Below are 115,343 nucleotides of genomic sequence, written 5' to 3'. Positions count from 1 at the left end.
TCGCCCTTGATCGCGATCATCGCGTCGCAGAACCGGTCGATCTCGTGCAGGTTCTCGCTCTCCGTCGGCTCGATCATCAACGTGCCGGGCACCGGGAACGACATGGTCGGCGCGTGGAACCCGTAGTCGATCAGCCGCTTGGCGACGTCGTCGACGCTGACCCCGGCGGTCTTGGTGATCCCCCGCACGTCGATGATGCACTCGTGCGCGACCAGGCCGTTGGGGCCGGTGTAGAGCACCGGGAAGTGCGGTGCGAGCCGCTTGGCGATGTAGTTGGCGCCCAGCACCGCGACCTGGGTGGCCTCCTTGAGCCCGTCCGGGCCCATCAGCCGCAGGTACGTCCACGGGATCGGCAGGATCGCCGCCGAGCCCCACGGAGCGGCCGAGATCGGCCCCACGCCGGTCTCCGGGCCCGCGGTGGCCTGGAGCGGGTGGTTGGGCAGGTACGGCGCCAGGTGCGCGCGCACCGCGACCGGGCCCACGCCCGGACCGCCGCCGCCGTGCGGGATGCAGAACGTCTTGTGCAGGTTCAGGTGCGATACGTCGGCGCCGATCGCGCCGCCCGGCTGGGCCAGCCCGACCAGCGCGTTCAGGTTCGCGCCGTCCACGTAGACCTGGCCGCCGGCCTCGTGGACGGCCGCGCACACCTGCTCGATGCCCTCCTCGAACACGCCGTGCGTGGACGGGTAGGTCACCATCAGCACCGCGAGCGTGTCCCGGTGCCGCTCGATCTTGTCGTGCAGGTCGGCCAGGTCCACGTCGCCGTTCTCGCCGGTCTTGACCACCACGACGCGCATGCCCGCCATTACCGCGCTGGCCGCGTTCGTGCCGTGCGCGGAGGAGGGGATCAGGCACACGTCGCGGGCGGTGTCGCCGTTGGCCCGGTGGTAGGCGCGCACCGCGAGCAGGCCCGCCAATTCGCCCTGCGAGCCGGCGTTGGGCTGGAGCGAGACCTTGGCGTAGCCGGTGATCCGGGCCAGCGAGTCGGCCAGGCCGTCGATCAGCTCCAGATATCCCGCGGCCTGCTCCACCGGCGCGAACGGGTGCAGGTTCGCGAACTCGGGCCAGGTGATCGGTTCCATCTCGACCGTGGCGTTGAGCTTCATCGTGCACGAGCCGAGCGGGATCATGCCCCGGTCGAGTGCGTAGTCCTTGTCCGCCAGCCGCTTGAGGTAGCGCAGCATGTCGGTCTCGGAGCGGTGCGTGTGGAAGACCGGGTGGGTCAGGAACTCGGTGTCGCGCAGCAGCGGCTGCGGCAGCGCGTCGGCGGTGTCCGCGTCCAGCGCGGCCACGTCGCCGGTGACCCCGAACGCTCCCCAGACCGCCTCGACGTGCGCCCGCAGGGTGGTCTCGTCGCAGGTGATCCCCACGTGGTCGGCGTCCACGGGACGCAGGTTGATCCCGGCCGCGCGGGCGGCGGCGAGCACCTGCTCGGCCCGACCCGGCACGCGCACGGTGATCGTGTCGAAGAAGTCGCCGTGCACGACCTCGACGCCGCCCGCCCGCAGCCCGGCCGCGAGCACGGCCGTGTAGCGGTGGGTGCGGCGGGCGATCGAGGTGAGCCCGTCCGGCCCGTGGTAGACCGCGTACATCCCGGCCATCACGGCCAGCAGGACCTGCGCGGTGCAGATGTTGCTGGTCGCCTTCTCCCGGCGGATGTGTTGTTCGCGGGTCTGCAGCGCGAGCCGGTAGGCGGGCGCGCCGTCGGCGTCCACGGACACCCCGACCAGCCGGCCCGGCATGCTGCGGGTGAGCTTCTCGCGGACCGCCATGTATCCGGCGTGCGGACCGCCGAAGGCCATCGGCACGCCGAACCGCTGGGTGGTGCCGACCGCGATGTCGGCGCCCATCGCGCCCGGCGCGCGCAGCACGGTCAGCGCGAGCAGGTCGGCCGCGACCGCCACCAGCGCGCCCTGTGCGTGCGCCGCCTCGATCACCGGGGTCAGGTCGCGGACCCGGCCGTCGGCGCCGGGGTATTGGAGCAGCACGCCGAAGCAGCCGCCCTCGGGCAACCCGTCGGTGGTGTCGGCGACCACGACCTCGATGCCCAGCGCCTGCGCCCGCGTGCGCACCACGGCGACGGTCTGCGGCAGGGTGGCCGCGTCCACGACGAACACGTCGCTCTTGGCCCGACCGGCCCGTCGGGCCAGGGTCATCGCCTCGGCGGCGGCGGTGGCCTCGTCGAGCAGCGAGGCGCCGGCCACGTCCAGGCCGGTCAGGTCGGTGACCACGGTCTGGAAGTTGAGCAGCGCCTCCAGCCGGCCCTGCGAGATCTCCGGCTGGTAGGGCGTGTAGGCCGTGTACCAGGCGGGGTTCTCCAGCACGTTCCGGGTGATCACCGGCGGGGTGAAGGTGCCGTGGTAGCCGAGCCCGATCATCGAGGTCAGCACGGTGTTGCGGGAGGCCAGCTCGCGCAGTTCGGCGAGCACCTCGGCCTCGGAGCGCGCGGCGGGCAGTTCGAAGCCCTCCAGCGCGCGGATCGCGGCGGGCACCGCCGCGTCGGTCAGCTCGTCCAGGGATCCGTAGCCGATCGCGGCGAGCATCTTCGCCTGCTCGTCGGCGTCCGGACCGATGTGCCGGCCGGTGAACGGCGACGCGGCCTCCAGGCCGGTCAACGAGCCGGGACCGGAGGGGAGTACGGCGTGAGCACGCGTCGGGGCAGGGGTGCGCGGGGTCATCGCGAAAGGCCTCCTGGATCGCTCCTGGACGGACACGCGGGTCGCGCGCCCACCGGCCTCCCCCTCTGTCATCTGTACCTGAGAGCTTCACCGCGCCCGGGGCACCGGTCGAACCGGTTCCCACGGGCGCGATTTGCACCGTCGGCGAGGATCCGACCCGACTCGGCGAGCCACGTGCGGATCCTGCTTTCCAGAGTGCCCACGACCACGCGGTACGGGTGCCTGAGAGATTCCGGGGAGGAGTTGCTCCTTCGGCGCCCCGTGTGCACGACACGAGGACTCTCCCGCGCGAACGTAATGGGCGACCTCAACGGTATCAGCGTGACCCTCGATAGGGCCTGCGCACTAGGCGTAGGTCACAGTGGTCGTGGTGTAACCCAGGGACCGCATCATCCCCTGGAGCATGTTGGTGGTGTTGCGCTCGGCGCGCTCCAGCAGTCCGGCGGTCTTCGCCGCGTCGTCGATCTTCTTGGTCGCCAGCACGTAGAGCTGCTGCTGGTCGGAGGGATTGCCGGAGAAGAAGTCGCCGAGGCGGTCGAACAGACCCCGGTCCTGGGCGATCACGTGGCTGTTCTTCTGGTCGAGGGCCGCGGGCGCGAGCCGCGCGTGCGGGAGTTTGATGGTCACGCTCTTGTTGTCCGGCGAGGTCTGGATCGCGTCCTGGCCGATCCCGCCGAACTCCACGAAGCCGCCGACCTGGCCGACCCCGATGAACAGCGTGCGCTGGCCGCGGACGGCGTCCGGAAGGAACTTGGCGTCCTTCTCCAGGTCCACGACGACCTGGAAGGTGCCGCTGACCGCCTCGTAGCGGCTGAGATCCTGCACGGCCTTGAGCATCACCGGTCCGCTGTGGTCCTTGGTGGTCTCGCCGAACGGGTTGAACTTGCCCGGCAACAGGTTGACCAACCCGACCAGCACCAGGGCCAGCACGATGAAGCCGACCAGGAGTGTGACCAGGAAGGCGGGCAGGCCGAGCCTGCGGCGAACCGATCGGAAGGCACCTTGCCCTCGCGCCGGCCGCTCTTTGACATCAGTCATGGTGGGGACACCCCCGAGGAGTCGTCTGACCCGCGCCTGCCCCGGATCCCGGCGGCTATCCCCGGTCGGCGGCGGGTAGCGGAATCGGTTCCCCCGGTCGCAGCGCCGGGTCGGTGATCACGAACGTGCGCACCCGGCCCGGCCGGCCGCCCGGCACCTCGAACCGCACGGTGACCCGACCGACGCCGCTGCCCTGCACCCAGCCGGGTCCGAACTCCTCGTGCACCACGTCCTGGCCCGGCGACCAGGAGACCCGCTCCGGGACGGCCTCGACGAGCGGCTCCGCGTCGCCCTCCGAGTCATCCTCGATCGGCTCGCCGGCCCCGGGCTCGGCCGCGCCGAACAGGTCCTGCTGGGCGAAGTCGGCCAGGCCGCTCACGCCCACCCCGAGCAGCCGCACGCCGCCCGTGACGTCCACCTGCGCGGCCAGTCGGCGGATCGTCTCGCGCACCACGCCCGGATCGTCGGTGGGCCCGCGCAGCGTCTCCGAGCGGGTCAGCGTGCTGAAGTCGTAGCGGCGCAGCTTGAGCACGATCGTGCGCCCGGAGCGCCCGGCGGCGCGCAGCCGCTCCACGCACCGGATCGAGAGCCGGTCCAGCTCCCGCGTGATGCGCTCGCGGTCCACCAGGTCGGTGGCGAAGGTGTCCTCCACCGACACCGACTTGGCGTCCCGGTCGGCGACCACCGGGCGGGCGTCCAGCCCGGCGGCCAGCACGTGCAGGCCGTGGCCGTGTGCCTGGCCCAGCAGTCGGACCAGTTCGCTCTCGTCGACGGCGGCCAGATCGGCCACGGTGTCCAGACCGGCCCGGCGCAGCACGTCGCCGGTGGCCGGGCCGACCCCGGGCAGTGCGCGCACCGGCAGCGGGTCCAGCATCGCCCGCTCGGCGCCGGGTGCCACCACGCACAGCCCGTCCGGCTTGTCCGCCTCGGACGCGATCTTGGCCAGCAGCTTTGAGGTGGCCGCGCCGACCGAGCAGGTCAGGCCGGTGGCCCCGTGGATGTCCGCGCGCAGGCGTACGGCGATCTCGGTGACCCGTTCGGTGTCCAGCGTGCCGCCGTGCGGGCCCGCCTCCAGGTCGACGAACGCCTCGTCCAGGCTGAGCGGCTCCACCAGCGGGGACAGCCGGTGCAGCAGTTCCATCACGGTGTCGCTGACCTGCCGGTACAGCGCGAAGCGCGGGCTGAGGAAGGCGGCGTTGGGGCAGCGTCGGCGGGCCTCGCCGATCGACATCGCCGAGCGCACGCCGAACACGCGGGCCTCGTACGAGGCGGTGGCCACCACGCCGCGCGCGCCGATGCCGCCGACGATCACCGCCTTGCCGGCCAGACTGGGCTTCGCCACCTGCTCGACCGACGCGTAGAACGCGTCCATGTCGAGGTGAAGGATGCCCGGGGCCTGTCTCACACCGCGCAATGATGACGCACCGGACCGACATCCGGGTGCGTTCGCGCGCTCAGTCGCCCAGGGCGCGGCGGATCTCGTCGTTCTTTCGGTCGCGGGCGCGTGGATCGGGTTTGAGCACGATCTGACCGGTCGCCTTGAACGCGGCGAGCACCTCGCGCCCGGTGCCGTACACGGTGGGCCCGATGTGGCCCCACGTGAAGGACTCGTCCGGGACGCCGTACGCGGATATCCCGGCGGCCCGGCACAGTCCGAGCGCACGCCGCAGATGGAAGCTCTGCGTGACCACGATGACCCGGTCGATCCCGTAGACACGCTTCGCCCGGATGCAGGATTCCCAGGTGGAGAATCCCGATTCGTCGGTCACGATCCGATGCCGCGGTATCCCCCGGTCCGCGAGATAGCGCCGCATCACCCCGGTCTCGTCGTAGCGGTTGCCGCCGCCGTCGCCGCTGACCAGGATCACCCGGGTCCGGCCGGCCCGATACAGGCCCAGGGCCACGTCCAGTCGGCGGGCCAGCAGATCGGACGGCCGGTCCCCGTGCACGCCCGCGCCGAGCACCATCGTGACGTCCTGATACGGCACGTCGGCGGGCGAGCGGACCCGGTTCCCGGCGTACAGGTGCAGCCCCGTGATCGGGGCCAGCCCGGCCACGGTGAGCAGGACGGCGGCCTGATAACCGCGTCGTTGGGCTCGCCGCGAGCGCGGCAGGGTCGGCCGGCGAATGATCACGTCCATGGGGACGTTCCTGCCCGTCGGCCCGGTTCCCATCCGCCGCGGGCGGCTCAGACCGCCTTGTCGCGCCGCCTGCGCGCCAACTCGTCACCCGGATGGACCTGCGTGATCGTCTCTCCGGTGCCGGTGTGCTCGCCCTGGAGTTGTGCGAGCGAGCCCTCGACCTCGCGCCAGACCGCCCCCACGGCGATCCCGAAGACCCCCTGGCCGCCCTGGACCAGGTCGATGACCTCGTCGTACGACGTGCACTCGTACACACTGGCGCCGTCGCTCATCAGCGTCATCCCGGCCAGGTCGCCGATCCCGCGACCGCGCAGGTGGGCCACCGCGATCCGGATGTTCTGCAGCGAGACTCCGGTGTCCAGGAGCCGCTTGACGATCTTGAGCACCAGGATGTCGCGGAAGCCGTACAGACGTTGGGTGCCCGAGCCGTGGGCCGGGCGGACCGTGGGCTCGACCAGGCCGGTGCGCGCCCAGTAGTCGAGTTGGCGGTAGGTGATGCCGGCCGCCGCGCATGCCGTCGGGCCGCGGTAGCCGACGTCCTCCGACGGCGTGCCGGCCGGCGAGACGTCCTGCCGCCGGGGGCCCGCACCGGGATCGGTCGCCGGCAGAGGACGTGCCGTGCGGGCGCGTTCCGCCGCCGTGATGTCGCCGGTGCTGCTCACGCCGACCTCCCTTTCGTCTCCCCGCGCCCGAGTACGGCGCGGCGAGTCTCTTCAGTCCCGGGCCGCAGGCGGCGAGGTGCAACGCGCAGGGGTCATCCCGGAACTGTCGTTTTCGACGGTAGGCAGTCACCAACAGCGCGTCAACGACCGGGCCGTTCGGCACGCCGAGTGACGCTCCTCGCACGAGTGGTTTGAACCCCTGCGCCAGGGGTAGGTCTGGCCGCTTTGCCACTGATCGAAACGGATCGAGCCGGACCGGCTTCGACCGCACGCGCGTCGGCGTCCGCATCGCGGCCGGCCGGCCCGGTGCGCGTCCGCGGCCGCCGCCCGGCCGACCGGTACCGAGACGCAAAAAACCGCCGACCGGTACCCCTCGCCGAGGACGGCGGGCAGGGACGGTCGGCGGCTTCGGACGCGCACCGGGCCGGGCGGGCCGGCTACTGGCTCGTGGTGCCGAAGTCCTCGGGCGAGATGTCGTTCAGGAACTCCCTGAACTTCTCGATCTCGTCCTCCTGCTCGTTGGGGATCACGATGCCCGCCTCGTCCAGGACCGCGTCGCTGCCGACGATCGACGTCCCGGTCCGCAGCGCGAGCGCGATCGCATCCGACGGGCGCGCGCTGACCTCCACGCCGCCGGAGAAGACCAGCTCGGCGTAGAAAACGCCCTCGCGCAGGTCGGTGATCCGGATCTGGGTCAATTCCTGTCCCAGCGCCTCCAGCACGTCCCGGAAGAGATCGTGCGTCAGAGGACGCGCGGGTACCACGCCCTGTTGGGCGAACGCGATGGCCGTCGCCTCTACCGGGCCGATCCAGATGGGGAGATAACGATCGCCCCCCGTCTCCCGTAGGAGCACGATCGGCTGGTTAGAGGGCATCTCCACCCGGACGCCCACAACCTCTAGCTCGTTCACATCGCCACACTAGCGCGCCGGGCTGTCGGTCACCGATCCCCGGGGGCCGAATAGGTCGGGGATTCGTCGTTTTTTCTTCGTGGGGCGGAATGTCGACCCCGACACACCACACCGGTCGACCCCGGCACGCCGCACCGTCGGGACCGGCGCCGGGCGGATGCCGGCCCGCTCAGCGGCCCAGCCGGGGCGCGAGCGCGGTGGTGACCAGGACGGTGTGCAGTCGCGAGGTGAGCGCGAGCAGGTCGCGCACGGTCTCCTCGGCGCCCGCCTTGGCCCGCGCGCCCCGGCGGTGCAGGAGCGGCGCGACGATCTGTTCGACCAGCGCGGCCTCGCGGTCCGCGGCGGCCTTGGTCTGCCGCAGGTGCCGCGGTTCGACGCCGTAGCGGCCCAGCGCGGCCACCAGGCGGGCCACCACGAGCGCGTCGCCGTCGTAGACCACCGCGTGCTCGGCCTCGGTGCCGCCGGGCCGCGGACGGTGCGGCTGGATCAGGCCGAACTCCTCCAGCCGCGCCAGGTCCACGTCCTGGATGCCGGCCGCGGCGATCAGGCCCGGCCGGTCGAGCAGCACCGTGGTGCCGTCCCGACCGGCCGACCCCGGATCGCCGTCGGCGTCCTCGGAGCGCTCGGATTCGGCCGGGGTCGGGCCGGCCGGTTCGAGTCCGCGATCCATCGCGTCCAGTTGATCCTTGATCACCCGGAGCGGCAGATAGCGGTCGCGCTGCACGCGCAGCACGTAGCGCAGACGTTCGATGTCGGCGGCGCCGAACTTGCGATAGCCCGACGGGCTCCGCTGCGGCTCGATGAGCCCCTCCGCCTCGAGGAACCGGATCTTGGAGATGCTGATGTCCGGAAACTCGGGACGCAGCAGGGTCAACACCCCGCCGATGCTCAAGGAGACCGATCCGGCCGCCGCCGGACTCACCCGATCTGCCCTTGCCGACTGGGGAAGAAGACCAGTCGGTACTTGCCGATCTGCACCTCGTCGCCCGGCGTCAGCGGGACCTCGTCGATCCGCTCGCGACCCACGTAGGTGCCGTTCAGGCTGCCCACGTCGGCGACCGCGAAGCCGCCGGCGGTGCGACGGAACTCGGCGTGCTTGCGCGAGACCGTCACGTCGTCGAGGAAGATGTCGCTCTGCGGATGCCGACCGGCCGTGGTGCGGTCCGAGTCGAGCAGGAAGCGGCTGCCCGAGTTGGGGCCCCGGCGCACCACGAGCAACGCGGTACCCGGCGGAAGCGCGTCCACCGCGGCCTGCGCCTCGGGGGTGAGGATCTCGCGGGGCGCGGGTTCCGCGTCCAGCGCCTCGATGCCGCTGATCGAGATGGTCGAGGTCTGCTCGGACGCACGCTCGGCACCCGCACCCAGGCGTGCGCCGCAGTTGGAGCAGAACCGGCCACCGGGCGGATTGTGATGCCCACACGTGCCGCAGACCACCACGTCGGCCTCCTGACCCGTTCCGGTCGAACCTCGACCTTCGGTCGAGAGTTGCCCGAAACTTATGCGCGCCGTGTGTTCGTGGTCAACAGCGACATGCCCGGCGGTCGCGTCGGACTCGCCCAGCGGCGGAGCGGGTGCGGGAGGTGAGCCGGCGGACGCCCCGTAGGGGGTGCCCGGCGGCATCGTCGGCGGGGCGGGCGGCGGGTTGCCGGCCCTCCCCGCATCGGCAGCCGGCGCGTCGCCGGAGCGACGGGAACGACCGAACAATTTCGCGAACAACTTCACGGGCGAACCTCCCCGAGAGAACCTGGCCCGCCCGTGGGGCAGGAGGAGTGGGTCGTGGTGATGGACTGCCTACCGCTTCGCCGGGCCGTCAGGAGCCAAGGCTGTTCTGATAGGCGGCCGCGTCCAAGAGCGCGGCCGGTGCGGCGGGATCGTCGAGGCGCACCTCGAACATCCAACCGTCGCCGTAGGGATCGGAGTTGACCAACTCCGGTGCGCCGTCGAGCACGTCGTTGACGGTGGTCACGACGCCGTCGAGCGGCGCGAAGAGGTCGCTGACACTCTTGGTCGATTCCAGTTCGCCGCAGGGCTGTCCGGCCACGACGCGAGTGCCGACCGGCGGCAGCGTGACGTAGACGATGTCACCGAGCGCGTCCTGCGCGAATTCGGTGATGCCGATCCGCACCGTCCCGGAGATCTCTTCCATGACGCGCACCCATTCGTGCTCCGTCGTGTACGCGAGATCTGCGGGGTACATGCGGACAGCCTGCCCTTCTTGCCTGATGAGTGATGCACCGACGGCGACCGGCGGACTGATTCTGTCAGGTGTGCTCACCCGTTACCGGCGCCCGGTGCCGAGCGAGCGTAACCAGGCTTGTTCGCAGGCCGCAAGGCGTCGATCAGCACCTCCTGCGAGGGGGTGACGATGGCCCCCGCCTGCTTCTTCTCCAGGGTCTTCACCACGCCCCCGGGGATGTTCAGCGCGGGCTGGAGATCCTGCGGATTTCCGATCACCTTGAACACGTACGGCGGGAGCACCTTGGTGCCGTCGATCACGATGTCGCCGGGCGGTGTGCCGTTGAACCAGGTGCCCGCCACCACGCGCACGTCGTTGATCTGGATCACCTCGGCACCGGCCGCGCGCAGCTCCTGGAGCGTGTCCAGCAGCACGTCGCCGCTGACCGTGCGCTGCGGGTCGGTGATGGTCAGCGTGATGCCGGGCCCGGTGGCCTTGACGGTACCCGCGAGCACGCCCAGGGCGTCCGCCTTGGCCTCGTTCTGCTCACGCGCCTCCTGGACCCGGTCGTTGCTGTTCTGCAGCTGGGTACGGCTGTTCTCCAGGCGGTGCTTCTCGTCCTCCAACCGCCGGGTGCGCTCGCCGAGTTCGTCCAGGACCCGGACCAGGTCCTCCTGCCGCGCGCCGCGCAGCGGGTCCGACTCGGTGTTCGAGCGCACCTGGATGGCCAGCCCCGCGCCGAGCGCGAACAGCAGCACGGCGCCCACGAGTTGAGCCCGGCTCACGCGCGGCGGCCAGAACGCGTCGAGCAGCCTGCGCCGGCCCGGCTGATCGTTCACCGGGTCGTGCGTGTGCGGCTCGGAAACCGCGTTCGAATCCGTTTCCGTCTCGGGCGTGTCGCGCGCCGCGTGCGCTCCCGCGCGCGGCGGCGCGAGCGGTGCACGCGGGTCTCCCGGGTCGCGTGCGACACGCGGTCCCGGCGCCTCACCCGGCCGGGACGCCCCGTGCGCGGGCGCGGCGGGCACCAGGGGCGGTATCGGCACGCGCGGCGCCCTGGGGTCCGGCTGCGGCCGGGACGCCGGCGGCGCCTCCCGGGTCTCATGCGCCGATTCGCGGACCGGCGCGGTGATCGGCGGGATCTCCGAGGTCACCTCGGCGGCCTGCTCGCGGATCCGCTCCCGGATGTGCCGACCCTCGTGGTAGAGGTCGACCGGGCGCCGGGTCTCGACCGTGGGCTTGCGCGTGGACGGCGTCTCGAGTTCCGGCTCGGGTTCGGGCCCGAGCACGGGTTCCGGCACGGGTCCGGGTGCGGGCATGGGTTCGGGCTCCTCGGCGGTGCGCGGGATGCCCAGCTCGCGCGGGTCCTCGTCGTGGCGGGCATGCCGCCCGCGCGTCTCGTCCGTTTCGTCGGCCATGTGTGACTCCCCGTCAGGCCCGGAAGACGTGTCGGCGGATGGCCGCCGCGTTGGAGAAGATCCGGATGCCGAGCACGACCACCACGCCGGTGGACAGCTGTGCGCCGACGCCCAGTTTGTCGCCGAGGAAGACGATCAGCGCGGCGACGACCACGTTCGACAGGAACGAGACCACGAAGACCTTGTCGTCGAAGATGCCGTCGAGCAGTGCGCGCAGTCCGCCGAAGACCGCGTCCAGCGCGGCCACCACCGCGATGGGCAGGTACGGCTCCAGCTCGTGCGGGATCACGGGTCGGGCGAGGTACCCGACCACGACCCCGAGGACCAGGCCGAGGACCGCGATCACTGTTTACCCTTTCGTTCGGTCTGCTTCTGCGACGCTGTCGGCGAGCCGGCCGGCGAGGCCGAACCGCTCGGCGGCGGCCCGCTGCGGCCCGTGGGCGTGGCGGGCGGTGTGCTCGGGGTCTGCTTCGCCGGTGCGCTCGGCGGCGGGCTCGCGGGCGCGCTGCCCGGGACGTCCGCGTAGCGCAGCGAGGTGCCCAGCGCGGCCGGCAGCTTGAGCTTCTTCTGGGCGCTCAGGTTGATCCGGATCCCGAAGTTCTCTTGCAGCTGGCGCAGATAGCGCCCGTCCGCACCGACCATGAACTCGACCTGCATCGGCTTCGCGTCACCGATCGCCAGGATCGTATACGGCGGAGCCAGCGGCCGGTTGTCGACCAGGATCGAGGCGCCCGCGGCGCGGATCGCGGACAGCGCGGTCAGCCGCTGGTTGTTGATCGAGATGGCCTCGGCGCCGGCCTTCCACAGGCCGTTCACCAGGCGCTGCAGGTCGCGGTCCAGGATCCGGCCGTTCGCCGCCGCCTCGGCCTGGCGCGGGTCGGTCGAGCCGTCCGAGTTGTCCGATCCCTTGGCGTCGTCCGCGATCACCTTCAGGCCCGGACCCTCGACCGGGTCGGATCCGGTGAGCAGCGCGAGCAGTTGCACCCGGTCCTTGGCCCCCTTGGGCAGCGAGACCTCCTGGATCGCGTCGACCTCGTCGCGCAACCGCTCGACGGTGGCCGTGAGCGCGTCCACCTCGGCCTCGTCGGTGTGGATCCGGTCCACCAGTTGGTGGCGCTCCCGCTCGGCCTGCGGAGCGGCGGCGTGCACCTTCATCGCGGCCACCATCAGGATCATCGCGATCAGCGCGACCCCGACCACGGCCAGCACGCGGGCCAGCGGGCCCTTGTTCATCCCGGTGTCCCCGCGCACCGCACGACGGGCGGTGGCCTCCGCGTAGCCCGCGTCCAGGCTGTTCGTCATCATGTCCACGAGCAGGGACATCGAGGCGTCCGGCCGCCTGTACCGGCTCGTGCCTGGTGTCTCCCGCGATGACATGCGCCCCATCGTTCCATGCCCGACGGAGTGCTCGATGCAGGGTCCGACACCGGTCCGGCCGCGGATCGCGGCAGGCGATCCACGGCCGGGGAAGACCCTACAAGACCGCTACCGGGCCCGCCGGCGTCGGCGGGCCCGGAGCATCCGGTCAGTCGCCCGCGTGCTCCACGACCCGGCTCCACTCGTCCAGGAGTTCGTCCGCGGCGTCGTCGTCCGGGCCCTCGGCCCACACGTGGGTGACCGCCTCGGCCGGGTCCGGCAGCACCAGGGCCCAGCGGCCGTCGGCCTCCACGACCCGGACGCCGTCGGTGGTGTCGATCTCGCGGTCGCCCGCCGCCTCCACGACCCGGCGCATGACCATGCCCTTGGCCGCCCACGGCGTCGGCACGTCCCGCCGGCACACGTGTGCACGCGGGATCCGCGCGTCGATCTGGCTCAGCGTCAGCTGGGTCCGGGCGACCAGCCCGATCAGCCGGACGAACGCGGCGGTGCCGTCGAAGACGGTGCTGAACTCGGGGATCACGAACCCGCCGCGGCCGTCGCCGCCGAAGATCGTGTCGTCGGACATGGCCACCCGCGCGAGATCGTCCGGCGACGTGGTGGTCCACTGCACCTGGACCCCGTGATAGGCGGCGACCTGCTCGGCGATCCGGGTCGTGGTCACCGGCAGCGCGATCTTCCCGCCGCCGCGCTCGGCCGCGACGCAGTCCAGCAGTACCAGCAGGGCACGGTGGTCGTCGATGATCCGGCCCCGCTCGTCCACCAGCGACATGCGCTCGCCGACCGGGTCGAACCGCACGCCGAACCCGGACTTGGACGAGGCCACGAGCTCGCCCAGCCGCAGCAACCCCTCGTGCCGCTCGTCCGCGGTCTCGGTGGGCCGGGCGTCGTCCAGGCCGGAGTTGACGGTGAGCGCGTCGATGCCCAGCCGGCCCAGGATGCTGGGCAGCAGCAGGGCGGCGTTGCCGTGCGCGGCGTCCACCACCACCTTGAGCCCGGACTCGGGCACGCCGGTGATGTCCAGGGCCTTCAGCAGCGAGCCCGAGTAGCTGTCGAACGGACGTGCGGGGAAGGTCAGTTCGCCGATCTCGCCGGGGAAGGCGCGGCGATACTCCTGGCGGGAGAAGACCCGGTCGAGCTTGCGCTGGGCGGCCTGGGACAGGTCCGCTCCGCGCTCGTCGAAGAACATGATGTCCACCGAGTCCGGTACCCCGGGCGTGGTGCGGATCATGATCCCGCCGGCCGAGCCGCGCGCGGTCTCCTGGCGGGCCACCGGCATCGGCACGTTCTCCAGGTCGCGCACGTTGATCGCGGAGGTCTGGAGCGCGGAGATGACCGCCCGCTTGAGCGCCCGGGCACCACGCGAGTGGTCGCGCGCGGTGGTGACGGTGGCGCCCTTCTTGAGCGTGGTGGCGTAGGCGCCGGCCAAGCGCACGACCAGTTCGGGGGTGATCTCGACGTTGAGGATTCCGGAGACCCCGCGCGGGCCGAACAGGTACTTCTGGCCGCGCGACTCCCAGATCACCGACGTGTTGACGACCGCGCCGGCCTCGATCGTCTTGAACGGGTAGATCCGCACGTCCCCGGAGACCAGGGACTCCTCCTCGATCAGGCACTCGTCGCCGATCACCGCGCCCTCTTCGATCCGGGCGGCGCGCATCACGTCGGTGTTCTTGCCGATCACGCAGCCGCGCAGGTTGGTCTGCGGGCCGATGTAGACGTTGTCGTGCACGACCGCCTTGTGCAGGAAGGCGCCGCGCTTGACCACGACGTTGGACCCGAGCACGGTGTGCTCGCGGATCTCCACGCCGCCCTCGACCTTGGCGTAGTCGCCGATGTACAGCGGGCCCTTGAGGATCGCGTCCCGGTCCACCTCGGCGCCCTCGGCGACCCATACGCCCGGGGAGAGTTCGAAGCCGTCGATGTCCACGTCGACCTTGCCGGTGAGCACGTCGGCCTGCGCCTTGAGGTAGCTCTCGTGCGTGCCCACGTCCTCCCAGTAGCCCTCGGCGACATAGCCGTAGATCGGCTTGCCCTCCTTGAGCAGCTTGGGGAACACGTCGCCCGACCAGTCCACGGACACGCCCGCGGCGACGTAGTCGAAGACCTCGGGCTCCATCACGTAGATGCCGGTGTTGACGGTGTCCGAGAAGACCTGACCCCAGGTCGGCTTCTCCAGGAACCGGTCCACCCGGCCCTCGTCGTCGATGATCGTGATGCCGAACTCGAGGGGGTCGGGCACCCGGGTCAGGCACACGGTGACCATCGCGCCCTTGGCGCGGTGGTACTCCACGAGCGCGGTCAGGTCGAAGTCGGTGAGCGCGTCGCCGGAGATGACCAGGAACGTGTCGTCCTTGAGCGCCTCCTCGGCGTTCTTGACGCTGCCCGCGGTGCCGAGCGGGGTCTCCTCGTTCGCGTATGTCAGGGTCATCCCGAGTTCTTCGCCGTCGCCGAAGTAGTTGCGAACCAACGACGCAAGGAACTGGACGGTGACCACGGTCTCGGAAAGCCCGTGCCGCTTCAGGAGCCGTAGCACGTGCTCCATGATCGGCCGGTTCACCACCGGCAGAAGCGGCTTGGGCATGCTGGAGGTCATCGGGCGCAGGCGGGTGCCCTCGCCTCCGGCCATGACGACGGCCTTCATCGGTCTCGTCCTCCTATCGCGTCACACCACCCGCACCCACGGCTGAACTGCCGGGGCCGGGTGGCGTGCCTTCAGTACGTGGATATCGCCTCGGTGTCCGGCGATCCCTGCGCTACCCGGCGGTCGCTGCGCGACTCGCCTTGTCCGCGGCCACGAGGTGTTTGGCCTGGGCTGCGTAGAGGACTCCTGCCCACCAGTACAGCGCAGTACCCCACCAGGCGAACGCCCATCCGAAGATCGCGGCGAGAGTTGCGACACGTCCGGTGCCGTCGCTGAGCAACAGCAGCGGGAAGGCGTACATCAGATTGAAGGTCGCGGCCTTGCCGACGAAGCTCACCGAGAGCGCGCCGTAGCGGTGCCGGCGCAGGATCAGCAGTACCACGCCCATGAACAGTTCGCGGCCCAGGATGATCGCGGTCAGCCAGATCGGCAGGATCTCGCGCCAGGTCAGACCGACCAGGGTGGCCAGCACGTAGAGCCGGTCCGCGGCCGGGTCCAGGATCGCGCCGACCTTGCTGACCTGGTTCCACCTGCGGGCCAGTTTGCCGTCGAGGTAGTCGCTGATCCCGCTGAGCATGAGCAGCGCCAGCGCCCACAGGTCGTGCTTGGGCCCGCCGAATTCGGGCGCCAGGATGAGCCACAGGAAGACCGGGACACCGAGCAGGCGGGCGAAGCTGAGCGCGTTGGGGATCGTCAGGACCCGGTCGCTGGGAGCGTCCACGCCGCCGTCCCGGGGGTGCGGCGGCGCCGCGTCCACGTGGGCCTCCACGGGGCCTCTGCTTTCTGCCGGTGGGCCGTCTCGTACTGGGTCCTGCTCGTTCGGTTCGCGGCATCCAGCCTAGTGACGCACGGATCCGCTGCTCACCGGGTCCGGGTCGGGCGTGCCGGTCTCGGCGAGCGGCTCGGTGAGCGTGGGCAGCGGGGTGCGGTCGCGCAGGATGCGCCAGACCAGGATCAGGGTCAGCGCGATCCCGGCGAACAGGTAGCCGTTGCCGAGCACGAACTCGATCGGCGTCCAGTGCCGTTCCCGGCTGCCGTCCCGGGGGGCGAGCCAGATCAGGCCCCAGGGCTGGAGGGTGCGCGAGCCGTCCCAGTCGCCGTACACGTTCAGCCGCATCGGCCACGCGGCGAAGAAGACGAAGAACGTGCCGGTCAGCCACCACCACAGCGGCCGGGCGAGGGTCAGGGCGGCGTGCGCGAGCAGGACGAACGCGGGCACCACCCAGACCCAGTGGTGCGACCACGAGATGGGCGACACGAACAGCGACAGGCCGCCGGTGATCACCACGCCGACCAGTTCGTGGCCGCGCAGCGACGCCCGGGCGGCGGCCACCAGGCCGAGCGTGCCGACCAGCAGGCACAGCAGCAGCCACAGCACCGAGGCTGCCCCGCCGTCGCCGAGCATTCGGGTGAACATGCCCTGCACGGACTGGTTGTTGAGCGTGCCCACGCTGAGCTTGTCGTTGACCTTGCCGCTGATCGACACGAGGTGGGACCAGTAGTAGACGGACGCGCTCGGCGCGGCGACCAGGCCCACCAGGATGGTCCCCAGGAACGCGCTGCCGGCCACTGCGGCGGCCCGGAACCTGCGGGTGATCAGCAGGTAGACGATGAAGATCGCGGGGGTGAGCTTGAGCCCGGCCGCGATGCCTACCCCGATGCCCTTGTATCGGCGGCTGTCCGGGAGCCCCAGGTCGAGCACGATCAGGGCCAGGAGCAGGAGGTTGATCTGCCCCCAGACGAGCGTCCACTCCACCGGCTCCAGCCACAGCACCACGGCGAAGGTGGTCGCGCTGATGCCGAACCGGCCCAGGCCGCGGCGATAGCCGAGCATGCCCCACGCGGACCAGACCACGGCGAACAGCGACAGCAGGTTGACGGCCGCCATGAACCACTTGAGGCCGGCGAAGCCCAGCGGGAGCAGGATGTAGAAGAGCAGCCCGGAGAACGGCGGGTAGATGAACGGCAGTTTGTCGGTCCACTTGCCGTAGTTGACGGTGTAGATCTGGTCGCCGTCGCGGAACGCGTGTGCGGCCTCGTGGTAGACGCTCAGGTCGAGCATGTGCCACATGTCGCGGCGGCCGAGGTGGGTCCACATCACCCACAGGCCGAGCGACAACACCAGCAGGAGGCCGCCGACGAGCGCGACGCGACCGGGCCGACGGGGTTCCCGGCTGCGCTCGTGCCCGAACGGGACGCGGGGCGCGAGCGTCAGGAGCTCGCGGCAGGAGGTCACGAGCACGTGGGGGAAGGACATGTCGGTCGGGGACTCCACAACTGCACGGTTCAATGGGCGCCTGGCCGGGTGGCGCCGGGTCAGGATATCCACACGGTCGGATCGGCCCCGCCCGGTGCCTGGTTGCCGGAAGCCGGCGAATGTCCCCGAATGCGACGTCGGGATCGTTCAAGCCCTGGCCGGAGCCGGAGTGGTGGTGCCCGGGGCCGTTCGGGCCGGCGGTTCCGGCGGGTCGAGCGTAACGGCTTCCGCGGTGCGACTCGCCCATTTTCGTCGGGTCGCCGGTACGCCCACCGCAATCGTGATCAGCGCGGCGAGCCCGGCGAGAGTGTACGCGTCGGCGAGCAGCAGATCCCACCCGGCGAGCCGGAGTTCGCGGCCGTCGCGGTAGGGCACCTGCCAGATCAGCCCGGTCGGTACCGGGACCGGGAGTTCCACTCGGCGCCCCGGGACCGCGGCGGTCAGCGCGACCAGGGCGAAGGCGGCCAGTGCGGCGGGGAGCCGGAGCGGGCCGAGTCGGCGGCGGGCGGTGTCGGCCAGGAGCACCGCGCCGGGCACGATCCACACCCAGTGGTGGGTCCAGGAGATCGGCGACACGAGCAGCCCCGTCAGCGCGGTCACGCACAGCCCGGCCAGGTCCCGGCGCGGATCACCCGGTCGGCCCCGTACCACCATCACGGCCGGCACGAGCCCGCCCACCCCCACCGCGATCGCGATGGCCGGCCACACCGGGTCGGGCGGGGGCATTTGATGGGTGAACCGGATCAGCAACCCGCGCAGCGACTGGTTGCCCGGCGCCTGGGCCGGGCCGACCCGGGTGTCGTCGAGGAACAGGCCGCCCCAGTAGCACAGCGACTCGCGCGGCAGCACGGTGAAGGCGACGAACAGGCTCGCCCCGAGCGCGAGCAGCGCGTTGCGGCCCTCGCGCACCCGGCCGGTCAGGAACAGGTACGGGATCACGATCGCGGGGGTGAGCTTGAGCCCGGCGGCCAGGCCCACCCCGCAGCCGCGCAGCCGGGCACCGGGGGCGCGCGCGAGGTCGGCCAGGACCAGCGCCAGCAGGAGCAGGTTGATCTGGCCGAAACGCAGCGTCTCCTGGACGGGTTCGGTCCACAGCAGGACCGCGGCGGTGCTCGCCGCGGCGGCGAGTCGGCGTGTGCCGCGCACCCCGGCCATGCCCCAGGCCAGGTGTGCGCCGATGCCCAGCAGCGCGAGGTTGCCGCCGACCGAGACCCAGCGCAGCACCCCCCAGGGCAGCCACGCCAGCGGGGTGAACAGCAGTGCGGCGCACGGGGTGTAGGTGAACGGCAGGCGTGCCGTGCCGACGGACATCGAGTAGAGCCGCCCGTCGCCCTCCACGATCGCGCGCCCGCCGGCCTGGTAGACCCGCAGGTCGCCGAGCCACCACATGGTCGCCGGTCGGGTCAGCGCGAACGCGAGGTAGGCGGCGACCGATGTCACGACCAGGACCGCGGCCAGTGCCGGGAGACGTCCGAGAAGGCGCTGGGGGCGACGTGACGTCTCGGGCATGGATCGATCGTGCCATCGGACGCGCCCGATTGCTCCGTACTACTCCGCGCGCGTCACATTGTTGTGTTCTTCCGATGATTACCGGGCATTGGTGCGACTCGGCCGACTATGCCCGCTTCTCTCCCGGCTTCGTCTCCTGCTTGTCCTCCTGCGCGCGGGCCCGCGACCGGCCCACCTCGGCGTAGAAGCGGAGCACGTCGAGGTCGTCCACCGAGCCCGGGTTGACCGCGTCCTCCAGCCGGCGGCCCTGGAGCAGCTTCTTCACCGGGATTTCGATGCGCTTGCCGGTGAGGGTGTGCGGCACGCCCGGCGCCGCGATGATCTCGTCCGGCACGTGCCGCGGCGAGACCTCCTCGCGGATCACCGCGCGGATCCGGGCCTTGAGCGTGTCGTCGAGGGTGTGCCCGGGCGCGGTGACCACGAACAGCGGCATCCAGTAGCCGCCGTCGGGCAGTTCCAGGCCCACCACGAGCGACTCGCGCACCTCGGGCAGGCGTTCGACCGCCTCGTAGATGTCGCTGGAGCCCATCCGCACGCCTTGGCGGTTGAGCGTCGAGTCGGAGCGGCCGTGCACCACGATCGTGCCGCGCTCGGTGAGCGTGATCCAGTCACCGTGCCGCCACACGCCCGGGTAGGTGTCGAAGTAGCTGGCCCGGTAGCGCGCGTCGTCGGGGTCGTTCCAAAAGTGCACCGGCATCGAGGGCATCGGCAGGGTGATCACCAGTTCGCCGACCTCGTCCACCACCGGCCGGCCGTCCTCGTCCCACGCCTCGACCGCGCAGCCCAGCGCGCGGCACTGGATCTCGCCGAGGTACACCGGCAGGTCCGGGCTGCCGCCGACGAAGGCGCTGCACACGTCGGTGCCGCCGCTGACCGAGGCCAGCCACATGTCCGCGCCCACCGCGTCGTAGATCCAGCGGAAGCCGTCCGGCGGGAGCGGGGAACCGGTGGTGCCGATCGCCCGCACCCGGCTCAGGTCCTGGCTGACGCGCGGGGTCAGCTCGTTCTTGCGGCAGGCCATCACGTACGCGGCGGAGGTGCCGAACCAGGTCACCTCGGCCCGCTCGACCACGGTCCACTGCGCCTCGGGGCCGGGGTAGCCGGGGCTGCCGTCGTAGAGCACGATCGTGCTGCCCGCGAGCAGGCCGCCGACGAGCATGTTCCACATCATCCAGCCGGTCGAGGTGTACCAGAAGAACCGGTCCTCGGGGCCCAGGTCGAGCTGGAACGCGGCCTGCTTGAGGTGTTCGAGCACGATGCCGCCGTGGCCCTGGACGATCGCCTTGGGCAGGCCGGTGGTGCCGGAGGAGTACAGGATCCACAGCGGGTGGTCGAAGCCGACCTGCTCGAAGTCGAGGTCGGCGCCGGACACGTCGCGCCCGATCACCTCGGCCCACGCCAGCACGTCGGCCGGCGCCGGCTCGTCGAGCAGCGGCACATGCAACACGTGTCGCACCGTCGGCAGGCCCTCGCGCAGATCGGCGACCACGTCGGCGCGGCGGATCTCCTTGCCGCCGTAGCGGTAGCCGTCCACCGCGATCAGCACGACCGGCTCGATCTGCTGGAACCGGTCGAGCACGCTGCGTGCGCCGAAGTCGGGTGCACAGGCCGACCAGACCGCGCCGATGGACGCGCAGGCGAGCAGGCCGACCACCGCGTGCGGAGTGTTGGGCACGTAGGCCGCCACCCGGTCGCCCGGTCGCACGCCCAGCTCGCGCAGGGTGGCCGCGCAGGAGGCGACCTGGCGGCGCAGCTCGGCCCAGGAGATCTCGCGCGGGAGCAGTTCCTCGTCCAGGTACACGATCGCGGCCCGCTCGGGATCACCGTCCGCGGTGTGCCGCAGCACCTGCTGTGCGTAGTTGAGGCGGGCATCGGGGAACCAGCGGGCCCCGGGCATGGTCCGCTCGGCGAGCACCACCTCCCGGTCGCCCAGGTCCAGCTCGAACCAGTCACAGAGCGAGGTCCAGAACGCCTCGGGCTCGGTGGTCGACCAAGCCCACAGTTGTGCGTAGTCCTCGGCCCGGACGCCGCGTTCGGCGCCGAGCCATTCGCGATAACGGGTGACCGCCGCGGCGGCGACCCGTTCGGCCGAAGGCTGCCACAGCAGTTCGGCCCGCTCGCTCGATTCCGTCATGTCGTATGTCCCCTCCGCGCGATGTGCCCCCCGACCCTGCCATCTCGCGCCCCGGCGCGCATCCCCCGACCGGGTCGCAAAAGGATCTTCGTGGGCACTCTGGACGCGCCGCGCCGAACGCGGGATGTTACCGACGGGAAACAAGCCCGGCAGAGGAGGCCTCGCATGCCCACCACGCACGGCACCGTCACCGACCGCGAGCGCGTCGCGGAGCGGCTGCTCGCCGCGTCGCACGCGCACGCGTTCGACCCGATCACCGACATCGACTGGGACGCGCCGCTGGTCGACGGCGCGTTCTTCCTGCCCGCGCACCGGGTCAGCCTGTACGGCACGCCGATCTGGGAGCGAATGAGCGAGCGGCAGCGGATCGACCTGTCCCGGCACGAGGTGGCCTCGATGGCCAGTGTCGGCATCTGGTTCGAGGTCGTGCTGATGCAGTTGCTCATCCGGCACGTCTACGACCGCCCGCTGACCTCGCGGCACGTGCAGTACGCGTTCATGGAGATCGCCGAGGAGTGCCGGCACTCGACCATGTTCGGCAGGCTGATCGACAAGCTGGACTGCCCCGAGTACGGGCCCGGTCCGTACGCGCACATGGCCGCGCGGGCGATGAAGACGCTGGGCTCGGGCGTGCAGGCCTTCGCGATGGCGTTGATCGCCGAGGAGGTCCTGGACACGATGCAGCGCGAGATGATGGCCGACGAGTCGCTCCAGCCGATCACTCGGCAGACCGCGCGCATCCACGTGGTCGAGGAGGCCCGGCACGTGCGCTACGCCCGCGACGAGGTGGCCCGCGGCGCGCCGCACATGTCGCGGACCGAGCGGGCGATCACCCGCCTGGCGCTGGCCCGGGCCGCGCACATCATCGCCACCCGCCTGGTGCATCCGGGTGTGTATGCGGCGGTGGGTCTGGATGCGGGCGAGGCGTACAAGGTGGCGCGCGCCAATCCGCATCGACTGGACACGTTGGGCCACTGGTCGCGGCGGCTGATCGCGTTCTACGACGAGCACGGTCTGCTCGGTGGGCCGGGGCAACGGTTGTGGCGGGCCTCGGGACTGATGGGACGTCAGATATAGGGGACGGCCGGCCGGTCGCGAGCCGGCGGGTGTGACCGTAAATACCCCGGTCGGGTTGGCGCACGGAACTGACGATCCGTCAGACTGTGGTCCGTACACACATCGGACGACACGGCCAGACGAGTTGGAGGGCCCCGTGACGAAGGACCACAAGCCTGTGGTCCCCGGTTGGTTCACCACGTCCGGGGAGGACTTCTCCCTCCTCGGCACCCGGTGTACCGCCTGTGGGACCGTGTTCTTCCCGCGCCAGGAGACGTTCTGCAGCAATCCGGCGTGCGCCGGCACCGAGTTCGCCGAGGTGCCGCTGTCCCGGCGCGGCACCGTCTGGTCCTACACGAACGCCGGCTACCGCCCGCCGGCCCCGTTCGTGTCCGACCCGGACACCGAGTGGCAACCGTTCACCATCATCGCGGTGCGCCTGGAGGCCGAGGGCCTGATCGTGCTCGGCCAGGGCGCGCCCGGGGTCGGCGTGGACGACCTGAAGGTCGGGGTCGAGGTCGAGATCGTGCCCGGCGTGCTGTACGAGAACGACGAGCACGTCTACACCACGTGGAACGTGCGGCCCGTGGAGGTCAAGGCATGAGCACCGACCGCGAGATCGTCGTCCTGGGTGCGGGCATGCACCCGTGGGGCAAGTGGGGCCGCAACTTCGTCGAGTACGGCGTCAAGGCCGCGCAGGACGCGCTGAAGGACGCCGGGTTGGCCTGGCAGGAGATCCAGTTCGTGGCCGGCGCCGACACCATCCGCAACGGCTACCCCGGCTTCGTCGCGGGCGCCACCTTCGCCCAGGCCCTCGGCTGGACCGGCGCGCGCATCTCCAGTTCCTACGCCGCCTGCGCGTCCGGCTCGCACGCGATCGCGAGCGCCCGCGCGCAGATCCTCGCGGGCCTGTGCGACGTCGCGCTCGTGGTCGGCGCGGACGCGGCCCCCAAGGGCTTCTTCGCCCCGGTCGGCGGCGACCGCCCGGACGACCCGGACTGGGTGCGTTTCCACGTGCTCGGCGCGACCAACCCGGCCTACTTCGGGATGTACGCGCGGCGCCGGATCGACCTCTACGGAGCCTCGGTCGAGGACTTCGCCCGGGTCAAGGTCAAGAACGCGCGCAACGGGCTGGCCAACCCGAACGCGCGCTACCGCAAGGCGTTCACGATGGAGGACGTCGCGGCCTCGCCGATCGTGTGCGACCCGCTGCGACTGATGGACATCTGCGCCACCTCCGACGGCGCGGCGGCGGTCGTGTTGTGCAGCAAGGAGTTCGCCGCCCGGCACACCACCTCCCCGGTGCGGATCTCGGCGGTCTCCACGGTCACCCCGACCTTCCCGAGCGCACTGATCGAGCTGCCCGACATCGCCACCGACTCCTCGGTGGCGGTGGCCCCGAACGAATTGTCCTTCCGCGCGTCGCTGGCGCACGCGGCCTATCAGGAGGCCGGCATCGGCCCGGAGGACCTGAGCCTGGCCGAGGTCTACGACCTGTCCACCGCGCTGGAGCTGGACTGGATCGAGGATCTGGGCATCTGCGCGCGCGGCGAGGCGGAGAAGCTGCTGCGCGACGGCGCGACCGAGATCACCGGTCGGATCCCGGTGAACGCCTCCGGCGGCCTGGGCTCGTTCGGCGAGGCGGTGCCGGCGCAGGCGATCGCCCAGGTCTGCGAACTCACCTGGCAGCTGCGCGGCGAGGCGGGCGGGCGCCAGGTGCCCGGCGCGACGGTGGGCATCACCGCGAACCAGGGCCTGTTCGGACACGGTTCGTCGATCATCGTCACCCGATAGGTCCGGCTCGAAGATCATCGAAACGGTCTCGGGGCCGGCCGGGTTCTCGGCAGAGCCGAGGACTCGGCGTCGGCTCCGGGATCGTTTCCGTTCCAACGGAGGGTCGGATGGCATTTCCGGACGGCATCGGCGTGGTCGACCTGCTGATGGGCCTGCCGAACCGCGATCGGCGCTGGTGGGCGACCGCGATGGCGGGCACGCTGCGGGACGAGGACAGCCGGACGGGGATGACCCATCCGGCCGGGTACATGTTCAAGGACCTGCCCGAGATGGAGCGCACCGACTCCTCCGCCGAGGACCTGCTGCGCGAGATGGACCGCTTCGGCGTGGAGAAGGCGCTGATCCCGGTCTCGTTCGAGGACGAGGACACGTCGGCGGCGGTACGCCGGCACCCGGATCGGCTGCTCGGCAGCTTCCAGGTCGATCCCACCGACGTGATGGCGGGCGTGCGCGGTCTGCGTCGGGCGCGGGAGGAGGCGGGTGTGGTGGCCGCGACCTTCTTCCCGTGCGGATGCACACCTCCGGTGCCGATCGACGACCGATTGGCCTACCCGCTCTACGCGACCTGTGTCGAGCTGGGTCTGCCGGTGTTCGTGAACGCGGGCATCCCCGGGCCCCGGGTGCCGGCCGCCGCGCAGGAGGTGATGCGCTTCGACCGGGTCTGCTACGACTTCCCCGAGCTCACGGTGGTGATGCGGCACGGCGGCGAGCCGTGGTGCGACCTCGCGGTCAAGCTGATGCTCAAGTGGCCCGGGCTGCACTGGTCCTCGTCGGCCTTCGCCCCCAAGCACTACCCGCGCGCGATCGTCGACTACGCGAACACGCGCGGGGCCGACAAGATCCTCTACGCGGGCTACTTCCCGTACGGCCTGACCCTGGATCGCATCTTCGCCGAGTTGCCCGGGGTCGGCTTCAAGGACGAGGTGTGGCCGAAGTTCCTGCGCACCAACGCGTTGCGGGTCCTGGGGTTGTGATCACTCGGCGCCGGGCCCGGGCTCAGTCGGTGCCGGGCCCGAGCGCGAGCGCGGCCTCGATCGGCCCGGCGTCCGGGCGCGGGTCGACGACCGCCAGGACCGGCACCGTGACGCCCGCCTCCACGTAGCGGGCGATCCCGGCCCGGCAACGGTCGGGGCCGCCGTGCACGATCAGGTCGTCCACGACCGCGTCCGGGACCAGTTCCAGGGCGCGCTTGCGGTCGCCCTCGGCCCAGGCCGCCCACATCGGCGCCAACTCCTCGGCGCGGCCGAGCCAGCGGTGGAAATCGGCGTACACCGGCACGGTCAGGTAGCTCGTGATCATCCGCCGGCCGATCGCCCGCGCGGTGTCCCGGTCCTCGATCGGCACCACGAAGATCCGCGCGACGATCTCCTTGTCCGGCCCGCCCTCGTGCACGTACGGCACCACCCGCTTCACGTCCTCGGCGGAGAGCCAGTTCAGGATCGCGCCGTCCCCCTCCCGCCCGGCCAGCCGCAGCATGCCCGGGCGCAGCGCGGCGACCAGGATCGGCGGCGGGCTCTGCGGTGGCCGGGACAACCGGAAGCCGCGCACCGAGAAGGTCTCGTAGTCCTCGGTCACCTTGTCCCCCGCGAAGGCCGCGCGCAGGAACCGCACGGTGTCGCGCACCCGCTGGTACGGCCGGTCGAAGCTCGCCCCGTTCCACGCCTCGACGATCGGCGCGGATCCCGCGCCGATGCCCAGCCGGAACCGTCCCGGCGCCACCTCGGCAAGCGCCGCGGCGGTCATCGCCAGCGTCGCCGGGCCGCGCGTGTACGGCGAGACGATCGCGGTGCCCAGGCGCACGTCCGGATCGGCCAGGCCGGCCACGGTGAGCGGGGTGAAGCCGTCCAGGCCGTCCACCTCGGCCGACCAGACGTCCGTGTAGCCGGCCGCGCGCAGTTCGCGAATCAACCGCGGATGGTCGGCCAGCGGCGCGTTCAGCGGGACGGTGATGCCATGGCCGGACTGGCTCATGCGTACTCCTCCGCGGTTTTGATGGTCCATCAGGACTACCACAATCGACCGGATACCTGATGCACCGTCAGGCACCATGTCGGCCCTGTGCCCGAACACGTTCGCCTTCTCCCCGTTCGCCGGCGCCGAGGAACCCCCGCCCCTGTCCGAGCTGTTGGCGGCGGTGCACGACGCCGGTGTCACGGCGGTCGGGCTCGACGCGTTCTCCGTGGCCGGCGGCCCTCGCGGAGCAGGCCGGCGACCGTGACCGGGCACCCCGAACACGGTGTCGACCGCGTACAGCGCACCCGGTCGCGCCTCACAACCCCTGATCGGGCGCGTCCCGCGGCGCCGTGGCCTGGAAGGCCGCGAACAGCGGCACGTAGCCGGACGCGTCCATCACCACGCACGCGAACGGACGGTCGAAGGCCACCCGCCGCCGGACCGGCTCCGGCTCGTTGCTCATCCAGTCCAGCGTGATCGTGGTCACCGCGGTGGCCTCGACGCCCTCCTCGGCGATCCGCAGCAGCGATTCCTGGAGCACCTGGTCGATCCGCACCGGCTCGTCCGTCATCCCGCCGAAGTCCGCGTCGTCGGTCAACGCGCTCTCCAGCCCCAGATCGATCAGGTGCGGCACCACATCCAGCCGGGTGCGCAGCTCGAAGCGCGGCAGCCGCAGCTCGACGTCCTCGCCCTCGTACGCCTTTCCCGTGTCGCGCGGCGCCCACGCGGCGGTGATCACCGACGCCGGCGGCGCATGCTCCGGGCCGAGCGCGAACCGCACCCGGGCGGGCTGCTCCCCCGCGCACACCAATTCGACCACGGTGACCTCGCCGTCCCGACCGGAGATCGCCCACACGTCCGCGGCCGGCACCTCGCGGCGCATCATCGGCACCCGGGTGTGCGTGCCGTCGGCGGCGTGGAACCGCAGGTCGTGCGTCCTGGCCGGGTCGAACTCCTCGCGCCAGCGGGCCCGCAGCGCGAGCGCGTTGACCAGGATCATCCGGGTCGCCGCGTCCGACTCGACGGGTATGCCCGCGATCAGCCCGTCGGTGGCCCGCGCGACCCATGCGTCCAGCTCGTCCTGCGCCCGCAACGCGCCGAACCCGATGTCCGGCAGCGCCGCCCGGAAGGCCTCGCGCAGCGGCGACACGCTCCACACCCCGGTCGCCACCGCGAGCGCCTCGGTGCCGGCCAGATCGCGTGCCACCGCGGTCACCACCGGGGCCGACTCGCGCCACGCGAGGCCGACCAGATCGGCGAGTTCCTCCGCGGTGTCGCCCTCCGCTCCGGTGGCCGCCGCCGCGAGCGCGAGCCACAGACCGGTCGGCGAACACACCACGTCGCCGCCGGCCGCCCGCACCCCGGGGTCGCTCAGCATCGAGTCGAGCCAGCGCGAAGCCAGTTCCCTTACGGTGCCCGCGTGTTCGCGCAAAGCCGGTTCCATCTGATCACCTTCGTCGTCGCCGCGTCGTCGCTGCCCGGAGTTGTTCGGTGTCCCCCGGCCGAGGGGTTGTATGCCTCCCGACCGTAGTGTCGTGGGTCATGAACGACTTCGGCGGGGACCTGGAGCTGCGCAGGCTGATCGACCGTCAGGCCATCCACGACGTCGTCCTGCGGTACTGCCGGGGGATCGACCGGATGGATCTCGACGCCGTCCGCGCGTGCTACCACCCCGATGCCACCGACGAGCACGGCAGCTTCACCGGGACGGTGGACCAATACCTCGCGTGGATCGGGCGATTGCTCCCCCGGTACACCTCGACCATGCATCTCGTCGGCAACCACCTGGTGGAATTCCGCGACGACACGCCCGATCTCGCCCGTTCGGAGACGTACGGAATGGCCTTCCACCGCAGCGCCGACCCGGCCCCGCGCGGCAACCTGATCACCGGCTTCCGCTACATCGACGACTTCGCCCGACGCGCCGGCGGGTGGCGGATCGCCCGCCGGGTGGCCACCACCGAGTGGGTCCGGGTCGACGACGCGGCCGGGCAGTGGCCGGTGCCCGAGGGCATGCGCACGGGCCGACGGGACCGCACGGACGCGGTCTACGCGCCCTTCCCCACCGACCCGCCCGGCCCGCCCGACCCGCTCGACCGGCCCCGGCCCTAGCCGATCGGCTCCGCCGCGGTCTCGGTCGGCCGGCGGAAGACCCGCGTCGCGTGGATCTCGCCGACGATCTGCGGCTCGTCCGGCTCCTGCGGCACCGGCAATCCGGGCCGCAGGTGCTCCTCGACCGAGATGTACTTGAGCCCGGCGCGCAGGTCCGCGTCGTTGCGCAGCCGCACCACCAGCGGGAACTCGGCCAGCGCCGTGGTATCGAACAGCCCCGTCGTGTACACCAGTTGCACCCCGAGCGCGTCCGCGACCGCGCGTTGCAGCTCCAGCAGATAGGACGCGTTGGCCCGCCCGATCGGGTTGTCCAGGAACAACGTCCCGGCGTGCCGGTGCCGGGCCCGACCCCGATCGTTGCTGCGCAGCGCCGCCATCGTGCAATACAGCGCGATGGCCGCGGTGAGCAACTGCCCGCCGGAGAACACGTCGCCCATCTGCCCCACCGGCACCCGCTCGGCGCGCAACACCGAGTCCGGCTTGAGGATCTCCACCTGCACCCCGCGCGGACGCAGCGCCGCATGCACCCCGCGCAGGAGCAGCGTCATCCCGTCCCGCCGCACGCCGCCGACCGTGCCGTCGCGACCGCGCTTGATCGTGCGGGTCGCCTCGTCGACCACCTCGCCCAGCGCCTCCACCAGGCCCGCCGCATCCGGTTCGTCGAACCGGATGCGCAGGAACTCCTGGCCGGACCACTCGCCGAGTTCCTCCGGCAGTCGGGACAACCGCTGCGCCGCACGCAGCGTGGTCAGCGCGGCCTCGACCATGCCCCGCATCCGGTCCACGATGCTGTCCCGGTTGCGCTCGATCTGGCGCAGCTCGTCGGTGAGCACCCGCAGCCGCGGCGCGAACGCGGCCGACCAGGCGGGCGCGTGCTCGGCCAGCGCGGCCGGCGGCAGTTCCCGGATCTGCTGCCGGGCGGGCATCCGGACCTGCTCGAACCGGGCCGCGCCCGCGTGCCGCACGAGCGTCTCGGTCCGCTCCCGGACCTGCGCCTCGGCGGCGGACAGGTCCGCCGCGGCGGCCCGCAGCGCACGCCGGCAGGTGGTCGCCGCGTCCCGCGCGTCCGCGACCGGGCCGGCGAACGGCGTCGCGGGCGGCTGCTCGGGATCCACCGGCACGGCCGGCAGCGTGTCCGTGAGCGAGGCCGCCACCTCGCCGAAGGCGCCCGCCGCGTGGTCGGCGTCGGTGTGCTCGCGGGCCAGCCGGCCGTGCGTCTCGCGGGCCGCGGTCAGCGCCTCGCTGCAGGCGGCGTGTTCGGCGCCGGCGGCGCGCAACAATTCCAGCGCGTGCGCGCCGTCCCGGGGCCGCCGCTCCTCGGGCAGGTCCAGGTGGTGTTCGCGGCCCTCGGCCGGCGCGTGCCGCTCGACCTCGCCGCGCAGTCGGCCCAGCAGTTCGCTGGCCGCGTCGGCCCGACCCTCCAGGGTGCGGACGTGGTCCTCGGCGCGAGCTGCCGCGGCCAACCGGGACGGACCGTCGGAGCCGTCGAATCCGTCCAGCAGCTCGGCCGCCTGTCGGCGCACCTTCGCGCTGAGCCGGTCCAACGTGCTCTGCGCGGCGGACTCCTCGCTCTCCGCACGGGCCTGCTCGGCACGCAGGTCCGCACCCACGCCGACCTTCTCGTAGAGCGCACGGGCCGTGCGGTACGCCTCGCGCAACGAGGGCAACGACGCACGCGCGGCGGCCTCGTCGGCCGGCGCGTCGGCGACCTGCTCCTCCAGCGCACCGGTGATCTCGGCCCGCTCCTCGCGCAGCGCACGAGCGGTACGCCGGGCATCGTCGGCGGAGCGCTGCGCCTGCCGGCGGTCCTCGTCCGCGGTCCGGGCCAGCGTACGGTCCGCCTCGACGCCCGCCTCGTGTTCGCCGGTCTCCTGTTCCAACTCGCGGATCCGGCGCGCCCACCCGGCCCGCTCGCGCAGCCGGAAGGCCAGCCCGGCCAGCGCGTCCGCCCGACGGCGGGCGGTCTGCGCGGCGTCCATCCGCCGATCCCGCCGGTCCACGGCCTGCGCCCGGGCCTGCTCGGCGCTCACCGCGGCGATCTCCGCGGCCTCTCCCGCGGCCTGTGCGGCGGCCAGTTCCAGCTGCGCGTCGGTGACCGCCTCGAACAGCGCGTCGAGCCGGCCCGCCGGGCACGCGGCCCGCCAGGTCGCCAGCCGCCCGGCCAGCGCCCGGTCGCCCTCCAGGCGCGCGGCCCGCACCCGGATCGCCTCCTGCCGCTCGGCCGCCCGACGGCGCAGCGCGTCCCGCTCGGTGTCCGCGGCGCGTTCGTCGTGCATCGCCGGGTTCGGCGGCACCAGGAACGTGTCCGGGCGGTCCCGGCCGGGTTCGAGCAGCGCCTGCGGCGTGCCCACCGCGACCGCCGAGCGCGGCAGCAGCGCCGCCTCGGCGAGCACGTCCCGGGCCCGGTCCATCGCGTTGTGCATGGTCACGATCACGCCGTCGACCAGTTCGGGGCGGGCCGCGAGCACCGCGGAGTGCCGCTCGGCGGGCACCGACTGGGCCAGGTAGCGCCACCCCGGCAGGGCCGGAATGCCGTGCTCGCCCAGGAGTTCGACCGCGGCCAGCACGTCCGGTCCGGCGGGCAGCAGACCGCCGTCGCCGAGCGCCCCCAGGATCCGCGAGTCGTCGGCGGCACCGGTACGCAGTTGGAACAGCGTGCGCTCACCGTCGGTGACCGCCTCGGCGAGCAGTTCGCGCAGCACGTCGGCGGCCCGGTCGAAGGCCCGTGCGGCCTGCTCGCCGACCGCCTCCTCGGCATCGGGACCGAGCAGTTCGCGCACGCGCGGATCGGCCGCGAGGGCCGCCGCGTTCGCGTGCACGGCGGCCAGATCGGCCTCGGCCACACCGAGGCGGTCCGCCGCCCGGGCCGCGGCCAACTCGGCCCGCCCGCGCGCCGACTCGGCCTCGCGCACCCCGGCGGCGAGCTGTTCGGCGCTCGCCCGGGCCTCGGCCCACGCGGCGGAGGCGGCCTTCTCCTCGTCCGCGGCGCGGGCGGCGGATTCGGCCGGATCGCCGTCGTCCTCGATCCAGCCCGCCTGGACCGCCAGGTCGAGTTCGGCGCCCACCTCGGCGAGCCGGCCGCGCAGGTGCGCGGCCTCGCTGCGGGTGCGCTGCGCCTCGGTGGCCGCGGTGGTCGCGGCCCGCTGGGCCCGCTCGCCGCGCTCCTGGAGCTCGGCGGCCCGGCGTTCCTCGGTGTCCGCCCGGCCCTCGGCCCCGGCGGCGGCCGCGTGCAGCGCGCGCACCAGCGCGCCGGCGGCCTCCTGGCGGGCGGCCAGCGCGGGCGCGGCATCCCGCTCGGCCGCTCGGATCGCCACGTCCACCCGCTCCGAGCGATCCACCGCCGCCCGGTGGCGCAGCACCGCCTCGGTGGCCAACCAGGCCGAGTGCAGCCCGCGGGCGTCGCCCAGTTCGCGCTTGAGCCGCGCGGCGTCCTTCTCCGCGGCGGTCAGCCGCATCCCGGCGTGCCGGTGGGTGATCTCGGCGGTGACCAGCGCGGCATGCGCCCGGGCCTGCTCGGCGGCGTCCACCGCGGCACTGGATTCGGCCACCCGGCGGGCCAGTTCGGCGGCCCGTTCGCGCTCGCGCTCGGCCCGGGCGCCCAGTTCGCGGCCCAGCTCGCGCGCGGTGTCCTCGGCGCCGCGGTGCGCCGCCCGCACCCTGGTGCGCCGACCGGCCGCCTCGCCCACCGCGTCCAGCAGTTCGACCGCGCCCTCGACGAAGTCCCGCTCGGCGGTCAGTTCGGCCCGCTGGGCGAGCTTGACCGCGAACCCGTCGACCAGGTCGGCCAGCCCGTCGGTGTCCGCCGGATCGGAGACCGCGCGCAGCAGCAGGTCGACGAAGTCCGCGTCGTTCTTGACCGCGAACAGGCCCGCCGCCTCACCCTCGTCGGCGTTCATCTCGCGCTGGTAGCGGAACAGTTCCGGGTCCAGGCCGAGTGCGTTCAGGTGCTCGATCCAGCGGTCGTGGATCTCCTCCCACACCACGTCCACGTCCGGGTAGACCTTGTGCAGTTCGGTCATCGCGTCGCGGAAGCCGCGCATGGTGCGCCGCCGCCCGCCGACCTGGACCGGCAGCCCCTCCAGGGTGAGCCCGGGGCCGGGTCGGAAGGAGTACCAGCTCTCGGCGAACCTGCGCGGGTCGGAGGAGACCTGGCGCCCGCGCCACTCGCTGACCTTGCCGACCACGACCGTCTCGCCGGTGAGCACGTGTTGCCATTCCAGCGCGACGTGCCCGCAGTCGTCGGCGAGCAGGAACTTGCGCAGCACACCGGAGCTGGCGCCGCCGAGGGTGTTGCGGTGGCCGGGCAGCATCACCGAGAAGATCAGCTTGAGCAGGACCGACTTGCCGCCGCCGTTCTCCAGGAACAGCACACCCGCCGGCGCGGGTCGGCGCGGCGGCCCGACCGGCTCGCCCTCGAACAGCTGCGCCTGCCTGGGCGCCGGGTCGGGCACGGGCGCACCGACGCCGCGCAGGTCGAGCACGGTGTCGGCGTAACGCGCACCGGCGGGCCCGATGGAAAACAGCCGGACCCGGGACAGCTCGTACATCGGCGGTCAAATCTCTCTGGTCGAAGCACAGGACAAAACCATCACACAACGGACGATCATCCGGCGGACGATCTCCGGCGAAGCAGCACTCGGCGGGTGGAGCAGCACCCGCCTCCCGGCTCGGGCCCCGCGCACAGGCCGGGATCGGGCGGGTCGGGCCCGAAGAAGGCCCGAGGCGCGAGTCGGACCCCGGACCGGGTCAGACCCCGTGGAAGGGCAATCCGGCGCCGGGCGCCAACTCGCCGCCGTCGGTCGCGGCGGCCAGCAGACTCGGGCTGCCGTCGGTGACCGCCACCACGCCCAGCTCCAACAGCTCGGACATGGCCGCCGAACCGGCCGTGTCGCGCACCTGGAGCTGATAGCGGGCGGTGGTGCGGTAGGTGCCGCCCGCGTCGTCGGAGACCCGCTGCAAAAAGCCCGAGTCGACCAGGAACGCGACCGCCTTGGCCACGATCCCGATGGTGGACGCGGCCAGCCTGCGGGCGTCCTTGGTCGCGCCGGTGGCGCTGCGTCGGGCGTACACCCGCCAGGCCGCCTCCAGGCCGGGCCCTTCCACCTCGGGGTCGCTGATCTCGCCGCGCTGCTCGGCGCGTTCCTCCAGACGCAGGCAGGCCTGGCGGACGAAGGCGTCCACGCCGTGCACGCTGAGCCGGCCCACATAGGCGTCGTCGGCGAGGTCCTCGGGGCGCGGGAAGGCCATCGCGGCGACCGCGAGGTGGGCGAGGCCGTGCAGGAACCGGTCGGCCGACTCGGTGCCGGCCCGGCGCGCGTAGTCGCCCATCCGGACCGCGAACACCGAGTCCTCGCCGGCGGTCACCGCCATCCCGGCGCGCGGCGACACCTCCAGGACCACCAGCCCCAGGCCGGCCGCGACCGCCGCGGCCAGCGCGGCGAAGCGCGGGTCCTCGCGGTGTCTGCGGATCAGGTCGGCGTACTCGGCGTCGCGGGCGGGCAGCAGCTTGGGCTGGAGGCCGTAGGCGACCAGCCGCGCGGCGTCGCCCACGTCGGCCGAGGTGATCGGTGCGGCTTCGGTGACCGTGTCGTGGTTCATCCGGGGGTGGGCCCTTCCGGCTCGGGTCGCGCGCCGGTCAGAACCGCCGTGCCGATGATCAGGTCGGCGCCGCCGACCTCGTGGTCGTCGAGTTCGGTGCCGTCGTCCACGGCCACCAGGAGGGTGCGGTCGCCCTGTCGCAGCGCGGTGCCCACCGGCGGGGAGGCCGCGTGGAAGGCGAGCAGCGCCACCAGGTAGCCGAGGTCGGGATCCGCCTCGCGGGCCTCGGCGAGCAGCCCGGAGAGCCGGCGCGGGGTCTCCGGTGGGATGTCCAGGAGCAGCGCCGCCGCATCGTGCTGGCTCTCGGTGTAGCGGCTGTCGTCGGGGGTGAGCGAGACGTCCGGCTCGGGCAGTTCGGCGCCGAGATGGTCGCGTGGCGCGGGCGGGGTGAGCAACATCTCCGTCAGGTCGTGCAGCCGCACCGCGACCGGCGTGCGCAGGCCGGTGCCCGCGGCGAAGAACCGGTCGGTCACCCGGCGGGCGTCGCCGACCGGCAACTCCAGGAGCGGGCGCAGCAGTTGCCCGTACAGGTCGAGCCCGGTGCGGGTGCTCGGCGCGGCGAACGCCTGCCGGTCCTGCTCGGCCCGGAACAGCGGCCCGGCCTCCATCAACCGGGTCTGCAACTGGGTGTGCCGGCGGATGCAGTCCTGCACGATGTCGACGAGTTCGGCCGCGCCGCGTTTGCGCTCGCTCTCCTCGGCCTCGTCCCGCGCCCGCCGGATGTTGATCAGGATCGCGTTCTCGTGCCGGTAACGGTCGGCGACGTGTTCGAACGCCTCGTCGATCAGGTCCGGCACGGACCGCAGCCAGTCCACCGCGCGCACGTTGCGCCGGGTCGCGTCGAGGGCGCGGCGCAGCGATTCGGCGTACTGCACGGTGCGGTAGCGGGCCTGTTCGGCGGCGAACCTGGCCTCGGCCAGTCGGCCGCGCCGGATCAGGTGTTCGAGCTTGACGTCGGCGGCGATCTGGGCGCTGGTGACATCGGTGTCCAGCGCGCCGACCAGGACGTTGATCGCCTCGTCGGTGGCGCGCAGGAAGATGTGCCCGTCCGGTCCCGGGACCTCTTCGAGCAGCTTGAAGTCGTAGTCGCGCCGGATGTATTCACCCTCGCGGGTCCACATCCCGTAGACCGCGCGAAAGCCGCGGTCCACGCTGCCGACGTTGATCAGGTTCTCCAGCACCCAGCGCGCGACCCGTTCGTACTCGGCGGGGTCGCGCCCGGGGGCCTGCGCGGCCACCCGGGGGCGGAGCCGGGACACGATCTCGTCGTGGTCGGCTCCGGTGTCGAAGTCCATCGTGATGGTGACCAGGTCGATCGCGGCCAGACCGAGTTCGGCCATCGCATAGACGGTGTACTCGCCCGCCAGGTTGGCCTTGCGCGCCTCCAGGTCGTGCAGCGGCGCGGTACAGGCGAGGGCCTTGAGGCGGCGGGCGAGCCCCTCCTCGGTCACCCCGGAGCGCGGGTGTGCCGCGCCCGGGGGCAGCGCCGGGCCGGGAGTCGGCGGCACTTCCCCGGGCAGGCCGGCTCGGGCGGGAACGGTCATGGGAGTAGAGCCTAGGACGTTCGGCCGACAGGTTCGGCGCCCGCCCGGCGGCGAGGGAGCCGAACGGGCGCGGGTCGGCGGGCGAGCGGCTACATCTCGCTCAGTCTGGCCAGGGCGGCGGTGCGCACGTCGTCGTGCTCGGCCGGGTCGCCCGCGAGTCGGCGCAGTCGCGTCACGGCCTCGGGGCGGCGCGCGTCCACGTGGCGCGTGGCGATCAATCGGGTGTCGGCCTGGCAGTCCCACAGGGCTTCCACGGCCGTTTCGGCGGCGAACGAGGGCTCTATCCGGGCCAGCGTCTGCACCGCGCAGGCGCGCAGGCCGGCGGAGGCGGCCTCCTGGTAGACGCCCTTGACCAGGTCGAGCGCGTCGACCAGGGCCAGCCGCCCTATCCCGGTGACCAGGTCGCACAGGCGGAAGTGCTCGGCCTGGTCGACGATCGGGTCGCCGGCGCGCATCGACGCGGCCACCCGGGTGCGCAGCGCGTCCAGCAGAATCGGTCCGTCGACGGTTTCCCCGGCGCCGGCCAGTATCCGCACCGCGACCTCGCCGAGCAGGTCCTCGCGGGCGGCCCAGCCGCGGGCCCGGGCGACCGCGGCCGGGCTGCGCAGCCCGCCGACGGCCTGCGCGGCGGCAAGCCGCACCACGGCCGGCGCGTCCGGCGCGAGCGCTCCCTCGGCCAGGTCCAGGAGTGCGCCGTCGCCCTGTTCGCCGAGGTATCTCAGCGCGGCGGCTCTGGCGCCGTCCGGCCCGGCCCAGGCGGCGGCCAGGATCGCGCCGCGGTGCTCGGGTCCGGCGACCGCGCTCAGCCGTCGTCCGCACGCGAGCGATTGTCGGGGGCCGTCGGCGGCCTCGGCGAGCACCTGGTCGACGGTCTGCGCGGGCGCGGTCGGCCCGGTCGGCGTCTTGACCGAGCGGGTCAGCTCCCAGCGCCACCAGTCCAGGTCGACCTGTTCGACGACCGCGCGCACCCGCTCGTCCTCGGCCGCCCAGACCCGCCATGGGCGCATCCCGGTGGAGCGCTTGACGCAGTCGTAGAGCTCGTCGTCCTCGGCGCGGTCCAGGACCACCTCCAGCAGACCGGCCAGGGCCGCGTCGTGGCCGATCGCGGCGAGCCGGTCCAGCGCCTCCGGCCAGTCGCGGCCCTCCTCGACGTACTCGCGCAGCAGCGCGGTCGCGTCGGCGCGGCCGAGTCGGGCGAGGGTGCCCAGGACGGCGAGCGGGAGCGCGGTGCGGTCCGCGTCCTCGTCCGTCCAGTCGTCGTCGCACAGGAGATGTCGGGCGAGGCCGTCGAGACCGGCGTCGAGGTCCGCGTACAGGCGTGCGTAGTACAGCGACCGCGACTCGGTGGCCGGAACGGCACGGGGATCGCGGACCACACAGCCGTCGAGCGCGTCGAGCACAGCGACGCGGTCGGCGACGAGGGCCCGCCGGGCGCCCTGACCGTGGCCGCTGCGAAGCAGGCCAAGGAGGGCGTCATGCGAGGTGATGACCGGATCGAACATGCCGCAAGCATCGGTGGCCGGCAACCCTGGAGCAACAGGATTTAGGACACATGTACCCGTTGCCCGTTGTTTCGGGGAAACCGTGTTGCTGTTTCGTCACCGGAAGCTATGAACTGTACCGTCCGCGTTCGCCCGGACGCCGCGCGGGTGTGCCCGGTCGCGGCCCGCCCCGCGGGCTCCCGCGACCGGCGCACGCCCCCGGGTGCTCGCCCCGGCCCGGCTCACTGCTGTTTGGGCACCTGCACGCGTGGTCGATCGCGTCGCACGGTGCCGTAGTCCTGGCCGTCGACCGGGCCCAGCATGCTCGCCGGCACGAAGGACTCCATCGCCCAGGCCCTGGTCTGCACGTCGGCGGCGAAGCCGTACGCCCCCCAGACGGGCCAGCGCACGCGGGCGCGCCAACTGCCGTCCCGGTACTGGTGCCAGCTCACCAGGGTGACCTCCAGGTGTTGTCCGTCCGGGAGGAGCATCCGTACCCGCGGACCGCTCGGGTGCGGGTCCGCCTCCTTGCGTCGCTCGGCGACCGGGCCGAAGGGCGGCTCACGGCGGCCGGCGGATTCCGGCGCGCGGGTGGGCGACTCGCCACCGGCGGTCGATGTCGGTAGTGCTGCGGTCTTGCTGCTCACGCGGCCATTGTGCGGCGCGGCGACGGCCCGCCGCCCGGAAAGCGCCCGTGCACGCACGCGTCCCACCCGTACGGCGCACGGGCGCCACGCGAGTGGGACGGGCAGGGGGTGCGATGCGTCAGGACACCACCCGAAGCTCGGCCGGGGCGAGCACGCTCAGGCCGAGCATCGCGGCCAGGTCCTCGACCAGGTTCACCGCTTGTTCCGCAGTCAGTCGTTCGACCGTCCACTCGTCGGTGGGGCGGCCTTCGGCGTCGGTGTGCGGACCGAATCTCAACTCGATCGGACGATCCGCGTCGGCGGAGGGCAGCACCGGAACCCGGGCCACCAGGGTGACATTGTTCGACATGACGTCGACTCCCTTCGAAGAGAGCGAAAACGATCGCCGTTGTCATTGCCGGTCACCACTCACGCTCGCATCGCCCACGGACCGTGTCCAGGTGTCTGTGGAGGCGCAGGGGAGCGCACGAGGCGCGCCCCGAACACACGACACGGCCCCGGGGCGGATCGCGCGCCGGGGCCGTGTCGTCGAACGTGTGGGGGGGGAACTCCCCCGGCAGGTCGGTGCGGTTGCCGCCCCGGTGGGGCGAACGGCTCGACACCGCCCGCGGTCACGAGTGGGTCAGCCGAAGAAGGCCTTCACCACCGGTCCCGCCGCCGAGCCGCCGGACTTGCCCTTCTCCACCAGAACCGCGATCGCGACGTCGTCCTTGAACGCGATCATCCAGCCGTGCGTGAGGGTCTCGCCCTTCTCGTCGAACTCGGCGGTACCGGTCTTGGCGCCCACGGTGCCCGGGATGCCCTGGAGCATCTTGCCCGAGCCGTTGGCCACCACGCCCTGCATCAGCGACTTCAGCTGACCGGCGATCGCCGGGTCCAGGTCGTGCGAGGGCACCCGACCGGGCACGTCGTCCGGCGCGAGCACGGGCTGGTTGAACTTGCCGGAGGCGATCGTCGCGGCGACCGAGGCCATCACCAGCGGACTGGCCAGCACCCGGCCCTGGCCGATCATCGACGCGGCCTTGTCGTTCTCGCTGTTGGCCGGGGGCACCGAACCGTCGAAGGTCACCGTGCCCACGTCCCACTTGGCGCCGATCCCGAACTGCTCGGCCGCCAGCTTGTTCAGCGTGTCGTTCTCGATCTTCGAACGGTTGCCGATGAACGCCGTGTTGCAGGACTGCGCGAAGTCCTCCTGGAAGAGCGCGTTGGGCATCGGCTGGAGACCGTCGTAGTTCTTGAACGTCTGGCCGTTGACCACGAGCGTGTTCTCGCACGGCACCTTGTCGGTCGGCTTGAGGCCGGCCCGCAGCAGCGCCCCGGAGGAGACCGTCTTGAAGGTCGAGCCCGGTGGGTACCGACCGGTGAAGGCGCGGTTGTCGCCGTTCGCGGGGGTGTTCGCGGCGCCCAGGATGCCGCCGGTCTTGGCGTCGAGCACCACGATCGAGGCGTTGTTGCCGCCGCTGACCGCCTTGAGCGCCTCCTCGGCACGCTTCTGGGTGCTCGGGTCCAGGGTGGTCTTCAGCGGCTCGGACGGCTTGCCCTTGATGTCGACCAGGGTCGTCTTCTCCGCGCCGGCGGCATCCACGATGCTGATCTTCAGGGCTGCGGTGCCGGCCAACTTCTTCTCGTAGCGGTACTGCAGGCCGGAGGCGCCCACCGGGTCCGCGGAGGACGCGCTCGGATCGGCGTTCTTGAGCAGCTCCGCGTTGTCGCCGGAGCCGACCGTGCCGACGATCTGCTTCGCCACGTCGCTGGTCTGCTGCGTGCTCTCCTTGATCTGTATGCCGCCCAGGCCGGCCAGCTTGAGCTGACCGTTGCCGTCCCACTTGTCCTTGCGCAGGGTCACCAGGGCCAGCGACTGGTTCGGATCCGCCGCCGCGACCCGGGACTTGAGCTTGGGAATGTCCAGGTCGAACAGCGGATCGGCGAGCGCGGCGTACAGCGCGTCCGGGTTGGTGATCTTGGCCGGCCACAGGGACAGCGCCACCACCGGCGTCGCGGTGGCCAACGACTTGCCCGAGCGGTCCAGGATGTCGCCGCGCTTGGGCAGCGTGCGATCACGCTTGATCTTGCCGGTGTCGGCGAGTTGGGGGTGCACGATGGTCTGGGTCCAGTGCACGACGGTCTTGCCGTTCGTGGTGACCACCGGGACGGTCGACTCGATCTTGACCGGGTCGGTCACGCCCTTGAGGGTCAGCGTCGCGTTGTAGGTGAGCGTCGCGGGGGCCTTGTCCTTGCCCTTGGTGTACGTACCGGGCTTGTACTCGGCCTTGACGATGCCCAGCTGCTTGCCCGTCGTGTCCAGGCCCTGCTGTGCCGTGGTGGGGTTGTCCGTGAGGGACGCGGCCTTGGGCAGATCGCCGTTCTGCCACGCGGTCAGGAAGTTCCTGGCCGTCGTCTCGGACGTGTCCTTCTTCTCGTCGCCGCCGCTGCACGACGTCAGCGCGGCCACCACGACAACGGACAACGCCAACGGTACGGCCGACGGGATCCGCCGCATCTTGCTGCCCACCAGATTCCTCCCGAACGTCCACGAACCCCCGGCAGCCCGCCGGAGGTCTTCGGTCACGCTACCCGGACCGCCGGCGGGCGTCGGCCATCGGGCAGCCGTACGACCGACTTGTGACCTGGTTGTTGAGGTGCCCGGAACGCCTCGGGTGAGGGATCGCCCTCAACCCTGGGCGAACGGGAGCCGAATTCGCGGCCGGAGGAAACCGGTCCCCCATGCGGTGCGTCGGTAGGAGCATGAGGGTCTGCCGGGTCGGGGACCCCGAGTTGACCGTTGGCACCGTCGAGCAGGAGGAGAACGGGGCGATGGGGACCACACGGATCGCCATACCGACACCACCGCGTTACGGGTGGCAGGAGGACGCGGCATGCAGGGGCCTGGACGCCGGGCTCTTCTTCGGTGACGACCAGGAGCGGCCCGGCGAGCGCCGGGCGCGCGAGCGGGTCGCCAAGAAGGTCTGCATCTCCTGCCCGGTGCGGCGGCGCTGCCACGAGCACGCGATGTCGGTCCCGGAACGCCGAGGTGTGTGGGCGGGTCTGGGCGAGACCGAACGCGCCGCACTGCTGCGCGAGCAGGAACAGGAACACGAGCACCGGCACGAGCACGAACACGAGCGGGAGAAAACCACGACGGCCGCCTGATCGCACCGGGGGCACGAGGCCCGCGCCGGTGCGGCCGGATCCGGGGTCAGGCCGGCAGGTCGTCCTCGCCGAGCAGCCCGCGCACGCCCAGTCGGGCTCGCACGTGCGGCGCGCACGCGTCCACCACGACCGCCGCGCCGATCCATTCGGCGCCGGCCTCGGTGACCATCCGCCGCACGGCGCCCGCCTGCGCACCGGTCTCGATCCACTCGTCGACCAGGAGCACTCGATCGCCCGGTCGGAACAGCCGGCTCGGGACCGCCAACGTGAGGCCGCCGTCCTGGTATTCGGGCGGGGTGGCGGCGCGCAGCATGGGGTCGTCGCCGGGCCGTCGGCCGTCGCCGACGATGCGCCGGTCCTTGCGGATCTCGACGAAGCCGACGCCCAGGTGCAGCGCCGTGATCGGCCCCAGGACCAGACCGCGGGTCTCGATGCCGACGATCAGCGTGGGCCGCGCATCCGCGTGCAGCGCGCCGAGGCCGGGACCGAGCATGGCGAGCACCTCGGGATCGTGCCACCAGCCGGAGACGTCGGCGAAGGTGCCCCACGGCGTCTCCTGCCAGCTGAACGCGTCCGCGAGTCGCCGCGCGATGGCTTCCACGCCGCCCTGACGACTCGTCACCTCGGTGCACCCCGTTTCGTTCCCGCACCGGCACGTCCGGATCTCGACCGGACACGCTACCGGTGCGGGGCGGGCACGAGCCGCGAACCCGCCCCGGGCGGCCCGCACTCGAGCGGCCGCCCGGGCCCGCGGTCAGTCCGCGCCGGGACGGTCCAACGGCTGTTCGACCAGCGCGAGTACCCGACTGGCCATGAAGCGCGCGGTGCGCACCACGGTGCCCGTCCGGGTCAGTTCGCTCACCTCGACGACACCGCGCCGGACCGCGACATCCAGCCGGCGTCCCGCACGCGTCGCGGTCATCTCGTAGGTCTTGGTGCTGTCGCCCGCGTCGACCACTATCTCGACCCGATCGCCCTTCATCTGCGCCCCCTTCGACCGATTACCACCATCTTCTCCCACAGGTCCGACATCGACCGTCTCCCCGATGGGGGTGGTCCGGCCCCGACTCCGGGGCGCCTTACCGCGTCGGGCACCGGGGTTCCTCTAACGTGTGTCGCACACAGGGGATTCGGGCACACGACACCCGGACGACGGCACCACGCGAGGGGATCGGGCACACATGACGATGGTGCGGCTGCGACGGCAGGATCCGCGCATCGTCGGTTCCTATCGGTTGCTGCGTCGTCTCGGCGCCGGCGGCATGGGTGTGGTCTACCTCGGCGTGGACCGGCACGGAAACCGCGTCGCGCTCAAGCTGATCCGCCAAGAGCTGGCCGGAAACCCGGAGTTCCGCTCGCGGTTCGCCCGCGAGGTGGACGCCGCCCGGATGGTCCGCGGCAATCGCACCGCCGCGCTGGTGGACGCCGACGCGAGCGCCGACCGCCCGTGGCTGGCCACGGTCTACGTGCCCGGTCCCTCGCTGCAGCGCCGGGTCGGTGAACGCGGCCCGCTGGGCTGTCTGGACCTGGCACGGGTCGGCTCGGCGGTGGCCGACGGTCTGGTGTCCGTGCACGCGGTCGGCGTCGTGCACCGCGACGTGAAGCCGTCCAACATCCTGCTGTCCCCCGACGGGCCGCAGATCATCGACTTCGGCATCGCCTACGCGGACGGCGCCGGCACCCTGACCGTGACCGGAACCGCGGTCGGCTCACCGGGATTTCTGGCTCCCGAGCAGGTCCGCGGGCAGACCGTGACGCCGGCCACCGACATATTCGCGCTCGGCGTCACGCTGGCCTACGCGGGCCGCGGAGCACCGCCGTTCGGGTCCGGGCCGGTGGATGCGCTGCTGTACCGCGTCGTGCACGAGGAACCGGATCTGGAGGGTGTGCCCGAGCAGGTGGTGCCGTTGATCTCGGCCTGCCTGTCCAAGGACCCCCGGATGCGACCGTCCGCCGAACAGGTACGCGAACGGCTGGCCGCGATCGCCCGCCAACGCGAGGCGGAACGCGGTACATCGGGCCGCGGGTCGGCGGCGACACCGGCCGCGGCGGTCGCGGGTCCGACCGCGGCCGCGGGCCGGCCCGACGGCGGCCCGACGGCCGCGTCCCCGACGCGCGAGCGGGACCGGGCCAGGCGCGAAGCGGCCCGCCGGGACGGCGCGCGCCGGGGCGAGGACACCCGCGCCGACCGATCCTCGGTGAGCCGGGCCGAGTCCGGGCGGGCGGAGTCGGGTCGGGTGCCGGTCGAGGGGCGTTCGACGAGCCGACCCGAGTCGAGCCGGCACGAGTCGACCCGGCCCGACGGCGGGCGACCGGACGCGCGGGCGCACGAGGGGCGTGGGCACGACGGGCGGGCGGTGGAGGTCGGGCGGGCGGAAGCGGTGCGGCACGAGCCGGGCCGGGCCGAGGCCGGGCGGCACGACACACGCCACGACGGGGGACGGCACGACTCCGGGCGGCACGACCTCCCCCGCGGTGAACGCGGCGAGCGAGGTGAACGCAACGAGCGTGCCGAGCGCAACGAACCGACGCGCGGCGCCGTGCCGGACCGGCAGGAGCGTGCGGACCGCGCCGATCGCCCGGACCCCAAGCGGGCCGGCCGGGTCGATCACGGGCCGCGTTCGCGCGCCGGGGCCGTCGGCGGCGGCACGCCCCGCCGACGCCGGCCCGAGGACCGACGGCGTTTGCTGATCCAGCAGTTGATCGTCTTCGTCGTGGTGACCGCCATCGCCGCCTTCGCCATCGCCGCGTTCCAGAACGACGGCGGGGACGACGGAGACGACGCCAAGACCTCGACCGTCGCCCAGCCCGCTCCGCAGCCGCCGGGCCCCGGCGCGTTCCGGATCGGTCCGGCGCACGGCTCGATCCCGATCGCCGACTGGTCCGACCGCACCTACGCGGACCCCTCCGCCGGCGGCGCCACCGTCACCCTCGCCGACGGCTCGGCGGTGGTCGGCAGCGACCGGATCACCCTCGGCGACGTGCTCCCGGCAAGCCTGGACGGCGCACCGGCCGCGGTCGTGGTGCTCACCCGCTCCCCCGGTGCGGGCGGCCCGCCGACCCACATGGTCGAGCTCTACCGGTTCGCCGACGGCACGCCGATCGCGGTGGCGGCGCTGGCCGCAGCCGCCGACCCGCAGGCGGTGGCCACCCGCTGGACGGTGGCCGAGGGCGCGATCGTGCGCATCCAGTCCTATGTGGACATCGCCGACGTGACCACCCGCTACGTGGTCGGCCCCGACGGCGTCCTGGTCCCGGCCGGGGTCTGAGCCGGGCAGACCCCCGCACACGGTGTCCGGGTCCCAGCGGGCAGCCCCGCACACACGGTGTCGCCGGCCGGACCAACGCCCACGCTCGCACCCGGCACCACCCGAGGCCGCCGCGCGAGGAGGCGACCCACACGCACGACGCACACCGGATACGAGAAGGGGCACCCGGCCGAAGCCGGGTGCCCCTTCTCGTATCGGATCACATCTCGTCGGGTCGCGCTGTCCGGGCTCAGCCGAACTGGCGCTCGAGGTCCTTCAGTTTGCGCTCCAGCGAGTCGAGCCGGGGCAGCGTCATGGTGTCGTCCTCGGCGGTGAGGTCGATGACGTCACGCCGCTCGCCACCGGTGCCGGCAGTCGCCGCCGGGAGTTCGCTCGCTCGCGCGGAGGGGGCAAGAGCCGGACGGCCGGAAGGGTTGTTCGAGTCGGCTGGGCCGCCGTGGCCGGAAACGTCGTTTCCGGCTATAGCAGGCTCCGAGAGTGCTTCGGAGCCGCCACCTCCCGGCAGAGCAGCCATTTCCTGACGCGCGGCGCCGCGGCGGCCGAAGTGTCCGCCACCGCCCTCACCGCGACTGAGCGCCTTGAGCTGCGCCCGCTCCCGCTTGCCGTCGATCCGCCGACGCTCGCGATCGTCCTGCTTGGCCCGCTTGTCCTCGCGGACCTCCTCGACGGCCTCGTCGAGGGTGCGCACGCCTTCGAGCAGCATGAGCGACCACGCGTTGAACGTCTCGTGCGGGGCACGCAGCCATCGCACGATCCGAATCTGCGGCAACGGACGGGGAACCAGGCCCTGTTCGCGCAACGCGGCCCGACGGGTCTGCTTGAGCGCGCGGTCGAACAGGACGGCCGCGGAGAGCGACATGCCGGCGAAGAACTGCGGCGCACCGGCGTGCATGTCGCCGCGCGGCGCGTGCACCCAGTTGAACCAGGCCGAGGCACCCGCGAACGTCCAGACCAGTATCCGCGAACCGAGCGCCGCGTCACCGTGGCTGGCCTCGCGCACCGCGAGCACGGAGCAGAACATCGCCGCCCCGTCGAGCCCGAACGGCACCAGGTATTCCCAACCGTTGCCCAACCCGAGGTTCTCCCGGCCGAAGCCGACCAGGCCGTGGAACGACAGCGCGGCCGCGACACCGGCACAGACGAACAGCAGGGTGTACGAGGCGACGCCGTACATCAGTTCCTTGCGCCGCCGGCGGTCCTGCTCACGCTCCCAGCTGTCGGATCCTTCCCCGGTATCCGTCGCGTCGACCTTGCGGCGTCGGACGACCAGATACGCCACAAGCGCCATAAGGGCGACCAGTTCCGCCAAGCCGACGAGGGCCCAGGCCAGGGGTACACCCATGATCTCCAACGAGCTATGCCTCGCTTCCCGTTCCTGATCCGATTGCGCGGCGCCCCATACTGGCGGAATTTCGCCTGGTGCGGGTCGAATCCACCGAATATCCCGCGTGTGGGTGACAGGACATTCCCCTGCACAACCACTTTTTCGGCCGCCTGTGCGACCCCAACAGGCCACTGCGCCAATTAGGGCGACGCTCGACCGTACTGCACTTCCGCGCACACGCTAGTCCAAGATCACATTCGATCGAAATTGGCATGACACGATCGGCATGTCGTGGGAGAAATCAGGGAAGGTCCTACCGCTCAATTCCGAGAGATCGGAAGAAATGTCCCAAGAAACGCAAGAAAGAGGGAAGCGGATCACTACCAACCAACCGCGCAAACGCTCACGTTCAGGTGTGAATCCGGACGCTAGCGATCGGATGAAACTGCATCGGACCGTTGCCTACCTGGACGAACGGCCCTACACGCTGATCACATTGCGACCGTCCACCACGACCCGGTTCGCCGTCAACCACTTCCACGACCGCTGGCACGTGTTGTCCGACCAGGCCGGGGCACGCCTGTTCGCCCGACTCCTGTGGGGCCTGGCCTACGACCGGCACGAGAACACCCTCGTGGTGATCGACCGGCGGTTCCTGGACCCGACCCCCTTCGAGGCCGAACCCTCGCTGCCGATCGTGCTGTTCGCGACCGAGCGCACCCCGTTCGGCGGCCGGGCGGCACGCGGGTTGCGCCGGTTGTTGCCCGCACTCGGCCCGCCGGACGGCACCGTGCGTTGGCAGACCCACGGGCTGAGCACCGCGCTCGCCGACCGCGCGACCTGGCAGCACGAGCATCCGGAGCCGCCCTGGGACTGGGAACGCGAGCGCCGGCACAAGCGGAAGCCGTACCACGCGGTGCACGACGGCCTGTTGGTACTGCCCGGAACCACCGGGGCGCTGCTGCGCGACGCGGTGTCGATCGCGAGCCTGGCGGTGTCCGTCGAGGCGCCGATGGCCTACGAGTACCTGCACCACTACGAGTTCCAGGTCTTCCACGACTACCGGCGCCGGGTCAGCGCCGCGCGCACCGCGCGCCGCGAGATCGAGGCGCTGCCGGTGCCGCCGGACCGGGGCACCGGCCCGGGCCCCCACGAGGGCGACCTGATCCGCCGGCACATCTGGGTCCGGGGCACCGAGATCCGCGAACGGCGCATGCGCGGGCGGCGCGTCCGGCGTCGGCCGGCGCTCTACCAGACCCGTTCGATCAACGAGATCGAGCGCTCCGGCGCGTCCTCGTTCGAGCGCCTGGCGAACATCCCCGCCGACGAATGAAGCCACACCCGGCGCGGCGGTCGACCCGTCCGGGGCCGCGGCTCAGCCGTAGCTCACCGCGTAGAAGGCGACCGCCGCCGCGGCGCCCACATTCAGCGAGTCGACCCCGTGCGACATCGGGATCCGCACGAGTCGATCGGCCGCGGCGAGCGCCTTCGCGGTCAGGCCGGGCCCCTCGGCGCCGAGCATCAGCGCACACCGGTCCAGGTCCGCCGGCGGCAGTTCGTGCAGCGCCACCGACCCCTCGGCGGGAGTCATCGCGAGCAGTGTCAGACCGGCGCCGCGCAGCACGTCCAGCCCGCCCGGCCACGGCTCCAGCCGGGCGTAGGGCACCGAGAACACGGCACCCATCGAGACCTTGACCGAACGCCGGTACAGCGGATCCGCACAATCCGGCGACAACAGCACGGCGTCCATGCCCAGGGCCGCCGCACCGCGGAAGATCGCGCCCACGTTGGTGTGGTCGTTCACCCCCTCCAGGACCGCGACCCGGCGCGCGCCGGCCACCACGTCCGCAGCCGCCGGCAACGGCTTGCGGCCCATCGAGGCGAGCGCCCCACGATGGACCTGATAGCCGGTCACCCGCTCGACCACCTCGGGGCTGCCCACGTACACCGGCGCGACGGCGGCCTCGATCACATCCGTCATGGTCTCGATCCAGCGCTGGGACAGCAGCATGGAGCGCATCGGGTAACCCGCCGCGAGCGCGCGGCGGATCACCTTCTCGCCCTCCGCCATGAACAGCCCCTCGGCCGGTTCGCGGCGGCGGCGCAGTTCCACGTCGGTCAGGTCGGTGTAGTCGACGAGGCGCGGGTCGGCGGGGTCGTCGAGCGTGATCACGGGCACGGCCCCAGTGTCCCAGCCGGGTCGGGTCGCATCGGCGTGGGCATCCAAGGGACGCGGAACCCACCCGGAGCCGGCCTCCCGACAACCCGTCCGACACGTGCGGACAACCGGGCCGACCGCCGGATGCGTTCCGGCAGTCGGCCCGGATTCCGAGGGCGCGCGAGGCAGCCGACCCGGTCCGGCTCGGGGCGACAACCCGTGTGCGTCAGTCGGTGAGCGCCACCACGTCGCCGATCACGACGATCGCAGGCGGCCTGATCCCCGCCGCGACCACGTCCTCCGCCGCCGCGGCCAACGACGTACGAAGCACCCGCTGGGTGGCCATCGTGCCCTCCTGGATCACCGCCACCGGAGTCGTCCCCGCACGCCCGTGCGCCAGCAGCGCCGAGGTGATCGGCCCGAGCCGCTCCACGGCCATCAGCAACACCAGCGTCCCGCGCAAGCGGGCCAGCGCCGCCCAGTCCACGAGCGAGCGCGGGTCCTCGGGCGCGACATGCCCGGACACCACGGCGAACTCGTGCGCCACACCCCGGTGGGTCACCGGAATGCCGGCTATCGCGGGCACCGAGATCGCGCTCGTGATGCCGGGCACCACCTGGCACGGCACGCCCGCCTCGGCGCATGCGAGCGCCTCCTCGAAGCCGCGGCCGAAGACGTAGTTGTCGCCGCCCTTGAGCCGGACCACGAACCGGCCCGCCTTGGCGTGCTCGATCATCGCGTCGTTGATCGCCTCCTGGGCCATCGCCCGCCCGTACGGGATCTTCGCCGCGTCGATCACCTCGACGTGCGGCGGCAGCTCGCCCAGCAGCGCGCGCGGGCCCAGCCGGTCGGCGATCACCACGTCGGCCTCGGCGAGCAGTCGCCGCCCGCGCACGGTGATCAGGTCCGGGTCGCCGGGGCCACCGCCGACCAGGGCCACCCCGGGCAGCGCGCCGACCGGGCGCTCCCCCCGGGCGGCCAGCGAGCCGTCGTGCAGGCCCTCGACGATGCGATCGCGCACGCCCGCCGCCCGCCGCGGGTCACCGCCCGCCAGCACCGCCACGGTCAGGCCGTCGTGCCGACCGCTCGCCGGCGTCCATGCGCTGGCGTGCGACGCGTCGTCACAGCGCACGCAGAACACCCGCAGCGCCTCGGCGTCGGCGGCCACCGCCTCGTTGACCTCGGCCACGTCGGTTGCGGCCAGCGCGTACCACGCGCCGTCCAGGTCACCGGGCGCGTAGGCGCGCGGCGCCCACCGCAGCTCGCCGGCGGTCGCCATGCCCTCGACCGCCGGGGTCGCCTCGGGGGCGACCACGAGCACGTCCGCGCCCGCGTCGAGCAGGGCGGGCAGTCGGCGCTGGGCGACCGTACCGGCGCCGACCACGACGACCCGGCGTCCTTCCAGACGCAGGCCGGCGGGATAGGCGGGAGGACCAGGGAGTCGGGACATCGTTCTCACTTTTCCGGGTGGGGCGGGGTGCGCTGCGTACGGTGTTTCTCGGTCTTCCGGTGCACGGATCGGTACCGCTTCGGCCTCGGTCGCTCGCGGCCCCGGTGTCGCTCCGGGGTCGCTCGGGCCGTCGCCTCGGCGGTTTTCCCGCGCGGAAAGGGCACCTCCGCCACTCCATCGTGGCGGAGGTGCCCTTCGGCTGCTGCGGGCGGGGGTGGAAATCAGTCGGTTTTGCCGCTGACTCCCGCCGAGTCGAACGTCGCCACATCGTGCAGTACGCGGACCGCGCTCTGCACCAGCGGCAGCGCGAGCACCGCGCCGGTGCCCTCGCCGAGCCGCATCTCCAACTCGACCAGCGGACGCAGCGACAACTTCGCCAGGGCCGCCGCATGGCCGGGCTCGGCCGAACGGTGGCCCGCGACGCACGCCTGGATGGCCTCCGGCGCGATCGCCTGCGCGACCAGGGCCGCCGCACCGGCGATCACCCCGTCGAGTACGACCGGTACGCGCAACGCCGCCGCGCCGATGATGAACCCGGCGAGCGCCGCGTGCTCCAGGCCGCCGATCGCGGCCAGTACGCCGATCGGGTCACCGGGATCGGGTTCGTGCCGCGCCAGCGCCGCCTTGACCACCTCGATCTTGCGCCGGTGCGTGGCATCGTCGATGCCGGTCCCGCGACCGGTCACCTCGGCGACCTCCACCCCGGTGAACACCGAGATCAGCGCGGCGGACGCGGTCGTGTTCGCGATCCCCATGTCGCCGGTGAGCAGCCCCCGGTTGCCGGCCGTGACCAGGTCGCGGGCGGTCTCGATGCCGACCTCGATCGCCGCGATGGCCTCCTCGCGGGTCATCGCGGGGCCCTGGGTCATGTCCGCGGTGCCCGGCCGGATCCGACGTGGCAGCAGTCCGGTCGCGTTCGGCAACTCGGTCGCGACGCCGACGTCCACGACGCACACCTCGACGCCGATCTGCTTGGCGAACGCGTTGACCACGGCGCCGCCGGCGAGGAAGTTGCCCACCATCTGCGCGGTGACCTCCTGCGGCCACGGCGACACGCCCTGCGCGTGCACCCCGTGGTCGGCGGCGAACACCGCGACCGCGGCGGGCTCGGGGACGGGCGGCGGGAAGGTCCGGGCCAGGCCGGACAACTGCGCGCCGATCGTCTCCAGGATGCCCAGCGAGCCGGGCGGCTTGGTCATGTTGCGCTGGTGCTCCCACGCCGCGCCCAGCGCCTTGGCGTCGAGCGGACGCACCGAGCGGAGCGTCTCGTCGAGCAGGCTGACCGGCTCCTCACCGGGCAGGCCGCGCCGACCGTAGGTCTCCTCGTGCACCACCCACGACAGCGGTCGGGCCCGGGCCCATCCCGAGGTGGCCAGCTCCGGCTCGTCCGGGAACGCGTCCACGTAGCCGACGCACAGGTAGGCGACCACGTCGATGTGGTCGGGCAGACCCAGCGCCGTGGCCAGCTCGCGCTCGTCGAAGAAGCTCACCCAGCCGACCCCCAGGCCCTCGGCCCGGGCGGCGAGCCACAGGTTCTCCACCGCGAGCGCGCTGGAGTAGGGGCCCATCTGCGGCTGGGTGTGCCGGCCCAGGGTGTGCCGACCGCCGCGCGTGGAGTCCACGGTGACCACGATGTTGACCGGGGTCTCCAGGATCGCCTCGACCTTGATCTCCAGGAACTGCTTGGCCCGGGCCTTGGGCAGCGAGGTGGCGTACGCCTCACGCTGCCGCTGGGCCAGTTCCTGGACGGTGACCCGGGTCTCCTCGGAGCGGATCACCACGAAGTCCCACGGCTGCGAATAGCCGACGCTGGGCGCCGCGTGCGCGGCCTCCAGCACCCGGACCAGGACGTCGTCCGGCACCGGGTCGGGCCGGAACCCGGCCCGGACGTCCCGGCGCTCGCGCATCACCCGATGCACCGCCTCGCGCGCCGCATCGTCGTAGCCGGGAGCGGCGGGGCCGCGCTCGACCTCGGGCTCGGGCTCCGACTGCGCGTCCGGCTCCGACTCCGACTGCTGTTGCGACTCCGACTGCTGTTGCGAGTCCGACCGCTGCCCCGGCTCCGGCGCGGCCGGGTCCCGAGGCTCGTCGGCGGATGCGGCGGCAACCGCCTCCGGCGCCGAATCCTCGGCCACCGGCCCGGAATCGGCCGTCGCTGCCGGTTCGACCGCGACCGGCCGCTCGGCGGCGGGCAGCACCACGGTGACCGCGGTCGCCGAGGCGGGCTCGGCCGCCGCGTCACCGTCGGTCGGCGCGTCCGCCGGCGCATCGCCTGCGGGCTCTGCCGACGCGGGCGTCTCGGGCGCGCCCGGGTCGGCCTGCCCGCCCTGGGCCGGGTCGGCCGAAGCGGTGCCGACCGGCTCGGCCGGCGGCGGCGGAATCCTGGGGATCTCGCCGCTCCCGGCGACGACCGCGGGCTGCGGCTGCCGATCGGGCTCGGCGCCGGGCGTGCTCTGGGGGCCGTGCATGGCGGTGCTTTCCTCGGACGTACGGGGATCCGCCGGGCCGGCGGCGGCCGATCCGGCCTCGACCGGGCCGGCAGGCGGCGCGGTTGCGGTCGCGGTGGGTACCGCGACGGGCTCGGGGGCCGTCGCGGGCGCCGTGTGCTCGGCGCTCGGCGGTGCGGGGATCTCCTCGGCGAGGAGTTCCGCCGCGATGGACCGGGTGGTCGATCCGGCCGGGACGGCGACGGCGGGCGCCGCGTTCTCGAGCGGGGCCGGGGCGGTCTCGGCCGACGCGTCGTCCGCGGCGGCGACGGGTGCCGCCGCGGCGGACGCATCGCCCGCTTCGACCACCACCGGCGCACCGTCGGCGACGGGCTCCGGGCCGGGGCCGCCTGCGGCGGACTGCTCCGCAGGCGCCTGGGGGGCAAGCTCGGCGGCGGGTGCCGCACCCACCTGCTCGGCCGCCGGCACGGGCTGCTCGCCCGAGGTCAAAACGACCCCGTCCGGCGCGGCCGATGCGGACTGCTCGTCGGGCGCGGCCGATGCGGGCTGCCCGGTCGGCGTGACCGGCGCGGCCGCGGTCTGGGCCACCGGCCCGGGCTGCTCGGCGGGCGTGGCCGGGCCGGTCGCCACCGGCGGCACGGGTTGCGCCGCCAAGACGGGCTGCGCGGCCGACTCGGTCTGCCCGGCCGGCTGCGGCGGCGCGACCGAAGCGGCCTGCCCCGACGGGGCAACCGACTCGGCGGGCACCGCGGTTGCGGGCGGCTCGGCGGGCATCACGGTTGCGGACGGCTCGGCGGGCGCCGCGGTTGCGCTCGGCTCCGTCGCTCCGGTGGCCGCACTCGGCACCGCCGGTACCACGCCCTGCTCCGGAACCACCGGCTCCGCCGCCGCGCTGACGGCGGCCGACTCGCCGGCACCGGCCTCCGGCGCGACCGCCACGGGCACGGCCGCAACGGGCACGGCCTGCGGCCCGGTTGCCGGATCGACGGGCGGTGCGTCGGCCACGGTCGGCGCCACGTTCGAGCCCTCGGACGGCCCATCGGCCGCAACGGGCTCCGCCGGTACGGGCGGTGCGACCGGCGTACCCTCCGCCGGCGCATCCGGCGCATCCGGCGCATCCGGCGCATCCGGCGCATCCGGCACCGCCGGACCCGCGTTCGCCTGCGGCACGTCCGGCGCCGCGATCACCTCGGCAACGGGCGCGACCGGCTCGGCCGCCGGCTCGGCGACCTGCGCGGCCTCCGGCTCCGGCGGGGGCACCGGGCCGATCGGCGTCTGCGCCGGAATCGCCCCGTGCTCACCCGAATCGGCCGGCGCCGAGCCGTTCTCGGGCTTGCGTCGCCGGCTTCCGGTGCCTTCCGGCATCACGGTCGCGGCCGGCGGCACCTCCCGCGCCGGCACCGACGATGCGGCGTCGTCCTGCTGTGCCGCGACGGGCGGCGCGGGTTCGACCACGGTCTCGGCCACGACCGGACCGGGCTCGACCCGAACCGGCGCCGACGCGGCGTCGACGGGCGCTTGGGATCCCGGCGCGGACGCAGGCGCGACCGCCTGCGCCGCCGGGTCGGCCCCACCCACTGCGGCCACGCCCGGCGGCACCGAAACGGCCGCCTCCGCGCTGCCGATCGGGCCCGCGGCGGGCGTGGGTGCGGTGGTCGGCGGCGTGCCCGGCGCCGACGCGTTCGGCCCGGTCAGCGCGTCGACGACCGCGTCCGGCGTGGCCTGGACGAATCTGGGATGCGCGGGCTGCGGCGGCACGCCCGGCAACGGTTGCGGTATGGCCGGCGCGGTGACCCCCCGCTCGGGCTCGGCCACCGGCGCGACCGGCGACGGCGACTGCTCCGCGACCGGCGCGGCGGGTGCGACCGGCTCGACCGGGGCGGCAGCCGCGACGGGCTCGGCAGGCGCCGGCTCGACCGGCTGCGGCGCGGCCGGCGGTGGTACCACCGGCACCGCCTGCATCGGCGTCGCCTGGGCCGGGATACCGGTGTTCACCGCGTCGCCCACCGGGTGTGCGCCACTGTGCGGGCCGGTCTGCTGCGGCACGGGGCCGCGGCCGACCCGCCGCTGCCGCCGTGGCGGCAGGGTGGTGCGCTGCGGCACGGCGGCGGCGACCGGGAACGGCGGGGTGTCCGCCGGGTTCCCGCCGACCGGCTGGGCCGGCTGCGGGGGGGCCGGCGGCTGCGGGGCCCCCGACTGCGGGGCCTGCGGCTGCTCCACGCTCTGCGCCGCGCGCACACGCTGGCGCAGCCGACCGCCGGTGACGCCCGGCTGTTCGACGAACGCACCGGCCTGCGGGCCGGGTGCCGTATGCGGCGCCGCACCCGAGGGCACCTCGCCCCCGGTCGCGCCCTGCGGCACGTCCGAGCCGTACCCGGCGCCCGGCTGCACGGCGACCGGCTGCACGAACTGCGGCGCGGCGGGCGGCGGTACGACGGGCACCGCCTGCACGGGCGGCGCGGCGGGCGCAGCCTGGGCCGGCCCGCCCTGCGTGGGTACCGCCTGGGCCGGTGCCGGATACGGCTCGGCCACGCCCTGCGGCGCGCCGTACTCCCCGGGGCCGAACCCCTGGACCGGCTGCGGGACTTCCTGATGCGGCGTCATGGGGCCGGGCGGATACGGGATCTGGCCGGCCGTCATCGGCGCGACATAGGTCTCGGGCTGCTCCGGCTCGTCGATGATCATCGCGGCGAACATGCCGGACTGCGGGCCGGGCACGGCGTCGTACGCCTGCTCGACCGGCGGTACCGGAACCTGTCCCGAAGCGTCGTCGCCGGCCGCGGCCATGCGGTCGGCCAGGGACATCCCGGGCGCGGCCGGTACCGGCACGTTCGGGTCGGCCCAGCCTGCCTGCGGCCCCGGCATCAACAGCGAGTCCTCGTCGTCCAGATCGTCGTACGGGTATGGACCGGCCGGTTCCCCAACCGGGCCGGTGCCGGCGGCGTGCCTGGCGGGGGCAGGGCCCACGCCCTCCCCGGCAGGTCGGCGCTCGTCGGCTTCGCTCATGTAACTACTCCTTCCAGGGCAGCCGCGAAGGCCAGCGTCGTGGCACGATCCCGCACCGCGATCCGAAGCCAATCCGGGCCGAGGCCCGGAAAGGTGTCGGCCCGCCGAACCGCGTAGCCTCGCTCCCTCAGCTGCTCGCGGATCTCTGGGCCCCCCTCGATCCGCGCGAGCACGAACGAGGAACGGGGAACGACCGGTAGCCGCATCCCCGAAACCGTGCGCAGCCTCTCCACGAGGTACGAACGGTCAGCCGCGAGCGTAACGGCCAACGCCTCCGCCTGCGCGAGCGCCTCCGGCGTGCAGCACGCCTCGGCGGCGATCAGCGCCGGTGTCGACACCGACCACAACGGCTGAGCGTCCGTGAGGATGCGCACCAGATCCGGGGAAGCCAGGACGTAACCGATTCGAAGTCCGGCCAACGCCCAGGTTTTCGTGAGACTTCGCACAACCACGAGCCCGGGCAGGTCGCGCCGCTCGGCCACGCTTTCGGGTTCGCCGGGGATGGTGTCGGCGAACGCCTCGTCGACCACCAGGATCCGGCCGGGGCGGGCGAGGGCGGCGATCGTGGCCGCCGGGTGCAGGACCGAGGTGGGGTTGGTGGGATTGCCCAGGACGACCAGGTCGGCCTCGTTCGGAATCCGGGCCGGATCGAGGGCGAAGCCGTCCCTCTCGTCCAGCAGTACCCGGTGCACGATGTGTCCGGCGGCCCGCAACGCGGCCTCGGGCTCGGTGAACTGCGGGTGTACGACCACCGCGTGTCGCGGGGCCAGGGTCCGGGCGAGCAGCACGAACGCCTCGGCGGCGCCCGCCGTGGGCAACACCTCGGCGATCGGGCGCCGGTGTCGGGCCGCGATGGCGGCCCGGGCCCGGCCCGTGTCGGGGTAGGCGGCCAGGTCGCCCAGGCTCGCGGTGAGGCGGTGCACGAGCCACGCCGGCGGGGCCGCGAGCCGGACGTTGACCGCGAGGTCCACCAGTCCCGGCCCGATCTCCGCGTCGCCGTGGTGGCGCAGGTCCACGTCCGGTGCGACGCCCGCGCCCGGCGTGCCGTCCCGTTCGTCGGGAATGGGCCCGTCGAGTTCCGTCATCGCGTCACTGCCCATGTCCGTGGTTCCCGTACCCCTGCCCGGTGCCCCTGTCCGCCCGTGTCGTTCGTGTCCATGATGGTGGTGATGGTGCCCGGTCCGACGGCCGGGGTCCCGGCGTTGACCGCGAGCAGGCACTTCCCGACCGGTTTGCCGTGCGAAATCGACTGCCTCATCGCCGAGTCCGCCCATTTCCGTACCGATCACGGCTTTTCCCGTTCCGCCCCCGTGTTCGCCGCCGCACCCGCCGGTCCCGGGCCGGCCGATCCCCCGCCCGCCGGCCGATGGCGGGCCACCGCGACCGTACAGCGTGGGCGCGCGCCCACGCCGCGCGTCTTGGCCACCAGCAACTCGCCCAACCACGGGCCCGGTACCGGCCCCAGCCGCGCGGCGGCCTCGGCCACGCCCGGCGTGCCGACCGCCGCCCTGACCCGCTCGCTGGGATACGGCACCGGCACCGCGGCGAGTTCCTGCGCCGCGCGCGCGAACAGCGGCAGTCCCAGCAGCGCCGCTCCCGCGACCAGACCCGGCTCGTTCGCCCGGGCGGTCACGGTCACCAGCGCCAGCACCGCCGAGCGCGGCAGGCCGGCCCGCGCGAGCACGGCGCACACGCTCGCGCGCACCTCCTCCGCGCCCACCCCGCGCGCCGCCCCGACCCCGACCACCAGGTCCGGCCCGGGCGACGCCGGGCCGGCCGTGGCCGAATCCAGCCCCCGCATCCCCGGTACGCCGGCCGCCGGCGCAGCACCCGGCGCGAGAACTCCCGCCGCCGAGGCGGCGATCACCCGCCCGCCCGACACCCGATCCCCGGTCAAGCCCGGTCCCCCCACACCACGAACACCGGATGCGCCGGTTCCAGGCGTTGGGCACCACCGGTGACCGGCGAAAGCCGCGAGGCCTGCAACAGACAACCCTCCACGGTGTATCCCGAGCGCTCCAGCACCGCGCGTGCCTCGGCGACCCGATCCACCTCGGACATCGCGGCCACGATCCGCTCCGGCCGGCGCGCCGCGCACGCGGCCACCGTCGAGGGTCCGCCGCCGCCGACGAACACCACGTCCGGCAACGGCAATCGGGACAACACCTCCGGCGCCTTGCCGTGCACCACCTGCACCTCGACCCCGAACCGGCCCGCGTTCTCGGTGATCAGGTCGCACCCGAACGCGTCCTGCTCGACCGCGACCACCGCCGCGCCGTGCCGCGCGCACTCGATACCCACCGAACCGCTGCCCGCGCCGATGTCCCAGACCAGATCCCCCAGCCGCGGCCCGAGCCGGGCCACCGCCAGCGCGCGCACCTCGGCCCGGGTGATCGCGCCCGCCCGATGCGCGTACACGTCCTCCGCCACCGCCCAGCCGCGCACCGGACCGGGAAAGCCCGGGCGCTCCCCCGCCAGCCAGCCCGCCGCCGCGCCCGCGCGCGGGGCCGGCCCGATCACGATCACCACGTCCACATCGGACCACTCGTGCTCGATCGCGTGCTCGGCGGAGACCATCGAGATCTCCTCCCGGTCGGTGCCCAGGTGCTCGCACACCACGAACGTGCGCGGCACATCCGGCAGCAGCGCGGCGAGTTCGGCCGGACCCGCCCCCGGGCCGGTGAGCACCGCGACCTTGCCGAACGCCCGGCACACGTTCGCCGCACGCCGTACGTCCCGGCCCAGCGCGCTGACCACCCGCGCGTCGTCCCACGGCATCGAGGCCCGGGCGAACGCCAACGCCACCGAGGACACCGCGGGCACGATCTCCAACTCCAGGCCGTATTCGGCCCGGCGCAACAGCCGCACGATCCCGAAGAACCCGGGATCGCCGACGGCCAGAACCACGGCTATGCCGCGATGCGCGCCGATCCGCTGCGCGGCCACGTGCACGTTGCCCAGCACCACCCGCTCGGCACCCTCGGGCACCGCGACGGCGGCCAACAGCCGTTCCGGGCCCGCCACCAGGGTCGCCGTCCGCAGCGCCTGCACCGCCGGTGCCGACAGCGGCGCGCCGTCGTACCCGATCACGGTCACCCGATCAGCCATGGCCATCCCCTCACCGCGCCGGACCCCGGGGGAGGTCCCGCGCGTGGTCATGCGGCGGCGCCCACGAAGAGGAGCCCGTATCCGACACGACGTCGGCTCCCCCCTTCGAGGTTGCGCCGCTCACCGCCCGAGCGTGCTCCCGTTGCCGCGGTCGGTAATCGGCCACGCCCGCGCGCCGTCGCGCGCACCCGCGCCCACCGTCGCACCCGCACCCGCATCCGCCGCTCCCGCGCCCGCCGGATCGGCCGCGAGCGCACAGGACCGGGCGAACCGCCGGGCCAGATCGGGCGCGCCGGCCCAGTGCGCGTGCAGATACGACGCGTGCACCGATCCCGCGACATGCCCTTCCAGGCCGGAGTCGCCCAGGCTCCACGCCGCCCGGCGCCCGGCCCGCGGCGTGAGCGTCGTGCGATGGAACTCGTGCCCGCGCACCACCCGACCGGTCGCGGCGAGCACCGAGTCGTGCGCGGCCGTCGCCTCCCGATAGCCCAGGGTCAGCCGCTCGGTCATCCGCGCGTCGGCGTCCAGCACCCCGCACATCGGCGCACCGTCCAGGGTCCGGGCCAGGTAGAGCAGACCCGCGCACTCGGCCGCGATCGGGCCGCCGCGCGCGGCCAGCGCCACCACGTCCGCCCGCAGCGTCGCATTGGCCGACAACTCCGCCGCGTACACTTCGGGAAAGCCGCCGCCCAGCACGAGCCCCGCCGTGCCCGCGGGCAGCCGTTCGTCCCGCAGCGGGTCGACGGTGACCACCTCGGCCCCGGCCGCGCCGAGCAGTTCGGCGGTCTCCGCGTACGCGAAGGTGAACGCCGAACCACCCGCCAGCGCGACGACGGGTCGCCCCGGAATCGGGCCGGCCACCTCGTGCACCGGGTCCCACGGCGCGTCCGGCAGCGGCCCCGCGCCCGCCGCGATCCGCCGCACGGCAGCCAGGTCCACGCTGCGCGCGACCAGTTCGCCGAGCGCGTCCACCGTGCGCACCGCGTCGGCGTGCCGTTCGGCGACCGGGACCAGGCCCAGGTGCCGCGCGGGTTTGGCGATCGCGTCGTGCCGGCGCAGCACACCCAGGACCGGCATGCCGATCTCGTCCAGCGCCTCGCGCAGCATGCTCTCGTGCCGATCCGAGCCGACCCGGTTCAGGATCACCCCGGCCACGCCCACGTCCGGATCGAACGCGTCGAACCCGCGCACGAGCGCGGCCACCGAACGGCTCTGCGCCCGCGCGTCCACGACCAGGATCACCGGCGCCGCGAGCAGCCGCGCGACGTGCGCGGTGGAGGCGTACCCACCCCGTCCGGCCGCACCGTCGAACATGCCCATCACACCCTCGACCACGGCCAAATCGGCACCGCGCGCGCCGTGCGCGAACAACGGCGCGATCCGGTCCTCGCCGACCAGGAACGGGTCCAGGTTGCGGCCGGGCCGGCCGGCCGCGAGCGCGTGGTAGCCGGGATCGATGTAGTCCGGCCCCACCTTGTGCGGCGACACCACGTCGCCGCGCCGGGTGAACGCCGCGATCAACCCCGTGGCGACGGTGGTCTTGCCGTGCCCGGAGGCGGGGGCGGCGATCACCACGCGCGGCGGCGCCGGGGCACTCACCACTCGATGCCTCGCTGGCCCTTTTGGCCCGCGTCCATCGGGTGCTTGATCTTGGTCATCTCGGTGACCAGGTCGGCCGCCTCGATCAGCCGCGGGTCCGCGTCGCGGCCGGTGATCACCACGTGTTGGCTGCCGGGACGATCGCGCAGCACCGCGACCACCTCGTCCACGTCCACCCAGCCCCACTTCATCGGGTAGGTGAACTCGTCGAGCACGTACACCCGGTAGGTCTGCGCGGCCAGGTCGCGCTTGATCTGCTCCCAGCCCTGTCGGGCCGCCTCGGCGTGGTCCTCCTGGGTGCCCTCGCGCTGGATCCAGGACCAGCCCTCGCCCATCTTGTGCCACGTGACCGGGCCACCCTCGCCGGTCTCGGTGTGCACGCGGCCGAGGGTGCGCAGCACGCTCTCCTCGCCCACCTTCCACTTCGCCGACTTCACGAACTGGAACACCCCGATCGGCCAACCCTGATTCCAGCCGCGCAGCGCCAACCCGAACGCGGCGGTGGACTTGCCCTTGCCGGGCCCGGTGTGCACGACGACCAGGGCCCGATTCCGACGCTGACGCGTGGTCAGCCCGTCGGCGGGCACGTGCGTGGGAACGCCCTGCGGCATGGTGATCTCCCTTTGTCCAGAGGAATGTCGACCGGGTACGAACGTCGACGAAGGCACGAGCGCAACACCGACCGGCCCCCGTCCCCGACCGGACCGAACACCCCGACCCGTCGGGTGTTCGAGGCCGGCGCGTCGCGCCACCGCCCACCGGCGGCCGGTGGCGGATCCGGCGGGCGGCCGGGCCGCGGGTCACGCGACCGAACGCACGTCCCGAACCAGGCCCGCCAGGCCGTCCGCCGCCAGTTCGTCCAGTGTGACCACCGGCCCGCCCAGGTCGCCGGCGAGCCGCGCCGCCAACCCGAGCCGCACCGGCCCGCTCTCGCAGTCCACCACCAACGAGGCGACCCCCGTCGCGGCCAACAACCGCGCCGCCCGCCGGCTCTCGCCCAGGGCGTCCCCGCCGCCCGTGGCCCGCCCGTCGGTGACCACGACCAGCAGCGGCCGGCGCAGCGGATCACGCAGCCGTTCCACCCGCAACGCCTCGTGTGCGCGCAGCAGTCCGGCCCCCACCGGGGTGCGCCCACCGGTGGGCAGCGCGGCCAGTCGGGCCGCGCCGATCTCGACCGAGGAGGTCGGCGGCAACACCAGCGCGGCGTGGGCGCCGCGGAAGGTGACCAGGCCGACCTTGTCCCGCCGCTGGTAGGCGTCCAGGAGCAGGGAGAGCACCGCGCCCTTGACCGCGCGCATGCGCTTGCGCGCCGCCATCGACCCGGACGCGTCCACCACGAACAGCACCAGGTTGCCCTCGCGGCCCTCGCGGACCGCCTCGCGCAGATCCGCACGCCGCAGCAGCAGCCCCGCGCCGGTGCGGCCCCGCGCCTTCTGGTGCAGCGCCGCCGCCCGCACCGTGGCCGCGACGTGCAGCCGGGTCACCCGGCCGGCCGCGACCTGCGAGCCGGTGGTGCGCCCGCTCGCGGTCCGCGCGCGCGAGCGCCGCCCGGCCGCGCCCTGACCCACCCCGGGCACCGAGAACAGCCTGGTGCGGTACGGCTCGGCAGCCGCGACGGCGGCCTGCTCGCGCCCGCCGCCCGAGGCGGTGGGCGCGCCCTCCACGGGCGCGTCCTCGCTGCCCGGCGCCGAACTCGGCGCCGCCTCGGTCCGCCCCGGCGCCTCGGCCGTCCCCGACCCCTCGGCCCCGTCCGGCCCATCGGACCGGCCCGAACCCTCCGACCCGTCCGACCCGTCCGCGTCCGGCGGCGACCCACCGCCGTCCGGCCCGTCCCCCTCCGGTTCGGGCTCGGGTTCCGGCTCGTCCGGGTCGCGCAGTGCCTCGTCGAGGTGTTCCTCGTCCAGCCCGGGCGCGTCGAAGGGGTTGCGCCGCCGTCGATGCGGCAGCGCCAGCAGCGCCGCCGCGCGCACGTCCTGCGCCGTCACCTCGGTCCGGCCGTGCCAGGCGGCCAGTGCGATCGAGGTGCGCGCCGTGACCAGGTCCGCACGCATCCCGTCCACCTCGAACGACGCGCACACCCGTGCGATCCGCTCCAACTCGGCGTCCGGAAGCACCACATCCGGCAAAACCCGACGGGCGCGCAGGATGCGCTCGGCCAACTCGGCGTCCTCGCCCGCCCAGCGGGCCGCGAACGCGTCGGGATCGGCCTCGTACGCCAACCGTCGGCGCACCACCTCGGCCCGCTCGCGCGGCTCCCGGCTGGCCGCGACCTCCACCGTCAGCCCGAACCGGTCGAGCAACTGCGGTCGCAGCTCGCCCTCTTCCGGGTTCATCGTGCCCACGAGCAGGAACCGCGCGGCGTGCCGCACGGACACCCCCTCGCGTTCGACGTGCGAGGTGCCCATCGCGGCCGCGTCCAGGAGCAGGTCCACCAGGTGGTCGTGCAACAGGTTGACCTCGTCGACGTACAACACGCCCCGGTGCGCGGCGGCCAGCAGGCCGGGCTCGTACGCCTTGACGCCCTCGGTCAGCGCGCGTTCGATGTCCAGCGAGCCGGCCAGTCGGTCCTCGCTGGCGCCGACCGGCAGTTCGACCAGGCGCGCGGCGCGGGTGGTGCCGGCGATCCCCGGGTCGTGCGGGCCGTCCGGGCATCGGGCATCCGGGGCGGCCGGGTCGCACGAGAAGCGGCAACCGGGCACCACCGCGACCTCGGGCAGTTGGCCGGCGAGCGCGCGCACCATGGTCGACTTGGCGGTGCCCTTCTCGCCGCGCACGAGCACTCCGCCGACCGCGGGCGAGACCGCGTTGAGCACGAGCGCCAGCCGCAGATCGGCCAGGCCGACGATCGCGGAGAACGGGTAGGCGGCGCTCATCGGCGTCGCCCCGCGCCACTGGATATGCGGTCGGTTGTCACAAAGCACGCAGGCATGCGCCGTCGGCCTCCCTCGGGTGTCCACGCCCTGGTCGGTTGCAGGACCCGCGACCCGGGCCCCGGACAGCGGCAAGTCTCTGGCTCACGCCCGCCCGAGGGCGCGCGTTCACAGTGGCGGGACCGCTCCGGGTTGCCGTGCCGCGCCGTCTCCCTCGGATGTACCGGTGTCGAGGTGTGCCCGAACCCTCGCGGAGCACGCGCATACCTCGACACCGGGCCCGAAGGTGCTCCGCGCGATACGCCGGATTCCTTCCCTGCTGTCGGCGACAGCCTCTCATACGCCCGAAAACGCGCCACGGCCCCCGCCACATGAGGTGGCGGGGGCCGGGGTGGGGTGTGCTGCGCGCGGATCAGAACGCGGCGAGCACGTTGCCCTTGTACTCGTCGGCGATGTACTTCTTCACCTCGGGCGAGTTCAGCAGCTTGGCCAGCTTCTGCACACGCGGATCGTTCTCCTTGCCCTTCTTGACCACCAGGACGTTCGCGTACGGGTTGTTCTCCGCCTTCTCCACCGCGATGCCGTCCTTGCCCGGGGTCAGCTTGGCCTCCAGCGCGTAGTTGCCGTTGATCACCGCGCCGTCCACGTCGTCCAGCGCACGGGGCAGCTGGGCCGCCTCGATCGCCTTGAACTTGAGCTTCTTCGGGTTGTCCACGACGTCCTTCTCGGTCGCCGTGGTGCCCGCGCCGTCCTTGAGCTTGATCACTCCGTTGTCGGCGAGCAGCTTGAGCGCGCGACCGCCGTTGGTGGCGTCGTTGGGGAACGCGACGGTCGCGCCGTCCTTCAGGTCGGCGAGCGACTTGACCTTCTTGGAGTAGAGCGCCAGCGGCTCCAGGTGCACCGGCACGACCGGGACCAGGCTGGCCTTCTTCTCCTTGTTGAACTCGTCCAGATACGGCTTGTGCTGGAAGAAGTTGGCGTCGACGTTGCCTTCGTCCAGGGCCGGGTTCTGCTGGGTGTAGTCGGCGAATTCCTTGACGTCCAGCTTCAGGCCCTCCTTCGCCGCGAGGTTGTCCTTGATGTACTTCAGGATCTGCGCGTGCGGGACGGCGGAGGCGGCGACCTTGAGCGGGTCGGACGCGGACGAGCCCTTGTCGTCGTCGCTGCCGCAGGCGGCGAGACCGAGTCCGAGGGCGGCGACGGCGGTGAGGGCGACGAACTTGTTGATACGCACGAAGAGTGCCTTTCCTGGTGGTGCGGTGTACGCGGGCGGGATGCCTCGCGTCGTACGGGGGCCGGGCGCAAGAGTCCCTAGCGGTGGGCGAGCCTGCGGGAGAGCAGATCGCCGACGAATTGCACGAGTTGAACCAGCACGACGAGCACCGCGATGGTGACGAGCATCAGGTTCGTCTCGAAGCGTTGGTAGCCGTAGCGGATGGCCAGGTCGCCCAGCCCGCCGCCGCCGACCACGCCCGCCATCGCGGAGTAGCCGACGATCGCCACGATGGTCACCGTGATCGCGGAGATGATCGAGGGCACCGCCTCGCGCACGAGCACCTTGCGCACGATGGTGGTCGTGCTCGCGCCCATCGACTGCGCGGCCTCGACCAGTCCCCGGTCCACCTCGCGCACGGCGGTCTCCACCAGGCGCGCGAAGAACGGGATGGCGCCCACGGTGAGCGGCACGATCGCCGCGTCGGTGCCGATCGTGGTCCCCACCACCCAGCGGGTGAACGGGATCAGCGCGACCAGCAGGATCAGGAACGGGACCGAGCGGCCCACGTTGACCACCAGGCCGAGCAGCTTGTTCGCCGGTGCGAACGCGAGCGGGCCGCCCCGGTCGGTGAGCACGAGCAACAGCCCGATCGGCAACCCGATCAGTACGGTGATCAGCGTCGAGACGCCGACCATGTACAACGTCTCCTGGGTCGCGGTCTCCAGCAGTGGCCGCATTTCGGACCAGGTCATCGTCAGATCTCCTTGCCCGCGAGCGCCACGCCGTCGGCGGCGGCGACGTCGGCGTCCGACTCGGTGGGGGACGCCGGGCCCTCGTCGACCACGTCGACCTGAAGGCCCTGCTCGCGCAGGTAGCCGATGGGCACCACGTTGTGCTCGAACGTGCCGTCCAGCGAGATCCGCATCCGGCCGATCTGCCGACCGCCGACGCTCTCCACCGCCGCGCCCAGCACGTTGACGTCCACGTTGTAGGTGCGTGCGAGCGTGGAGATGAACGGCTGCGCCGTCTCCTCGCCGCGGAAGGTGATGTCGACCACGGTGCGGCCCTCCAGCAGGCCCGGCGTGCCCAGCGGGAACATCTCCCGGGCCAGCCGCGAGTCGGAGCGGCCCAGCAGTTCGCCCACCGTCCCGGACTCGACGATCCGGCCGCCCTCCATCAGGGCCGCCGAGTCGCAGATGTTCTTGACCACGTCCATCTCGTGGGTGATCAGCAGGATGGTCAGGCCGAGCCGGTCGCGCAGGTCGCGCAGCAGCGCCAGGATCGAGCGGGTGGTCTCCGGGTCGAGCGCCGAGGTGGCCTCGTCGGACAGCAGCACGCGCGGCTCGGCGGCCAGCGCACGGGCGATGCCCACCCGCTGCTTCTGCCCGCCGGACAGTTGCGCGGGGTACGCCTTGGCGTGTTCGCTCAGCCCGACCAGTTCGAGCAGTTCGGCGACCCGGCGGGCCCGGTCCCGGCGCGGGATGCCGGCGATCTCCAGCGGCACCGCGACGTTCCCGGCGACGGTGCGACTGGAGAGCAGGTTGAAGTGCTGGAAGATCATCCCGATGCGGCGTCGCTCGGCACGCAGCGCGCTCGCGGACAGCGCGGTCAACTCGTGCCCGCCCACCTCGACGGTGCCCGACGTGGGGCGCTCCAGCAGGTTCAGGCAGCGGATCAACGTGCTCTTGCCGGCGCCGCTGCGGCCGAGCACGCCGAAGATCTCGCCTTCGCGCACGTGCAGGTCGACGTTGTCGAGCGCGGTCACCTGCCGTTCTCGGCTGCGATAGACCTTGCTCAGGGCAGTGGTACGGATCACCGTGATGTCCTCGGTTGGATGCGCGTGCCGAATCGGGCCCGGCGAGGGGCCGCGCGATTTCGTCACACAGGGGGCGTGGCGGGGATGACACCGGGGGCGCGAAGCGCTCGGCCCGGGAGAGGGATCAGGCCCTCAAATCCTCAACAACCACACATTCGACAGGTCTGACACGAACGGCACATGCGACGACAACCCGTGGCGGTAGCCGCGGTGCCGGATGTGTGAGCCGTCGTGAACATGATCCGATTAAAGCAGACACCCATCCCGCAATGGAAATGTCATTGCGCCGGGACGCCTGCGACCGGATCCGACGAAGCCCCGGCGGCCATGGATTCCATGGTCGCCGGGGCTTCGGGCGCCGCTTCGTCGGGCGCGGGGTCGATCAGGCCGCGAGGACGGCCGTCTTGCGCAGGTAGACCAGGCTCAGCCGAGGGCTGACCTTCTCGATCCGGCCGGAGACGTACCCGAGCCGCTCGTACAGCCGCAGGTTGTTCTCGCTGCGGTGACCGGTGAACAACTCGTACTCGGCCGCGTCCGCGAGCTTCTCCTCGATCGCGCGCAGCAGTCGGGTGCCGAGCATGTGCCGCTGCAGCCGGGGGTGCACGACCAGTTTGCCGATCCGGGCCACGCCGTCCTCGATGGTGCCGCGCACCGAACCGACGACCTCGTCGCCCAGCCGCGCCACCAGGACGGTGTGCGTGTCGAACTCGGCGCGCAGACTCTCCAGGCTCTGCGTCAGCGGCTCGATGCCGTAGTCGTTGTACAGGGCCGCCTCGCCCTGGTAACAGAGGTACTGAAGCTTGAGGATCTGCTCGGCGTCGGATACGTCCGCCGTGCCGATGCCTACGTTCTGCCCCATCGGATTGCTCCCCTGATCGCCCTGATCACCGTGCGGATGTGTGTGCCGCAGCGTCATGCCACAGTGCCTTCGCGAAGGGGGAGGGTTGTCCCCTTCTCGAACACGAGCTTGAACACTGCATTCGTCACTGTTCCACACGGCTTTTCCGGGACTTCTACCCGGTCCTCACCTACGCGCAATCCGCTGTTCAGGCAACCGCTTGGGCCAAGTGCCCCCGATCGAGTGATTTCCGCGTCGGCCGGTCGGCCCACTACAGGCCGGTGACCCGGCGCACGACCCCCTCCTTGATCGCCCGCACCGTCGAGAACGGCTCGGTGACCCGATGCACCAGCAGGGTCAGGTGCGCGTCGGCGCCCACCACGTACCGCGATCTGGGCGACTTGACGGTGGCCGCCTCGACGATCGTGGCGGCCACCGTCTCCGGGTCGCTCCACAGCGGCTTCATGATCGAAAAGCCCAGGTCCATCCGTTGGAACGCGGTCGCGAAGGCCCCGCCGCGATGCCGCTCGACGGCCTCGGCCATCTCGTCGGTGACGCCGCTGCGGAACCCGCCGGGCGAGACGACCACGACGTCGACCCCGGCGCCGGCCACCTCCACGCGCAGCGCGTCGGAGACGGCCTCCATCGCGTGCTTCCCGGCCTGGTACCAGCCCAGCAGCGGGTAGTTGATCTGCCCGGCGAGGGAGGAGATCTGGATCACTCGACCCCACCCGCGCCCGCGCATGTGCGGGATGGCCAGGCGGGCCAGCCGCATCGGGCCGAACAGCGCGGTCTCCATCTGGTGCCGGGCGTCCTCCTCGGACACGTCCAGCACCGGCGCGAAGGACGTGCCGCCGGCGTTGTTGACCAGGATGTCGGGGCGCACGTCCTCGATCACGTCCTTGCCGCCGGCCGCGTCGGTGATGTCCAGAATCACGGTGCGCACCTCGACACCGGCGTCGGCCGCCGCCGCGGCGACCGCCTCCGCCTTCGCCGCCGAGCGCACCGTGCCCACCGTGCGGACGCCCGCCGCGGCGAACGCCAGCACGGTGGCCAGCCCCAGGCCGGAGTTCGCCCCGGTGACCAGTGCCGTTCTGCTCACGCGCGACCCGCCTCGACGCCCGCGGCACGGGATTTCGGCCGTCCGCGGCGCGCCGCGGCGCTCCCGGCCGGCTTGGCCGCGGCGCTCATCGTCGCGCCCTTGCCGGACCGCTCGCCCGAGCCCGAGCCCCCACCCGCGCCGGACGTGCCGGCCGCCCGACTGCGCCGGGGAGCGGGCACCTTGATCGTGGGCGCCGACACGGCAGCGGCCCCGGCCCCCGACACGGACTCGGGCTCGACCTCGGCCTCGAACCGGGCCCCGTCCCGCGCCGCGGGCGCGTGCGCCCCGTCGGCGTCGGCGTCGGCGTCGGCAACCGCCTCGGCCTCGGCCTCGCCGACCGGAACGCCCGCCCGATCGGCGGGGAGATCGTGCCCGCTCTGCTCCGGCGCGAGCTCGTCGGCCGCCTTCAGCAGCAGGTTGAGCTGCTCGACGATGCTGTCGGCCAGCGCGAACGGGTCCGGCAGCGCCTCCTTGTCCGCGAGCACGCCGATGTCGATCTGGTCGTGGTAGCTCATGCCACCGATGAACAATCCGAAGCCGTCGGCGATGATCCCCATCGAATGGAATGCCTCCACCTTCTGCCCGTGGGCATACAGGGGCGTGCGCGGACCGGGCACGTTCGAGATGGTGGCGTTGCACAACGCGGGCAGCACGGAGGCGAGTTGCGCGTCCCGGTACAGCCCGCCCAGCAGGCCGAGCAGGGCCGGCGGCGGCGTCTCGGCCAGGCCGGTGAGCAACTCGCCGCCCATTGCGCTCTGTACGGCCTTGGCGGCGTTGGAGTTCTCGTGGATGCACAACAGGCGCTCGGCGGGCTCCGCGACGTCGGTGGCCAACCCCACGAGCATGCCGGTGATCATGTTGCCGCCCGCGCGCTCACCGCCGCGCGTGGCATCCACGGGCACCGTGGCGATCAACTGCCGGTCGGGCAACTCGCCCAGCCCATCCAGCTGTTCGCGCAGCGCACCGGCCACGATCGCAAGCACGACATCGTTGACCTTGACCCCGAACGCGTTCTTGACCAGCTTGACGTCGGACAGCGAGACGGTGCAGAACCCGTACGAACGCCGTTTGCCGATCGGCTCGTTGTACCGGGTCCTGGGCACGTTCAGCGGCAGCGCCCGCCCCAGTCGTCCGGTCAGCGCGGCCTGCACGACGCCCTGCCCCAGCCGGCCGAGTTGCCGACCCACCCGGACCGGGGTACCGGCCAGCGAGAGCGCGCCCTCGCGCACCGCCTGCCAACCCTGCGGCGGTTCGATCCCCTCGACCGGCGCCACCACCGGGACCGCCTCGCACGCGAGCGACGCGTCGGGGTCGGCGTCGAAGAAGATCTCCTGCATGGCCGCGCCGGAGCGGCCGTCGATGCACGCGTGATGCACCTTCCACATGTGCGCGACGCGCCCGTGCTCCAGGCCCTCGACGATCCACCACTCCCACAGCGGCCGATCCCGCGGAAGCCGGTGGCGGTAGATCTCCTCGGCCATGGCGGTGAGTTCACGCCGTCCGCCCGGGGCCTCCAGGGTGGCCCGGTGCAGGTGGTTCGCAAGCTCGAAGTCGGGGTCCTCGACCCAGTGCGGCCGGGCCAGCCCCCACGGGCCCTGCACCAGTTTGCGACCGAGCAGCGGCAGCCGGGGCAGACGCGCGGCCAACCTGCGCTCGAAGGCCGCGCGGTCGACCCGGCCCCCGGTGTCGGAGGCGTCGACGATGGTCAGGCAGACCACGTGCGCCGGCCACTCCTGCGACTCCAGGGCCAGAAAAGCCGAATCCAGACCGGAGAGCTTCACCAGGTGTTCCTCCTCCCGATGCCCGACGAGGTCAGGGCATCCTCGATGAAGCGGCGCGCCTGTCGGTTCCACACGGCTCCGATGTGCGAGCCGCGGTACCAGCAGACGGATGGTTCCTCCCAGTGCTTCCAGAGCCGATACGCCTGCTGCGGGGTGGCCATGCGGTCGGCCAGGCCGGCATAGACGAAGCGGCGGTCCAACGGCACCCGCGGCGTCATCGCCAGCGGCGAGACCACCCGGTGGACCGTCTCGGCCTCCTCGCCGAGCAGGCCCGCCGCGCGCACCTCGCGCTTGATGTCGTCGGGCGCGTGGTGCGACATCACCCACGCCATGTCGACCGAGGGAACACCGACGATCACGCAGTCGAGGTCCTCCAGACTCGCGACCAGGGCGGCGACGTAAGCCCCCAACGAGAGCCCGTGCACCGCGATCGGGGTGTCCCCCTGCCGGCGGACCCAGTCCAGGCAGCGGCGCACGTCCCACACGGCCTGTCCCAGTCCGTGCACGTTGCCGAGGTAGTCGAACGAGATGAACGGCGTGTCCTGGGCGCGCGCGGACTTGCGCGGCCCGTGCATCGGCAGCACCGGGTGGATCACGTTGATGCCCAGTTCGCGGTGCAGCCGTTGGGAGTGGAACGCCGCCAGGTCGCCGGGGCGCCCCATGCCGAAGCCGTGCAGGTTCACCAGCCACGGCCGCGGCTTGCCGGGGTGGCGCAGCACGTACGCCCACACCCGCTGGTTCGCGCCCGCCGCCTGCCACCGGGTGGCGCCCGGAACGCCCGCCCAGGGCACGTACTCGCTGACGAACGCCAGCTGTTCGTACCCGATCGTGCCGTAGAGCCTGCCCCGCATCACCGGATCGATCAGCGCCGGCGGCTCGGGGTGGAACAGGGTCGGGTCGTCCAGATAGGTCTCGGCGCGGAACTTGTGCACCGCGTCGGAGATCTCCTCCCGGATGCGCAGGGCGTCCTCCGGATCGGGCGAGAGCCGACCGCTCGCCAAAAGCGCGACCACGACCTCGTCGAGGAAGGCCGCGTAGACCAGCCCCGGCGTGGGAAAGACGGTCGGCATCTCCGGATGGCGACGGCGTTCGGCGCGCAGCGAGCGCACGTAGGAGCGCACACCGAAGCCCACGGACTGGGGCACGCTGCGCAGCAGCCCGGCAATCGGCAGGTCCGAGAGCATGGAAGCGGACTTCTCACCCTCGGAACGTATGCGGCGCAGGCGATCGAGCATGCTGATCCCTCCCCTCGATCAGGGCCGACCCTAGTACGCAACGCACGGAGCGAACACAGTTAATCGCGTTTGGTAACGGCGATTTCACATTTGGGACTGGAACCTCGACTTCCGCTCACACGCGTGCAACAGGCCCGAAACCGGACGCGGACCGTCCCCGGCACGACAAACTGCTCCCGGACACGCCGATGGGCCCGCTTCCTCCCCCCGGAGAATGCGGGCCCATCGTCTCAGCTCGATCGCGGTGCCGTGTGGTGTTATCCGCCGGCCCACTTGCGCTGGGCGGCCAAGTCCAGTCGAATCTCCGCGAGTTGCTCGGCGACTCGGGCCGGGGCGGTGCCGCCGCGCCCGTCCCGCGAGGCCACCGAACCGGCCACGGTCAGCACCGAGCGCACCTGTGGAGTCAACTCCGGCGAGATCTCCGCGAGTTGATCATCCGTCAGGTCCCACAGTTCGAGCCCGCGCGGCTCGCAGTACTTCACACACGCGCCCGCCACGTCGTGCGCGACCCTGAACGGCGTGCCCTGGCGCACCAACCACTCGGCGATGTCGGTGGCGAGCGAGAACCCGGCCGGGGCCAACTCCGCCAACCGCTCCCGGTGGAAGGTCAGCGTGGCGATCATGCCGGTGAACGCCGGGAGCAGCACTTCGAGCGTGTCGCACGAATCGAAGACCGGCTCCTTGTCCTCCTGGAGATCGCGGTTGTAGGCAAGCGGCAGCGCCTTGAGCGTGGCCATCAGCCCGGTCAGGTTGCCGATCAGCCGGCCGGACTTGCCGCGCGCCAGCTCGGCGATGTCCGGATTCTTCTTCTGCGGCATGATCGAGGACCCGGTGGAGAAGGCGTCGTCCAGGGTCACGAAGGAGAACTCCTTCGTGTTCCAGATGATGATCTCCTCGGCCAGCCGGGACAGGTTCACCCCGAGCATCGCGGTGACGAACGCGAACTCTGCCGCGAAGTCGCGCGAGGCGGTGCCGTCGATCGAGTTCGCCGCGGATGCGGAGAACCCGAGGTCGCGGGCCACCGACTCGGGGCTGAGCCCGAGCGAGGAACCCGCGAGCGCACCGGATCCGTACGCGGACACGTCCGCGCGCCGGTCCCAGTCCCGCAGCCGGTCGGCGTCGCGGGCGAACGCCTGCACGTGCGCGAGCAGATGGTGGGCGAGCAGCACCGGCTGGGCGTGCTGGAGGTGGGTGCGGCCCGGCATGACCACGTCCGCGTGCGCGGCGGCCTGTTCGACCAGCGCCTCCTGGAGGTCGGCCAGCAGCCGGCCCAGGATCCGCGCGTGCTCGCGCAGGTACATCCGACCCAGGGTGGCGATCTGGTCGTTGCGCGAGCGCCCCGCGCGCAGCTTGCCGCCCAGGTCGGGGCCGAGGATCTCGAGCAGTCCACGCTCCAGCGCGGTGTGCACGTCCTCGTCCGCGATGGTGGCGACCAGGTCACCGGACTCGACGTTGTCTTGCAGCGTGTCCAGGCCGGCGAGCATGCGGGTCAGCTCGTCGTCGGTGAGCAGCCCGGCCGCGTGCAGCACGCGCGCGTGCGCCCGGGAGCCGGCGATGTCGTACGGCGCGAGCCGCCAGTCGAAGTGCACGCTGGCGGAGAGCAGGGCGAGGGCTTCGGAGGGGCCGCCGGAGAAGCGGCCGCCCCACAGGCTCACCCGATCGGGGTTGTTGGTCACGACTGATCGTTGTCCCGCCGTGCGGCAATCTTGCTGGACAGGCCGAACAGCTCGATGAAGCCCTTGGCCTGCGACTGGTCGAACGTGTCGCCCGTGTCGTAGGTGGCCAGGTTGAAGTCGTAGAGCGACTCGTCGCTGCGCCGACCGGTGACCACGGCCCGACCGCCGTGCAGGGTCATCCGGATGTCGCCGGACACGTGCTCGTTGGCCTCGGCGATGAAGCCGTCCAGGGCCCGCTTGAGCGGGGAGAACCACAGGCCGTCGTAGACCAGTTCGGCCCAGCGCTGCTCGACCGTGCGCTTGTAGCGGGCCAGTTCGCGCTCGACGGTGACGTTCTCCAGCTCCTGGTGCGCGGTGATCAACGCGATCGCGCCCGGGGCCTCGTACACCTCGCGGCTCTTGATGCCCACGAGCCGGTCCTCGACCATGTCGATCCGGCCGATGCCCTGGGTGCCGGCCCGCCGGTTCAGCTCCTCGATCGCCTGGAGCACGCTCACCGCGCGGCCGTCGATGGCGACCGGCACACCGCGCTCGAAGGTGATCACGACCTCGTCCGCGTCCCGCGGCGTGGCCGGATTCTGGGTGTACTCGTACACGTCCTCGATCGGCGCGTTCCAGATGTCCTCCAGGAACCCGGTCTCCACGGCCCGCCCGAAGACGTTCTGGTCGATCGAGTACGGCGACTTCTTGGTGGTGGCGATCGGCAGGTTCTTCGCCTCGGCGAACGCGATCGCCTTGTCCCGGGTCATCGCGTAGTCGCGGACCGGGGCGATGCACTTGAGCTCGGGGGCCAGCGAGGAGATGCCGACCTCGAACCGGACCTGGTCGTTGCCCTTGCCGGTGCAGCCGTGCGCGACCGTGTCGGCGCCGTGCTTCTTCGCGGCGGCGACCAGGTGCTTGACGATCACCGGGCGCGAGAGCGAGGAGACCAGCGGGTAGCGGTCCATGTAGAGCGCGTTGGCCCGGATCGCCGGGAGGCAGTAGCCGTCGGCGAACTCCTCGCGGGCGTCCGCGACCTCGGCCTCGACCGCGCCGCAGGCCAGCGCCCGCTTGCGGATGATGTCCAGGTCCTCGCCGTTCTGGCCGACGTCGACGGCCACCGCGATGACCTCGGCGCCGGTTTCCTCGGCGATCCACTGAATACAGACGGAGGTGTCGAGACCTCCGGAGTAGGCGAGTACGACGCGCTCGGTCACGAGCGTGCTCCTTCGAAGAGTGATCGGGCGGATCTGGTGCGGTGTTTCGCCGGAGCCGAGCGCTCTAGCGGGGTGCGGAAGTGTGGGTGGCCGGACCCGTGTCGCCTAGGCCGGGTCCGGTGGATCTTGGTGGATGAGGTCGCGTCGTCCGGTGCCGTGGCTCGGCGTGCCGGAGAAGCAGCCGCATAGTGGTTCTATTCGGCTGTTTCTCCGGTGCGGCGAGGTGCGGTGCCGGGCGGCGCGACCCCACCAAGATCCGCCGGACACGGCCTAGGCCTTGTTCTCGGCGAGCGCCAGGAGGTGGGCGGCGAGCGCCGCGCCTCCCTCGGGGTCGCGCGAGACCATCAGGATGGTGTCGTCGCCGGCGATGGTGCCCAGGATCAGCCGGGACTCGGCGTGATCCATGGCCGAGGCCAGGAACTGGGCCGCCCCGGGCGGCGTGCGCACCACCACGAGGTTGCCCGACGCCTCGGCCGACACCAGCAGTTCGCCGGCCAGGCGCGACAGCCGGCCCTCGACCGCGGAATCCTCCAGCGGCGCCCGGGGGGTGCGATCGCCGCCTTCCGCCGGTACGGCGTAGATGAGCGATCCCTCCCCGTCGCGGATCTTGACCGCGCCGAGCTCGTCGAGGTCCCGGGAGAGCGTGGCCTGGGTGACGGCAAGGCCGTCCTCGGCGAGCAGCCGGGCGAGTTGGTTCTGCGACCGGACCCGGTGCCGGGTCAGGATGTCGACGATCCGCCGGTGCCGGGCGATCCGGGTGCTGGGCACCGCGTACACGCCCTCGACCGGGGTCGCTTCGCTGCCGTGCTCGCTGCTCATGGGACGACCTCGCCTAGCGTCGGACTCGTCGTCGGGTGTGGGTCACGGTGTTCCTCCGGCGGGTGCGGCGGCGAGGCCGGCGTCCAGGATGGCGGGCAGGGCCCCGAGCAGCGCGTCCACATCCGCGTCGTCGACGACGAGCGGCGGGGCGAGCCTGACCCGGGTGGGCACTGCGGCGTTGACGAGGAAGCCCGCGTCCTGCGCCGCCTTTTGCACGGCCGGCGCCACCGGTGCGGTGAGCACGATACCGATCAACAGCCCTGCTCCGCTGACCCGTGCGACCAGCGGATGGGCGATCTTTTCGATTCCCGCCCGCAGCTGCTCGCCCAAGCGCGCCGAGCGCCCGCACAGGTCCTGGTTCTCGATGGTGTCCAGCACCGCGAGCGCCGCGGCGCAGCACACCGGATTGCCGCCGAACGTGGTGCCGTGCTGGCCCGGTTGCAACAGCTGCGCCGCCGCGCCGAACGCCACACAGGCGCCGATCGGCAGGCCGCCGCCCAGGCCCTTGGCCAGGGTGACCACGTCGGGTTCGATGCCCAGTGGCTGGTGTGCGAACCACGCGCCGGTGCGGGCTATGCCGGTCTGGATCTCGTCCAGGATCAGCAGCGCGCCGTGCGCGGCGGTGATCTCCCGGGCCGCGACCAGGTAGCCCTCGCCGGGCATGACCACGCCGTTCTCGCCCTGGATGGGCTCCAGGATCACCGCGGCCGTCTGCGGTCCGACCGCGGCGCGCAGCGCCTCGATGTCGCCGTAGGGCACGAAGTCGACGCCGCCGGGCAGCGGGGCGAACGGCTCGCGCTTGGCGGGCTGGCCGGTCATCGCCAGCGCGCCCATGGTGCGGCCGTGGAAGCCGCCCTCGGCCGCGATGATCTGCGGCCGGCCGGTGCGCCGGGCGAGCTTGAACGCGGCCTCGTTGGCCTCGGCGCCCGAGTTGCCGAAGTAGACCCGGCCGGGTCGGCCGAACAGGTCGAGCAGCCGTTCGGCGAGCGCGACCGGCGGCTCGGCGATGTAGAGGTTGGACACGTGGCCCAGCCGGCCCAGCTGCTCGCTCACCGCGGCGGCGATCGCCGGGTGGGCGTGGCCGAGCGAGTTGACCGCGATGCCGCCGAGGAAGTCGACGTAGGTGTTGCCGGCGCTGTCCACGACCCGCGCCCCGGAGCCGCTGACCAGCTCGATCGAGGGCGTGCCGTAGTTGTTCATCAGCGACCGGTTCCACCGCTGTGTCAGCGCACCGGTCCCGGTGTTCGTCATGCCGCCCCCTCCGCCTCGTCGTCGTGTCCGGCGAACGCGCCGGACTGCCGGGCCGGGACCACCATGGTCCCGATCCCCTCGTCGGTGAACACTTCCAGCAGCAACGAGTGCGCGACCCGCCCGTCCAGGACGTGCGCGGCCGGCACCCCGGCCCGCACCGCCCGCAGGCACGCCTCCATCTTGGGGAGCATGCCGCTGGAGAGCGTCGGCATCAGCGTCGCCAACTCGTCGGCGTCCAGGCTGGATATCACCTCGTCGCTGGTGGGCCAGTTCGCGTACAGCCCCTCGACGTCGGTGAGCACGACCAGTTTCTCCGCGCCCAGCGCGACCGCCAGCGCGGAGGCCGCGGTGTCCGCGTTGACGTTGTAGACGTGCCCGTCGGCGCCGCGTGCGATCGAGGAGATCACCGGGATGCGGTTGTCGTGCAGCAGTGCCTTGATCGCGCCCGGGTCGACCTCGACGATGTCGCCGACCAGGCCGATGTCGACCGCCTCGCCGTCCACGATCGCGTGCCGCTTCTCGGCGGTCATCGTGTGCGCGTCCTCGCCGGTCATCCCGACGGCGAACGGGCCGTGTGCGTTGATCAGGCCGACGATCTCGCGCTGCACCTGGCCCGCGAGCACCATGCGCACCACGTCCATCGCCTCGGGCGTGGTCACCCGCAGGCCGCCCGCGAACGAGGACTCGATGCCCAGCCGGTCCAGCTGCGCGCTGATCTGCGGGCCGCCGCCGTGCACGATCACCGGGCGCAGCCCGGCGAAGCGCAGGAACACCAGGTCCTGGGCGAAGGCGCGCTTGAGGGCGTCGTCGACCATGGCGTTGCCGCCGAACTTGATCACCACGGTCTTGCCGTAGAAGCGCTCCAACCACGGCAGCGCCTCGATCAGCGTGCGCGCCTTGGTCAGTGCCGCATTGTTGCGGCCCTGTTTGCCGGCCGATTCCGTCCGCATCCCGCTCCCCCTCGTCTGGCTGTCCGTACCGGTCATGACGAGTAGGCCGAGTTCTCGTGCACGTATTCGGCCGTGAGGTCGTTGGTCCACACGGTCACGGCGGCGTCGCCCGCGTTCAGGTCGGCCACGATGTGCGTCTCGCGCGGGGTCATGTCGACCAACTCGCGGTCCTCGCCCACGAAGCCGTTGCGACACACCCATACGCCGTTGAACGCGACGTCGAGCCGATCCGGGTCGAACGCCGCGGCGGTGGTGCCGATCGCGGCCAGCACCCGGCCCCAGTTGGCGTCCTCGCCGTGCACGGCGCACTTGAACAGGTTGTTCCGGGCGATCGAGCGGGCCACCTCCAGCGCGTCCGCCTCGGTCGCACCGCCCACGACGTCGATCCGGATGTCCTTGCTCGCGCCTTCGGCGTCGCCGATCAGCTGCCGGGCCAGGTCCCCGGCGACGGTGCGCACCGCCTCGGCGAACGCGGCGAGGTCGGGCTCGACGCCGGAGGCGCCGGAGGCCATCAGCAGCACGGTGTCGTTGGTGGACATGCAGCCGTCGGAGTCGATCCGGTCGAACGTGGTGTGCGTGGCGCCGCGCAGCACCGCGTCCAGCGTCTCGGCGTCGACCGCGGCGTCGGTGGTGAGCACGACGAGCATCGTGGCCAGGCCCGGCGCCAGCATGCCCGCGCCCTTGGCCATCCCGCCGACCGTCCACCCCGCGGGGTCGGTGACGACGGACTGCTTGTGCACGGTGTCGGTGGTCTTGATCGCGATCGCCGCGTCCTCGCCGCCGTCCGCGCTCAGCGCCGCGGCGGCCTTGGCCACGCCCGGCAGCAGTTTGTCCATCGGCAGTTGCAGGCCGATCAGACCGGTGGAGGCCACCACGATCTCGCCCGCGTTGAGCCCGAGCAGCTCGGCCACCCGCTCGGCGGTGGCGTGCGTGTTGGCGAAGCCCTCGCTGCCGGTACACGCGTTGGCGCCGCCGGAGTTGAGCACCACCGCCTGCACCTGGCCGGCCTTGACCACCTGCTCCGACCACACCACCGGTGCGGCCTTGACCCGGTTCGAGGTGAACACGGCCGCGCCGGCGATCGAGGGGCCGTCGTTGACGACCAGGGCCACGTCCGGCAGGCCCGTGCTCTTGAGGCCGGCGGCCACGCCCGAGGCCCGGAAGCCCTTTGCTGCGGTGACGCTCACGGTGCTACCCCCGTCTTGCTCAGTCCCAGGTCCTCGGCCAGGCCGAGGGCGATGTTGGTGCTCTGGATGGCGCCGCCGGCGGTGCCCTTGGCGAGGTTGTCGATCGCGCCGACCACGACCACTCGGCCGGCCCGCTCGTCGACGGCGACCTGCAACACGGCGGTGTTCGCGCCGTAGACCATCGCGGTCGCCGGCCACTGCCCCTCGGCCAGCAGGTGCACGAAGGGCTCGTCGGCGTAGGCCGCGGCATACGCCGCGCGCACCGTCTCGGCGCCGACACCGGGCCTCAGCCGGGCGGTGCAGGTGGCCAGGATGCCGCGCGACATCGGCACCAGGGTCGGGGTGAAGGAGACCGTGACGTCCGCGTCGGTGACCGCGCGCAGGCCCTGGATGATCTCGGGCGTGTGCCGATGCACCCCGCCCACGCCGTACGCGCTCGCGGAGCCCATCACCTCGCTGCCGAGCAGGTGCGTCTTGGGTGCCTTGCCCGCTCCGGAGGTGCCGGAGGCGGCCACCACGACCCAGTCGGGTTCGACCAGGCCGGCGGCCAGCGCGGGCACCGTGCACAGCAGCGAGACGGTCGGATAGCAGCCCGGCACGGCGATCCGCCTGGTGCCCGCCAGCGCGGCCCGGCCGCCCGGCAGCTCGGGCAGTCCGTACGGCCATGTCCCGGCATGGGATGATCCGTAGAACTCCTCCCAGTCCGTCGCCTCCCGCAGGCGGTAGTCCGCACCGCAGTCCACCACGAGCACGTCCGCGCCCAGCTGCGCGGCCAGCGCACCGGACTGTCCGTGCGGCAGGGCCAGGAAGACCACGTCGTGACCGGCGAGGTTCTCGGCGGTGGTCTCGGCGAGCACCCGGTCGGCCAGCGGCAACAGGTGCGGCTGCAGCTCGCCCAGGCGTCGGCCCGCGTTGGACCCCGCCGTGAGCGTGCCGATCTCGATCTCCGGGTGCGCGAGCAGCAGGCGCAGGATTTCCCCGCCCGCGTAACCGCTCGCCCCGGCCAGTGCCGCCTTGGCCCCCATTACCGCCTCCTCGTGAGGAGCATGACTATACGGATATGCGAATCTCTATGCAAGTACGGTGCGTGACCGCCGGGACCGGCCCCCGTTCCGGGCAAGCCTGCCGCCCGTTGCCGCCACCCCAGTAGGGCGCATGGCAGGTGCGTTAGGATCAGCCGACTTCCGATACGCGCTCCCCAGTGGGCAGTCGACCGCCGGCGGGACGGCAGCGACGCGCAGCAGACGGCGGGCGCCCCCGCCCAGGAAACGAACGAGACCACGTGACCCCTCCCCCCGGCACCTCCGGGCCCGCCGGCGCCTCGGGCGCCACCGGCACGGACCTACAGTCCCCGACCGGCGAGCCGCACTCGGCTCCCGAGCCGGACCCCGCCGACGCGTCGACGGATCCGTCCTCGGCACGGCGCCGGCACCCGCGCGTCCCGTTGCCGGACCTGCTCGCCCTGGGGCTGCCGACACTGGTGTTCGCGATCATGGGCTGGCATCAGCGCTGGATCACCGACGACGGCCTGATCTTCACCCGCGCGGTCCGCGAGATCCTGGCCGGCAACGGCCCGGTGTACAGCTCCGGCGAACGAGTCGAGACGTCCACCAGCACGCTGTGGCAGTGGCTGCTCGCGCTGCTCGGGTGGATCACCCCGTTCGACTACGCGCCCACGGCCGTCTACACCGGCCTGATCCTGGCCGTGATCGGGCTGTGGCTGTCCCTGGACGGCACCCGCCGACTCTTCCGCGGCATGGCCGTCACCCGACTGCTGCTGCCCGCCGGCGTGCTCGTGTTCATCGCCGTCCCCTCCGTGTGGGACTTCGCCACCGCCGGCATGGAGACCGGCCTGATCCTGTTCTGGATCGGCCTGTCCTGGTGGTTGCTGATCGGCACCTGGCTGCGCCCGGTCGACACCCACACCACCCGCCGCACCCTCGCGCTCTCCCTGTGGTTCGGCCTGGGCCCGCTGGTCCGCCCCGACCTGGGCCTGACCATGGTGGTCCTGCTCGTCGCCCAGTTCCTGCTGATCCGCGCGCGCTGGCCCAAGGCCCTGGCGATGCTGGCCTGCGCCGGCTTCCTGCCCGCCGCGTACGAGATCTTCCGGATGGGCTACTACGGCCTGATCTTCCCGATGCCCGCGCTCACCAAGGAGGCATCGGGCTCGTTGTGGGGTCGCGGCTGGGACTACCTGACCGACTACATGCGGCCGTACCACCTGTGGATCCCGATGATCCTGATCCTGGTCGCCGCCGCGGTCGCCCTCACCCGGCGCCGCCCGGCCGACCGACGCACCTGGATCGTCATCGCCACCCCCCTGGTCGCCGCCCTTGGCCAGACCGTCTACGTGCTCAAGGTCGGCGGCGACTTCATGCACGGCCGAATGTGGCTGCCGATCCTGCTCCTGGTGCTGCTCCCGCTCCTGCTCGCGCCGCTGGACCGGCTGGTCACCCCGGCGATCGTGCTCGTCGCCGTCTGGGCCGTCGTCTGCGGCACCACACTGCGCTCCGGCGTGATCACCACGCCCGCCCCCGACGGCCACGGCAACCAGGTCTGGAACGAACGCGACACCTACGCCGCCTGGACCCGGACCGACAACCCCACCACCGAGGAAGCGCACATCCGGACGCTGCCGACGATAAAAGAGGCCTTCCGCAACGAAAAGGCCACCGGCGAGCGTTTGTTGTTCGTGGACCCCAACTACATGAAGCTCCCACCGCTGCCGCTGCGCCGTGATCTGCCCTTCGACAAGGGCCTGGTCATCGGCCGCTTGGGCGTGGGCGGCTCGATCACCCCGCCCGGCGGCATCGTGGTCGACGTGTGGGGCCTGTCCAACACGGTCGGCGCGCACATCACCGAGACCCAGCACACCGCGGCGGGCCACAAGAAACTGCTGCCCTTCGCCTGGAACGTCGCGCTGTACGTGGACCCGGCCGGCGACGCACTGGTGCCCGAGGACGCCGCGCCCGCCGCGGAGATCCGGGCCGCCCGGGCCGCGCTGCGCTGCGGCGACCTCAAGGAACTCGTCGACTCGGTCACCGAGCCGATGTCCGCGTCACGCTTCTGGAAGAACCTGACCGGCGCCGCGGGCCGCACCGAACTGCGGATCCCGGCCAACCCGATCGAGGCCGAGAAGAAATTCTGCACCCCCTCCTGAGCCCGCCATCGGCCCGGCAGGCGATCATCAGTGGTTATGGTGTGGTCGGCCCGCCCGCCCCGTCTGGAGTCAACGAACCATGAGCCTCGTGAGTGTGCTTTCCGGGCGCTCGCGCTCCGGGCGGCGGGCCCATCCCTCGACGGACGGCCCGCAGCCCCGCGGCATCACCCGCTGGAACACCGCGATGGTGCTGGTGCCCACGCTGATCCTGCTGGTCCTGGGCTGGCATCGACGCTGGATCAGCGACGACGGCCTGATCTTCACCCGCACGGTCCGCCAGATCCTGGCCGGCCACGGCCCCGTGTTCAACGTCGGCGAACGCGCCGAGGCGTCCACGAGCACACTGTGGCAATGGATCCTGGTGCTGGCCTCGTGGATCACCCAGATGGACGTGGGCCGGCTCGCGGTCCACCTCGGCCTGCTGTGCACCACCGCCGGCTACGCGCTGGCCCTGCACACCACCCGCCGGCTGTACACCGGCAGCACCACAACGATCCGGCTGGTGCCCCTCGGCGTGATCGCCATGCTCGCGCTGCCGCCGGTGTGGGACTTCGCCACCTCCGGCCTGGAAACCGGCCTGACCACCCTGTGGACCGCCGGCTGCTGGTGGCTGCTGGTCCGCCTCCCGCACGACCCACGCGCCCGGGTCACCTACGGCCTGGCCTTCCTGGCCGGCCTGGGCCCGATGGTGCGGCCCGACCTGGCCATCGCGACGCTCGGCTTCCTGATCGCGCTCGCGCTCATCCGCCGTCCGCGCCTACCGCACGCCCTGGCTCTGCTCGGCACCGCATTCACCGTGCCGCTGCTGTACGAGATCTTCCGGATGGGCTACTACGGCGTCCTGCTCCCGCTGCCGGCCGTCACCAAGGAAGCCTCCGCCGCCGACTGGTCCCGAGGCTGGAACTACGTCCGCGACCTGACCGACCCGTACCACCTGTGGATCCCGTTCCTCGTGCTCCTGGCCGTCCTGATCGGCCTGTCCGCACCCCGTCTGCGCGACCCCGCCGGCGCCGGTGCGCGCCTGCGCGCGATCGACCGGGCCGGTCGGGCCCGGATCACCGTGTTCGCGGTGCCCGCCCTGTGCGGCCTGGCCATGCTGCTCTACGTGATCCGCGTCGGCGGCGACTTCATGCACGCCCGAATGTTGCTGCCGGGGCTGTTCATGCTGCTCCTGCCGATCCTGCTGGTCCCCGCGAACCGGCTCGTGATCCCGGCGGCCACGATCCTGATCGGCTGGGCCACGGTCTGCGCGATCAGCTTCCGGGTGCCCTACGAGGGCATCGGCCCGCGCGGCATCGCCGACGAACGCGCCTTCTACATCGGCGCGCTCAAGGTCGCCAACCCGGTCACCGCGTACTCCTACGTGGCCAACTACCCACGCTTCCCCGCCGCCGCGAAAGCCGCCCGCGCCGACCACACGCACGTGATCGTCTACCCCTGGTACGACGGCTTCTACGTCACCGCGCTCGACCCCGACCTGCCCGCCCCGGTCGCCACCGTCTGGAGCAACCTGGGCATGAACGGCGCCAACACCCCGCTCGACGGCGTCTCCGTCGACATCCTGGGCCTGGCCTATCCGCTCGCCGCCCACGTCGAACTCACATCCCGCGGTCGCCCCGGCCACGAGAAGGCGATCGACATCGCCTGGGTCTTCGCCCAGTACGCCTCCCCCGACGCCGTCCTGCCGCCGGGCATCGACCCGGTCCGGGTCAAGGCCGCCCGCTACGCCCTCACCTGCGGCGACGCCAACCGGGGCAAGCTCAAGGAGCTCCAGGACTCGGTCCACGAACCGATGTCCTGGAGCCGCTTCAAGAAGAACTTCACCGGCGCCTTCGAGCGCACCTCGTTCCGCTTCCCGGTCGACCCGGTCACCGCCGCCAAGGAGATCTGCGGCGTCGACGTCCTCGCCAAAGGCGTCCTCCCCGAGGACAACCCCAACCGCTGACCCCCACCCCGGCCCGCTCGCCACGCCCGCGCCCCGGCATCACCCCCGTGAGCGCACCGTCACGTCATCGATCCGCGAATCGCCCGGCAGCGTGAGCGTCGACACCACGACCCCCGCCACCGTCGCGGGATCGCTGTAGCGCTCGGGCTCGAACTCCCCACCCTCCTGCTCCCGCACCCCACGCTGCATCGCCGTGGCCGTGCGCCCCGGATACACGCTGGTCACCCGCAGCGCCGGCTCCTCCTCCCGCAGCCCGTCGGCCAGCGCCTTCAGCGCGTGCTTGCTCGCCGCGTACGCCGCCCAGCCCGGGTTGGTCCGCAGCCCCGCCCCACTGTTGAGCAGGACCACGTCGGCCCGGCCGCGCCGCAACGCCGGCAACAGCACGCGCGTAACCTCCGCGACCGCAACCACGTTGACGGTCAGTGTGCGCGACCACACCACCTCGGCCGTCTCCGCCACCGTGCCCAGTTCCGCGATGCCCGCACTGTGCACCAGGCCCGCGAACGTCTCCTTTGCAAGCGGCGCCAACGCGTCCGCGATCGTCTCGGGACGCTCCAGGTCCGCGACCACGGTCCGCACCCCGGGCCCGGTCAACTCCGCGGCCCGCCGCTCCGACCGCACGATCGCGACCAGGTCGTGGCCGCTCTCCCGCAGCCGGCGGGCAATCTCCGCACCGATACCGCTGCCCGCACCGGTGATCACGTAAGTACTCATCCCGCCACCCTACGAGGTGCGCGAGCACCGAGACCGACGATCTCGTGCGGCCGCGCCCGGCCCGACTGGAGCCCGCTGACGATGACCTTGACCACCACGCTGCCCGGACAGGGCCCCCCGCCCACCGATCCGGCCGACCCACCCCCCGAGTCACCGCGCCCGGCCGCGCGCTGGAACGTCGCGATGGTGCTGCTGCCCGCCGTGTTCGTCGCCGTCCTGGGAGGCCGGCGCAGCTGGCTCTGCGACGACGGCCTGATCTTCATCCGACCGGTCCGGCAGATCCTGGCCGGCCGCGGCCCCGTGTTCAACCCCGGCGAGCGCGCCGAGGCGGCGACCAGCACGCTGTGGCAGTGGCTGCTGGTCGCCGGCACCCGGCTCACCGGCCAGGATCCCGCGCCGCTGGCCGTACGCCTGGGCCTGCTGTGCAGCGTGATCGGCTGGTTCCTGGCCGCCGACGCCTGCCGCAGGCTGCACGTGACCACGTCCGGCAGCGCCTTCCTGCTCCCGTGCGGCGCACTGGTCCTGCTCGCGCTGCCGCCGGTGTGGGACTTCGCCACGTCCGGCCTGGAAACCGGCCTGACCACGCTGTGGACCGCCGGCTGCTGGTGGCTGCTGGTCCGCCTCCCGTACACCCCGCGCGCCCGCACCGCGTACGCCCTGGCCCTGCTCGCCGGCCTGGGCCCGCTGGTCCGCCCCGACCTGGCCGTCGCCGCCCTCGGCTTCCTGATCGCCCTGGCCCTGACGCACCGCCCCCGCGCAGGCCGCGCGCTCGCCCTGCTCGGCACCGCCGGCGCCCTCCCGCTGGCCTACGAGATCTTCCGGATGGGCTACTACGGGGTCCTGCTCCCGCTCCCCGCGATCACCAAGGAGGCCTCCGCCGCCGACTGGGCCCGGGGCTGGGCCTACGCCCGCGACCTGACCGACGCGTACCACCTGTGGCTGCCGCTCCTGGTGGCGGCCGCGGCGGCCGTGGGCGCCGCGGCCGGCCGACTGCGCCCGGCCGGACCCGACCGACCCGCGCCCGCCGCCCGAAGCCGACGCGTCCTGTACGCCACGCCGGTGCTGTCCGGCCTGGTGATGCTGCTCTACGTGGTCCGCGTCGGCGGCGACTTCATGCACGCCCGGATGTTGCTCCCCGGCCTGTTCCTGCTGCTCCTGCCGATCCTGCTGGTCCCGGCGAGCCGGCTCGCGGTGCCCGCCGTGGGCGCGCTGCTGGCCTGGTCACTGCTGACCGCGGTCGTCTTCCGGGTGCCCTACGCCGGCATCGGCCCGCGCGGCATCGCCGACGAACGCGGCTTCTACACGTCGGCCCTGGGCGTGGCCAACCCGGTCACCGCCGACGCGTTCGTCAACGGCTCCCCCGGCTTCCGGACGATGATCCGGGGCCCGCACCCGGCATATCGCCACACCCTGGTCGGCCGATCGACGACCCACTCCTTCGTGGTTCCGCTGCGCCCGGACCTGCACGCGTCGATCGTGGTGATGTGGTCCTCGCTGGGCACGAACGGCGCGGCCACCCCGACGACCGGGATCGCCATCGACGACCTGGGCCTGGCCTACCCGCTCGGCGCACACATCCGACTGACCACCCGCGGCCGACCCGGACACGAGAAGCGCATCGACCCCGCCTGGGTACTCGCCGAGTACGCCGACCCGGCCGCGCCGGCGCCCCCGGGCATCGACCCGATCCGGATCGCCGCCGCCCGCTACACGCTCACCTGCGGCCCGACCGACCGCGGTCGACTCAAGGAACTGCGCGACTCGGTGCACGCCCCGATGTCCTGGCGGCGCTTCACCGCCAACCTGATCGGCGCCCTGGACCGCACGGCCTTCCGCTTCCCCAACGACCCGATCGCCGCCGCCCGACAGATCTGCGGCGTCGACGTCCTGAAACCGGGCGTGCTGCCCACCGCGCCCGCCCCGGCTCCCACCCTGGATCCGGCCCCGGCCCCCGCCCCGGATGCGACCCCGGCCCCGGATCCCCTGCCCTGACACGGCTGCGGCCCGCACCCCCGAAGGTGTGCGGGCCGCAGCCTGACGGCATGCGATCGGGCGTCACGCCCCGCGCAGTACCGCCCCGGTCCGCTCGGCCGCGAGCGCCACCGCCGCGTCGCGCGCGGCCGTCGCCTCCTCGACCGTGAGCGTGCGGTCCGGCGCCCGGAAACGCAGCGCGTAGGCCAACGACTTGTGGCCCTCCGCGACCTGCGCGCCCGTGTACACGTCGAACAGTCGCACCGACTCCAACAGTGCGCCCGCGCCCTCGATCAGCGCCGCCTCCACCGTCGCGGCCGGCACCGAGGCGTCCACGACCAACGCGACGTCCTGCGTGGCCACCGGGTACGAGGAGATGTGCCCGGTCTGCGGCAGGTGCTCCCCCTCCAGGTCGGCGGTCAGCAGATCCAGGTCCAGTTCCATCGCGGACACCCGCTCGGGCAGGTGCAGCGTCTTGAGCACCCGGGGGTGCAGCTCGCCCGCGTGCCCCACGACCCGCTCGGTCCCGTCCGGCGCGGTCACCACGAGCGCCGCACAGCGCCCGGGATGCCACGGCTCGTACTGGTCCTGGCGCACCGTCAGTTCGACACCGACGGCGTCCGCGACCACCCGCGCGGCCTCGATCGCGTCCGCCCAGTTCTGCGGCCGACCCTTGCCCCACCAGCCGGAGTGCTCGCGCTCCCCGGCCAGCACCACCGCGACCCGCTGCGGCTGATCGGGCAACGCCGCCGCCAGCGAAGCCAGTTCCTCGTCGGTCGGCCGCCGATCCACGGCAAGCTGCGGCGCGCGCGGAGTCGAGGCGTTCGGCAGGAAGACCACTCCCGACTCGAACAGCGCCAGGTCGCCGTTGCCGCGCCCGAGGTTGCGGCGCAGCGTCCCGAGCAGGCCCGGGAGCAGCGTGGTGCGCAGCGCCGGCTCCTCCTCGGAGATCGGGTTCACCAGCACCACCGTGCGCCGCCGCGCGTCGTCCTCGGCCAGCCCGAGATCGTCGAACGCGCCCTGCCCCACGAACGGGTAGTCGAGCACCTCGGTGTAGCCCGCGCCCGCGAGCCCGCGCCCGATCCGACGCCTGCGCCGCTGGTCGACGGTCAACCCGCGGCCGGCCGGCACCTGCGGCAGCGTGGAGGGAACCTGCTCGTAGCCCTCCAACCGGATGACCTCTTCGGCCAGGTCGTTCGGGTCGGTCAGGTCGGGCCGCCAGGTCGGCGGCACCACGGTCAGCTCGTCGATGCCCTCGACCGAGCAGCCCACCTCCTGCAACCGCTGGGCGACCGTCTCGCGGGGGTAGGGAACACCCGCGACCTTCGCCGCGTGGTCCGCCGCGAGCACGATCCGCACCACCTCGCGCGGCGCGTCCACCTCGGTCACGCCCGCCTCGGCCTGGGCCCGCTCGCCGCCGAGCGCGGCCAGCAGGTCCACCGCGCGCTGCGCCGCGGCCCGGGCCGCCTCCGGGTCCACGCCGCGCTCGAACCGGCGCGACGCCTCCGAACCCAGCTTGTGCCGGCGCGCGGTGCGCGCGATGGCCACCGGGTCGAAGTGCGCGGCCTCGATCACGATGTCGGCGGTGTCCTCGCCGATCTCGGTACTCGCCCCGCCCATCACGCCCGCGAGGCCGATCGGCCCACGGTTGTCGCAGATCAGCAGGTCCTCGGGGTCGAGCTTGCGCTCGGCGTCGTCGAGCGTGGTCAGCGTCTCGCCCTCGTGCGCGCGGCGCACCACGATCGCGCCCTGCAACCGGGACCGGTCGTAGGCGTGCAGCGGCTGGCCCAGTTCGAGCATCACGTAGTTGGTGACGTCCACGACGAGCGAGATCGGCCGCATGCCGCCCATCTGCACCCGGCGCTGCAACCACAGCGGGGACGGCGCCTCGGGGTCGATGCCGACCACGGTGCGCGCGACGAACCGGTCGCAACCGGCCGCGTCCTCGACCAGGACCGGGTAGCCGTACGAGTTCGCGCCCGGCACGTCCAGCAGCGCCGGGTCGCGCAGCGGCTGCCCGTAGGCGATCGCCGCCTCGCGGGCGACGCCGCGCATCGACAGGCAGTAGCCCCGGTCCGGGGTCACCGCGATGTCGAGCACCTCGTCGATCAGGCCGAGCAGTTCGATCGCGTCCGCGCCGACCTGGGCCTCGATCGGCAGCACGATGATGCCGTCGTGGTCGTCGCCCATGCCCAGTTCACGGGCCGAGCAGATCATCCCCCGCGAGACGTGGCCGTAGGTCTTGCGCTCGGCGATCTCGAACGGGCCGGGCAGCACCCCGCCCGGCAGGATCACCACGACCTTGTCGTCGACCTCGAAGTTGCGCGCGCCGCAGACGATTTCCTGCGGCTCACCGGTACCGTTGGCGTCGCCGACGTCGACCTTGCAGAACCGGATCGGCTTCTTGAAGCCCTCCAGCTCCTCGATCTCCAGCACCCGGCCGACCACGAGCGGACCCTTGAGGTCCGCGCCGAGCTGCTCGACCGTCTCGACCTCCAGGCCCAGCGCCACGAGCTTGTCGGCGACGTCGCGCCCGGACTCGCCGGCGGGGAGGTCGACGTACTCCCGCAGCCAAGAAAGCGGGACCCGCATCAGATCTCCATCCCGAACGGAAGGGTGAACCGGACGTCACCCTCGACCATGTCTCGCATGTCCTCGACGTTGTGCCGGAACATCAGCGCACGCTCCAGGCCCACGCCGAACGCGAAGCCGCTGTACACCTCGGGGTCGATGCCGCACGCGATCAGCACGCGCGGGTTGACCATGCCGCAGCCGCCCCACTCGATCCAGCCCTCGGACCGGCAGGTCCGACACGGCCGCTCCGGGTCGCCCACCGAAGCACCGCGACACACGAAGCACTTGAGGTCGAGCTCGGCGGAGGGCTCGGTGAACGGGAAGTACGACGGGCGCAGTCGGGTGACGATGCCCTCGCCGAACATCGCCTGCACGAAGTGGTCGAGCGTGCCCTTGAGGTCGCCCATCGTCAGGCCCTTGTCCACGGCCAGGCCCTCGATCTGACCGAAGACCGGGGTGTGCGTGGCGTCCAGCTCGTCGGTGCGGTAGACCCGGCCCGGGCAGACCACGTAGATCGGCGGGGTCCGGGTCAGCATCGTGCGGATCTGCACCGGCGAGGTGTGCGTGCGCAGCACCACACCCGAATCCGCCGAGCCGTCCTCGGCGCGCACGAAGAACGTGTCCTGCATGGTCCGCGCGGGGTGGTCCGGCAGGATGTTGAGCGCGTCGAAGTTGTACCACTCCGCCTCGACCTGCGGGCCCTCGGCGACCTCGTAGCCCATCGCGACGAAGAGGTCCTCGATCCGCTCGGACAGCGTGGTCAGCGGATGCCGCGCGCCGCGCGGGGCGCGGTCCCACGGCAGCGTGACGTCGACCGCCTCCTCGACCAGCACGCGCGCGTCACGCTCGGCCTCCAGCTCGACCTGGCGCTGCTCCAGGGCCTTCTTCACCGCGCCGCGCGCCTGCCCGACCCGCTTGCCGGCCTCGGCCTTGGCCTGCGGCGGGAGCGCGCCGATCTCGCGGTTGGCGAGCGCGAGCGGCGATCGGTCGCCGGTGTGCGCGACCTTCGCCTCCTGCAGCTCGGCGAGATCGCTCGCGGCGGCGACCGCCGCGAGCGCCGCGTCGCGGGCCCGCTCGACTTCCTCTGGTTTCAACGCCTCGACCTCGACCGGGTCGTACGACTTGTTCGGTGCCGACATCTGTGTCCAGTGCTCCTGTGGGGGATCCGCCGGTGGTGGAGGCGGCAACGACGTCCTGCGACGTCCGCGCTCCGAGTTTACTGACGCCGCATGGGCGTGCGTGTTTCGGCCGGACCGCGACGACGTGTGGTGGAGCGTCCCGGCTCGCCGCTTCGACGGCGTGCTACATCAGGACGTCCGGCATCGCGGCCGGCAGGGTGAATCGAAATCGGGCCCCGCCGCACTCGGCGCGATCCACGCCGATGCTGCCCGCGTGTGCCTGCACCAGGCCCTTGACGATGTACAGCCCCAGGCCGGTGCCGCCGCGGCGGTTGCCGCGCCAGAAACGGGTGAAGACGCGGTCGAGGAGTTCGTCCGGGATGCCCGGGCCCTCGTCGCTCACCGTGATCTCCGTCCCCTGCGCACCGGGCGCGGACCCGATGGAGACCGCGCGCATCTCGATGGTGACGGTTCCGGCGCCGTGGCGCACCGCGTTTTCCAGCAGATTGCCGAGGATCTGGTCGAGCTTGTCGGCGTCCAGCCACATGCTGGGCAGCGGACCGTCCACCACGACCACGAACCGCTCGTCGGGCAGCCCGTTGCACTCCATCGCGCGCAGGTGCCGGTGGACCGCCTCCTCCATGTCGACGACCTGCCGGTTCAGTTGCAGCCGGCCCGCGTCGATCCGGGAGATGTCCAGGAGTTCGGTGATCAGCCGGGTGACCCGGTCCGCGTCCGCGTCCACCGTCTCCAGCATCAGCCGCTTCTGCTCGTCGGTGAACCGCTCCCACTTGGCCAGCAGCGTCGCGGTGAAGCCCTTGACCGAGGTCAGCGGCGAACGCAGTTCGTGCGCGACGGTGGCGATCAGATCGGAGTGGCCGCGCTCGATCCGCCTGCGCGCGTCGGTGCAGCGCAGCGACACCACGAGCCTGGCCAGCGGGCTGTGCGGTCCGTCGGTGCGTACGAAGGACGCGGTGACCAGGATCTCCCGGCCGGCCAGGAGCAGATTGCGCTCCGGCTGCCGGGTCCGGGTGCCCAGGCCGCCGTACGGGTCGGTGCACACCCACCAGCGTCTGCCCTCGAGGTCCTCCAGCGGCAGCGCGTCCGCGATGTGTTTGCCGAGCGCGTCCTCGGGACGCGTCCCGGTGATCCGGGCGGCGGCGGTGTTGAACGTGACCACCGTGCCGTTCTCGTCCGCGATCACCAGGCCGTCGGGCAGCATGTCGGCGTCCATCGGCCCCCTTCCCGTTTCGGGCCCGAGGGAGTTCCGGGCCGGACACACTATCCCAACGCACGACGTGCCGTCCGGATGCGGCGGACGCAACGGACTCGTTCCCCGGCCACCGGTGGTCAAGCCGGGTGCGCCGGGGTCATCGTGCGCTTCGCGCGCCGCAGCGACAGCCCCCGTGCCCGCGTTGCGCGCGGGCGGACGCGTACAGACACACGGCTGCGGCGGTCGCCAGGTTCAAACTCTCGGCCCGCCCGTGGATCGGCACCCGCACCACGGCGTCGGCCAGCGCCCGGGTCTCCTCGGGCAGCCCCCACGCCTCGTTGCCGAATATCCACGCGGTGGGCCCGCTGAGCCCGCCCGCGTCCAACTCCCCGTCCAGGTCCGCGTCTCCGGCGCCGTCCGCGGCCAGGATGCGCAACCCGGCGGCGCGCAGCGCGGCGACGGTGTCCTCGATCCGGGCGCCGGTGACCACCGGCAGGTGGAAGAGACTGCCCACCGAGGCACGCACGGCCTTGGGGTTGTACGGGTCCACCGAAGCGTCGGTGAGCACGACCGCCTCGGCGCCGGCCGCGTCCGCGGCGCGCAGCACGGTGCCGGCGTTGCCGGGGTCGCGCACGTTCGCGAGCACCGCGACCAGCTCCGGCCGCGCGGCCATCGCGCTCTCCAGCGGCACGTCCACGAACCGGCACAGCGCGACCACGCCCTGCGGCGTCACGGTCTGGCTGATCGCCGCGACCACCTCGTCGGTGGCGGTGAACACCGGGACGCGGGCCTCGTGCGCGCCCGCGACCAGATCGGGGTAGCGCTCGGCCACCTCGGGGGTGATGTACAGCTCGCGCAACGTCCCCGGCAGCGCCACCGCCTCGCGGACCGCCTGCGGCCCCTCGGCCAGGAACAGGCGTTCACGGGCCCGGAAAGCGCGTTTGGCGAGCCGCCGGGCCGCCGCCACTCGTGGTGATCGGGTGGACGTCAGCTCGGGGCTCGCCATCGCGTTACCGTTCTTTGCTCTCGGCCTGTAACGACGTAAGAAGTACCGCGACATCGACGACGTGAGTCGACGATCAGGCCGCGGCGTCTTCCTTCTTCGCGTTGACATCGGCCGGGAGGGCCTTCTGCGCCACCTCGACGAGGGCGGCGAACGCCGGGGCGTCGTTGACCGCGAGCTCGGCGAGCATCTTGCGGTCGATCTCCACACCGGCGGCCTTGAGGCCCTGCACGAAGCGGTTGTAGGTCATTCCGTTCAGGCGGGCAGCGGCGTTGATGCGCTGGATCCACAGCTGACGGAAGTCCCCCTTCCGCTTCTTGCGGTCGTTGTAGTTGTAGACCATGGAGTGGGTGACCTGCTCCTTGGCCTTCCTGTACAGACGGGACCGCTGGCCGCGGTAGCCGGACGCCCGCTCGAGGATGACGCGACGCTTCTTGTGGGCGTTGACTGACCGCTTGACGCGTGCCACTTGATGAACTCCTTGATGTCAGACCGCGGTGTATCGACCGCGGCCCGGGTAAGTCTGGGACCGTCGCCGGTCGCCGACCGGTGGGTTCTCGTCAGCCGGTGCGACGACTGCTGCCTACTACTTCTTGAGCAGCTTCTTGATCTTCTTGGCGTCGGCCGGGGCCACCTCGACGACACCGGCGAGCCGCCGGGTCAGGGTCGAGGGCTTGTGTTCGAGAAGGTGACGGCGACCCGCACGCTGACGCAGCACCTTGCCGGAGCCGGTGATACGAAAGCGCTTGCTGGCACCGCTGTGGGTCTTGTTCTTCGGCATGTCGCCGCAGTCTCCTCGTCGTGCCGCACCCGCCCGGTGGGGACCGGGCAGGCACAGGTGTGTGTGCATATCGGGCGCGGGGCGACCCGTTCCGGGTCAGACCTGCTCGTCGGCCTTCGGCTCCGCGTCGCTCGCGACGGGGGCCTCGGCGGCCGGAGCGGCTTCGGCCGGTGCGGCCTCGGCTTCGGCAGCCTCGGGAGCGTCCGCGGTTTCCGTCTCGTCGGGGTGATCGTCCCCGGCCTCGACGGCAACACGGCGAGCGTCCTTGCGAGCCGCCTGGGCCTCGCGGGCCTCGGCCATGGCCTCGGTCTTCTTCTTGTGCGGGCCGAGAACCATGATCATGTTGCGGCCGTCCTGCTTCGGGTTCGACTCGATGAACCCGAGGTCCTGGACGTCCGTCGCGAGGCGCTGCAGCAGTCGGTAGCCCAACTCGGGCCGGGACTGCTCGCGACCACGGAACATGATCGTGATCTTGACCTTGTCGCCCTGCTTCAGGAACCGCTCGACGTGACCCTTCTTGGTGTCATAGTCGTGCGGGTCGATCTTCGGCCGGAGCTTCATCTCCTTGATGACCGTGTGCGCCTGGTTCTTGCGCGCTTCACGGGCCTTCATGGCCGACTCGTACTTGAACTTGCCGTAGTCCATGAGCTTGCAGACCGGCGGCCGGGCGTTGGCCGCGACCTCGACGAGGTCGAGGTCGTACTCCTGGGCAAGTTCCATGGCCTTGGCCAGCGGGACGATTCCGACCTGCTCGCCGCCAGGACCAACGAGTCGCACCTCGGGGACGCGAATCCGGTCGTTGATGCGGGGCTCGGCGCTGATGGGGCCTCCTCATACCTGAAGCGACCGCGGGCGAAGCGGCCACATTTGTCTCGGTGTAACTTCCCCCCGAGCCAGACCCTCGCAAAGCCATCCAGGCAACGCGAAAAAGCCTCGCACGGTTGCATGCGAGGCTCCACCACCGGCAACGAAGCCGCCCAGGGGCGGCGAACGTGAAACGAACGCACACGAAGTGCGTCACGCCGGACCGGTACCCGTCGTCCGTGAGGTCGATCGGGTGGGAGACGGAGCCTCCGCTTGCAGGCCGGGCATGCAGATGCCCGGTCGGTCGATACACCACTCTACCACTGGCTCGAACATGCCGAAGGGCCCCGTTGTTCCCCGATTCCGGGGCATACCCGAGACTGGGCACATGAGCGAGAGCGCCCCACCCCTGTCACCCGACCCCTCCGACGACGTCGCCGACCGCCCCGATGGGGTCGAGACGATGACCCGGGACATCGCAGACGTGCCGGCCGTCGAGGTCATCACCACCTTGTCCGTGCACCTGATGAGCGCGGCGGCGGTCAAACTCGGCCTGGCCGAGGACGGCGAGGCGCACAAGGACCTGGACGAGGCCCGCAAGCTGATCACCGCCCTCGCGGGCCTGGTCACCGCGGCCGCCCCCGAGGTCGGCTCCTACCACGCGGGCCCGCTCCGGGACGGCCTGAAGACCCTGCAACTCGCCTTCCGCGAGGCCTCCACACACCCCGACCAGGCAGGCAAGGGCCCCGGCGAAAAACTCACCGGCCCGGTCCACGCCTGATCCGCACCCGCGGCTCCGGGGGCATCGGATCGCGTCCCCCGGCGCCCCGGCTCGGCGCGCCGGAGAAACCCCCGGATGGCGGTTCCATCCGACAGTTCCTCCGGCGCCGCCCGACTCGAAACCGTAGGCCCGATCCGAGGTCATGCAGCCGGTTCGAAGCCATCCGCCCCGGCCCGGAGCCGTACGCCCGATCCACAGCAATCCAGGCCATCCAGCCCATCCGGCGTTCGACGACGAGCAGGCCGCAGGCCGGCTCGGCCCGACCCGGCCCGTCCGACACATGTGGGCTCCGGGCCTGGTCCGTCACCACCCGCGCGCTCCGCGCACGAGCGCCCGAGTGCTCAGCGCACGTACAGCGGTTCCACGTCGAGTGCGCTGCCGGGAGGCAACATCTCCAGGTCCAGGCCGCGGTCCAACCGCGCCCGCACCACGTCGTCCTCGGCCAGTCGTCCCACGATCCGCCGCGCGGCCTCGGTGACCTCGGTCGGTGAGGCCGCCGCGACCAGGCTCAGGGTCAGCTCGTGTCCGCCGCCCTCGGTCAGGTAGACCGCCGAGACGGCCCCCTCCGGCACCACCGCCGCCCGCACCGCGCCCAGGACGTCCGGATCCCGATGCGGCGCCACGTGTGCGCGCCCCTCGGCCACCGCCCGCAGCCGACTCCCGCTGAGCTCGTACGGATGCGGCCCGGCCAGGTCCAGCAGCAGCGTGTCCGCCTCCTCCGCGTACGCGGCGTGCGCGGCGCGCGCGGCCTCGACCGGGATCGGCCGCGCGTCCGACCGCCAGCGGGCCAGCGCCGCCACCGAGGTGAACGCGGGCAGCGCCCGGCGCCCGTCCGGCCCCTGGATCGTGGGCACCGCCATGTCGCTGGACTTCTCCCGGCGCAGCTCCCCCGGCGCCACGTCCTCCTCCTCGGTCAGGATCGCCACGACCGGTACCAGCAGCCGCGCCTCGCGCAACGCCAGCGAGACCGCCTCGTCGTCCACCTCCCGAGCCGCCAGGGCCTCGGCCAGCGCCGGATCCGCGCTGCCGTCGTCGTCGGGAAAACCGGTGTCGGGAATGCTCTTGCCGCTGAAATCCACCCGTCGACTCTAGTCCCGCCCCCGACGAACCTCATCCCGCGAGGCGCCCACCCCGCCCCCGGCCACACCCCTCGAACGCCCGGCCCCGATACCGCTCCGACCTCCCGCCCCGCCGCTGCCGCACCGCCACGGTAAGGACGCGGGTCGACGACCACTTGCCGACCCGCGACCCCTACCGAGGTCCGGCTCGCCCGAACCGGATCGAGCCACGACGGCTTCCTCGAGGCGTCGCGTCCCGAACGGGCCGAGCGCCGGGCCGAGCCGGCCCGTCCTGGCCCGTGCTCGGACGGGTGGGCTGTGACCGGTCCGGTTCCCGAACCGGGTTCAGCGTAGGAACCGGCGGGATTTGCCGTCCGGGACTCCCAGCAACCTCACCCGTTCGAGTGACACCCGGATCACTCACGGGAGGCCGAGACGCCGATAGCGGGCCATCCGCGCGGCCAGCCGCTCGTCCGCGTCCAGGGCCCGCAATGTGCTCAGCTCGTGGTCGAGCACGGCCGCCACCCGGCGCACGAACGCCTCGGGCTCCTCGGCGGCGTCCGGGTACTCGGGCACCACCCGGTTCACGATCCGGTCCCGATACAGGTCGGCGGAGCGGATCCCCTGCCGCCCGGCGATCTCGGCGGCCCGCTCGGTACTGCGGTACAGGATCGCCGCCGCGCCCTCCGGAGGCAGCGGCGACAACCAGCCGTGCCGCGCGCAGATCACCCGGTCGGCGGGGAGCAGCGCGAGCGCACCGCCGCCGGAGCCCTGGCCGAGCAGCAGGCACACGGTCGGCGCGCGCAACAGCACCAACTCGGCCAGGCAGCGGGCGATCTCGCCGGCCAGACCGCCCTCCTCGGCCTCGCGCGAGAGCGCGGCGCCGGCGGTGTCCACCACCGTCACCAACGGAAGCCCCAATTCGGCGGCCAGCCGCATGCCCCGCCGGGCCTGACGCAACCCGGCCGGGCCGAACGGACCGTGCTCGCTCTGCCGGGTACGGTCCTGGCCCAGCACCACGCACGGCGCACCGGGTCCCGGACCGGCCCCGAACCGGGCCAGCACCAGGCGCAGCGCCGGCTCGCTCTCCCCCTCGCCGGTCCCACGCAGCGGGGTGACCGAGCGCGCGCCGTGCCGCAACAGCGTGCGCAGTCCCGGACGGCGCGGATCGCGCGACCGCTCCACCGACGTCCACGCCGGCACGTCGGTCGGCGGCCCGACACGGTCCTCGGGCACCGGCCCCGGCTGCGTACCGGGCGACGAGCCGACCGCCGGCTCGCCCGGCGGCAACGGCGCGGTATCGAACGCCACGCCACCGGACGGCGACTCCGAGAGCGCGGTCCCGGACGGCGCGACACCGGACAGCGGGCCCGACGGCGCGGCACCGGACCGCGCAGCATCGGGCGGCCCTCCACCGGACGCCGCGGCACCGGGCAACGGGCCCGACGGCGCACCCCCGGCCGCCGCGGTACCGACCGGCCGGCCCCACGCCGCCGCACCGGCCGAAAGCCCCGACGCCGCCGTGCCCGAGTCGAGCACGTCGAAGACCCGGATCGCGACCTGACGCAGTTCCTCCGGCGGCACCACCGCGTCGATCAGACCGTGTTCGTACAGGTTCTCCGCGACCTGGACGCCGGTCGGGAACGGCTGCTCGTGCAGCGCCTCGTACACGCGCGGGCCGAGGAAGCCGATCAGCGCACCGGGCTGGGCCGCGGTGACGTGCCCGAGCGAGCCCCACGAGGCGAACACGCCGCCCGTGGTGGGGTGGCGCAGGTAGACGAGGTAGGGCAGGCCCGCGGCGCGGTGTGCGGCCACCGCGGCGGAGATCTTGACCATCTGCAGGAACGCGACCGTGCCCTCCTGCATGCGGGTACCGCCGGAGGTGGGCGAGGCGACCAGCGGCAGGCCCTCGGCAGTGGCCCGCTCCACCGCGAGGGTGAGCCGTTCGGCGCCCGCCACACCGATCGAGCCGGCCAGGAAGTCGAACTCGCACGCGGCCACCGCCACCCGGCGGCCGTGGATCCGGCCCTCCCCGGTGACCAGCGCCTCGTCCAGGCCGGTCCGGGCGCGGGCCGCCGCCAACTCCGCCGCGTACGCCGGATCCGGTGCCGCGAGCGTGGGCAGCGGGTCGTTCCAGGCCCGGAAACTGCCCGGATCCAGGACACGTTCGATCAGATCGAGGGCCCGCACTCGCTCGGGGTGACTCATACGATCAAGCTAATGCCACACCCGGCAACGTTCACCCCGCCGCCGATGAGTCCTACCGGTCGGTACGCCGATCTGGCAGGCTGCGGGAATGGCTCCTCTCACCGCCGCGCCGCCCGCGCCCGCTCCCGCCGCGCCGCCCACCCTCGGCGCCGATCGTTCCCGCTACGACCGGGCCACCGCGCACCTGGACGCGCCGTTCGCGATCGTGGACCTGGCCGCCTACCGGGCCAACGCCGCGGATCTGGTGCGCCGCGCGGGCGGCACGCCGGTGCGCGTGGCGAGCAAGTCGGTGCGCTGCCTGCCGCTGCTGCACGAGGTGTTGGCGCTGGACGGCTTCCGCGGCGTGATGGCGTTCACCCTGCCCGAGGGACTGTGGCTGGCGAGCGAGGGAATCACCGACATCCTGGTGGCCTATCCCTCGACGGACCGCGCCGGCTATCGCCGGCTGGCGGCGGACGCCGAGGCCGCCGCGCGGGTGACGATCATGATCGACGACCCGGCCCAACTGGACCTGATCGAGCGCGCGATCGCGGACGTGCGGCCCCGCGCCGAGCTGCGGGTGTGCGTGGACATCGACACCTCCTGGCAACCGCTCGGCGGCCGGGTGCACATCGGCGCACACCGCTCGCCGCTGCACACACCGGAACAGGTGGTCGCGGTCGCCGAGGCGGTCACCCGCCGGCCGGGCTTTCGCCTCGTGGGGCTGATGGCCTACGAGGCGCACATCGCGGGCGTCGGCGACGCACCCGAGGGCCGCGCGCTCTACGGCCGGATCCTGCGCGCGATGCAGGCCGGGGCCGGTGCCGAACTGAGCCGGCGCCGGGCCGAGATCGTCCGTGCGGTGCGCGCGATCGCTCCGCTGGAGTTCGTCAACGGCGGCGGCACCGGCAGCGTCGAGCGCACCGCAGCGGAGTCCTCGATCACCGAGGTCGCGGCCGGGTCCGGGCTCTTCCAACCGCGCCTGTTCGACCACTACACCTGCTTCCGGGGCCGCCCCGCCGCGCTGTTCGCACTGCCCGTGGTGCGCCGCGCCGGACACGGCTGCGTGACCGTGCTCGGCGGCGGCTACCCGGCGTCGGGAGTGCCCGCGGCCGACCGGCTGCCCCAGCCGTACCTGCCGCAGGGCCTGTCGTACCAGCCGCAGGAGGCGGCGGGAGAGGTGCAGACGCCGCTGCGCGGCGCACCGGCGGACGACCTGCGGATCGGCGACTCGGTGTGGTTCCGACACGCCAAGGCGGGCGAACTGTGCGAGCGCTTCGACGCGTTGCATCTGGTCGAGGGCGATCGGGTGGTGCGTACGGTGCCCACCTACCGGGGCGAGGGCCACACGTTCCTGTGAGCACGAAGCGGCTTCCGGTGGGCACCCGCCCTCTCCGGTGACCACCGGGCGGTTCCCGGTGAGCGACCACCGCCTCGGTGGACACGGGGCAATCCCGCGCCGGCCTCTCGCGGTGACCACAGGGCCCCCTCCGGTGACCGCGGGGGCACGTGGCGTGCGGCGGCGACGGGGACCGACCGGCCGTTACCCGGACAAGACCCACCCGTTCGGCCCACCGCGCAAAAAACGACCCGTCGAGGGACTGTCCGGCACCACCGCGGATGGCCCACAATGCCCTTGCCGGCGCCGTATCGGCGCGGCGGTACGTCCGGCCGCTGAAAGGTCGCAGCCATGATCGCGCGCTTGGGCACGCTCGGGCAGGAACACCCCGTCACCGGGGTGACGATCTGGCGCGGCTGTGCGGTCGTCCACCTGGCCGGCGAACTGGACCTGCACAACGCCCCGTTGCTGCATCGCACGCTGATCGAGCTGATCGACGGCGGATGTCGCCGGGTGGTCGTGGACGCCACCGGCCTGAACTTCTGCGACTCGGTCGGCCTGGGTGTGCTGATAGACGCGTTCAAGTCGATGCACGCCTTCTCCGGCGAACTGCGCCTGGCCGCGCCCGATCGCAACGTCCGCGCGACGCTGCGGATGACCGGCCTGATCGATGTGCTGGGCGTGCGGGACACCCTGCAGGAAGTGCTCGACGAGTTCGCCGACTGACTATGGTCCCGCGCGCGGGCCGGCGTCGGTCCGGTGCGGCATGATCGGGCGGGTGACTGAACGTCTGATGCTCCTCGACACCGCGTCCCTGTACTTCCGCGCCTACTTCGGCGTCCCGGAATCGGTCAAGGCTCCCGACGGCACACCGGTCAACGCCGTGCGCGGCCTGGTCGACTTCATCACACGCCTGGTCGAGGACCGCCGGCCCACCCGACTGGTGGCGTGCATGGACGCGGACTGGCGACCGCAGTTCCGGGTCGACGCGATTCCCTCCTACAAGGCGCACCGGGTCGCCGAGGAGGCCGGGCCGGACGAGGAGGAGATCCCGGACACGCTCGCCCCCCAGGTACCGGTGATCGAACAGGTGTTGGACGCGCTGGGCATCCCGCGCGTGGGCGTGCCGGGCTTCGAGGCGGACGACGTGATCGGCACGCTGGCCGAACGGGCGGGCATCGCGGTGGACATCGTCACCGGCGACCGGGACCTGTTCCAACTCGTCGACGACGCACGCGCGATCCGGGTGCTCTACACCGTCAAGGGGGTGGCCGCGCACGAGGTGATCGACGAGGCCGCCGTGCTCGCCCGCTACGGCGTACCCGCCTCGGCCTACGCGGACTTCGCCACGCTGCGCGGCGACGCCAGCGACGGACTGCCCGGGGTCAAGGGCATCGGGGACAAGACCGCCGCGCAGTTGATCGGCGAGTACGGCGACCTGGCGGGCGTGCGCGCGGCCGCGGCCGACCCGGCGGCCAGGCTGACCCCGGCACGACGGGCCCGGATCCTGGAGGCGGGCGACTACCTGGACGTGGCCCCGGGCGTGGTGCGGGTGGTGCGGGATGTGCCGCTGCCGCCGCCGGCCGCGTGGGATCGGCCGCTGCCCACCGAGCCGGCCGACCCGGTCGCGCTCGACGCGCTGCGCCGGCAGTGGGGCCTGAGCGGTCCGGTACACCGCTTGCTCGAGGTGCTCACCCCCGGTCGCTGATGCCCGAAATCTCCACCTGAGGACGGCGGCCGGCCACTCGAAAGGGTCGCTCCCGAACGCGCCGGGCGCACGGGCGCCGATGTGACCCAGGTCACATCGGAAAGTTCCGGGGAAATCTGTCACGTTCACCGTGAAGCCATGTCTCCCCAGGCATGCGTACCGAGTGTGACACCACGATCACAGACCGACCCGACCGCGATCGGCTCCGCGGCGAGTGGCAACGGGTGACCCTGCGGGCCGGGTGGCCGGCCCGGGTCGCCTGGCACAGCGACGCCGTCGAGCAATGCCTGGACGCCTTCGTCCGCGGCGACCACCTGCACTCCGCGTGCCTGGCCCTGGCCCGCGACCGGGCCGCCGCCGAGATCCCGCTGGAGGTGGCGCTGGCCGAACTGGACGCACTGTTCCTGTGCGCCCTCGCCCACAGCACCCCCGGCCCGCTCGTGCAGGCCTACCTGGGCACCCGCGCCCGGGCCAACCCGCCCGGCACCCTGCCGCCCGGCACCGACCCGATCACCGAACTCCCCTCCGCCGCACTCCTCCAGCAACGACTGGCCCGGCGCGCCGCCGCCGGCGAGCACGTACGGATCGTGGTGGTGCGCCTGGAGGTGCCCGAGTCGCTGCTGTGGGGCCACCTGCGCCACCTGCTGCTGACCGCCCGACACCTGGAACGCGCACTCGGCGACCAGGCCCACGCGGTACCGCCCGGGCGACTGATGGCCCTGCTCGACGGCGACGACCCGGAGCTGCCGGACCGCCTGGACCGGCTGTGCCGGGCACCGGTCGACCCGCTGGACGGCCCCGGCGGAGTGCCCGGCGGCGCCCCGCGCATCCCGCGTTCGAGCGTGCGTTTGACCATCGCGCCGGGCACGACGGGCCGGTAGCACCCGATGAACAGGCTCTACGTACGCACGTTCGTCACCCGAATGACGCAGCGTCACACCCGCTGCGAACCACCCACCGGCACGGGCGCGGGCCTTCTGCCCCCGCGCCCGTGCCACACCACCCGCGCCGGAGCGCACTCCGGGTGCCTTGCCGGGCCCCACCGCTTCTGGACAGACCGTGTCCGGATGGTCACGATGCTGTCCGGACGATCGGGTACGGCACGGGAACAAGGGGGCAAACGGTGGCACGCGAGGACGACGCGGCGACCCCCGACCCCAGCGGCGACGGGAACGGCGCCGCCGCCGAGACGACCGGCTCGGGCGCACGTCCCCCGTTCGTCCCCGGCCAGCGCGGCGTGCATCACCCTCGGGTGTACGACGGCGAGTTCCGGCCCGAGCCGACCGCAGCCGAACCGGCCCAGCCCGGGCCGGCCGACGCCGCAGCGCCCCACCCCTTCGCGACCGGCCGGGGCGGCCCGCACCCCGACGCGGCACCGGACGCCGACACCGGCCGGGCGCCCGCACCCGAGGGCCCCCCGGACGGCGAACTGGCCGACCTGGTGCGCGCCGGCGACGGCGACGCCTACGGCCTGCTCTATCAGCGCCACGTCGGCTCGGTCCGCCGCTTCGCGCGCACCTGCACCCGCACCCCCGAGGCCGCCGACGACCTGTGCGCCGAGGCGTTCGCCCGCACGCTCCAGGCGTTGCGCTCGGGCCAGGGGCCGAAGGAGGCGTTCCGGGCCTACCTGCTCACCACCGTGCGCCGCGTCGCCGGCGACTGGACCGGGAGCAACCGCCGCGAATGGCTCACCGAGGACTTCACCGTCTTCGAGTCCGCCTGGGAGAACCAGGACCGGATGGTGAAGGCCGACGACGCCCGGCTCGCGCTCCAGGCGTTCCAGGACCTGCCCGAGCGGTCCCGGATGGTGCTGTGGCACGTGGACATCGAGGGCGAGCAGGCCGTCCAGGTCGCCCCGCTGGTCGGCGAGAACCCGGACAACGTGCGCAAGATCCTCGAGCGGGCCCGCCAGGAACTGCGTGACAACTACTTCGTGGCGTTCGCCACCGGCGGCGTCAGGGACGAGAACTGCAAGAAGTTCACCCGGCACTACGGCCGGCACATCCGCAACCGGATGGACTCCGAGAAGCGCCGGGAAAGCATCGACGCGCACCTGAGGAAGTGCAGCCGGTGCAACGAGACCTACGCGGAGATGGTCGACGTCCGCGACCGGTACGGGCCGATCGCGCTGGCACTGATCGGCATCACCGCGCCGATCTTCCTCAGCGGCACCGCCGTGGCCGCGGGCACCGCCGCGGCGGCCACGGCCGTGGCCGGCGGCATGGGCCTGGCCGTGGGCGCCTCCGGCGCGGGCGGCGTCGCGAGCGGCGTGGCCGCGGGCGCCGCCGCGGCCGGGAGCGCGGCAGCCGGCGCGGGCGTGGGCACGGCCGCGGTCAAGGGCGCGAGCCAGGCCGGCCGGACCGCCGGCCGCTCGTCGCTGATCGCGGGCGGCGTGGTGGTGGCCGTGGCGGTGGCCGCCTTCGCCCTCGTGGACACCGACAAGCCCAAGCCGAAGCACCCCGCTCCGCCGGCGGCGGCCTCCGCGCCCGCCCCCCTGCCCGCGCCGTCCACCGCCCAGACGCCTCCCCCGCAACCCTCGCCGCCCAAGCCGGAGGTCGAGCCGGCCGCCGAGCCGGCCGCCGAGCCGGCCGCGACCCCGCCGCCGCCCCGACCCACGCCCACCAAGTACCCGCCGACCCGGCCCGCCCCGACCAGGACCAAGCCGACCCGGTCGAGTCCGACCCTGGTGGCCGACAACAAGGAGTTCCGCGCCGACGACGGCAAGGTCGGCTTCAAATGCGACAACGGCGCCGGCAAATGGTGCGAGAACCCGACCATCACCGTGCCCAGCGCACTGGCCGCACCCCTGATGCGGCCCGGCTCCACCGCCCAGTGCACCGAAGTCCAGGGCAAGAACGGCTCGCACTACACCCTGTGCCGGCGCTGACCCGCCCCGGCCGGCCTAGGCCGCGCCCGCGGTGCCCGCCCACGGGGCCGCCGCCTCCAGTTGTCCGGCGAGGCGGAACAGCGTGCTCTCGTCGCCGTAGCGGCCGGCGAACTGCACACCCAGCGGCAGCCCGTCCGAGGTGTGCCCCAGCGGCACCGACATGGCCGGCTGCCCGGTCACGTTGAACAGGCTCGTGAACGCGGCCATCCCGCGCATCCCGCTCAGCGCGGCCCGCGGATCGCGGTTGGGGTCCAACTCGCCCAGCAGCGGCGGCACCACCGCCATCGTCGGCGTCAGCAGCACGTCGAAGCGCCCGGTCAGCCGGGTCACCGCCCGCCCGATCGCATGCATCTTGTCGACCGCGGCCAGGTAGCGGGCCAGCGACAACCCGCGGCCCTTGTCCACGATCAGCCGGGTGGCCCCGTCCAGATCGTCCGCCTGAAGCTCGCGCCCCAACTCGGCCAGGCGCAGATCCACCATGCGCGCCATGTGCGCGGCGCTGATCGGCGCGATCACCTCGCCCGGCCGGGTCAGCGTGTCCGGCCAGGTCACCGGCTCCACGTCGTGCCCCAGTGCGACACACAGCGCGGCGGCCTCCTCGGCGACCCGCACACACTCGGGGTCCACCAGCACGTCCGCGTCCACCGGCGTCAGGATCAGCCCGATCCGCAGCCGCCCGGGATCCGCGCCCACCTCGGCGGCGTACGGGCCCACCGGCGGCGGCGCGTGATACGGGTCGCCCGGCTCCGGGGTGCCGGTGACGTCGAGCAGCGTCGCGCTGTCGCGCACCGTGCGGGTGACCGCGTGCGCGACCGCCAGACCGCCCCACGACTCGCCGTGCTCCGGGCCGGGAGTGACCCGGCCGCGACTCGGCTTGAGCCCGAACACCCCACAACACGCGGCCGGGATCCGGATCGAACCGCCGCCGTCGGTGGCGTGCGCGACCGGCACCATGCCCGCCGCGACCGCCGCCGCCGACCCGCCGCTGGAGCCGCCCGCGCTGCGGTCGAGATGCCACGGGTTGTGCGCGGGCCCGAACAGGCCGGACTCGGTGCTCGTACCGAGCCCGAACTCGGGGGTGTTGGTCTTGCCCACGATCAGCACACCGGCCGCCCGCAACCGGGTCACCAGCGTGCTGTCGCGCGCGGCGACCGAACCCGCGAACAACCGCGACCCGTTGCTCGTGGTCATCCCGGCCACGTCGCATTCGAGGTCCTTGATCAGATACGGCACGCCCGCGAGCACGCCCGGCAGCAACCCGGCGACCGCGGCCCGGGCCTGCTCCTCGCACAACGCGACCACCGCGCCCAGGGCCGGTTCGCGCTCCTTGATCGCCTCGAAGGTGACGTCGAGCACCTCGTCCGCGGTCACCTCGCCGCGGGCGATCAGGCCCGCGAGCCCGGTGGCGTCATAGGACTGATACTCGTCGATCCGCACGGCACGACCTCCAGCGCTGGTGAACACGTCCGCCCAGCACCGTACGCGACGGTTGCCCGGCGCCGTCCGCCCCGTGGGCGGATCGGCAAAATCCGGCGCGCGGCACCGCGACCGGCCCCGCACCGGTCACCGAAGGTGCCGAGCGGTCGTTTGCTCAGCCCACCGACGAGTACGCGACCACGCCTCGGCGCAGCCCCTCGACCGCCTTGCGCGCGGTCCCGCCGACCTTGCTGTCGTCGGGGGCCGCCGCGGCGATCTGGCCCAGCACGTCGACGAGTTGCTTGATCCAACGGACGAAGTCACCGGCCGGCAGGTCCGCTTCGCCGAGCACCGCGTCCAGACTCAGCCCCGAGGCCCACGAGTACGCCGTCCAGGCGAAGCCCAGGTCCGGCTCGCGCAGGAAGTCGAGGTGGTGCTGCCCCTCCAGCGCGTCCAGGTGACCCCACAGCCGCACCATGTCGGCCAGCGCGGCGTGCGCCGCACCGCCCGGCAACTTGGGGGCCATCGCGTCGTCCGGCTGCCGTGACTCGTACACCAGCGCGGAGGCGCACGCGGCCAGCTCGGCCGGGGTCAGCTCCTCCCACAGGCCCTCGCGCAGGCACTCGGCGGTGAGCAGGTCCAGCTCGGCGTAGATCCGCGCGAGTCGGCGCCCGTCCTCGGTGACCGTGTCGCCCTCGAGGTAGTCCAGGTCGGTGAGCATCGCGCAGACCCGGTCGAAGGTGCGCGCGATGGTGTGCGTGCGGCCCTTCATCCGATTCTCGATCACCTGGGTGTCGCGCAGCAGCCGGTAGTAGCGCTCGGCCCACCGCGCGTGTTCCTCGCGCTCGTCGCAGCCGTGGCACGGGTGTTGCCGGATGGCCTGCCGCAGCCGGGTGATCTCCGGGTCGTCGGCCGCCGGCGAACGCTGCTTGCGGGCCCGCGGCTGGTCCACGTGGCCGGCCTTGCTGCGCAGCGAGGACGCCAGGTCGCGGCGGGACTGCGGATTGCGCGCGTTGAACGAGCGCGGGATGCGCAGCCGGTCGATCGCGGCGACCGGCACGGGGAAGTCGATCCCGGCCAGTCGGCGGGCCTGCCGGTCCGAGGTGAGCACGAACGGGCGCGGCCCCTCCGGACCCTGGTCGGTGCCCGGGTCCAGGACCACCGCGAGGCCCGCGTACTTGCCGGTGGGCACCACGATGATGTCACCCGGCCTGAGCTTCTCCAGCGACGCCGCGGCCTGCGCCCGACGCTGCGAGGCGCCCTCGCGGGCCAGCTCGGTCTCGCGGTCCTTGAGCGCACGGCGCAGTTGCCCGTACTCGGCGAAGTCGCCCAGATGGCAGGTCATCGCCTCGTGGTACCCGGCCAGCCCCTCCTCGTTGCGCTGCACCTGACGGGTCAGCCCGACCACCGAGCGGTCCGCCTGGAACTGCGCGAACGAGGTCTCCAGGAGCTCGCGCGAGCGGTGCCGGCCGACCTGGCCGACCAGGTTGACCGCCATGTTGTAGGACGGCTTGAAGGACGAGCGCAGCGGATAGGTGCGGGTGCCCGCGAGGCCGGCCAGGTGGCCCGCGTCGAAGCCCTGGTGCCACAACACCACCGCGTGGCCCTCCACGTCGATGCCGCGGCGCCCGGCGCGCCCGGTGAGCTGGGTGTACTCGCCGGCCGTCAGGTCGGCGTGCGTCTCGCCGTTCCACTTGACCAGCTTCTCCAGCACCACCGAGCGGGCAGGCATGTTGATCCCCAGCGCCAGCGTCTCGGTCGCGAACACCGCCTTGACCAGGCCCTTGACGAACAGCTCCTCGACGACCTCCTTGAAGGTCGGCAACATGCCCGCGTGGTGCGCCGCGATGCCGCGCTGGAGCGCCTCCAGCCACGAGTGGTAGCCCAGCACGTGCCGGTCCTCGTCCGGGATCCCGGTGGTGCGCGCCTCCACGATCGCGCGCACCTCGGCCCGCTCCGCCTCGCCGTTGAGCCGCAGGCCCGCGTGCAGGCACTGCTGGACGGCCGCCTCGCAGCCCTTGCGGCTGAAGATGAAGGTGATCGCGGGCAGCAGGCCCTCGGCGTCGAGCCGGTCGATCACATCGGCCCGGCTGGGCGTCCAGATCCGGCTGCGCACCGGCCGGGTCTCCTGACCGCGGTTGCGCCGGTAGCGGTCCTGCGGTCGGCCCGCCCGCTCGCTCTCCATCCGGCCCAGCCGGATCAGCTCGGGGTTGACCTCGGTGCGGTTCTCGTCGGTGAACAGGTCGTAGGTGCGGTTGCCCGCGATCACGTGCTGCCACAGCGGCACCGGGCGGTGCTCGGAGACCACGACGGCGGTGTCGCCGCGCACGGTGCCCAGCCAGTCGCCGAACTCCTCGGCGTTGCTGACGGTCGCCGAGAGCGAGACCAGGGTGACCGATTCGGAGAGGTGGATGATCACCTCTTCCCACACCGCGCCGCGGAAGCGGTCGGAGAGGTAGTGCACCTCGTCCATCACCACGTAGCCCAGGCCGTTCAACGCGTTCGAGGACGCGTAGAGCATGTTCCGCAGCACCTCGGTGGTCATCACGATCACCGGGGCGTCGCTGTTGACCGAGTTGTCCCCGGTGAGCAGGCCCACGTTCGCCACGCCGTAGAGCTTCTGGAAGTCGGCGAACTTCTGGTTCGACAGCGCCTTGATGGGCGTCGTGTAGAAGCACTTGCGGCCCTGTTCGAGCGCGAGGTGCACGGCGAACTCGCCGACCACCGTCTTGCCGGAACCGGTCGGCGCCGCGACCAGGACCCCCTTGCCGCTTTCCAACGCGCGGCACGCCTCGACCTGGAAGGGGTCTAGGCCGAAGGGGTACTGCTCGCGGAACGCGTGCAGACTCGTCCGTTCGTCGGCGGCCTGGCGGCGCGAGGCCGCGTAGCGCTCGGCGGGGGACATCTGGGTGTCGCGGTCCGTGCCGCGTGAAGGATCGAGAGGCATCTCGTCAAGCAGACTACCGGCCGGGACCGACGGCTGTGATCACCTTTTTTCGATCATGACATGCGGCTCGATCACGACGGCGGCTCGATCAGGGGACGTCGCCCGATCGCGCGATGCCGCCCGGGCGCGGGCCCGGCTCAGTCGCGCGCCGCGGGAGTCAGTACCCGAACCGCGTCCGGTATGCAGTCCGCGGTCAGCGGCAACGCGCCCAGCCGCTCGCCGTCGGCCCACCCGCTGAGCCCGCGCGCGCTCAGCGACACGGTCGCGGCGCGGTGGACGGTGACCAGCGGGTGGCTCACGTGCTTCCCGCTGTAGACCTTGGGGAACACCCGCAACAACTCGGCCCGCCCGCATCCGGCCACCACCGTGACGTCGAACAGGCCGTCGGCGAGGTCGGCGTCGGGACACATCCGCATGCCGCCGCCATAGGAGCGGCCGTTGCCCACCGCGATCAGGGTGGCCTCGACGTCGAAGGGTTTGCCGTCCAGCTCCAGCTCGTAGGCGATCGGCTTCAGCGCGCCCAGCTCGCCCAGCAACGCGGCGTTGTAGCGGGTCCGCCCGCGCGCCCAGGTCATCCGGTTGGCGCGCTCGTTGACCCGCGAATCGAAGCCGGTACACAGTATGGTCCCGAACCAGCGCTCGCCCGCCCGGCCCAGATCCACCGGCCGGGCGTGCAGGTCGGCCACCACCCGCGCGGCGGCGGCCACATCGCCCACGGGCAGATCCAGGGCACGCGCGAAGTCGTTCCCGGAGCCGATCGGCACCACGCCCAGCGGCGTACTCGTGCCCGCCACCGCCTGCAGCGCGGCCGCCACCGTGCCGTCGCCGCCGACCGCGACCACGGCATCCACGCCACGACGCACCACCGCGCGCAGTCGGGCGATCCCCTCCGCGGCACCGGGGGCGGACACCTGATGCGGTGTCAGCCCCCGCTCGCGGAGCAGGTCGGCGGCGACCGACGCCGCCTTCAGGCCGCGACCACGACCCGCGGTGGGGTTGACGAATACCGCTATCTCCCGAGACACAAGGCGCGAGATTAGCCCACCGGACCTCAGGTGATGTCGTCCACCCTGGCCGAGGGGCTCGGGTCCGGCTCGTCCGCGACGGCGCTCGGGCGGTCGACCGGGCGTACCGAGGTGTCCAGGACCGACGCCTCGTCGTCGTCGAGGTCGGCGCCGAACACTTCCGCGTGCCGCTTGCCGCGCCGCCGGTCGTTGAGCCAGGCCACGATCAGCGCGATCCCGTACAGGATCGTGATCGGGATGGACAGCAGGATCATCGTCAGCGGGTCCGTGGTGGGGGTGGCCACCGCGCCGAAGACGAAGATGCCCATCACCACCCAGCGCCACCAGCTGGCGAGCTGCCTCGCGGTGACGATCCCACCGAAGTTCAGCATGATCAGCACGAGCGGCAGCTCGCACGCGATGCCGAAGACCACGACCATGCGGATGACGAAGTTGAGGTAGTCGTCCAGCTGGATCTGGTTGCTGGCGTCCGTGAGCGTGAAGTCCAGGAGCACCTGGAGCGCGTGCGGCAGGATCCAGTACGAGAAGTAGGCACCGCCCAGGAACAGCGGCACGCCCACGCCGACGAAGGCCAGCGAGTACTTCTTCTCGTTCTTGTGCAGCCCCGGCGCCAGGAAGGCCCACATCTGGTAGAGCCAGATCGGTGAGGCCGCGATGATGCCGGTGGCCAGCGAGATCTTCAGGGCCATCGAGAACGGCGAGAGCACGCCCTGTTGGACCAGGACACCCTGACCACACTTGGTGACACCGGTGCCCTTGACGTTCTTGAGATCACAGACGGGGTCGACCAGGAACGCGCCGATGTCCTCGTAGAAGAACGCGGCGACGATGGTCACGACGATGATGGCCAGGAGCGCCTTGACGAGCCGATTGCGCAGTTCGCGCAAATGCTCCATCAGGGGCATGCGCCCCTCGGCGTCCTTGATCTTCTTTTGTTTCGGGCCGGACTCTCGTCCGCGCCCTGCCTTGTCAAGCACCTTGAGGGCCGACTCCTAAAAGGCGCGCGCGGATTCAGCGACGGTTGTGATCGGGCTCGCCGACCGGCCGCGCCTCGCTCACGTCGCCCGGAGCCGCCTGGATGGTGCGCGGCGGCGTCTCGGTGGACTTGGCGGTCTTGTCGGACGCGGGGGCCTCGGCCGTCCCGTCCTCCTTCATCGCCTTGGTCTCGCTCTTGAGAATGCGCAGCGAACGGCCCAGCGCACGCGCCGTGTCCGGCAGACGCTTGGCGCCGAACAGCAGCACGACGACAACCAGGATCAGGATGATCTCGGGCCAACCGAGCTTGCCAAACATAGTCAGTACCTCATTGCCGGGGCCGGGGGGTTACGGGTTCGATCGTACGCCGGTGCGTGTGACACACGTGCAACGCAATGGTGGCGAACAACTGCACCGGACGTAACCCCCAGGGGTCACGTATGCGGATCACTGTCGGTGAGCGGCCGTGGAGCGGGGGTGCGGTGCGCAATCGCGCCGCAGGGACGGGCCGCCGGCCGCATCCAGCTCGGCCGCGGCCTCGGACAGCCGGGTCGAGGCGTCCGCGACGGCCGCTCCGAGGTGACGCACGTCACCGAACAATCGCCAGGCGAACCAGCCGATGACGCCGAGTCCGGCGAGGACGAGCACGAGGAAGACAAGGACCCACGGCAACATGCGGCGACCCTAACAGCCCCCGCACCCGCCGCCGCGCCCCCGTTCAGCGTGCGACCTGCATCGACGACACCCCGCCGTCGGTGAGCAGTTCGACGATCCGCTCACCGGCCGGCCGGCGTACCGAGTCGGCGCAGGTGGGGCAGCGGAACAGGTAGAAGGACTTGTTCGGTCGGACCACCAGCCGTAGCTGATCCGCCGTCAGCTCGACGCGTCCGCAAACCGGGCAGCGCGCCGTGAACGTCGACACCGTGGGCCTCCTCGCATTCTCGGGAAGGTTGTCGTCGGTGGTACCGGAGGTGCCGCTGAGCCGCGGTCGGGGGCATGTGCCGTTTTTTGACAATCGCCGCCGGCCGCGGCGAATCAGCCGGCCTGGTCCGCGTAGGCCGCGAGCGCGGCCGAGGCGGTCCGTCGTACATCGTCCACGAGCTCCGGCGGAGAAATCACCCTGCCGTGCCCGCCCAACCGCAGCGCGAGGCGCCGGATCCCGGCCGGGTCGGGCGTGCGCAGGGTCAACCGCAGGCCGCCGTCGGCCAGTTCCTCGACCTTGTCGTAGCGGTAGTACTCGGTGACCCAACGCCCGCCGGGCCCCAGTTCGAGCACCACCTCGATGCCGTCGGCCGCGGTGGGCGCGAAACCGTCCGCGAGGTCCAGCGGCTCGATCGGCTGCGGCTCGGACGCCTCGTCCAGCAGCACCGCCTCGGCGACCCGGTCCAGCCGGAACAACCGGCGACCCTCGGCCTGTCGGCACCACGCCACCAGGTAGGTGTGCCCGTCGACCAGGACCAGCCGGATCGGGTCCACCTCGCGCTCGGTGATCTCGTCCCGGCGCGGCACGTAGTAGCGCAGCCGCAGCCGGCGCTTCTCGCTCACCGCGCGGTCCATCGTGGCGAACGCCGACTCCTGGGCCGCGTCGTCGCCCTCGAACTCGACCGTCACGCCCTCCGCGGCACGGGCGGCCTCGCCGGCGGCGTCCTCCAGCTTGGCGGTCACCCGGCCCAGCGCGACCTTGTCCCGCTCGCGCAGCCCGGACAGGCCCGCCAGCGCGCGCAGCGCCACGAGCAGGGCGAGTGCCTCGTGCGGGGCCAGGCGCACCGGGCGCACCGGGGCATCGGCGTTGTCCAGGAAGACCCGGCCCTCGAAGTCGACGTGCGGCTCCAGCAGGTCGTCGGCCATGAAGCTGGTGCCGCACATGTGCAGCGTGCCCAGGTCCGCCTCGACCTGTGCGACCGGCAGGCCGAACGCCCGCGCGACGTCGTCCAGATGCGTACCCGGGCGCTCGCGCAGGTAGGCCACCAGCGACAACAGCCGCCGGGTGTCGTCGATCGCGTTGCTCATCCGACCTTCACCTGTCCCGTCGCCTCTCCGGCGGCCTCGCGCAGTTGCGCAACCACGGCGGCGCGCAGATGGGGCGGCTCCAGCACGACCACGTCGGGGCCGAACTCGGCGAGCCAGTGGTGCAGCCCGTGCCCGTGGCTCAGTTCCAACTCGTCCCAGCCGTCACCGGCCGGCACCACCGCGCTCGCCCGAGCGCGCAGCGGGAACCCGGCGCCGGTGCGCACCCGGATCCGGGCGATGCCCTCGCCGCCCTCGCCGGCGAAGCGCGCGACCTGGCCGCGCACGTCCACCTTCTGCGGCACCTCGGCCTGGAACTGCTCCTTGAGCGGCTTCGGCTTGGGCTTGTCGGCGATCCGGTCGAGCCGGAACACGCGCTGCTCCTGCCGATCCCGGGAGAAGCCCACCAGGTACCACCGGCCGCGCCAGCAGCTCATCCCCCACGGCTCGACCACGCGTGGCGTGGCCTCCGCGGCGCCGGAGCGGCGGTAGGCGAACTGGATCGGACGGCGGGTGCGCAGCGCGTCCAGCAGCGGCCCGAAGGCGGGCTCGCGCGCGGTCACCCGGGGCTCGACGCTGGTCAGCGGCGCCGAGTCGATCTCGACGCCGGCGGCCTTGAGCTTGTACAGCGCGCCGGTCGCGGCTCCGGCCAGGGCGGACTGCTGCCAGGCACCGGCGGCCAGCGCCAGCGCGGCGGCCTCCTCCGGGTCCAGTTCCACCGGCGGCAGCGCGTTCTTCTCGGGGCGGATCCGGTAGCCGTCCGCCGACTCGATCAGCGGGTCGTTGGCACCGGTCTCGACGATGAAGCCGAGCTCGCGTACGTCGTCCTTGTCCCGCTCGAACATGCGGTCGAAGGCCTCGTCGGACGTGCACAGCCGATACGACTCGATCGACTGCCGCAGCTCTTCCTTCGTGACGTAGCGACGGGCGGCGAGCAGGCACATCACCAGGCTCACCAACCGCTCCTGCTTCGGAATCGCCATCAGATCCCCAGTCCCTCCCACAAGGCGCAGCCCCGACCGTACCGCGTTCGGCGCATCGGTTGGTCCCGGCCGTCGATCTGGTCCTCCGGTTCGCCCCACGGCCCCCGCCGGCGTTAGGCTGCCGGACCGTGATCACCTGGCGACGCGGCGAAGTGACGGCGATCCGACGGGCCTGGCGCGGGGCGGTCGAGCTGACCGTGGCCGTCCCGGAGCCCACCCCCGCACGGGAGTTGCGCGCGATCGCCTACCCGCACCTGACCGGCACCCCGGTGGTCGGCGACACCGTACTGCTCAACACCACCGCACAGGACATGGGCCTGGGCACCGGCGGCTACGCACTGGTGGTGGCGCTGCCGGATCGCCTGCCCGCCGACCCGCCGCCGGGACCGGGGCACGTGGTCAAGGCCCGCTACACCCCGATGCAGGCGGTCGTCCTCGGCGTGGACGAGCAGGACTCGCCGCACCACGCGACGCTGCGCGACGCGGACTCGCTGGACGGCATGCCGGTCGTGGTCGCCGACCTGCACTCCGCGCTGCCCGCGATCTGCGCCGGCATCCGTGTCGCGCGCCCGCACGCGCGGGTGGTGTACGTGATGACCGACGGCGGCACGCTGCCGCTGTGGTTCTCGATGACCGTCGACACGCTCCGCGAACACGGCTGGCTGGCGGGCTCGGTGACGGTGGGCCAGGCGCTCGGCGGCGATCTGGAGGCGGTCACCCTGCACACCGGCCTGCTCGCGGCCCGGCACGTCCAGGGCGCGGACGTGGCGATCGTCGCGCAGGGACCGGGCAATCTGGGCACGGGTACGCCGTGGGGCTTCTCCGGCGTCGCGGCGGGCGAGGCGATCAACGCGATCGCCGCACTCGGCGGCCGGCCGGTGGCCTCGCTGCGGATCTCCGACGCGGACGGGCGCGAACGCCACCAGGGTGTCTCGCACCACTGCCTGACCGCGTATGGCCGGGTCGCACTGGCCCGGGCCGACGTGATCGTGCCCGCGCTGCCGGCGGCGCTGGCAGATCGGGTCGAGGCGGACGTGGAGCCGTTGCGGGTCGGGCACGACGTGCACACGGTGTCCGTCGACGGCCTGGACGCCGCGCTGCGCACGAGCCCCGCCCGGCTGTCCACGATGGGTCGCGGCCTCGACGCGGACCACGCCTACTTCCTCGCCGCCGCCGCCGCGGGCCGCTTCGCGGGGGACCTGCTCCCGGACTGACCGGCGTGCGGCCTGCTCGTCCTCGAACAGCGGACGGGCCGGGTCGGGCGGCACTCGCGGCCCGTCCGGCGTGCCGAGGGCGCCTCGGGCCGCAGACGGCCCGGGAACGCCGAAGGCCCCGATCCGCGCGGGAAGCGCGAACCGGGGCCGAGTGGAATCCGGCTAGCCGACCTTCATCAGGTCGACCACGAAGATCAGCGTCTCACCGGGCGCGATCGCGCCGGGCGCGCCGCGGTCGCCGTACGCCAGGTGCGGCGGGATGACCAGCTTGCGCCGACCGCCGACCTTCATGCCCTGCACACCCTTGTCCCAGCCCTCGATGACCTGGCCGACACCGAGCCGGAAGTCGAGCGGGGCATTGCGGTTCCAGGACGCGTCGAACTCCTCGCCGGAGGAGAACGCGACACCGACGTAGTGCACGCTGACGTTCCGACCCGCCTGGGCGACCGGGCCCTTGCCCTCCCAGATCTCGGTGATCTCCAGGTCGGCGGGCACGCCACCCTCGGGGAAGTCGATCTCGGGCTTCGTAAGCTCGCTCACAGCTGTATCCGTATCCGTTCGAGTGCTGAATGCGGTCCCAACGTACCGGGCCGGTCGCCCGATCCGGTCATCCGGCGGGCCGTCAGGCGGCGGTGCCACCGAGCGCGTCGACGATGTCGACGACGAACACGAGCGTCGAGTTGGCCGGGATTGTCGGCGGCTTGCCCTCGGCGCCGTAACCCTTGTCGGCGGGCAGCACCATCAGCACACGGCTGCCGACCTTCTGCCCCACCAGGCCCTCGTCCCACCCGGTCACGACCTGGCCGACACCGATCTTGAACGCGGTCGCGCCGCCGTGGTCCCACGACGAGTCGAACTTGGTGCCCTTGTCGAACAGGGCGCCGGTGTACTGGGCGACCAGCGTCTGGCCCTTCTGGACCACCGGGCCGGTGCCCTCGATCAGCGGCTGCACGGTCAGCTTGGTCGGCGCGGCGGTGCCCGGCGGGATGGTGATCTCCGCGGCCTTGCCGGACTCGACCTTGGCGACAGGCAGGCCGGCCGGCGGGGTCACCGCGGTGCCCTTGGCCTCCGCCTTGGCGTCGATCGTCTTGGTCGCCTTCAGGTCCAGCATCAGCACGACGGCCTGCTTCTCCTGGGTGACCTTGGCCGGTACGACCACGAGCATCCGGGTGCCGACCTTCTTGCCGATTATCCCCTGCCCGATCTCCTTCAGGAGCTCCTGGCTGCCGGCCTGGAAGACCTCGGGGGTCTTGGTGTCGTACGAGTTGCCCGCGTCCGTTCCGTCCCAGTTCTTGCCGACGGTGTCCGCGACGACGTAGTCGTCCTTCTTGATCACGTCACCGGTGCCCTCGATGAGGATCGTCGACGTCGTCTTGTCGCCCGACTTCCCCTTGGGGATCTTGATGTCCGGCTTCTGGCCGAAGGCTCCGGTCACGACCGGTTTAACGGTTTTTCCTCCGTCGTCATCGCCACACGCGACCGCGGTGAAGGCCAGTGCGGGGACCAGAAGGAGCGCAGCGAGACGGCGCACGATGTTCCTCTGCTGAGATGGACAAGGACCGGGACACTCTATGGGACCCGGATGTCAGGACGACGTGAAGACGACAACCGCGTTCAGGCGACCTCGCGGCCGGGTCGCTTGAGCCGCGCGGCCCACCGCCCGTCCTCGCTGCGCACCGACAGCGGGATGCCGAAGCACTCGCTCAGGTTGGCGTCCGTCATCACCTCGCGGGCCGGCCCGGCCGCCACGGTCGCGCCGCGGCGCAGCAACAGCGCATGCGTCACCGCGCTGGGCAGTTCCTCCAAGTGGTGGGTGACGATCACCAGGGTCAGCCGCGGGTACTCCCGCGTGAGCGAGTCGATCGCCTCCAGGAGCTCCTCGCGGCTGGGCAGGTCCAGCGCGTTGGCCGGCTCGTCCAGCAGCAACAGTCGCGGGTCGGGCATCAGCGCGCGGGCGATCCGGGCCCGGCCGCGCTCGCCCTGCGAGCACACCGCGATCTCGCGCTCCGCCAGCCGCTCCAGGCCCAGCAGCGCGATCAGCTCGGCGGCCCGGCCACGCTCGGCCGGCCCGTACTTGCCGTACAGCGGCTGCACCGTGCCGCTCGCCCCGGTGAGCACGTAGTCGGTCACCGTCAGGTATTCGGGGATGCGCAGCGCCGCGTTGACCGCGCCCACCCGGGCCCGCACCTCACGCACGTCCACCCGGCCAAGCTGCTTGCCCAGCACCGTCACCGAGCCGTTGCCGGGAAAGCGCAGCGCGCCGGCGAGCGCCAGGATCGTGCTCTTGCCCGCGCCGTTGTGTCCCAGCAGCGCCCAGCGCTCGCCCTCGCGGACCGTCCAGTCCACGCCGACGAGCATGTCCGTGCGCCCGCCGGGCCCGTGCGCCCACACATCCACCGCGTCGAGCTCGAAGACGGGTGGAGCGATGTCCCATGTAGGTGTATCGACCATCGAGCCAGCATGCCACTCGCCCGCCCGCTCCCGGCATCGGGAGGGGGCGGGCGAGCGCTTCGTCTCACATGCCGGCCGGCGCGGGTCGAGAACGCCGACCGACATTCACCGTCGGTGCTGTGCTCACCTACGGGGTGGTGGCCTGTGGGTGCCGGCGAGCCACCCGCCGGGGCGGCTCACCTGTCGGGACGCCTCACATGCTGGCGATCAGCTTCTCCACCCGGTCGTCCACGGATCGGAAGGGGTCCTTGCACAGCACGGTGCGCTGCGCCTGGTCGTTGAGCTTGAGGTGCACCCAGTCGACGGTGAAGTCGCGCCGCTGCTCCTGGGCCTTCTTGATGAACTCGCCGCGCAGTCGCGCGCGAGTGGTCTGGGGCGGCAGCGATTTCGCCTCGAAGATCTTCAGATCGTTGCCGATCCGCTCGATCTGCCCGCGTCTCTCCATCAGGTAGTAGAGACCGCGGCGCCGGTGGATGTCGTGGTAGGCGAGGTCGATCTGGGCGACCC

At 72.6% G+C, this 115,343-nt stretch carries 94 protein-coding genes and 1 riboswitch (2 of these 95 cut by a window edge); of the genes, 19 read left to right on the top strand and 75 right to left on the bottom strand.

Features of this window, described 5'->3' with window-relative positions; all coding sequences use genetic code 11:
* From gcvP to ACIBM5_RS01560, 17 genes are all read right to left on the bottom strand, one after another.
* Positions 1 to 2,678, bottom strand: partial view of an aminomethyl-transferring glycine dehydrogenase gene (gene gcvP / locus ACIBM5_RS01640; RefSeq protein WP_396004854.1) — the 5' portion only. It extends 244 nt beyond the left edge of the window; only the first 2,678 of its 2,922 coding nucleotides appear in the window; it begins with the start codon at positions 2,676 to 2,678; its stop codon lies off the left edge, out of view.
* 200 nt (positions 2,679 to 2,878) lie between these two features.
* Positions 2,879 to 2,975, bottom strand: a riboswitch (glycine riboswitch).
* Positions 2,976 to 3,023: 48 nt separating this feature from the next.
* Positions 3,024 to 3,716, bottom strand: coding sequence for a DUF4230 domain-containing protein (locus ACIBM5_RS01635; RefSeq protein ID WP_396004853.1), 693 nt, complete (start codon positions 3,714 to 3,716; stop codon positions 3,024 to 3,026).
* Positions 3,717 to 3,771: 55 nt separating this feature from the next.
* Entirely contained in the window at positions 3,772 to 5,121 is a 1,350-nt protein-coding gene (locus tag ACIBM5_RS01630) for a DNA polymerase IV (RefSeq protein ID WP_396004852.1), read from the bottom strand.
* Positions 5,122 to 5,170: 49 nt separating this feature from the next.
* A complete protein-coding gene (locus tag ACIBM5_RS01625; protein WP_396004851.1) occupies positions 5,171 to 5,857 on the bottom strand; it encodes a vancomycin high temperature exclusion protein in 687 nt (228 codons plus the stop codon).
* Between the two features lie 47 nt (positions 5,858 to 5,904).
* Entirely contained in the window at positions 5,905 to 6,519 is a 615-nt protein-coding gene (locus ACIBM5_RS01620) for a MerR family transcriptional regulator (RefSeq protein ID WP_391582053.1), read from the bottom strand.
* Between the two features lie 437 nt (positions 6,520 to 6,956).
* Complete coding sequence (locus ACIBM5_RS01615) at positions 6,957 to 7,430, bottom strand: bifunctional nuclease family protein (protein WP_020548711.1); 474 nt, start codon at positions 7,428 to 7,430, stop codon at positions 6,957 to 6,959.
* Positions 7,431 to 7,599: 169 nt separating this feature from the next.
* A complete protein-coding gene (locus tag ACIBM5_RS01610; protein WP_391582052.1) occupies positions 7,600 to 8,322 on the bottom strand; it encodes a MerR family transcriptional regulator in 723 nt (240 codons plus the stop codon).
* 26 nt (positions 8,323 to 8,348) lie between these two features.
* Positions 8,349 to 9,152 carry an FHA domain-containing protein gene (locus ACIBM5_RS01605; protein WP_396004848.1) on the bottom strand — a complete coding sequence of 268 codons (804 nt, stop codon included), beginning with the start codon at positions 9,150 to 9,152 and terminating at the stop codon, positions 8,349 to 8,351.
* A gap of 88 nt (positions 9,153 to 9,240) precedes the next feature.
* Positions 9,241 to 9,627: a glycine cleavage system protein GcvH gene (gcvH, locus tag ACIBM5_RS01600; protein WP_026217856.1), complete on the bottom strand. Its 387-nt coding sequence runs from the start codon at positions 9,625 to 9,627 to the stop codon at positions 9,241 to 9,243.
* Between the two features lie 74 nt (positions 9,628 to 9,701).
* A complete protein-coding gene (locus ACIBM5_RS01595; RefSeq protein ID WP_396005106.1) occupies positions 9,702 to 10,649 on the bottom strand; it encodes a DUF881 domain-containing protein in 948 nt (315 codons plus the stop codon).
* Between the two features lie 385 nt (positions 10,650 to 11,034).
* Positions 11,035 to 11,367, bottom strand: a complete 333-nt coding sequence (locus tag ACIBM5_RS01590; RefSeq protein WP_020548716.1) for a small basic family protein — start codon at positions 11,365 to 11,367, stop codon at positions 11,035 to 11,037.
* On the bottom strand, positions 11,364 to 12,344 hold the full coding sequence (locus tag ACIBM5_RS01585) for a DUF881 domain-containing protein (protein WP_396004846.1): 981 nt from the start codon (positions 12,342 to 12,344) through the stop codon (positions 11,364 to 11,366). Before ACIBM5_RS01585 ends, ACIBM5_RS01590 begins: the two co-directional genes overlap by 4 nt.
* A 202-nt stretch (positions 12,345 to 12,546) precedes the next feature.
* Complete coding sequence (locus ACIBM5_RS01580) at positions 12,547 to 15,042, bottom strand: sugar phosphate nucleotidyltransferase (RefSeq protein ID WP_396004845.1); 2,496 nt, start codon at positions 15,040 to 15,042, stop codon at positions 12,547 to 12,549.
* 112 nt (positions 15,043 to 15,154) lie between these two features.
* Positions 15,155 to 15,811: a CDP-alcohol phosphatidyltransferase family protein gene (locus tag ACIBM5_RS01575; RefSeq protein WP_391582048.1), complete on the bottom strand. Its 657-nt coding sequence runs from the start codon at positions 15,809 to 15,811 to the stop codon at positions 15,155 to 15,157.
* Between the two features lie 69 nt (positions 15,812 to 15,880).
* The gene (locus ACIBM5_RS01570; protein ID WP_396004843.1) at positions 15,881 to 17,317 is read right to left on the bottom strand and encodes a glycosyltransferase 87 family protein; all 1,437 of its coding nucleotides are present in this window, start codon (positions 17,315 to 17,317) and stop codon (positions 15,881 to 15,883) included.
* Positions 17,318 to 17,446: 129 nt separating this feature from the next.
* On the bottom strand, positions 17,447 to 18,808 hold the full coding sequence (locus ACIBM5_RS01565; protein WP_396004842.1) for a glycosyltransferase 87 family protein: 1,362 nt from the start codon (positions 18,806 to 18,808) through the stop codon (positions 17,447 to 17,449).
* A gap of 106 nt (positions 18,809 to 18,914) precedes the next feature.
* Positions 18,915 to 20,942: an acetoacetate--CoA ligase gene (locus ACIBM5_RS01560; RefSeq protein WP_396004841.1), complete on the bottom strand. Its 2,028-nt coding sequence runs from the start codon at positions 20,940 to 20,942 to the stop codon at positions 18,915 to 18,917.
* Between the two features lie 165 nt (positions 20,943 to 21,107).
* On the opposite strand from ACIBM5_RS01560, the gene ACIBM5_RS01555 reads away from it, so the two are divergent.
* From ACIBM5_RS01555 to ACIBM5_RS01540, 4 genes are all read left to right on the top strand, one after another.
* Positions 21,108 to 22,019: a diiron oxygenase gene (locus ACIBM5_RS01555; protein ID WP_396004840.1), complete on the top strand. Its 912-nt coding sequence runs from the start codon at positions 21,108 to 21,110 to the stop codon at positions 22,017 to 22,019.
* Positions 22,020 to 22,155: 136 nt separating this feature from the next.
* A complete protein-coding gene (locus ACIBM5_RS01550) occupies positions 22,156 to 22,602 on the top strand; it encodes a Zn-ribbon domain-containing OB-fold protein (RefSeq protein ID WP_391582043.1) in 447 nt (148 codons plus the stop codon).
* Complete coding sequence (locus ACIBM5_RS01545) at positions 22,599 to 23,792, top strand: lipid-transfer protein (protein ID WP_396004839.1); 1,194 nt, start codon at positions 22,599 to 22,601, stop codon at positions 23,790 to 23,792. The genes ACIBM5_RS01550 and ACIBM5_RS01545 overlap by 4 nt, the downstream gene beginning before the upstream one ends.
* A gap of 107 nt (positions 23,793 to 23,899) precedes the next feature.
* Positions 23,900 to 24,766, top strand: a complete 867-nt coding sequence (locus ACIBM5_RS01540; protein ID WP_396004837.1) for an amidohydrolase family protein — start codon at positions 23,900 to 23,902, stop codon at positions 24,764 to 24,766.
* A gap of 22 nt (positions 24,767 to 24,788) precedes the next feature.
* On the opposite strand, the gene ACIBM5_RS01535 is transcribed toward ACIBM5_RS01540, so the two are convergent.
* Positions 24,789 to 25,763, bottom strand: a complete 975-nt coding sequence (locus tag ACIBM5_RS01535) for an LLM class F420-dependent oxidoreductase (RefSeq protein WP_396004836.1) — start codon at positions 25,761 to 25,763, stop codon at positions 24,789 to 24,791.
* A 76-nt stretch (positions 25,764 to 25,839) separates the two neighbouring features.
* Between ACIBM5_RS01535 and ACIBM5_RS01530 the strand changes: the two genes are divergently transcribed.
* On the top strand, positions 25,840 to 26,010 hold the full coding sequence (locus tag ACIBM5_RS01530) for a hypothetical protein (protein ID WP_396004835.1): 171 nt from the start codon (positions 25,840 to 25,842) through the stop codon (positions 26,008 to 26,010).
* 51 nt (positions 26,011 to 26,061) lie between these two features.
* Here the strand turns inward: ACIBM5_RS01530 and ACIBM5_RS01525 are convergent, their stop codons facing one another.
* Complete coding sequence (locus tag ACIBM5_RS01525; protein WP_396004834.1) at positions 26,062 to 27,189, bottom strand: serpin family protein; 1,128 nt, start codon at positions 27,187 to 27,189, stop codon at positions 26,062 to 26,064.
* A gap of 98 nt (positions 27,190 to 27,287) precedes the next feature.
* Between ACIBM5_RS01525 and ACIBM5_RS01520 the strand changes: the two genes are divergently transcribed.
* A complete protein-coding gene (locus ACIBM5_RS01520; RefSeq protein WP_396004833.1) occupies positions 27,288 to 27,857 on the top strand; it encodes a nuclear transport factor 2 family protein in 570 nt (189 codons plus the stop codon).
* Here the strand turns inward: ACIBM5_RS01520 and ACIBM5_RS01515 are convergent.
* The 7 genes from ACIBM5_RS01515 to ACIBM5_RS01485 form a co-directional block, all read right to left on the bottom strand.
* Complete coding sequence (locus ACIBM5_RS01515; RefSeq protein WP_396004832.1) at positions 27,854 to 32,404, bottom strand: hypothetical protein; 4,551 nt, start codon at positions 32,402 to 32,404, stop codon at positions 27,854 to 27,856. The two genes, ACIBM5_RS01520 and ACIBM5_RS01515, sit on opposite strands and share 4 nt — an antisense overlap.
* Positions 32,405 to 32,603: 199 nt before the next feature.
* Positions 32,604 to 33,455 (bottom strand): hypothetical protein, encoded by an 852-nt coding sequence (locus ACIBM5_RS01510; protein ID WP_396004831.1) that lies wholly within the window; start codon positions 33,453 to 33,455, stop codon positions 32,604 to 32,606.
* On the bottom strand, positions 33,452 to 34,999 hold the full coding sequence (locus ACIBM5_RS01505) for a hypothetical protein (RefSeq protein WP_396004830.1): 1,548 nt from the start codon (positions 34,997 to 34,999) through the stop codon (positions 33,452 to 33,454). The genes ACIBM5_RS01510 and ACIBM5_RS01505 overlap by 4 nt, the downstream gene beginning before the upstream one ends.
* A gap of 89 nt (positions 35,000 to 35,088) precedes the next feature.
* A complete protein-coding gene (locus ACIBM5_RS01500; protein WP_396004829.1) occupies positions 35,089 to 36,501 on the bottom strand; it encodes a HEAT repeat domain-containing protein in 1,413 nt (470 codons plus the stop codon).
* Positions 36,502 to 36,722: 221 nt separating this feature from the next.
* The gene (locus ACIBM5_RS01495; protein ID WP_396004828.1) at positions 36,723 to 37,127 is read right to left on the bottom strand and encodes a hypothetical protein; all 405 of its coding nucleotides are present in this window, start codon (positions 37,125 to 37,127) and stop codon (positions 36,723 to 36,725) included.
* Between the two features lie 118 nt (positions 37,128 to 37,245).
* Positions 37,246 to 37,476 (bottom strand): hypothetical protein, encoded by a 231-nt coding sequence (locus ACIBM5_RS01490; protein WP_396004827.1) that lies wholly within the window; start codon positions 37,474 to 37,476, stop codon positions 37,246 to 37,248.
* A 273-nt stretch (positions 37,477 to 37,749) separates the two neighbouring features.
* A complete protein-coding gene (locus ACIBM5_RS01485) occupies positions 37,750 to 39,639 on the bottom strand; it encodes a penicillin-binding transpeptidase domain-containing protein (RefSeq protein WP_396004825.1) in 1,890 nt (629 codons plus the stop codon).
* Positions 39,640 to 39,902: 263 nt separating this feature from the next.
* Between ACIBM5_RS01485 and ACIBM5_RS01480 the strand changes: the two genes are divergently transcribed.
* Complete coding sequence (locus tag ACIBM5_RS01480) at positions 39,903 to 40,277, top strand: WhiB family transcriptional regulator (RefSeq protein ID WP_391582029.1); 375 nt, start codon at positions 39,903 to 39,905, stop codon at positions 40,275 to 40,277.
* 46 nt (positions 40,278 to 40,323) lie between these two features.
* Here the strand turns inward: ACIBM5_RS01480 and ACIBM5_RS01475 are convergent, their stop codons facing one another.
* On the bottom strand, positions 40,324 to 40,899 hold the full coding sequence (locus tag ACIBM5_RS01475) for a phosphoribosyltransferase family protein (RefSeq protein WP_396004824.1): 576 nt from the start codon (positions 40,897 to 40,899) through the stop codon (positions 40,324 to 40,326).
* Between the two features lie 132 nt (positions 40,900 to 41,031).
* Positions 41,032 to 41,259: a hypothetical protein gene (locus ACIBM5_RS01470; RefSeq protein WP_020548744.1), complete on the bottom strand. Its 228-nt coding sequence runs from the start codon at positions 41,257 to 41,259 to the stop codon at positions 41,032 to 41,034.
* A 199-nt stretch (positions 41,260 to 41,458) separates the two neighbouring features.
* Between ACIBM5_RS01470 and ACIBM5_RS01465 the strand changes: the two genes are divergently transcribed.
* On the top strand, positions 41,459 to 43,546 hold the full coding sequence (locus ACIBM5_RS01465; protein ID WP_396004823.1) for a protein kinase: 2,088 nt from the start codon (positions 41,459 to 41,461) through the stop codon (positions 43,544 to 43,546).
* Between the two features lie 229 nt (positions 43,547 to 43,775).
* On the opposite strand, the gene ACIBM5_RS01460 is transcribed toward ACIBM5_RS01465, so the two are convergent.
* A complete protein-coding gene (locus tag ACIBM5_RS01460) occupies positions 43,776 to 44,897 on the bottom strand; it encodes a DUF2637 domain-containing protein (RefSeq protein ID WP_391582026.1) in 1,122 nt (373 codons plus the stop codon).
* A 412-nt stretch (positions 44,898 to 45,309) separates the two neighbouring features.
* Here ACIBM5_RS01460 and ACIBM5_RS01455 point away from each other — a divergent pair, with 412 nt between their 5' ends.
* Positions 45,310 to 46,203 carry a hypothetical protein gene (locus ACIBM5_RS01455; protein ID WP_396004822.1) on the top strand — a complete coding sequence of 298 codons (894 nt, stop codon included), beginning with the start codon at positions 45,310 to 45,312 and terminating at the stop codon, positions 46,201 to 46,203.
* Between the two features lie 42 nt (positions 46,204 to 46,245).
* Here ACIBM5_RS01455 and ACIBM5_RS01450 read toward each other — a convergent pair whose 3' ends face one another.
* The 23 genes from ACIBM5_RS01450 to argC form a co-directional block, all read right to left on the bottom strand.
* Entirely contained in the window at positions 46,246 to 47,049 is an 804-nt protein-coding gene (locus ACIBM5_RS01450; protein WP_396004821.1) for a TrmH family RNA methyltransferase, read from the bottom strand.
* Positions 47,050 to 47,254: 205 nt separating this feature from the next.
* Positions 47,255 to 48,478 (bottom strand): uroporphyrinogen-III C-methyltransferase, encoded by a 1,224-nt coding sequence (cobA, locus tag ACIBM5_RS01445; RefSeq protein ID WP_396004820.1) that lies wholly within the window; start codon positions 48,476 to 48,478, stop codon positions 47,255 to 47,257.
* A gap of 221 nt (positions 48,479 to 48,699) precedes the next feature.
* Positions 48,700 to 53,931 (bottom strand): nicotinate-nucleotide--dimethylbenzimidazole phosphoribosyltransferase, encoded by a 5,232-nt coding sequence (gene cobT, locus ACIBM5_RS01440; RefSeq protein ID WP_396004819.1) that lies wholly within the window; start codon positions 53,929 to 53,931, stop codon positions 48,700 to 48,702.
* Positions 53,928 to 55,031 carry an Rv2231c family pyridoxal phosphate-dependent protein CobC gene (gene cobC, locus ACIBM5_RS01435; protein WP_396004818.1) on the bottom strand — a complete coding sequence of 368 codons (1,104 nt, stop codon included), beginning with the start codon at positions 55,029 to 55,031 and terminating at the stop codon, positions 53,928 to 53,930. The genes cobT and cobC overlap by 4 nt, the downstream gene beginning before the upstream one ends.
* A gap of 185 nt (positions 55,032 to 55,216) precedes the next feature.
* Positions 55,217 to 55,828 carry a cobalamin biosynthesis protein gene (locus ACIBM5_RS01430; RefSeq protein WP_396004817.1) on the bottom strand — a complete coding sequence of 204 codons (612 nt, stop codon included), beginning with the start codon at positions 55,826 to 55,828 and terminating at the stop codon, positions 55,217 to 55,219.
* On the bottom strand, positions 55,825 to 57,039 hold the full coding sequence (gene cbiE / locus ACIBM5_RS01425; RefSeq protein ID WP_396004816.1) for a precorrin-6y C5,15-methyltransferase (decarboxylating) subunit CbiE: 1,215 nt from the start codon (positions 57,037 to 57,039) through the stop codon (positions 55,825 to 55,827). The genes ACIBM5_RS01430 and cbiE overlap by 4 nt, the downstream gene beginning before the upstream one ends.
* Positions 57,040 to 57,159: 120 nt before the next feature.
* Positions 57,160 to 58,638 carry a cobyrinate a,c-diamide synthase gene (locus ACIBM5_RS01420; RefSeq protein WP_396004815.1) on the bottom strand — a complete coding sequence of 493 codons (1,479 nt, stop codon included), beginning with the start codon at positions 58,636 to 58,638 and terminating at the stop codon, positions 57,160 to 57,162.
* Positions 58,635 to 59,249 carry a cob(I)yrinic acid a,c-diamide adenosyltransferase gene (gene cobO / locus ACIBM5_RS01415; protein WP_396004814.1) on the bottom strand — a complete coding sequence of 205 codons (615 nt, stop codon included), beginning with the start codon at positions 59,247 to 59,249 and terminating at the stop codon, positions 58,635 to 58,637. Before cobO ends, ACIBM5_RS01420 begins: the two co-directional genes overlap by 4 nt.
* Before the next feature lie 189 nt (positions 59,250 to 59,438).
* Positions 59,439 to 61,511, bottom strand: coding sequence for a putative cobaltochelatase (locus ACIBM5_RS01410; protein WP_396004813.1), 2,073 nt, complete (start codon positions 61,509 to 61,511; stop codon positions 59,439 to 59,441).
* 409 nt (positions 61,512 to 61,920) lie between these two features.
* A complete protein-coding gene (locus ACIBM5_RS01405; protein WP_396004812.1) occupies positions 61,921 to 62,742 on the bottom strand; it encodes a MetQ/NlpA family ABC transporter substrate-binding protein in 822 nt (273 codons plus the stop codon).
* Between the two features lie 77 nt (positions 62,743 to 62,819).
* Complete coding sequence (locus tag ACIBM5_RS01400) at positions 62,820 to 63,476, bottom strand: methionine ABC transporter permease (protein WP_396004811.1); 657 nt, start codon at positions 63,474 to 63,476, stop codon at positions 62,820 to 62,822.
* 2 nt (positions 63,477 to 63,478) lie between these two features.
* Positions 63,479 to 64,540: a methionine ABC transporter ATP-binding protein gene (locus ACIBM5_RS01395; RefSeq protein WP_396004810.1), complete on the bottom strand. Its 1,062-nt coding sequence runs from the start codon at positions 64,538 to 64,540 to the stop codon at positions 63,479 to 63,481.
* Between the two features lie 382 nt (positions 64,541 to 64,922).
* On the bottom strand, positions 64,923 to 65,399 hold the full coding sequence (locus ACIBM5_RS01390; protein WP_391582012.1) for a GNAT family N-acetyltransferase: 477 nt from the start codon (positions 65,397 to 65,399) through the stop codon (positions 64,923 to 64,925).
* A gap of 250 nt (positions 65,400 to 65,649) precedes the next feature.
* Positions 65,650 to 66,480 carry an SDR family NAD(P)-dependent oxidoreductase gene (locus tag ACIBM5_RS01385; protein WP_396004809.1) on the bottom strand — a complete coding sequence of 277 codons (831 nt, stop codon included), beginning with the start codon at positions 66,478 to 66,480 and terminating at the stop codon, positions 65,650 to 65,652.
* The gene (locus ACIBM5_RS01380; RefSeq protein WP_396004808.1) at positions 66,477 to 68,261 is read right to left on the bottom strand and encodes a wax ester/triacylglycerol synthase family O-acyltransferase; all 1,785 of its coding nucleotides are present in this window, start codon (positions 68,259 to 68,261) and stop codon (positions 66,477 to 66,479) included. The genes ACIBM5_RS01385 and ACIBM5_RS01380 overlap by 4 nt, the downstream gene beginning before the upstream one ends.
* Positions 68,258 to 69,496, bottom strand: a complete 1,239-nt coding sequence (locus tag ACIBM5_RS01375) for an alpha/beta hydrolase family protein (RefSeq protein ID WP_391582009.1) — start codon at positions 69,494 to 69,496, stop codon at positions 68,258 to 68,260. Before ACIBM5_RS01375 ends, ACIBM5_RS01380 begins: the two co-directional genes overlap by 4 nt.
* Positions 69,497 to 69,753: 257 nt before the next feature.
* On the bottom strand, positions 69,754 to 71,172 hold the full coding sequence (gene argH, locus ACIBM5_RS01370) for an argininosuccinate lyase (protein WP_396004806.1): 1,419 nt from the start codon (positions 71,170 to 71,172) through the stop codon (positions 69,754 to 69,756).
* Positions 71,169 to 72,368: an argininosuccinate synthase gene (locus ACIBM5_RS01365; protein ID WP_396004805.1), complete on the bottom strand. Its 1,200-nt coding sequence runs from the start codon at positions 72,366 to 72,368 to the stop codon at positions 71,169 to 71,171. Before ACIBM5_RS01365 ends, argH begins: the two co-directional genes overlap by 4 nt.
* A 270-nt stretch (positions 72,369 to 72,638) precedes the next feature.
* Positions 72,639 to 73,187: an arginine repressor gene (locus tag ACIBM5_RS01360; RefSeq protein WP_396004803.1), complete on the bottom strand. Its 549-nt coding sequence runs from the start codon at positions 73,185 to 73,187 to the stop codon at positions 72,639 to 72,641.
* 42 nt (positions 73,188 to 73,229) lie between these two features.
* Positions 73,230 to 74,438, bottom strand: a complete 1,209-nt coding sequence (locus ACIBM5_RS01355; RefSeq protein ID WP_391582005.1) for an acetylornithine transaminase — start codon at positions 74,436 to 74,438, stop codon at positions 73,230 to 73,232.
* Positions 74,435 to 75,388, bottom strand: coding sequence for an acetylglutamate kinase (argB, locus tag ACIBM5_RS01350; RefSeq protein WP_391582004.1), 954 nt, complete (start codon positions 75,386 to 75,388; stop codon positions 74,435 to 74,437). The genes ACIBM5_RS01355 and argB overlap by 4 nt, the downstream gene beginning before the upstream one ends.
* 32 nt (positions 75,389 to 75,420) lie before the next feature.
* The gene (gene argJ, locus ACIBM5_RS01345; RefSeq protein WP_396004802.1) at positions 75,421 to 76,575 is read right to left on the bottom strand and encodes a bifunctional glutamate N-acetyltransferase/amino-acid acetyltransferase ArgJ; all 1,155 of its coding nucleotides are present in this window, start codon (positions 76,573 to 76,575) and stop codon (positions 75,421 to 75,423) included.
* Positions 76,572 to 77,600: an N-acetyl-gamma-glutamyl-phosphate reductase gene (gene argC / locus ACIBM5_RS01340; protein ID WP_396004801.1), complete on the bottom strand. Its 1,029-nt coding sequence runs from the start codon at positions 77,598 to 77,600 to the stop codon at positions 76,572 to 76,574. The genes argJ and argC overlap by 4 nt, the downstream gene beginning before the upstream one ends.
* 257 nt (positions 77,601 to 77,857) lie before the next feature.
* Here argC and ACIBM5_RS01335 point away from each other — a divergent pair, with 257 nt between their 5' ends.
* Both ACIBM5_RS01335 and ACIBM5_RS01330 read left to right on the top strand, forming a co-directional pair.
* On the top strand, positions 77,858 to 79,735 hold the full coding sequence (locus ACIBM5_RS01335; protein ID WP_396004800.1) for a hypothetical protein: 1,878 nt from the start codon (positions 77,858 to 77,860) through the stop codon (positions 79,733 to 79,735).
* A gap of 88 nt (positions 79,736 to 79,823) precedes the next feature.
* Complete coding sequence (locus ACIBM5_RS01330; RefSeq protein ID WP_396004799.1) at positions 79,824 to 81,680, top strand: hypothetical protein; 1,857 nt, start codon at positions 79,824 to 79,826, stop codon at positions 81,678 to 81,680.
* Between the two features lie 39 nt (positions 81,681 to 81,719).
* Here ACIBM5_RS01330 and ACIBM5_RS01325 read toward each other — a convergent pair whose 3' ends face one another.
* Entirely contained in the window at positions 81,720 to 82,394 is a 675-nt protein-coding gene (locus ACIBM5_RS01325) for an SDR family oxidoreductase (RefSeq protein WP_396004798.1), read from the bottom strand.
* Positions 82,395 to 82,475: 81 nt separating this feature from the next.
* Between ACIBM5_RS01325 and ACIBM5_RS01320 the strand changes: the two genes are divergently transcribed.
* Positions 82,476 to 84,386, top strand: coding sequence for a hypothetical protein (locus tag ACIBM5_RS01320; protein WP_396004797.1), 1,911 nt, complete (start codon positions 82,476 to 82,478; stop codon positions 84,384 to 84,386).
* Positions 84,387 to 84,449: 63 nt separating this feature from the next.
* Here ACIBM5_RS01320 and pheT read toward each other — a convergent pair whose 3' ends face one another.
* From pheT to infC, 7 genes are all read right to left on the bottom strand, one after another.
* Positions 84,450 to 86,957 carry a phenylalanine--tRNA ligase subunit beta gene (gene pheT, locus ACIBM5_RS01315; RefSeq protein WP_396004796.1) on the bottom strand — a complete coding sequence of 836 codons (2,508 nt, stop codon included), beginning with the start codon at positions 86,955 to 86,957 and terminating at the stop codon, positions 84,450 to 84,452.
* Entirely contained in the window at positions 86,957 to 88,078 is a 1,122-nt protein-coding gene (pheS, locus tag ACIBM5_RS01310) for a phenylalanine--tRNA ligase subunit alpha (RefSeq protein ID WP_391581996.1), read from the bottom strand. The genes pheT and pheS overlap by 1 nt, the downstream gene beginning before the upstream one ends.
* A 163-nt stretch (positions 88,079 to 88,241) precedes the next feature.
* Positions 88,242 to 89,291 carry an ATP-binding protein gene (locus ACIBM5_RS01305; protein WP_391581995.1) on the bottom strand — a complete coding sequence of 350 codons (1,050 nt, stop codon included), beginning with the start codon at positions 89,289 to 89,291 and terminating at the stop codon, positions 88,242 to 88,244.
* A gap of 136 nt (positions 89,292 to 89,427) precedes the next feature.
* Complete coding sequence (locus ACIBM5_RS01300; protein WP_391581994.1) at positions 89,428 to 90,276, bottom strand: TrmH family RNA methyltransferase; 849 nt, start codon at positions 90,274 to 90,276, stop codon at positions 89,428 to 89,430.
* Between the two features lie 73 nt (positions 90,277 to 90,349).
* Positions 90,350 to 90,742 (bottom strand): 50S ribosomal protein L20, encoded by a 393-nt coding sequence (rplT, locus tag ACIBM5_RS01295; RefSeq protein WP_020552013.1) that lies wholly within the window; start codon positions 90,740 to 90,742, stop codon positions 90,350 to 90,352.
* A 117-nt stretch (positions 90,743 to 90,859) separates the two neighbouring features.
* The gene (gene rpmI, locus ACIBM5_RS01290; RefSeq protein WP_078978620.1) at positions 90,860 to 91,054 is read right to left on the bottom strand and encodes a 50S ribosomal protein L35; all 195 of its coding nucleotides are present in this window, start codon (positions 91,052 to 91,054) and stop codon (positions 90,860 to 90,862) included.
* A gap of 96 nt (positions 91,055 to 91,150) precedes the next feature.
* Complete coding sequence (gene infC, locus ACIBM5_RS01285) at positions 91,151 to 91,876, bottom strand: translation initiation factor IF-3 (protein WP_391582441.1); 726 nt, start codon at positions 91,874 to 91,876, stop codon at positions 91,151 to 91,153.
* A gap of 370 nt (positions 91,877 to 92,246) precedes the next feature.
* Between infC and ACIBM5_RS01280 the strand changes: the two genes are divergently transcribed.
* On the top strand, positions 92,247 to 92,639 hold the full coding sequence (locus ACIBM5_RS01280; protein WP_391581993.1) for a DUF1844 domain-containing protein: 393 nt from the start codon (positions 92,247 to 92,249) through the stop codon (positions 92,637 to 92,639).
* A 341-nt stretch (positions 92,640 to 92,980) separates the two neighbouring features.
* Here the strand turns inward: ACIBM5_RS01280 and ACIBM5_RS01275 are convergent, their stop codons facing one another.
* Together ACIBM5_RS01275 and ACIBM5_RS01270 are read right to left on the bottom strand one after the other, a co-directional pair.
* Complete coding sequence (locus tag ACIBM5_RS01275) at positions 92,981 to 93,718, bottom strand: SseB family protein (protein ID WP_391581992.1); 738 nt, start codon at positions 93,716 to 93,718, stop codon at positions 92,981 to 92,983.
* Between the two features lie 399 nt (positions 93,719 to 94,117).
* Positions 94,118 to 95,905 (bottom strand): carboxyl transferase domain-containing protein, encoded by a 1,788-nt coding sequence (locus ACIBM5_RS01270; protein ID WP_396004795.1) that lies wholly within the window; start codon positions 95,903 to 95,905, stop codon positions 94,118 to 94,120.
* Positions 95,906 to 95,993: 88 nt separating this feature from the next.
* Here ACIBM5_RS01270 and ACIBM5_RS01265 point away from each other — a divergent pair, with 88 nt between their 5' ends.
* The 5 genes from ACIBM5_RS01265 to ACIBM5_RS01245 all read left to right on the top strand — a co-directional run bounded on the left by ACIBM5_RS01265 (position 95,994) and on the right by ACIBM5_RS01245 (position 101,818).
* Positions 95,994 to 97,244, top strand: a complete 1,251-nt coding sequence (locus tag ACIBM5_RS01265; RefSeq protein ID WP_396004794.1) for an amino acid deaminase/aldolase — start codon at positions 95,994 to 95,996, stop codon at positions 97,242 to 97,244.
* Between the two features lie 330 nt (positions 97,245 to 97,574).
* Positions 97,575 to 97,949: an STAS domain-containing protein gene (locus ACIBM5_RS01260; protein ID WP_020552020.1), complete on the top strand. Its 375-nt coding sequence runs from the start codon at positions 97,575 to 97,577 to the stop codon at positions 97,947 to 97,949.
* Positions 97,950 to 97,989: 40 nt separating this feature from the next.
* Positions 97,990 to 98,931, top strand: a complete 942-nt coding sequence (locus tag ACIBM5_RS01255; RefSeq protein ID WP_396004792.1) for a 5'-3' exonuclease H3TH domain-containing protein — start codon at positions 97,990 to 97,992, stop codon at positions 98,929 to 98,931.
* Between the two features lie 152 nt (positions 98,932 to 99,083).
* Positions 99,084 to 99,812, top strand: a complete 729-nt coding sequence (locus tag ACIBM5_RS01250; protein WP_396004791.1) for a hypothetical protein — start codon at positions 99,084 to 99,086, stop codon at positions 99,810 to 99,812.
* Positions 99,813 to 100,054: 242 nt separating this feature from the next.
* On the top strand, positions 100,055 to 101,818 hold the full coding sequence (locus tag ACIBM5_RS01245; protein WP_396004790.1) for a sigma-70 family RNA polymerase sigma factor: 1,764 nt from the start codon (positions 100,055 to 100,057) through the stop codon (positions 101,816 to 101,818).
* Positions 101,819 to 101,833: 15 nt separating this feature from the next.
* On the opposite strand, the gene ACIBM5_RS01240 is transcribed toward ACIBM5_RS01245, so the two are convergent.
* From ACIBM5_RS01240 to ACIBM5_RS01200, 9 genes are all read right to left on the bottom strand, one after another.
* Positions 101,834 to 103,255, bottom strand: a complete 1,422-nt coding sequence (locus tag ACIBM5_RS01240; RefSeq protein ID WP_396004789.1) for an amidase — start codon at positions 103,253 to 103,255, stop codon at positions 101,834 to 101,836.
* 154 nt (positions 103,256 to 103,409) lie between these two features.
* Positions 103,410 to 106,139 (bottom strand): DEAD/DEAH box helicase, encoded by a 2,730-nt coding sequence (locus ACIBM5_RS01235; protein ID WP_396005105.1) that lies wholly within the window; start codon positions 106,137 to 106,139, stop codon positions 103,410 to 103,412.
* Positions 106,140 to 106,318: 179 nt separating this feature from the next.
* Complete coding sequence (locus ACIBM5_RS01230) at positions 106,319 to 107,206, bottom strand: diacylglycerol kinase (RefSeq protein ID WP_396004788.1); 888 nt, start codon at positions 107,204 to 107,206, stop codon at positions 106,319 to 106,321.
* A gap of 26 nt (positions 107,207 to 107,232) precedes the next feature.
* Positions 107,233 to 108,183, bottom strand: a complete 951-nt coding sequence (tatC, locus tag ACIBM5_RS01225; RefSeq protein WP_396004786.1) for a twin-arginine translocase subunit TatC — start codon at positions 108,181 to 108,183, stop codon at positions 107,233 to 107,235.
* Between the two features lie 34 nt (positions 108,184 to 108,217).
* Complete coding sequence (gene tatA / locus ACIBM5_RS01220) at positions 108,218 to 108,499, bottom strand: Sec-independent protein translocase subunit TatA (protein WP_391581983.1); 282 nt, start codon at positions 108,497 to 108,499, stop codon at positions 108,218 to 108,220.
* Positions 108,500 to 108,628: 129 nt separating this feature from the next.
* Positions 108,629 to 108,856 (bottom strand): hypothetical protein, encoded by a 228-nt coding sequence (locus ACIBM5_RS01215; RefSeq protein ID WP_396004785.1) that lies wholly within the window; start codon positions 108,854 to 108,856, stop codon positions 108,629 to 108,631.
* Between the two features lie 43 nt (positions 108,857 to 108,899).
* Positions 108,900 to 109,103 carry a hypothetical protein gene (locus ACIBM5_RS01210; protein WP_020552029.1) on the bottom strand — a complete coding sequence of 68 codons (204 nt, stop codon included), beginning with the start codon at positions 109,101 to 109,103 and terminating at the stop codon, positions 108,900 to 108,902.
* A gap of 113 nt (positions 109,104 to 109,216) precedes the next feature.
* On the bottom strand, positions 109,217 to 110,191 hold the full coding sequence (locus tag ACIBM5_RS01205) for a helix-turn-helix transcriptional regulator (protein WP_396004783.1): 975 nt from the start codon (positions 110,189 to 110,191) through the stop codon (positions 109,217 to 109,219).
* The gene (locus ACIBM5_RS01200; RefSeq protein ID WP_391581980.1) at positions 110,188 to 111,171 is read right to left on the bottom strand and encodes a helix-turn-helix transcriptional regulator; all 984 of its coding nucleotides are present in this window, start codon (positions 111,169 to 111,171) and stop codon (positions 110,188 to 110,190) included. The genes ACIBM5_RS01205 and ACIBM5_RS01200 overlap by 4 nt, the downstream gene beginning before the upstream one ends.
* A gap of 128 nt (positions 111,172 to 111,299) precedes the next feature.
* Here ACIBM5_RS01200 and ACIBM5_RS01195 point away from each other — a divergent pair, with 128 nt between their 5' ends.
* On the top strand, positions 111,300 to 112,385 hold the full coding sequence (locus ACIBM5_RS01195; protein ID WP_396004782.1) for a DUF3866 family protein: 1,086 nt from the start codon (positions 111,300 to 111,302) through the stop codon (positions 112,383 to 112,385).
* Between the two features lie 162 nt (positions 112,386 to 112,547).
* On the opposite strand, the gene ACIBM5_RS01190 is transcribed toward ACIBM5_RS01195, so the two are convergent.
* The 4 genes from ACIBM5_RS01190 to pafA form a co-directional block, all read right to left on the bottom strand.
* On the bottom strand, positions 112,548 to 112,925 hold the full coding sequence (locus ACIBM5_RS01190) for an FKBP-type peptidyl-prolyl cis-trans isomerase (RefSeq protein WP_396004781.1): 378 nt from the start codon (positions 112,923 to 112,925) through the stop codon (positions 112,548 to 112,550).
* Positions 112,926 to 113,007: 82 nt separating this feature from the next.
* Positions 113,008 to 113,820 carry an FKBP-type peptidyl-prolyl cis-trans isomerase gene (locus ACIBM5_RS01185; RefSeq protein ID WP_396004780.1) on the bottom strand — a complete coding sequence of 271 codons (813 nt, stop codon included), beginning with the start codon at positions 113,818 to 113,820 and terminating at the stop codon, positions 113,008 to 113,010.
* 179 nt (positions 113,821 to 113,999) lie between these two features.
* Positions 114,000 to 114,836, bottom strand: a complete 837-nt coding sequence (locus ACIBM5_RS01180) for an ABC transporter ATP-binding protein (RefSeq protein WP_391581976.1) — start codon at positions 114,834 to 114,836, stop codon at positions 114,000 to 114,002.
* A gap of 193 nt (positions 114,837 to 115,029) precedes the next feature.
* Positions 115,030 to 115,343, bottom strand: partial view of a Pup--protein ligase gene (gene pafA, locus ACIBM5_RS01175; RefSeq protein WP_360306344.1) — the 3' portion only. Its footprint extends 1,048 nt past the window's final position; 314 of the gene's 1,362 nt are visible here — the last part of the coding sequence; its start codon lies beyond the right edge, outside the window — the gene reads right to left on this strand; its stop codon occupies positions 115,030 to 115,032.

The sequence above is a fragment of the Embleya sp. NPDC050493 genome (assembly GCF_044458105.1).
GTDB lineage: Bacteria > Actinomycetota > Actinomycetes > Streptomycetales > Streptomycetaceae > Embleya.
This window is presented reverse-complemented; position numbering and strand designations above follow the sequence as displayed.

Coding starts and splice junctions, on each gene's coding strand:
- ACIBM5_RS01260 (WP_020552020.1), top strand. CDS start 97,575: ATGATCGCGCGCTTGGGCACGCTCGGGCAGGAACACCCCGTCACCGGG.
- cobO (WP_396004814.1), bottom strand. CDS start 59,249: ATGCCGCAGGGCGTTCCCACGCACGTGCCCGCCGACGGGCTGACCACG.
- ACIBM5_RS01305 (WP_391581995.1), bottom strand. CDS start 89,291: ATGGACGCCGACATGCTGCCCGACGGCCTGGTGATCGCGGACGAGAAC.
- pheS (WP_391581996.1), bottom strand. CDS start 88,078: ATGTCGGCACCGAACAAGTCGTACGACCCGGTCGAGGTCGAGGCGTTG.
- tatA (WP_391581983.1), bottom strand. CDS start 108,499: ATGTTTGGCAAGCTCGGTTGGCCCGAGATCATCCTGATCCTGGTTGTC.
- ACIBM5_RS01400 (WP_396004811.1), bottom strand. CDS start 63,476: ATGACCTGGTCCGAAATGCGGCCACTGCTGGAGACCGCGACCCAGGAG.
- cbiE (WP_396004816.1), bottom strand. CDS start 57,039: ATGGCTGATCGGGTGACCGTGATCGGGTACGACGGCGCGCCGCTGTCG.
- ACIBM5_RS01565 (WP_396004842.1), bottom strand. CDS start 18,808: ATGCCCGAGACGTCACGTCGCCCCCAGCGCCTTCTCGGACGTCTCCCG.
- ACIBM5_RS01235 (WP_396005105.1), bottom strand. CDS start 106,139: ATGTCCCCCGCCGAGCGCTACGCGGCCTCGCGCCGCCAGGCCGCCGAC.
- ACIBM5_RS01250 (WP_396004791.1), top strand. CDS start 99,084: ATGCGTACCGAGTGTGACACCACGATCACAGACCGACCCGACCGCGAT.
- ACIBM5_RS01545 (WP_396004839.1), top strand. CDS start 22,599: ATGAGCACCGACCGCGAGATCGTCGTCCTGGGTGCGGGCATGCACCCG.
- ACIBM5_RS01455 (WP_396004822.1), top strand. CDS start 45,310: ATGAAACTGCATCGGACCGTTGCCTACCTGGACGAACGGCCCTACACG.
- ACIBM5_RS01500 (WP_396004829.1), bottom strand. CDS start 36,501: ATGTTCGATCCGGTCATCACCTCGCATGACGCCCTCCTTGGCCTGCTT.
- ACIBM5_RS01300 (WP_391581994.1), bottom strand. CDS start 90,276: ATGGCGAGCCCCGAGCTGACGTCCACCCGATCACCACGAGTGGCGGCG.
- ACIBM5_RS01510 (WP_396004831.1), bottom strand. CDS start 33,455: ATGAACCACGACACGGTCACCGAAGCCGCACCGATCACCTCGGCCGAC.
- ACIBM5_RS01520 (WP_396004833.1), top strand. CDS start 27,288: ATGAACGACTTCGGCGGGGACCTGGAGCTGCGCAGGCTGATCGACCGT.
- cobT (WP_396004819.1), bottom strand. CDS start 53,931: ATGAGCGAAGCCGACGAGCGCCGACCTGCCGGGGAGGGCGTGGGCCCT.
- ACIBM5_RS01375 (WP_391582009.1), bottom strand. CDS start 69,496: ATGCTCGATCGCCTGCGCCGCATACGTTCCGAGGGTGAGAAGTCCGCT.
- ACIBM5_RS01205 (WP_396004783.1), bottom strand. CDS start 110,191: ATGAGCAACGCGATCGACGACACCCGGCGGCTGTTGTCGCTGGTGGCC.
- ACIBM5_RS01625 (WP_396004851.1), bottom strand. CDS start 5,857: ATGGACGTGATCATTCGCCGGCCGACCCTGCCGCGCTCGCGGCGAGCC.
- ACIBM5_RS01560 (WP_396004841.1), bottom strand. CDS start 20,942: ATGACGGAATCGAGCGAGCGGGCCGAACTGCTGTGGCAGCCTTCGGCC.
- argC (WP_396004801.1), bottom strand. CDS start 77,600: ATGGGGGCCAAGGCGGCACTGGCCGGGGCGAGCGGTTACGCGGGCGGG.
- rpmI (WP_078978620.1), bottom strand. CDS start 91,054: ATGCCGAAGAACAAGACCCACAGCGGTGCCAGCAAGCGCTTTCGTATC.
- ACIBM5_RS01585 (WP_396004846.1), bottom strand. CDS start 12,344: ATGTCCCTGCTCGTGGACATGATGACGAACAGCCTGGACGCGGGCTAC.
- ACIBM5_RS01180 (WP_391581976.1), bottom strand. CDS start 114,836: ATGGTCGATACACCTACATGGGACATCGCTCCACCCGTCTTCGAGCTC.
- ACIBM5_RS01490 (WP_396004827.1), bottom strand. CDS start 37,476: ATGTCGAACAATGTCACCCTGGTGGCCCGGGTTCCGGTGCTGCCCTCC.
- ACIBM5_RS01530 (WP_396004835.1), top strand. CDS start 25,840: ATGTCGGCCCTGTGCCCGAACACGTTCGCCTTCTCCCCGTTCGCCGGC.
- ACIBM5_RS01215 (WP_396004785.1), bottom strand. CDS start 108,856: ATGTTGCCGTGGGTCCTTGTCTTCCTCGTGCTCGTCCTCGCCGGACTC.
- ACIBM5_RS01470 (WP_020548744.1), bottom strand. CDS start 41,259: ATGAAGGGCGATCGGGTCGAGATAGTGGTCGACGCGGGCGACAGCACC.
- gcvH (WP_026217856.1), bottom strand. CDS start 9,627: ATGTACCCCGCAGATCTCGCGTACACGACGGAGCACGAATGGGTGCGC.
- ACIBM5_RS01465 (WP_396004823.1), top strand. CDS start 41,459: ATGACGATGGTGCGGCTGCGACGGCAGGATCCGCGCATCGTCGGTTCC.
- pheT (WP_396004796.1), bottom strand. CDS start 86,957: ATGCGGGTCCCGCTTTCTTGGCTGCGGGAGTACGTCGACCTCCCCGCC.
- ACIBM5_RS01360 (WP_396004803.1), bottom strand. CDS start 73,187: ATGAGCAGCGAGCACGGCAGCGAAGCGACCCCGGTCGAGGGCGTGTAC.
- ACIBM5_RS01325 (WP_396004798.1), bottom strand. CDS start 82,394: ATGAGTACTTACGTGATCACCGGTGCGGGCAGCGGTATCGGTGCGGAG.
- ACIBM5_RS01265 (WP_396004794.1), top strand. CDS start 95,994: ATGGCTCCTCTCACCGCCGCGCCGCCCGCGCCCGCTCCCGCCGCGCCG.
- argB (WP_391582004.1), bottom strand. CDS start 75,388: ATGCGGACGGAATCGGCCGGCAAACAGGGCCGCAACAATGCGGCACTG.
- ACIBM5_RS01635 (WP_396004853.1), bottom strand. CDS start 3,716: ATGACTGATGTCAAAGAGCGGCCGGCGCGAGGGCAAGGTGCCTTCCGA.
- ACIBM5_RS01515 (WP_396004832.1), bottom strand. CDS start 32,404: ATGTACGAGCTGTCCCGGGTCCGGCTGTTTTCCATCGGGCCCGCCGGT.
- ACIBM5_RS01580 (WP_396004845.1), bottom strand. CDS start 15,042: ATGAAGGCCGTCGTCATGGCCGGAGGCGAGGGCACCCGCCTGCGCCCG.
- cobC (WP_396004818.1), bottom strand. CDS start 55,031: ATGGGCAGTGACGCGATGACGGAACTCGACGGGCCCATTCCCGACGAA.
- ACIBM5_RS01255 (WP_396004792.1), top strand. CDS start 97,990: ATGATCGGGCGGGTGACTGAACGTCTGATGCTCCTCGACACCGCGTCC.
- ACIBM5_RS01555 (WP_396004840.1), top strand. CDS start 21,108: ATGCCCACCACGCACGGCACCGTCACCGACCGCGAGCGCGTCGCGGAG.
- ACIBM5_RS01535 (WP_396004836.1), bottom strand. CDS start 25,763: ATGAGCCAGTCCGGCCATGGCATCACCGTCCCGCTGAACGCGCCGCTG.
- ACIBM5_RS01505 (WP_396004830.1), bottom strand. CDS start 34,999: ATGACCGTTCCCGCCCGAGCCGGCCTGCCCGGGGAAGTGCCGCCGACT.
- cobA (WP_396004820.1), bottom strand. CDS start 48,478: ATGTCCCGACTCCCTGGTCCTCCCGCCTATCCCGCCGGCCTGCGTCTG.
- ACIBM5_RS01320 (WP_396004797.1), top strand. CDS start 82,476: ATGACCTTGACCACCACGCTGCCCGGACAGGGCCCCCCGCCCACCGAT.
- ACIBM5_RS01355 (WP_391582005.1), bottom strand. CDS start 74,438: ATGACGAACACCGGGACCGGTGCGCTGACACAGCGGTGGAACCGGTCG.
- ACIBM5_RS01200 (WP_391581980.1), bottom strand. CDS start 111,171: ATGGCGATTCCGAAGCAGGAGCGGTTGGTGAGCCTGGTGATGTGCCTG.
- ACIBM5_RS01270 (WP_396004795.1), bottom strand. CDS start 95,905: ATGAGTCACCCCGAGCGAGTGCGGGCCCTCGATCTGATCGAACGTGTC.
- ACIBM5_RS01540 (WP_396004837.1), top strand. CDS start 23,900: ATGGCATTTCCGGACGGCATCGGCGTGGTCGACCTGCTGATGGGCCTG.
- ACIBM5_RS01525 (WP_396004834.1), bottom strand. CDS start 27,189: ATGGAACCGGCTTTGCGCGAACACGCGGGCACCGTAAGGGAACTGGCT.
- ACIBM5_RS01410 (WP_396004813.1), bottom strand. CDS start 61,511: ATGAGCGCCGCCTACCCGTTCTCCGCGATCGTCGGCCTGGCCGATCTG.
- ACIBM5_RS01280 (WP_391581993.1), top strand. CDS start 92,247: ATGAGCGAGAGCGCCCCACCCCTGTCACCCGACCCCTCCGACGACGTC.
- ACIBM5_RS01390 (WP_391582012.1), bottom strand. CDS start 65,399: ATGGGGCAGAACGTAGGCATCGGCACGGCGGACGTATCCGACGCCGAG.